Annotated in this window: 88 protein-coding genes and 3 tRNA genes (1 of these 91 only partly in view); 40 read left to right on the forward strand and 51 right to left on the reverse strand. The window is 36.9% G+C overall.

What is annotated here, in order from left to right:
• From BUC16_RS12225 to BUC16_RS12255, 7 genes are all read right to left on the reverse strand, one after another.
• Positions 1 to 1,201 carry the 5' portion of a TonB-dependent receptor plug domain-containing protein gene (locus BUC16_RS12225; RefSeq protein WP_073370952.1) on the reverse strand. 767 nt of this gene lie to the left of the window's left edge, so the window shows 1,201 of its 1,968 coding nt (coding positions 1-1,201); its start codon is at positions 1,199 to 1,201; its stop codon lies off the left edge, out of view.
• An 81-nt stretch (positions 1,202 to 1,282) separates the two neighbouring features.
• Positions 1,283 to 1,606 carry a DUF6660 family protein gene (locus BUC16_RS17635; protein WP_073370954.1) on the reverse strand — a complete coding sequence of 108 codons (324 nt, stop codon included), beginning with the start codon at positions 1,604 to 1,606 and terminating at the stop codon, positions 1,283 to 1,285.
• A gap of 6 nt (positions 1,607 to 1,612) precedes the next feature.
• A complete protein-coding gene (locus BUC16_RS12235) occupies positions 1,613 to 2,095 on the reverse strand; it encodes an ABC transporter ATPase (RefSeq protein ID WP_073370955.1) in 483 nt (160 codons plus the stop codon).
• Between the two features lie 45 nt (positions 2,096 to 2,140).
• Complete coding sequence (locus BUC16_RS12240) at positions 2,141 to 2,932, reverse strand: (Fe-S)-binding protein (RefSeq protein WP_073370957.1); 792 nt, start codon at positions 2,930 to 2,932, stop codon at positions 2,141 to 2,143.
• 71 nt (positions 2,933 to 3,003) lie between these two features.
• Positions 3,004 to 4,338, reverse strand: a complete 1,335-nt coding sequence (locus BUC16_RS12245) for a 4Fe-4S dicluster domain-containing protein (protein WP_073370959.1) — start codon at positions 4,336 to 4,338, stop codon at positions 3,004 to 3,006.
• Positions 4,339 to 4,343: 5 nt separating this feature from the next.
• Positions 4,344 to 5,309, reverse strand: coding sequence for an MlaD family protein (locus BUC16_RS12250; protein ID WP_073371243.1), 966 nt, complete (start codon positions 5,307 to 5,309; stop codon positions 4,344 to 4,346).
• A gap of 49 nt (positions 5,310 to 5,358) precedes the next feature.
• Complete coding sequence (locus BUC16_RS12255) at positions 5,359 to 6,525, reverse strand: N-acetylmuramoyl-L-alanine amidase (RefSeq protein ID WP_073370960.1); 1,167 nt, start codon at positions 6,523 to 6,525, stop codon at positions 5,359 to 5,361.
• Between the two features lie 85 nt (positions 6,526 to 6,610).
• Here BUC16_RS12255 and BUC16_RS12260 point away from each other — a divergent pair, with 85 nt between their 5' ends.
• Both BUC16_RS12260 and BUC16_RS12265 read left to right on the forward strand, forming a co-directional pair.
• Entirely contained in the window at positions 6,611 to 9,352 is a 2,742-nt protein-coding gene (locus BUC16_RS12260) for a putative LPS assembly protein LptD (RefSeq protein WP_073371244.1), read from the forward strand.
• 48 nt (positions 9,353 to 9,400) lie between these two features.
• The gene (locus BUC16_RS12265) at positions 9,401 to 9,781 is read left to right on the forward strand and encodes a RidA family protein (RefSeq protein ID WP_073370962.1); all 381 of its coding nucleotides are present in this window, start codon (positions 9,401 to 9,403) and stop codon (positions 9,779 to 9,781) included.
• Here BUC16_RS12265 and BUC16_RS12270 read toward each other — a convergent pair.
• From BUC16_RS12270 to BUC16_RS12290, 5 genes are all read right to left on the reverse strand, one after another.
• Positions 9,762 to 10,136, reverse strand: coding sequence for a methylglyoxal synthase (locus BUC16_RS12270; protein WP_073371245.1), 375 nt, complete (start codon positions 10,134 to 10,136; stop codon positions 9,762 to 9,764). The two genes, BUC16_RS12265 and BUC16_RS12270, sit on opposite strands and share 20 nt — an antisense overlap.
• A gap of 5 nt (positions 10,137 to 10,141) precedes the next feature.
• Positions 10,142 to 10,993 (reverse strand): N-acetylglucosamine kinase, encoded by an 852-nt coding sequence (locus BUC16_RS12275; RefSeq protein ID WP_073371246.1) that lies wholly within the window; start codon positions 10,991 to 10,993, stop codon positions 10,142 to 10,144.
• A gap of 127 nt (positions 10,994 to 11,120) precedes the next feature.
• On the reverse strand, positions 11,121 to 12,125 hold the full coding sequence (gene gap, locus BUC16_RS12280) for a type I glyceraldehyde-3-phosphate dehydrogenase (RefSeq protein WP_073370964.1): 1,005 nt from the start codon (positions 12,123 to 12,125) through the stop codon (positions 11,121 to 11,123).
• 86 nt (positions 12,126 to 12,211) lie between these two features.
• Entirely contained in the window at positions 12,212 to 13,198 is a 987-nt protein-coding gene (gene pfkA / locus BUC16_RS12285) for a 6-phosphofructokinase (RefSeq protein WP_073370965.1), read from the reverse strand.
• A 196-nt stretch (positions 13,199 to 13,394) separates the two neighbouring features.
• Positions 13,395 to 17,840: a translocation/assembly module TamB domain-containing protein gene (locus tag BUC16_RS12290; RefSeq protein ID WP_317614996.1), complete on the reverse strand. Its 4,446-nt coding sequence runs from the start codon at positions 17,838 to 17,840 to the stop codon at positions 13,395 to 13,397.
• Between the two features lie 109 nt (positions 17,841 to 17,949).
• Between BUC16_RS12290 and tsaD the strand changes: the two genes are divergently transcribed.
• The 7 genes from tsaD to BUC16_RS12325 all read left to right on the forward strand — a co-directional run bounded on the left by tsaD (position 17,950) and on the right by BUC16_RS12325 (position 24,467).
• Positions 17,950 to 18,972, forward strand: a complete 1,023-nt coding sequence (gene tsaD / locus BUC16_RS12295) for a tRNA (adenosine(37)-N6)-threonylcarbamoyltransferase complex transferase subunit TsaD (RefSeq protein WP_073370967.1) — start codon at positions 17,950 to 17,952, stop codon at positions 18,970 to 18,972.
• A gap of 4 nt (positions 18,973 to 18,976) precedes the next feature.
• Positions 18,977 to 19,681, forward strand: a complete 705-nt coding sequence (locus BUC16_RS12300) for a 16S rRNA (uracil(1498)-N(3))-methyltransferase (protein ID WP_073370968.1) — start codon at positions 18,977 to 18,979, stop codon at positions 19,679 to 19,681.
• A 126-nt stretch (positions 19,682 to 19,807) separates the two neighbouring features.
• Positions 19,808 to 20,446 carry a DUF4159 domain-containing protein gene (locus tag BUC16_RS12305; protein WP_073371248.1) on the forward strand — a complete coding sequence of 213 codons (639 nt, stop codon included), beginning with the start codon at positions 19,808 to 19,810 and terminating at the stop codon, positions 20,444 to 20,446.
• A gap of 118 nt (positions 20,447 to 20,564) precedes the next feature.
• On the forward strand, positions 20,565 to 21,542 hold the full coding sequence (locus BUC16_RS12310; protein ID WP_073370970.1) for a zinc metalloprotease: 978 nt from the start codon (positions 20,565 to 20,567) through the stop codon (positions 21,540 to 21,542).
• Positions 21,543 to 21,619: 77 nt separating this feature from the next.
• Positions 21,620 to 22,711, forward strand: a complete 1,092-nt coding sequence (locus BUC16_RS12315) for an AI-2E family transporter (protein ID WP_073370972.1) — start codon at positions 21,620 to 21,622, stop codon at positions 22,709 to 22,711.
• Between the two features lie 2 nt (positions 22,712 to 22,713).
• Positions 22,714 to 23,895 (forward strand): class I SAM-dependent methyltransferase, encoded by a 1,182-nt coding sequence (locus BUC16_RS12320; RefSeq protein ID WP_073370973.1) that lies wholly within the window; start codon positions 22,714 to 22,716, stop codon positions 23,893 to 23,895.
• Positions 23,896 to 23,897: 2 nt separating this feature from the next.
• A complete protein-coding gene (locus BUC16_RS12325) occupies positions 23,898 to 24,467 on the forward strand; it encodes a hypothetical protein (protein ID WP_073370974.1) in 570 nt (189 codons plus the stop codon).
• 199 nt (positions 24,468 to 24,666) lie between these two features.
• Here BUC16_RS12325 and ddpX read toward each other — a convergent pair whose 3' ends face one another.
• A complete protein-coding gene (gene ddpX, locus BUC16_RS12330; RefSeq protein WP_073370976.1) occupies positions 24,667 to 25,326 on the reverse strand; it encodes a D-alanyl-D-alanine dipeptidase in 660 nt (219 codons plus the stop codon).
• A gap of 494 nt (positions 25,327 to 25,820) precedes the next feature.
• Here ddpX and cobA point away from each other — a divergent pair, with 494 nt between their 5' ends.
• The 6 genes from cobA to BUC16_RS12360 all read left to right on the forward strand — a co-directional run bounded on the left by cobA (position 25,821) and on the right by BUC16_RS12360 (position 31,353).
• Positions 25,821 to 26,633 (forward strand): uroporphyrinogen-III C-methyltransferase, encoded by an 813-nt coding sequence (gene cobA / locus BUC16_RS12335; protein ID WP_073370977.1) that lies wholly within the window; start codon positions 25,821 to 25,823, stop codon positions 26,631 to 26,633.
• 136 nt (positions 26,634 to 26,769) lie between these two features.
• Complete coding sequence (locus tag BUC16_RS12340; protein ID WP_073370979.1) at positions 26,770 to 27,135, forward strand: hypothetical protein; 366 nt, start codon at positions 26,770 to 26,772, stop codon at positions 27,133 to 27,135.
• The gene (locus tag BUC16_RS12345; RefSeq protein WP_073370980.1) at positions 27,135 to 27,536 is read left to right on the forward strand and encodes a DUF5958 family protein; all 402 of its coding nucleotides are present in this window, start codon (positions 27,135 to 27,137) and stop codon (positions 27,534 to 27,536) included. Before BUC16_RS12340 ends, BUC16_RS12345 begins: the two co-directional genes overlap by 1 nt.
• A gap of 185 nt (positions 27,537 to 27,721) precedes the next feature.
• Positions 27,722 to 28,603 (forward strand): pirin family protein, encoded by an 882-nt coding sequence (locus tag BUC16_RS12350; RefSeq protein WP_073370982.1) that lies wholly within the window; start codon positions 27,722 to 27,724, stop codon positions 28,601 to 28,603.
• Between the two features lie 287 nt (positions 28,604 to 28,890).
• Positions 28,891 to 30,582: a dihydroxy-acid dehydratase gene (gene ilvD / locus BUC16_RS12355; protein WP_073370984.1), complete on the forward strand. Its 1,692-nt coding sequence runs from the start codon at positions 28,891 to 28,893 to the stop codon at positions 30,580 to 30,582.
• 216 nt (positions 30,583 to 30,798) lie between these two features.
• Positions 30,799 to 31,353 (forward strand): XAC2610-related protein, encoded by a 555-nt coding sequence (locus BUC16_RS12360; protein WP_073370986.1) that lies wholly within the window; start codon positions 30,799 to 30,801, stop codon positions 31,351 to 31,353.
• A 114-nt stretch (positions 31,354 to 31,467) separates the two neighbouring features.
• Here BUC16_RS12360 and BUC16_RS12365 read toward each other — a convergent pair whose 3' ends face one another.
• The 4 genes from BUC16_RS12365 to BUC16_RS12380 form a co-directional block, all read right to left on the reverse strand.
• On the reverse strand, positions 31,468 to 31,938 hold the full coding sequence (locus tag BUC16_RS12365; protein WP_073370987.1) for a hypothetical protein: 471 nt from the start codon (positions 31,936 to 31,938) through the stop codon (positions 31,468 to 31,470).
• Positions 31,939 to 32,112: 174 nt separating this feature from the next.
• Positions 32,113 to 32,661 (reverse strand): acyl-CoA thioesterase, encoded by a 549-nt coding sequence (locus tag BUC16_RS12370; RefSeq protein ID WP_073371249.1) that lies wholly within the window; start codon positions 32,659 to 32,661, stop codon positions 32,113 to 32,115.
• A 48-nt stretch (positions 32,662 to 32,709) separates the two neighbouring features.
• Positions 32,710 to 34,137, reverse strand: coding sequence for a rubredoxin (locus BUC16_RS12375; RefSeq protein WP_073370989.1), 1,428 nt, complete (start codon positions 34,135 to 34,137; stop codon positions 32,710 to 32,712).
• A 77-nt stretch (positions 34,138 to 34,214) separates the two neighbouring features.
• Positions 34,215 to 37,727 (reverse strand): nitrate reductase, encoded by a 3,513-nt coding sequence (locus BUC16_RS12380; RefSeq protein ID WP_073370991.1) that lies wholly within the window; start codon positions 37,725 to 37,727, stop codon positions 34,215 to 34,217.
• A 176-nt stretch (positions 37,728 to 37,903) separates the two neighbouring features.
• On the opposite strand from BUC16_RS12380, the gene BUC16_RS12385 reads away from it, so the two are divergent.
• The 6 genes from BUC16_RS12385 (at position 37,904) to BUC16_RS12410 (ending at position 44,366) form a co-directional block, all read left to right on the forward strand.
• Complete coding sequence (locus BUC16_RS12385; RefSeq protein WP_073371250.1) at positions 37,904 to 38,602, forward strand: Crp/Fnr family transcriptional regulator; 699 nt, start codon at positions 37,904 to 37,906, stop codon at positions 38,600 to 38,602.
• Positions 38,603 to 38,984: 382 nt separating this feature from the next.
• On the forward strand, positions 38,985 to 40,433 hold the full coding sequence (locus BUC16_RS12390) for an alginate export family protein (protein ID WP_084546194.1): 1,449 nt from the start codon (positions 38,985 to 38,987) through the stop codon (positions 40,431 to 40,433).
• Between the two features lie 19 nt (positions 40,434 to 40,452).
• Complete coding sequence (locus tag BUC16_RS12395) at positions 40,453 to 41,679, forward strand: CmpA/NrtA family ABC transporter substrate-binding protein (protein ID WP_073370993.1); 1,227 nt, start codon at positions 40,453 to 40,455, stop codon at positions 41,677 to 41,679.
• A 97-nt stretch (positions 41,680 to 41,776) separates the two neighbouring features.
• The gene (gene ntrB / locus BUC16_RS12400) at positions 41,777 to 42,658 is read left to right on the forward strand and encodes a nitrate ABC transporter permease (RefSeq protein WP_084546196.1); all 882 of its coding nucleotides are present in this window, start codon (positions 41,777 to 41,779) and stop codon (positions 42,656 to 42,658) included.
• Positions 42,659 to 42,686: 28 nt separating this feature from the next.
• On the forward strand, positions 42,687 to 43,493 hold the full coding sequence (locus BUC16_RS12405) for an ABC transporter ATP-binding protein (protein ID WP_073370994.1): 807 nt from the start codon (positions 42,687 to 42,689) through the stop codon (positions 43,491 to 43,493).
• Between the two features lie 324 nt (positions 43,494 to 43,817).
• A complete protein-coding gene (locus BUC16_RS12410) occupies positions 43,818 to 44,366 on the forward strand; it encodes a chlorite dismutase family protein (protein ID WP_073370996.1) in 549 nt (182 codons plus the stop codon).
• Positions 44,367 to 44,458: 92 nt separating this feature from the next.
• On the opposite strand, the gene BUC16_RS12415 is transcribed toward BUC16_RS12410, so the two are convergent.
• Positions 44,459 to 45,538 carry a T9SS type A sorting domain-containing protein gene (locus BUC16_RS12415; RefSeq protein ID WP_073370997.1) on the reverse strand — a complete coding sequence of 360 codons (1,080 nt, stop codon included), beginning with the start codon at positions 45,536 to 45,538 and terminating at the stop codon, positions 44,459 to 44,461.
• Positions 45,539 to 45,980: 442 nt separating this feature from the next.
• On the opposite strand from BUC16_RS12415, the gene BUC16_RS12420 reads away from it, so the two are divergent.
• Positions 45,981 to 47,015 (forward strand): hypothetical protein, encoded by a 1,035-nt coding sequence (locus BUC16_RS12420; RefSeq protein ID WP_073370999.1) that lies wholly within the window; start codon positions 45,981 to 45,983, stop codon positions 47,013 to 47,015.
• A 92-nt stretch (positions 47,016 to 47,107) separates the two neighbouring features.
• Here the strand turns inward: BUC16_RS12420 and BUC16_RS12425 are convergent, their stop codons facing one another.
• Positions 47,108 to 47,464: a helix-turn-helix domain-containing protein gene (locus tag BUC16_RS12425; RefSeq protein WP_073371001.1), complete on the reverse strand. Its 357-nt coding sequence runs from the start codon at positions 47,462 to 47,464 to the stop codon at positions 47,108 to 47,110.
• Between the two features lie 5 nt (positions 47,465 to 47,469).
• Complete coding sequence (locus BUC16_RS12430) at positions 47,470 to 47,823, reverse strand: type II toxin-antitoxin system HigB family toxin (protein ID WP_244534364.1); 354 nt, start codon at positions 47,821 to 47,823, stop codon at positions 47,470 to 47,472.
• A gap of 117 nt (positions 47,824 to 47,940) precedes the next feature.
• On the opposite strand from BUC16_RS12430, the gene BUC16_RS12435 reads away from it, so the two are divergent.
• On the forward strand, positions 47,941 to 48,780 hold the full coding sequence (locus BUC16_RS12435; protein ID WP_084546199.1) for an SGNH/GDSL hydrolase family protein: 840 nt from the start codon (positions 47,941 to 47,943) through the stop codon (positions 48,778 to 48,780).
• Positions 48,781 to 48,838: 58 nt separating this feature from the next.
• Here BUC16_RS12435 and BUC16_RS12440 read toward each other — a convergent pair whose 3' ends face one another.
• The 9 genes from BUC16_RS12440 to BUC16_RS12480 all read right to left on the reverse strand — a co-directional run bounded on the left by BUC16_RS12440 (position 48,839) and on the right by BUC16_RS12480 (position 66,768).
• Complete coding sequence (locus BUC16_RS12440; RefSeq protein WP_073371002.1) at positions 48,839 to 50,329, reverse strand: MFS transporter; 1,491 nt, start codon at positions 50,327 to 50,329, stop codon at positions 48,839 to 48,841.
• A gap of 145 nt (positions 50,330 to 50,474) precedes the next feature.
• Positions 50,475 to 51,134, reverse strand: a complete 660-nt coding sequence (locus BUC16_RS12445) for a response regulator (RefSeq protein WP_073371004.1) — start codon at positions 51,132 to 51,134, stop codon at positions 50,475 to 50,477.
• Between the two features lie 180 nt (positions 51,135 to 51,314).
• Positions 51,315 to 53,120: a sensor histidine kinase gene (locus BUC16_RS12450; protein ID WP_073371005.1), complete on the reverse strand. Its 1,806-nt coding sequence runs from the start codon at positions 53,118 to 53,120 to the stop codon at positions 51,315 to 51,317.
• Positions 53,121 to 53,132: 12 nt separating this feature from the next.
• Entirely contained in the window at positions 53,133 to 53,714 is a 582-nt protein-coding gene (locus BUC16_RS12455; RefSeq protein WP_073371007.1) for a DUF4202 domain-containing protein, read from the reverse strand.
• 35 nt (positions 53,715 to 53,749) lie between these two features.
• Positions 53,750 to 54,127, reverse strand: a complete 378-nt coding sequence (nirD, locus tag BUC16_RS12460) for a nitrite reductase small subunit NirD (protein WP_073371255.1) — start codon at positions 54,125 to 54,127, stop codon at positions 53,750 to 53,752.
• Positions 54,128 to 54,234: 107 nt separating this feature from the next.
• Positions 54,235 to 56,742 (reverse strand): nitrite reductase large subunit NirB, encoded by a 2,508-nt coding sequence (gene nirB, locus BUC16_RS12465; RefSeq protein ID WP_073371009.1) that lies wholly within the window; start codon positions 56,740 to 56,742, stop codon positions 54,235 to 54,237.
• A 310-nt stretch (positions 56,743 to 57,052) separates the two neighbouring features.
• Positions 57,053 to 61,075: a pectinesterase family protein gene (locus BUC16_RS12470; protein WP_073371010.1), complete on the reverse strand. Its 4,023-nt coding sequence runs from the start codon at positions 61,073 to 61,075 to the stop codon at positions 57,053 to 57,055.
• 93 nt (positions 61,076 to 61,168) lie between these two features.
• Entirely contained in the window at positions 61,169 to 63,115 is a 1,947-nt protein-coding gene (locus BUC16_RS12475) for an SGNH/GDSL hydrolase family protein (protein ID WP_073371012.1), read from the reverse strand.
• 206 nt (positions 63,116 to 63,321) lie between these two features.
• On the reverse strand, positions 63,322 to 66,768 hold the full coding sequence (locus tag BUC16_RS12480; protein ID WP_073371013.1) for a pectinesterase family protein: 3,447 nt from the start codon (positions 66,766 to 66,768) through the stop codon (positions 63,322 to 63,324).
• 539 nt (positions 66,769 to 67,307) lie between these two features.
• Here BUC16_RS12480 and BUC16_RS12485 point away from each other — a divergent pair.
• On the forward strand, positions 67,308 to 71,660 hold the full coding sequence (locus BUC16_RS12485; RefSeq protein ID WP_073371015.1) for a hybrid sensor histidine kinase/response regulator transcription factor: 4,353 nt from the start codon (positions 67,308 to 67,310) through the stop codon (positions 71,658 to 71,660).
• 264 nt (positions 71,661 to 71,924) lie between these two features.
• The gene (locus BUC16_RS12490; protein ID WP_073371016.1) at positions 71,925 to 73,373 is read left to right on the forward strand and encodes an FAD-dependent oxidoreductase; all 1,449 of its coding nucleotides are present in this window, start codon (positions 71,925 to 71,927) and stop codon (positions 73,371 to 73,373) included.
• A 111-nt stretch (positions 73,374 to 73,484) separates the two neighbouring features.
• On the opposite strand, the gene BUC16_RS12495 is transcribed toward BUC16_RS12490, so the two are convergent.
• From BUC16_RS12495 to BUC16_RS12505, 3 genes are all read right to left on the reverse strand, one after another.
• Positions 73,485 to 73,558 (reverse strand) — tRNA-Arg (locus BUC16_RS12495).
• A 44-nt stretch (positions 73,559 to 73,602) separates the two neighbouring features.
• Positions 73,603 to 73,677 (reverse strand) — tRNA-Pro (locus BUC16_RS12500).
• 13 nt (positions 73,678 to 73,690) lie between these two features.
• Positions 73,691 to 73,777, reverse strand: a tRNA-Ser gene (locus BUC16_RS12505).
• Between the two features lie 301 nt (positions 73,778 to 74,078).
• Between BUC16_RS12505 and BUC16_RS12510 the strand changes: the two genes are divergently transcribed.
• Complete coding sequence (locus BUC16_RS12510) at positions 74,079 to 75,260, forward strand: acetyl-CoA C-acyltransferase (RefSeq protein WP_073371018.1); 1,182 nt, start codon at positions 74,079 to 74,081, stop codon at positions 75,258 to 75,260.
• A 53-nt stretch (positions 75,261 to 75,313) separates the two neighbouring features.
• Positions 75,314 to 76,075, forward strand: a complete 762-nt coding sequence (locus tag BUC16_RS12515) for a C40 family peptidase (RefSeq protein WP_073371019.1) — start codon at positions 75,314 to 75,316, stop codon at positions 76,073 to 76,075.
• 59 nt (positions 76,076 to 76,134) lie between these two features.
• Here the strand turns inward: BUC16_RS12515 and BUC16_RS12520 are convergent, their stop codons facing one another.
• Both BUC16_RS12520 and gyrA read right to left on the reverse strand, forming a co-directional pair.
• Complete coding sequence (locus BUC16_RS12520) at positions 76,135 to 77,424, reverse strand: tetratricopeptide repeat protein (RefSeq protein ID WP_073371021.1); 1,290 nt, start codon at positions 77,422 to 77,424, stop codon at positions 76,135 to 76,137.
• 98 nt (positions 77,425 to 77,522) lie between these two features.
• Entirely contained in the window at positions 77,523 to 80,180 is a 2,658-nt protein-coding gene (gyrA, locus tag BUC16_RS12525) for a DNA gyrase subunit A (protein WP_073371022.1), read from the reverse strand.
• Between the two features lie 264 nt (positions 80,181 to 80,444).
• Between gyrA and BUC16_RS12530 the strand changes: the two genes are divergently transcribed.
• From BUC16_RS12530 to BUC16_RS12540, 3 genes are all read left to right on the forward strand, one after another.
• Positions 80,445 to 82,988 (forward strand): ATP-dependent Clp protease ATP-binding subunit, encoded by a 2,544-nt coding sequence (locus BUC16_RS12530; RefSeq protein WP_073371024.1) that lies wholly within the window; start codon positions 80,445 to 80,447, stop codon positions 82,986 to 82,988.
• A gap of 488 nt (positions 82,989 to 83,476) precedes the next feature.
• Positions 83,477 to 84,844, forward strand: a complete 1,368-nt coding sequence (gene rimK, locus BUC16_RS12535; RefSeq protein WP_073371025.1) for a 30S ribosomal protein S6--L-glutamate ligase — start codon at positions 83,477 to 83,479, stop codon at positions 84,842 to 84,844.
• A gap of 11 nt (positions 84,845 to 84,855) precedes the next feature.
• Complete coding sequence (locus BUC16_RS12540; RefSeq protein WP_073371027.1) at positions 84,856 to 85,365, forward strand: DUF421 domain-containing protein; 510 nt, start codon at positions 84,856 to 84,858, stop codon at positions 85,363 to 85,365.
• A 60-nt stretch (positions 85,366 to 85,425) separates the two neighbouring features.
• Here BUC16_RS12540 and BUC16_RS12545 read toward each other — a convergent pair whose 3' ends face one another.
• The 3 genes from BUC16_RS12545 to BUC16_RS12555 form a co-directional block, all read right to left on the reverse strand.
• Entirely contained in the window at positions 85,426 to 86,562 is a 1,137-nt protein-coding gene (locus BUC16_RS12545; protein ID WP_073371028.1) for a T9SS type A sorting domain-containing protein, read from the reverse strand.
• 298 nt (positions 86,563 to 86,860) lie between these two features.
• A complete protein-coding gene (locus tag BUC16_RS12550) occupies positions 86,861 to 89,365 on the reverse strand; it encodes a heavy metal translocating P-type ATPase (RefSeq protein ID WP_073371030.1) in 2,505 nt (834 codons plus the stop codon).
• 284 nt (positions 89,366 to 89,649) lie between these two features.
• Complete coding sequence (locus BUC16_RS12555) at positions 89,650 to 90,210, reverse strand: helix-turn-helix domain-containing protein (protein ID WP_073371032.1); 561 nt, start codon at positions 90,208 to 90,210, stop codon at positions 89,650 to 89,652.
• A 292-nt stretch (positions 90,211 to 90,502) separates the two neighbouring features.
• Between BUC16_RS12555 and BUC16_RS12560 the strand changes: the two genes are divergently transcribed.
• From BUC16_RS12560 to hemN, 8 genes are all read left to right on the forward strand, one after another.
• Complete coding sequence (locus BUC16_RS12560; protein ID WP_073371033.1) at positions 90,503 to 91,597, forward strand: DUF3644 domain-containing protein; 1,095 nt, start codon at positions 90,503 to 90,505, stop codon at positions 91,595 to 91,597.
• 228 nt (positions 91,598 to 91,825) lie between these two features.
• Entirely contained in the window at positions 91,826 to 93,145 is a 1,320-nt protein-coding gene (locus BUC16_RS12565) for a serine hydrolase domain-containing protein (protein ID WP_073371035.1), read from the forward strand.
• Positions 93,146 to 93,202: 57 nt separating this feature from the next.
• A complete protein-coding gene (locus BUC16_RS12570) occupies positions 93,203 to 94,228 on the forward strand; it encodes a glycoside hydrolase family 43 protein (RefSeq protein ID WP_073371036.1) in 1,026 nt (341 codons plus the stop codon).
• A 30-nt stretch (positions 94,229 to 94,258) separates the two neighbouring features.
• Positions 94,259 to 95,392 carry a chromate efflux transporter gene (gene chrA, locus BUC16_RS12575; protein ID WP_073371038.1) on the forward strand — a complete coding sequence of 378 codons (1,134 nt, stop codon included), beginning with the start codon at positions 94,259 to 94,261 and terminating at the stop codon, positions 95,390 to 95,392.
• A 300-nt stretch (positions 95,393 to 95,692) separates the two neighbouring features.
• Entirely contained in the window at positions 95,693 to 97,693 is a 2,001-nt protein-coding gene (locus BUC16_RS12580; RefSeq protein WP_073371039.1) for a DUF349 domain-containing protein, read from the forward strand.
• A gap of 147 nt (positions 97,694 to 97,840) precedes the next feature.
• A complete protein-coding gene (locus BUC16_RS12585) occupies positions 97,841 to 98,188 on the forward strand; it encodes a hypothetical protein (RefSeq protein ID WP_073371041.1) in 348 nt (115 codons plus the stop codon).
• A 114-nt stretch (positions 98,189 to 98,302) separates the two neighbouring features.
• The gene (locus BUC16_RS12590; RefSeq protein ID WP_073371256.1) at positions 98,303 to 98,782 is read left to right on the forward strand and encodes a hypothetical protein; all 480 of its coding nucleotides are present in this window, start codon (positions 98,303 to 98,305) and stop codon (positions 98,780 to 98,782) included.
• A 155-nt stretch (positions 98,783 to 98,937) separates the two neighbouring features.
• Positions 98,938 to 100,302: an oxygen-independent coproporphyrinogen III oxidase gene (gene hemN / locus BUC16_RS12595; protein WP_073371043.1), complete on the forward strand. Its 1,365-nt coding sequence runs from the start codon at positions 98,938 to 98,940 to the stop codon at positions 100,300 to 100,302.
• A gap of 11 nt (positions 100,303 to 100,313) precedes the next feature.
• Here hemN and BUC16_RS12600 read toward each other — a convergent pair whose 3' ends face one another.
• The 8 genes from BUC16_RS12600 to BUC16_RS12635 form a co-directional block, all read right to left on the reverse strand.
• Positions 100,314 to 101,015: a sulfite exporter TauE/SafE family protein gene (locus BUC16_RS12600; protein WP_073371044.1), complete on the reverse strand. Its 702-nt coding sequence runs from the start codon at positions 101,013 to 101,015 to the stop codon at positions 100,314 to 100,316.
• Between the two features lie 71 nt (positions 101,016 to 101,086).
• Complete coding sequence (locus BUC16_RS12605; RefSeq protein WP_073371046.1) at positions 101,087 to 101,536, reverse strand: FixH family protein; 450 nt, start codon at positions 101,534 to 101,536, stop codon at positions 101,087 to 101,089.
• 21 nt (positions 101,537 to 101,557) lie between these two features.
• Positions 101,558 to 102,976, reverse strand: coding sequence for a cytochrome c oxidase accessory protein CcoG (gene ccoG / locus BUC16_RS12610; RefSeq protein WP_073371047.1), 1,419 nt, complete (start codon positions 102,974 to 102,976; stop codon positions 101,558 to 101,560).
• Between the two features lie 105 nt (positions 102,977 to 103,081).
• Positions 103,082 to 104,017, reverse strand: a complete 936-nt coding sequence (locus BUC16_RS12615) for a cbb3-type cytochrome c oxidase N-terminal domain-containing protein (protein WP_073371049.1) — start codon at positions 104,015 to 104,017, stop codon at positions 103,082 to 103,084.
• A 36-nt stretch (positions 104,018 to 104,053) separates the two neighbouring features.
• Complete coding sequence (locus BUC16_RS12620) at positions 104,054 to 104,221, reverse strand: CcoQ/FixQ family Cbb3-type cytochrome c oxidase assembly chaperone (protein WP_073371050.1); 168 nt, start codon at positions 104,219 to 104,221, stop codon at positions 104,054 to 104,056.
• A 7-nt stretch (positions 104,222 to 104,228) separates the two neighbouring features.
• Positions 104,229 to 106,403, reverse strand: coding sequence for a cytochrome-c oxidase, cbb3-type subunit I (gene ccoN, locus BUC16_RS12625; RefSeq protein ID WP_073371052.1), 2,175 nt, complete (start codon positions 106,401 to 106,403; stop codon positions 104,229 to 104,231).
• Between the two features lie 58 nt (positions 106,404 to 106,461).
• Positions 106,462 to 106,653, reverse strand: a complete 192-nt coding sequence (gene ccoS, locus BUC16_RS12630) for a cbb3-type cytochrome oxidase assembly protein CcoS (RefSeq protein WP_073371054.1) — start codon at positions 106,651 to 106,653, stop codon at positions 106,462 to 106,464.
• 114 nt (positions 106,654 to 106,767) lie between these two features.
• Complete coding sequence (locus tag BUC16_RS12635) at positions 106,768 to 109,146, reverse strand: heavy metal translocating P-type ATPase (RefSeq protein ID WP_141226159.1); 2,379 nt, start codon at positions 109,144 to 109,146, stop codon at positions 106,768 to 106,770.
• 104 nt (positions 109,147 to 109,250) lie between these two features.
• On the opposite strand from BUC16_RS12635, the gene BUC16_RS12640 reads away from it, so the two are divergent.
• Positions 109,251 to 109,931 carry a Crp/Fnr family transcriptional regulator gene (locus BUC16_RS12640; protein ID WP_073371057.1) on the forward strand — a complete coding sequence of 227 codons (681 nt, stop codon included), beginning with the start codon at positions 109,251 to 109,253 and terminating at the stop codon, positions 109,929 to 109,931.
• A 3-nt stretch (positions 109,932 to 109,934) separates the two neighbouring features.
• Here the strand turns inward: BUC16_RS12640 and mazG are convergent, their stop codons facing one another.
• The 3 genes from mazG to def all read right to left on the reverse strand — a co-directional run bounded on the left by mazG (position 109,935) and on the right by def (position 111,929).
• A complete protein-coding gene (mazG, locus tag BUC16_RS12645; protein ID WP_073371059.1) occupies positions 109,935 to 110,708 on the reverse strand; it encodes a nucleoside triphosphate pyrophosphohydrolase in 774 nt (257 codons plus the stop codon).
• A gap of 83 nt (positions 110,709 to 110,791) precedes the next feature.
• The gene (locus BUC16_RS12650; RefSeq protein ID WP_073371060.1) at positions 110,792 to 111,283 is read right to left on the reverse strand and encodes a DUF5606 family protein; all 492 of its coding nucleotides are present in this window, start codon (positions 111,281 to 111,283) and stop codon (positions 110,792 to 110,794) included.
• Between the two features lie 58 nt (positions 111,284 to 111,341).
• Positions 111,342 to 111,929: a peptide deformylase gene (def, locus tag BUC16_RS12655; protein ID WP_073371062.1), complete on the reverse strand. Its 588-nt coding sequence runs from the start codon at positions 111,927 to 111,929 to the stop codon at positions 111,342 to 111,344.
• Between the two features lie 190 nt (positions 111,930 to 112,119).
• Between def and BUC16_RS12660 the strand changes: the two genes are divergently transcribed.
• On the forward strand, positions 112,120 to 114,396 hold the full coding sequence (locus tag BUC16_RS12660) for an FUSC family protein (protein ID WP_073371064.1): 2,277 nt from the start codon (positions 112,120 to 112,122) through the stop codon (positions 114,394 to 114,396).
• Here the strand turns inward: BUC16_RS12660 and ruvX are convergent.
• The 3 genes from ruvX to BUC16_RS12675 are packed head-to-tail and all read right to left on the reverse strand — an operon-like array spanning position 114,359 to position 115,280.
• Complete coding sequence (ruvX, locus tag BUC16_RS12665) at positions 114,359 to 114,775, reverse strand: Holliday junction resolvase RuvX (RefSeq protein ID WP_073371066.1); 417 nt, start codon at positions 114,773 to 114,775, stop codon at positions 114,359 to 114,361. The genes BUC16_RS12660 and ruvX overlap by 38 nt on opposite strands.
• Positions 114,776 to 115,054 (reverse strand): type II toxin-antitoxin system RelE/ParE family toxin, encoded by a 279-nt coding sequence (locus tag BUC16_RS12670; protein ID WP_073371068.1) that lies wholly within the window; start codon positions 115,052 to 115,054, stop codon positions 114,776 to 114,778.
• Between the two features lies 1 nt (position 115,055).
• Entirely contained in the window at positions 115,056 to 115,280 is a 225-nt protein-coding gene (locus BUC16_RS12675; RefSeq protein WP_073371069.1) for a hypothetical protein, read from the reverse strand.
• Positions 115,281 to 115,343 lie beyond the last annotated feature (63 nt).

Raw genomic sequence — 115,343 nt, forward strand, 5'->3', positions numbered from 1 at the left:
ACTGGCTTTTAGAAAAGATGCTGTTCGAATAATTCACATTGTCGAAACGCAATCCGTTTTCCAATTTTATTTTTTCGGTGACGTCCCAAGTGTGCTGAATATACGCTCCTGAAGTAAACGATTTTGCATCCAATGTTTCAATATCCCTTTGATTAAAATCATCATACATAATATTGATTCCACTAATAAACGTTTGATTTTCTTTGTTCCAAACATAAGAAACATCGGTAAAGGCGTTCGTATTGAAACCTGAAAATTGATAATCTGGAATGTTTATTTTCCTGTCAAAAAGGCTCAAACTTTGTTTTAATTTAAGGCTGCTTGCATCCGCCATTTTTTTATCCAACTCAAACGTAGTGGTATTTCGCATCGTTTGGTTTTGCTCAAAATAAGTATGATCTGTATCACTATTTCCATCAATCACGTGCATATCTCCACCTTTCATATTTCCTTTCGTAAAACTATTTCCAATCATCAAACTGGTAGTTTCATTTGGATAATAAAATAAACGGGGATTTATCGTGAAATTATCCGATTTTGGAACTTCTGAAAAATCGTCATTATCCACATCATAAGAATCCTGAAAATTAACCAACCCTAAAATGGCATATCCCCATTTTCCTTTTCGTTGGGACGAATAAATACCTAAATTGGTTTGTCCAATGTTGGATTGGTTCAGGATAAAATTATGTTCTCCCTTTTCTGTAGGCGTTTTTGAAATAAAATTGATGACTCCGGCAATCGATCCACCACCAAAAAGTGTGGAAGACGGCCCTTTTATAACTTCTACCTGTTTTAAATCTAAAGGAGGAATTTCTAAAATACTCAATCCGCTGGCAAAATTTCCAAAATTAGTATAACCGTCTTTGAGCAATTGAGTGTATTTTCCATCCAAACCCTGAACTCTAATACTTGCCGTTCCACTGGTTGCCGATGTTTGTTGCACTTGCAATCCTGTACTTTCGTGCAAAACCATACTCACATTGCTGGGTTTCATATTGGCTTTTTCATCCAATTCTTCGGCGTCAATGGATTCTATTCTTGTTGGCGTATTTTTTATGGTTCTACTTGTTCTGGTGGATTGAACAACAACCTCGTCCAATTCTTCTTCATTTTGTGGTATAGAATCTTTTGGAATTTCCTGGCTGTACAACAAGCCAAAATTCGTTACTAAAACCAGCAACATTAGTGTTTTTCGCATTGGTAAATTATTTAAATAAATGAAATAAACTGAAACCAAATCAAAAACTTGAAATGGTTTAAAGAAAAAAATCCTGATTATTTAACTATTTACTTGTGGTGGTTGCCAAATACTTCCGAAATAAGACGAAGTAAGTAATGATTGGCATTCAGGAACTTTTGTGTAAATTATATTCCTGAATGATGAAAAACTATAATTAGTTTGATAAACTAAAATCTGGCTTCCGCAACAGTTGCAAACACAGAAAGGCGAACAAGCATCATTACTTTTTTCGTGTGAGTGTTTGTCGGTATTTGAGGTTATTTCTTGTGAAGGATGCGACAAACTGCCTACTTCCAAATCAGCGCAAGGCAAACAGGAAAGCACTATTAAATAAATGGAGAATATGCAGTTTATTATTTTCATTTCAGATTAAAAGAAACGACTGTGCCAGCTGTCCATTGCTGGAACTTCCCAAGATTCGTTGTATTCCTGAATGGTATTGACCAAGTTGTTGAAAACGATTGTATTCTCTGTAACTGCTTTTTCTTTAGCCATTTTCTTGAAATCAATCAAGGTTTTGTGGGCAATGTGTTCGCCATTTTTGAAAGTGACGTTCATTTTATCCAATAAATCGACATTGTATTTTTGTTCCAATTTTTGGATAAACATAACCGATTTATCTATGGAACAACCCGTTGCAGCTTGCACTTCCTGATTTACGGCAATGACGATGAATCGGTTGTATTTCAACTCATACGACGATTCCAGGCTTACACTATGTGCTTCCCAACTGTCAAGAAAAGATTTTATATCTGTTTCTATTTCTGAAAATTCTGCATCAGAGAATTTTCTATTGGATTGATATATCCAAATTTTGGAGTCTTCTGGTAAATTTTCGAAAGGAATATACATTTGATTTTAGATTTAAGATTGTAAATTTAGATTGCAGATTTCATTCTACAAATCTTGTGCGTTGGCAATTAGTTCGGCGATATCCAACACTTTTACTTCGCCTTCTTTTTCTTTGTTTTTGATACCGTCCGTCATCATCGTGTTGCAAAAAGGACAACCTGCGGCAATAATATCTGGTTTGGTTTCCAATGCGTCTTCGGTTCTTTCGATATTGATTTCCTTGTTTCCAGGCTCGGCATCTTTAAACATTTGGGCACCTCCTGCTCCACAGCACAATCCATTGGCACGGGAACGTTTCATTTCGACTAATTCGGCATCCAATTTTTGAATTAAATCACGAGGCGCTTCATAGACTTTATTGGCTCTTCCTAAATAACAAGGGTCGTGAAAGGTGATTCGTTTTCCTTTGAATTGCCCACCTTCTATGGTCAATCTTCCATTATCCAGCAAGGATTTCAGAAATTCGGTGTGATGCAACACTTCATATTTCCCTCCCAATTCAGGGTATTCATTTTTCAAGGTATTGAAACAATGCGGACAAGCAGTAACGATTTTTTTTATTTCGTAAGCATTCAGGACTTCGATATTCATCATTGCCTGCATTTGAAACAAAAACTCGTTTCCTGCTCTTTTTGCAGGATCACCAGTACAACTTTCTTCGGTACCCAAAACGGCAAAAGAAACATTGGCACGATTCAAAATTTGCACGAACGCTTTTGTTATTTTTTTTGATCGGTCATCAAAACTTCCAGCACAACCCACCCAAAACAGCACTTCTGGTTGTTTGCCTTGGGCCAGCATTTCGGCCATTGTTGGTACTATTAAAACTTCTGACATTATTTTTTGTTTAATTGGTTAATCGGTTAAACGTTTAACCGATTAACCGATTAAACATTTAAACTTTTAAACTATATTTCGTTTTTCCAATTCAATCGGTCTTGCTGGCTGTATTGCCAAGGCGCTCCATTGTTTTCTATATTGCTCATCATGGCATTTATGGGAGTTGGCGCAGCGCTTTGTTCCATTACAAGATAACGTCGCATATCCATAATGATGGAAAGCGGACTGATATTTACCGGACATTCCTCGACGCAAGCGTTGCATGAGGTACAAGCCCACAACTCTTCGGGCGTGATGTAATCGTTCAACAATGATTTGTTGTCTGGAACAAAAATGCCTTTGTTGACATCGATATTTTTTCCTACTTCCTCCATCCTGTCTCTCGTATCCATCATGATTTTACGAGGAGAAAGTTTTTTTCCGGTTTGATTGGCAGGACAAGACGAAGTACAACGACCGCATTCTGTACAGGTATAAGCGTTCAATAATTGCACCCAATTCAAATCTTGTATGTCGCTGGCTCCAAATTTGGCTGGAACAGCATTTTCGTCAGGAGCTGGTGTTGCATAAGGATCGGCGTTGGGATCCATCATCAATTTTACCTCATTGGTAACCGATTCTAGATTGTCAAACTGTCCTTGTGGATTCAAATTGGCAAAATAGGTATTCGGAAAAGCCAATAAAATATGCAGGTGTTTTGAAAAATACAAATAATTCATAAACACAAAAATTCCAATGATGTGCAACCACCAAAACAATTCTGATAGCAACATAACCAAGCCATTCGAATAGCCATTGAACAACGGCTCAATGAACTGGCTAATCGGAAATGAACCTGCTTTTATAAAATGGGAATACCCTCCCGGGATATTTTGCAAATGCAAATCCGTGGCGTTCATTAATAGAAACAAGGTCATTAAAGTAATCTCAAAATACAAGATGTAATTGGCATCACTTTTTGGCCAGCCTTTTAAATCAGAATGAATAAATCTATTCAGCTTAATGATATTTCTTCTTATCAGGAATGCCGTAACAGCAAATAAAACTAAAAATGCCAATATTTCGAAAGAGCCAATCAAGACATTGTATGCTGTTCCCAAAAAGGCAAAAATCCTGTGGGTGCCAAATAAACCATCAATAATAATTTCCAGTAATTCGATATTGATGATGACAAAGCCAACATAAACAATGATGTGAAGGACTCCGGCAATTGGTCTTCGCACCATTTTGGATTGTCCGAGCGCAATCATTGCCATATTTTTCCAGCGTGCTTTGGGATTGTCTTTACGATTTACGGCTGCACCAAGATTGATGTTCCTGATTATTTTTTTTACATTCAAATAAAAATAACCAAAACCAATAACCAACAGTATTGTAAATAATATATTGTCCAAATAGCCCATAATTGCTAGTTTTTAACTTTAGCAACTGTATCCTTTACAGGAGCAACATAAGGTTTGTTTTTCTTTCCAAAAACAGAAACATTTACATATCGTGTAGGATTAAGTCGAACATCTTCCAACAACAACTCCAATTCTTTGGTCGTTTTTTCCAAATTTTTGTAAACTTCCTCATCTGTCAACAATTTACCCATTGTCCCATTTCCTGCTTGAAGATTTGCCATGATTTTATCGACACTGGCCAATGTTTTTTCAAGATTTTTGGCTGTTTGACCTAAATTGGCTTTGTTCAAAGAATCAGAGATTTTAGAAAAGTCGCTTGACACTTTGTTAAAGTTGGAAACCATTCCTTTTATTTGACCTTTATTATCGTCTAAAATTGAATTTGCATTTACGGAAACTTTATGAAATTGTTCCATCGTTTGACTCAATTCAGCCAAAGTTTTTTTCAAATCGGCTTGTCCTTTCTCGTCAAGAATATTGTTTACTCCCACTAATAATTTATCTACGTTGAGGAGTACTTTTTCGAATTTTTCTTGAAGAGGAACTAATTTTTCTTGCAAGGATTCTGTAAGCCCTGCAGTTTCTGATCCTTTTAATGTATCTCCATCAACCACAACCGTTTTGTCGGCATAATTGGGATAAATGGCAATTTGTTTTCCTGTTATAAATCCAGGTGCATATATGGCAGCCGTGCTGGATTTAGAAATAGGAAAATCGGTTTTTAATTGCAATTCAACCAAAATCTTTCCTGTTTTCTGATTTAATGTAATATTGCTGACACTTCCTACAATCATTCCATTAAGGGTTACAACCGCTGATTTAACAATTCCCTCAACATTATCGTATTCAACATACAACGTTTTATAATTGGTAAAAAGATCTTTCCCTTTTACGTAGCTATATCCCCAAATAAAGAGCAAAATAGACGAAATGACTAATATGGCGGTTTTAATTTCTCTAGTTATTTTCAAAGTGTAAAATTTTGGCAAATTTAATATAAATTAATTAAACTTATTGTTATTAATTATTTAGGGCGTCTTGAACGCTAATCTTTTCTCCGTTTTTAAAGGCTATCAAATAAGCGGAACTGTATCCTTTGGATTTTGCTTCCTGCAATAGTTGTTTGGCTTCCTCATAATCAGTGGTTTCACCATACATATATTTGTAAAGGTTAGTACCTGATTCTATTGAAACATCTCTCAATCCTTTAAAATTACTTGGTATCAATTCCAGTTTCTTGGCACTTGCCGCCAATTGCACTTTAAAAATAACGGCTTTTGCATCTTTATTGTTTGTCGTTTTTTTAGTTGCAGGAACTTCCGCATCGGCTTTTGGTTTTATTGGCGTTGAGCTGTCATTTGTTGGCTTTGTAATTATTTTTTGGGATGGTCTATCGTTATCATCCATGCCTCCGTTTCCAAAATATTCGTTTTTATAACTGATAATGGCATCGGCTATGGCCCTGGCTATATCATTTTGCCCTTCTTCAGAATCTAAAGTACTGCCTTCAACAGGATTGGATATAAAACCTGTTTCTATCAAGACTCTCGGCATATAGGCTTTGTGCAGTACCATAAAAGGAGCTTGTTTTACTCCTTCTCCTCTAATTCTCTTGCCTAAAGCAGCAAAACCGTCTTCCACTTTACTGGCTAGAGTTATGCTGTTGTCTAAATATTCTTCTGCCATCAAGGTCATTCCAATCATTGTTTCTGGAGAATTGGGATCAAAACCTTCGTATTTTTGTTTGTAATCTTTCTCCAACTTGATTACCGAGTTCTCTTTTTTGGCCGCTTCAAGATTCGAAGCCGCCTTGCTCATACCCATTACGTAGGTTTCCGTTCCATCGGCTGCAGTGTTTTTATTGGCATTGCAATGAATGGAAACAAAAATATGGGCATCGGCACGATTGGCAATATTGGCTCTTTCAATCAAATCTATAAAAACATCTGTTTTTCGGGTGTAAATAACATCAATTTTAGGATTTTGTTCCAGCAACTTTCCTACTTTAAGCACAATGGCCAAGTTGATATTCTTTTCGACACGCCCGCTGTAAACAGCACCAAAATCATGCGCACCATGCCCTGCGTCCAATGCTACCTTAAAAAGATTGGACTGTCCATAAGAAACAAATGAAACAATCGTTAGAAAAAAAGCTAATTGTAATTTGAATTTATTTATTATATACATAAATCTAAAAAGTTAATTTTAATTAGAATACTAGAGCTATAAAATTTATTAATTGATTATTTTTGACAAAAATTTATATGTAAGTTTGACACGTCAAAAAACAAGCCATATTTTTACAAAAATAGCATTAAAACCTTTGAATACAAACTTATTTAATATCGTTTTATTATCAATTTTCCTAACAATAGGATCTTGTAATTTATATTCACAAGATATAAAGAATAAAACTAAGGCGATACCAGCACAAAAACAAAAAGACAGTTCCATTTTAACTCCTGATATTAAAGACGATACCGTTCCTATTGCAAAAACGGAAACGGATACTTTAAAAAAAGACAGCATTCAACCCAAAGCAATTCTTGAAGGTAAAGTAAAATATAATGCGGAAAATTATGTCAAAATCGAGCAAAAGAAAAAGCTGATTACTCTATATGACAAAGCCGAACTTTACTATCAGGATATCGAGTTAAAAGCTGGAATCATAGTAATGAACTATGAAAAAAACGAGGTTTATGCTGGGCGAATAAAAGATTCCACCGGCAAATACACCCAATTCCCCAATTTCAAGCAAGGTGAAAACGTCATAGAACCTGATTCTATCCGTTTTAATTTCAAGAGCAAAAAAGCCTTGATTTGGAATTCAAGAACCGACCAAGGAGAATTCAAGGTCAAAGCCGCAATTACAAAAAAAGAAAATGATTCCGTTTATTTCTTGAAAGGAGCTCGATTTACCACATCTACAGACGTTGATAACCCAGAATATTATTTCCAGACCAGCAAAGTAAAATTTATTCCCGGCAAGAAAGTGGTTACCGGATTGACCCACATGGTTATAGCCAACGTTCCCACGCCAATAGCACTACCCTTCGCTTTTTTCCCAATGAGCAAGGAAACCAGTGTTTCGGGAATTCTGTTGCCAAGTTATAACGATTCCTCTCGAGGATTTTCGTTGCAAAATGGAGGGTATTATTTTGCACTTAGCGACAATTATGATTTAACCGTTTTAGGAGATTATTATACCAACGGAAGTTATGCATTTCGATTTGAATCTTCTTACGCCAAAAGATACAGGTATCGAGGTAATTTTAACTTTAGATTCGAAAATTTAATTAACAGCGAAAGAGGCTACCCGGATTATTCGAAGCAAAACATTTACAATCTTCAATGGTCTCATTCAAAAGATTCCAAAGGAAGTCCCAATTCCAACTTTTCTGCATCGGTAAATATGGGAAGCAGTAAATATTTCAAAGAATCCATTAATCAAACCAATACCGGTTCTAATTTAAACAATACCCTAAGTTCTTCTGTTTCTTACAGCAAAACCTTCTACGGATTAGTCGGATCTAGATTGTCTTTATCTGCAACACATTCGCAAAATACCCAAACTTCAGAAATCAACATGACATTGCCTGATTTGCAATACAGTGTAGATCGTATTTATCCTTTCGTGGGCAAAGATGGTGTTAAAAAAGGTTTTTTCAAGAACATCAATTTACAATATAATGTAAGCGGGAAAAACAGTTTCGTGACTACAGACTCCTTGTTCTTTAAATCCGAGATGTTTGATGAAGCGCAAATTGGGGCTAAGCATTCCATTCCATTAAGCACCAATTTCAAAATATTCAAATACTTTAGTGGTTCCGCTTCGACAAATTATGAAGAAGTTTGGGTTTTGAAAACCATACAAAGAAATTATAATGCCGACCAAAGCCAGGTAGTCGATAAAACAATGAATGGTTTTGATGCTTATCGTACCTACAATTTCACAAGTAGTTTGGGAACCACGATTTACGGAACATTTAATTTTGGCGAGGATAAAAAAATAAAATCCATTCGACACGTAATGCGCCCATCCGTATCCTATGGCTATACTCCTAGTTTCGAAAAATACTACGACACCTACGCCACAGATGCAAGCGGAACAATGACCAAGGATTATACCCGATTTGAAGGTGGAATTTTTGGAGCTCCGTCCAATACTAATTCCAACCGACTAGGATTTGATTTGAGCAATACTTTTGAAGCTAAAGTTACAGACAAAGACAGCACAAAAACGGAAGCCAAAAAAATTATGCTGCTGAACAATTTGAATCTTTCCACCGGTTATGACCTCAATGCAGATGGTGTCAACACACTGGCTTGGGATCCCGTTAGAGTAAGTGGAGGAACACAATTTTTTGACAACAAGCTGAACATGAATTTCGGGGCAACATTAGACCCGTATGCCATCGACAATTCCGGTAAACGAATTAATGAATACAACATCAATAATGGCGGTAGCTTGTTTAGAATGACCAGCGCCAACATGACCATGAATTATTCCGTTTCAAGCTCAAAAGAATCGGACAAAGACAAAGATAAAAACAAGCAAAGCCAAAGAAATGGTGGTCGCGATGACGATTTATTTGGTAGAAACACCATTGACCATACCAGAGGTGGCAGCCAATTGGAAGAAAAGGAAGAAGAAGGAAAAGATGCAGTTACAGAATTTTTTACTTCAGTAATACCTTGGGACATGACATTTGCCTATTCATTGACCTATGGAAACAACAACAGGGAAAGTAAAATTATCGGTAATTCGATAATGGTCTCCGCCAATACCGACTTGACACCAAAATGGAAAGTAGGAGTCTCTACTGGATATGATTTTGTACAGAATGGAGTTACCTACACCCAACTTCGTTTTGAAAGAGATTTATTGAGTTGGAGAATGGATTTCACTTGGCAACCCTTTGGAGACAATGCAAATTGGAGCTTTTTCATCGGGATAAAATCAGGTATATTGAGCGATATTAAATTCGACAAGCGAAGCATAAACAACAACTAATAATTGTTACTTTTGTTTTAAAAATTAGTACTTCTAAAATTAAAAACCATGAAAAAAATAATTTTTACCGAAAATGCTCCAGCACCAATTGGACCTTACAACCAAGCAGTGCTATCAGGCAACACCCTTTATACTTCAGGACAAATTGCAATAGATCCTAAGACTGGAGAATTGGTTACAGCAAACATTGAGGCAGAAACCCAACAGGTTATGCAAAATATGAAAGCGGTCTTGGAAGCTGCCGGAATGACCTTTGAAAACGTGGTAAAAACCAGCATTTTTATAATGAATATGGGGGATTTTGGCTCCATAAATACTGTTTACGGTTCTTATTTCAACGAAAAAACCGCTCCAGCACGTGAAACGGTTCAAGTGGCTTGTTTGCCAAAAAATGTAAATGTGGAAATTTCTATGATTGCTGTGCTATAGCATTCAATAATAATTGTGCTGTTGCTTCATTTGTAGCCAACGGCACATTATGAACATCGCAAACACGGATTAACATATTGACATCGGATTCGTGTGGATGACTGGATAAAGGGTCTTTGAAAAACAAGACCATTTTAGTTTTTCCTTCGGCAACCCTTGCGGCAATTTGCGCATCACCTCCTTGTGGTCCCGAAAGCATTTTTTTTACCTTAATACCAACACTTTCTGCCTTGCCTCCAGTAGTTCCCGTGGCTATTATATTGATGGTGTCACGATCCAGAATATGTTTGTTTTTGTTCAAAAACTGGACCATGTCAGCCTTTTTTCCATCGTGGGCAATAATTGCTATTTCCATTTTCATTATTTATTGGCAATATGATAAGCAATAAGTCCGTCGATAGGTCTTCTTAGCACATTACCCAATCGCAATTCATATTTATCAAAGGTCAATTGTAATTCCTCTTTCAGGTAAAAAGCAATCGAACCCACAAAATGAATCTGCACTTCTTTGCAATTATCATATTGTTTGATATAATTTTTCACGAAAGACTTCATTCCTTTCAAAATGATTTTTTGACAAAATTCAGTTTCCTTGTGTTTAATCAAGAACTTCGCGAATGTCGCCAAATAAGCATTTGGATTTGGCTCTTTATATAGTTTGTTTTTAATAAAATCAGGATCTAAATTGTATTCCTTTTCGAATTCCTGTGCCAAATCCTTTGGCATTTTATTAAAATAATATTTTCTGATTAGTTCTTTTCCAAAAACGTTACCGCTGCAATCATCCATAACGATATAACCAAGTGATTGCACTTTTTGATGCAAAATTTTGCCGTCAAAATAGCTGCAGTTGGAACCTGTTCCCAAAATACTCACAATGGCTTCTTCCCCTTTTGGAGTGGTTGCATAAACTGCTGCATAAGTATCTTCGTGAACTGCTATAATGGCATTTGGAAAATAGTCTTGAAAAATTTCTGCAAGAGCCATTTTCATTCTTTCCGTTCCGCAACCTGCACCATAGAAAAAAAGATGAGTTGCAGTATTTTTATTTTGCAAAATATCAAAACGATCGTTCAAACGATCAATTATTTCATCACCCTTCAATATTTCAGGATTTAATCCTAAAGTTTGGGTGGTAAACAATATTTTCCCATCCTCGTCTATTGCTATCCAATCGGCTTTTGTTGAGCCACTATCTACTAATAATCTCATCTTCTGCATAATTTAGTTTTTTAGTTTATAGCTGTACTAAAACTAAAAAAGGGTTATTGGGTTTAGGTAAAAAAAACTCCCGTTAAAAATTAGTCTAACGGGAGATTTAGTAAAAGTATAAAATTAATTATTTTAAACCTGCAATATGCACAGATAAATCAATCAATTTACTTGAATAACCATATTCATTATCGTACCAAGATACCAATTTGAAGAAAGTTGAATTTAAACCAATTCCTGCGGTAGCATCAATGATAGAAGTTCTTTTGTCAGAGATGAAATCTTGAGAAACAACTGCATCTTCAGTATATCCCAAGATACCTTTCATTGTAGTTTCAGAAGCTAATTTTAAAGCAGCCATTATTTCTGCATAAGAAGTTTCTTTGGCCACTTTCACGGTTAAATCTACTGTAGAAACGTCAGCAGTAGGAACACGGAAAGCCATACCTGTTAATTTTCCATTCAATTCCGGAATAACTTTTCCAACAGCTTTTGCTGCACCTGTAGAAGATGGAATGATGTTTATTGCAGCTGCACGTCCACCTCTCCAGTCTTTTCTGGAAGGACCGTCAGCAGTCATTTGAGTTGAAGTTGTTGCGTGAACAGTTGTCATCAAAGCTTCAACAATTCCAAAATTATCATTGATTACTTTAGCCAATGGAGCTAAACAGTTTGTAGTACAAGAAGCGTTAGAAACAACTAAATCAGAAGCTTTTGCCGTTAAGTGGTTTACTCCCATTACAAACATTGGAGCATCTGCAGATGGAGCAGAGATAATTACTTTTTTGGCACCACCTTTAATGTGCTCATTTGCAGTTTCTATAGTTGTGAAGATACCAGTACATTCAGCCACTACATCAACATCAACTTCATTCCATTTTAAGTCAGCAGGATTTCTTTCAGCCGTGATACGGATGTTTCTTCCGTTTACATACAATTTCCCTTCTTTTACTTCTACAGTTCCGTCAAAACGACCGTGAACTGAATCGTATTTTAACAAGTAAGCCAAGTGATCAACATCTAGCAAATCATTGATAGCTACTACCTCTACATTGTCTCTGTTGAAAGATTCTCTAAAAACAATTCTTCCAATTCTTCCGAAACCATTAATTCCTAATTTTACTTTTGACATTCTTTTTTTATTTAATCGTTAATTTAAATTTATTTAGTTTATTCAATTGAGTATTCAAGGCTGTTTAAACAATCCTTGATATTTATTTATATGGACATAATATCTGATACACGAAGCAATTCACGGTCAATTTCCGTATGTCCTTTTATGGCTTGTTCCAATGGTGTAAGCGCCACTTTATCGTTGATCATTCCAACCATTAAATTTGATTTTCCTTCCAATAATGATTCAACAGCTTTTACCCCTAACCTACTGGCCAAAACTCTGTCATAACAAGATGGTGCTCCGCCACGTTGCATATGTCCTAAAACGGAAACACGGATTTCGTATTCTGGTAAATTGGCTTCTACATAATCTTTCAATTCGAATACGTTTTTACCAATTTTATCTCCTTCGGCAATCACGACAATACTGGATGATTTTCCGGATGCCTTGCTTTTCTTTAGTGACTCCAATAATCTTTCTAGACCTAAATCTTCTTCTGGAATCAAAATTTCTTCTGCTCCGCCTCCAATTCCTGCATTTAATGCAATATGACCGGCATCACGCCCCATTACTTCAACAAAAAACAACCTGTTGTGGGAGCTTGCCGTGTCACGGATTTTATCAATACATTCCACAACCGTATTTAGAGCCGTATCGTATCCTAAAGTATGACTGGTTCCAAAAATATCATTGTCGATTGTACCTGGAATTCCCATTACTGGAAAACCATATTCTTTATTAAAAACTTCGGCACCGGTAAAACTTCCGTCTCCACCGATAACCACCAAAGCATCTACTTCAGCTTTCACAAGATGATCATAAGCTTTTTTGCGACCTTCCGGAGTCATGAATTCTTTGGAACGGGCTGATTTTAGTATTGTACCACCTTTATTAATAATGTTGTGAACGCTTCTGGCTCCCATCTCTATAAAGTCGCCCTCAATCATTCCTTGATAACCTCTATAGATTCCTACACATAATACATTATGGTAAGCACATGTTCTAACTACCGATCTAATAGCTGCGTTCATTCCAGGAGAGTCTCCACCCGAGGTTAAAACACCAACTTTTTTTATTGTTTTTAGCATTATTTAAGTATTAAAGTGTAAATTTAATAAACATTCTGCACTTTTGGAGCGGTCTTTTTAATAAATTAGTAAAAGCCTCTAAATTCAAACGTTATCGTTAATAAGTTGCTTAAATATTGTAATAAAAATAATATTTAGCTCAAGAAACAACAATTCTATAACAAATTAAAATTGTTTTTATAAAACATTCAAATTTTTAGTCTTCCTCTGGAATGATGCCTTCCTGATTTGATTTCTGTTCAGTGGCATTTGTTTTCTTGGGTTTCGAGCCATTATACCTCTCCATGTCTATGGTAGAATCTTCATCGACGGCATTTGATTTTGGTGCTTTTTCTATTTTTTGATTTTTAAATATTTTATTGACAAGTTCCTTGAAAGTATCAAAATCCACTTCATAAGAAACCCCGACTCCTTGTGTGTATCCAATACCTTCCCCAATATAACTGATGTCGTTTTCTTTATTGAAAAAACGCAAATTTACCGTCCCATCTTCATTGACCCTGTATAAAATTTCAACATCACCAACGACTGCCGCTTGGCTAACTCCACCAAAAGGAACCCCAACTTTTCCGTTTATGGTAATTCTTTCATTTATTTTTGAGGAAATGGAAGCCACGAATCTTCCATCGGCTTCTGCTCCAATGGTTTTGTCCGCTGATATGATGTCAATGTTCACTTTGAATTTTTCGTCATCAGAATGAATAATACCACTCAACAATCCCTTGGCCGTTTCAAATGCATTCTGGGACAAAGCAGAATTGCTCACTCCGTCGGCGCTCAAAAAACTACCCGTGGACAAAAGATACAAAGCTTGGGTTTGCCTTACGTCTTTGTCGTTCAACTTGTATTCTATTTCCGATTTCAACACATTGCTCACTGTTGGAAATTCGAAATTAAAGTCTGGATCAGGACTTGTCAAATCACCTCTTAACCCAATAACAACGCTAACATCCACCTTTTTATTGAAAGAGGAATTCTCCAGCAATACGGCAGGATTGGCCGAAGTCCTGTATATTGCTTCCAAATTCAAACGCGCCTTCATTGGATTGCCTTCCCAAGAAATATAGCCTCCTTTTTTGACTGAAAATTTCTTGTCGATAATGCCGCCGTATTTAAAATTATAAGTTCCTTCATAAGCTTGAAAATCGCCCCACATTTGAAATTTACCCAGCGTGTTTATCTTGAACAAAAGCGTTCCATTTCCCCTGCCTTTCATTCCGTGTCCAGAATTTCGATCCAATATAACTTCCACTTCCGCATTGGGCGTAATATCAAGGTCAAACTCCAATTCAAGTCCTTTGTAATTTCTCGAATTATCAACGATACCCTTCTTGATGTTAAACTTTTCTTTGGCATTCAAGAAATGGATAAAATCGTTATCACTTATGCTTTCGGCATTGTTGATAGGGATTTTCAACGACGATCCGCTCTCGGATTTGGCATCGACCTTGATAAACAATCCGTCTGTAGGTCCTTTGATGGTGGCCAATCCATTGATAAAAGCAACTCCGTAATAGGCTGCATCTTCACTGTCTTTGGTATCCAGTACCAGTAATCTTTTGGAACTAACTGCCAAATCCAATTTCCAATCCGAAAAATCTTTATGTTCTATGCTTCCGTTTAAAACTCCTTTTGTTCCGTATTTTGTATCGGTAAGTATGTCGTTTCGAAACAGGAATTTTTCATCTGTTAAATCAACAACGGTCTTGTTGTTCAATGCATAATCGACATTCAGGTACGGAATAGTCAAGCCGGCATTGTCCACATAGAGTCGTCCGTTGATATCCGGCTTTTTGACACTCCCTCCAATACTTGCATTTCCGGAAGCAAATCCCCTGATATTGGAGATTACCTCTCCTCCCAGATTACTCAGGATTCCTAGATTGAATTTATCCAATTTTAAGTTCAAGTCCAAAATGGTTTCTTTGTCAACAATTTCAAAATTCCCGTTGACATTGAAGGACTCCATGTTTTCATTCTGAAGATTGGCATTTAGATTGAATTTTTTCAGGTTTTCGTCTCCCGCAATGTCAAAATTCAGATTTCCCATATCTATTTTATTGATATTCAAACTATCAATTTGTATGGATGCCGTGGGTTGATAGACCGCATTGTTTTGTTTGTAGTTCACGACTGCGTTCAAGTTCCCGTTAAAGACGAACTTGGGATCCGCCGGAGTAATCTGGTTCAAATCGACATTTTTTATATTTACTTTCAAATCCTTGTAGGTTGAACCTTTTATGTCGCCCATAAAAGAAATTTCCTGATTCTCATGAGTAAGTATAATGTTGTCAAAATTGAAATTCTTGAATGATTTATCAAAAACTATTTGATTGTTTGGCGTTTCTTTTTCATTCAAAAACCACAAATAATCTTTGATTTTCACTTCGGATTTATTCAATCCAACAACATTGTTGTTGTCCTTGTTAATGGTATGATACAAATTCAAATTAAAATAATCTTGCCCTTTAGTGCCTCCTTTAAACTCGGATCTAAAGAACAAGGTGTCTTTCATGGTCACGTTTATCAAACTAAAATCCCTGATCTTGTAATGCTTTGTTTTTATGCTGTCCAATTCAACATAAGCATTGTAAAGCGGATTCTTGTTGTCGATTTTGATTCTTATATTGTCAAAAGTATTGGCCGAAGCCGTAATTTTTGGGGAATTAAAATTAAGTTTGAATTCCTGGTTGTCGGAATTGATGTTCCCTTTAACAATGGTATTGGCACCAATGGAAATTTCCGGATAAAAGATTTCAATTATTTTATTGTAAATGGTGAAATTGAATTTCAAAAATTGTCCTTTTTTTACTTTAACCGGTTTGAAATTCGTATAAAGACTTCCCAGCGAATTCAATACCAAATTTTGCAATTGGTTGAACTGGTATTTCCCCACAATTTCGCCCTCGACAATATCAGGTGAATTTACGGTAATGGTTCTCACCTGATCTGCGTCAAAAGTGGATTTGATATAAAAATCATCAAAAACATAAGTGGCTTTTACATTTTGATAGGTCGTCTTGTTAATGAATACATCGCCTTTGAGATTGTCGATTGAATTGCCCGAAACTTGAACCACAACATCGCCTTTGAATATGGAAATGGAGTCTTTCATGAAATTTAATTTCTTCAAATCGGCATTCTCGACATTGATGTGAAAATCATATCGACTTTCTTTCTTGCTCAAATCGACCAAGCCGTCAAAATCCATGTTCAAATTAGGATCTTTAACAGAAACCAGGCCTTTGTACAAGCCTTTGTTGAAATTCCCGTTGAGAACCACATTGCTGTACGTATATTTATTATAATTAATTTGGGTAACATCGCCCTGTAAAGAGGTATTCAAATATTTTTCGGAAAAACCCTTCCCCACTACATCAAGATTCAAACTTGCTCTCCCAACGTCTTTTCTATCCAAGAAAGTGCCAAGGTCAAAATCATCCAAGACAATATTCCCTACATAAGAAGCCTTGTCTGTTAAATTCATGTCCTCGATCCTCAAATCAGAATTTACTTTTCCCAACTGGGTCGTCATGGCAAAACGAGCATCGAGAGAAGTTGTGGTAACCTGCGCCTTGCCCACCAAATTAATTGTACCCAATTTTTTCAAAATTACGGGTAATCTTTTACCCAAAACATTGGGCAAAATAGTGACAAGGTCATCATAATTGGTAGAAAGTCTGGCAAATTTTCCATTCATGTAAAACTCCTTTCCTTTACTTGGAAAAAGATTCTTGAAGTTTATCGCGCCTATTATCTGGGACTTTTTGGAATCGACCAATTTAAAATTCGTCAGTACCAAATTATTTAAAGGCCCTTTAATTCTTCCCTTGATTTTAAAATGTTGGTTTTTTCCCAATTCACTGTAAAAAGCGCGAATATCATTGGATGCCAATGAGGTAGTCTTTTCCAGTTTAATGTCAAATTCGACTTTATCCGTAAAATGGGCAAAATCTTCAATTTCATAGTTCATCGTTACCGAACCTTTCAACTTGGACTCCTTGGTCAACAAATCCAAATTCTCCAGTTTGATGTGCTTACTGTTGTAACTGAATTTAGTAGTTAAATCTTCCACAAATATCCCGCGATGATCCTGAAATGACAACTTGTTGACAGTTGTACTCACTTCTGCCCCATATATTCTCAAAGCCGTGGCCGCTAAATTAATCTTCGTGAAATCAACATCTTTTGGGTTTTCCCTGTTCTCGTCAATCAGGCTATAATGACCATTGGTAATTTTTACCTTGGTGGCAGTCAACAAAAAATGTTCTTCTGAAGCTTTGGAAGGCGGTTTACCCGAATCAAATGCAGCAACGAATACATCCAGGTTGGAGTGTTTTTCATTTTTGTACGTTTTCATGTTGAAATACGCTCCATCCAAATCAATATCTCCAAAAATCAAATTGACGTTCATCAATTTTTCCCAATCCAAAATACTGGTTTTAATCCTGTTGGCATAAATCAGGGTATCTTTGTGATGGTCTAGAATAATGACTCTTTTTAGTTTCACGCCACCGAAAACGGTCAAGGAAACCTGCTCTACATTGATGTGTATTTTATATTTTTCGTTGAGCGCATTGGTCGCATAATTACCAATTCGAGTTTGAACAAACGGCAATGTAAATGCAATGCCAAGTACCAACAACAACAGGATTAGTCCAAGTAGAGAACGAAATACTATTTTTTTAAGTTTTTTGATACCTATTAATGTTTTAAATTTGTCAAATATAATTCAAAAATCACGCCTTTTTATGCAAAATTCCGAGGTTTTTATCCTTGCAATCGAAAGTTCTTGCGACGACACGGCTGCTGCGGTATTACACAACGACAAAGTATTGTCGAATGTTGTGGCCAATCAATTGATTCACAACCAATATGGTGGCGTAGTTCCCGAACTTGCCTCACGTGCCCACCAGCAAAACATAGTTCCCGTAATCGATGCTGCGCTTCGCAAAGCAAATATAAAAAAAGAACAGCTTTCTGCAATCGCTTTTACACAAGGTCCCGGTTTGATGGGGTCGCTTCTCGTGGGAAGTTCCTTTGCCAAATCGTTGTCGCTTGCCTTGCAAATTCCATTGATTTCCGTAAACCACATGCAAGCCCATATTCTGGCTCATTTCATAGCCGAGGAAGGATTTGACAAACCAACATTTCCATTTCTGGCCTTGACCATTTCGGGCGGACATACCCAAATTGTGAAAGTAAACGACTTTTTCGACATGGAAATCATTGGTGAAACCACCGATGATGCCGTGGGAGAAGCTTTCGACAAAAGTGCCAAAATACTGGGACTGCCTTATCCCGGAGGCCCTTTGATCGACAAATATGCCCAACTCGGAAACCCGAAAGCCTTTGCTTTCACGAAACCCAAAGTTCCCGGATTGGACTTCAGTTTTTCTGGTTTGAAAACAGCCATTTTGTATTTCATCCAAAAGAAAAAACTGGAAAACCCCAATTTTATAGAGGAAAATCGAGATAACATTTGCGCTTCAATCCAAGGTACCATCATCGAAATCTTGATGGACAAATTGAAATTAGCCGTAAAAGAAACAGGCATCAAGCAAATCGCCATTGGAGGAGGCGTTTCCGCCAATTCCGGAATTCGAAACACCTTGAAGGAAGCCGAAAGCAAATACGGTTGGAAGACCTATATTCCAAAATTTGAATACACCACCGATAATGCTGCCATGATTGGAATCGTGGGTTATCAAAAGTTTTTATCTAAAAATTTCGAAACTTCGTCGGTCGTTTCAAAAGCTCGAATTCAATTCTAAAACTATGCAATTATTTTATAATCCAAACATTGACGAAACCACCGAAAGCTTTTCTTTTGACAAAGAAGAAAGCAAACACATCATTAAAGTATTGCGCAAAAAAGATACCGATATTTTATTCGTTACCAATGGTTTGGGTCTACTATTTAAAACTGAAGTCACTTTGGCTTCAGACAATAAATGCACGGTTCAAATTCTCGCTGTCGAAAAAGTGGCTCCTTCAAAATTACAGTTGCATTTGGCCGTGGCTCCCACCAAAATGAATGACCGCTACGAATGGTTTTTGGAGAAAGCCACCGAAATTGGCATCCAGGAAATCACGCCCATTATCTGTGATCGTTCCGAACGAAAAGTGGTCAATAAAGAACGGTTTGAAAAAATCCTGTTGACCGCAATGAAACAATCCAATGTGTTGTTTCTTCCAAAACTGAACGAAGCCAAGACTTTTAAAGAATTCATCAAACAGAAGAATGACGGTTTGCAATTGATTGCCCATTGTGAAGAAACCGACAAAAAATCATTGAAATCGGTTTTGAAACCAGGCGAGAACGTCACCTTGCTCATAGGTCCCGAAGGCGATTTCTCTGAAAAAGAAATTGCATTGGCACTGGAAAATAATTTCATTCCTGTATCTTTGGGAAACACCAGATTGCGCACGGAAACCGCAGCGATTGTGGCGTGTCATAGCGTGGTTTTTGTGAACGAATAATAAATTTAGTCATTGCGAGGAACGAAGCAATCCCATTACGAGAGCAACAAACAGGAATATTTCACTTCTCGCAAAGACAAAATAAAACCTTGTCAAAAAAGAAATCGCTGGATAATTTATCTTTTTATGAAACGAATAGTATACATTTTAACACTGATTTCTTTTGCCTCATTTTCCCAAGAAATTGCCTTGGTAAAATATAGCGGAGGCGGCGATTGGTATGCCAATCCTACTTCATTGCCTAATTTGATAAAATATTGCAACGCCAATATCAACACCAAAATCAAACCCAAACCTGCGACAGTAGAACCCAGCAGCCCTGATTTATTGTCTTATCCTTTTCTTCACATGACGGGACATGGAAACGTGGTTTTCAACGATTCAGACGTGACTAATTTAAGAAATTACTTGACCTCGGGAGGTTTCCTTCATATTGACGACAATTACGGAATGGATCAATACATTCGAAAAGAAATCAAGAAAATATTCCCCAATACGGATTTGGTCGAAATTCCTGCCAATCATCAAATCTTTCAAAAACCATATTTGTTTTCTAGCGGTTTACCCAAAATTCACGAACACGATGGCAAACGCCCCCAAGCTTTTGGCATTTTCGTGGAAAATAGGTTGGTTTTGCTCTACACTTACGAATGTGATTTAGGCGATGGCTGGGAAGATGCCGAAGTGCACAACGACCCTGTTGATGTCCGCGAAAAAGCCCTAAAAATGGGAGCCAACATCATCAATTATATTTTCAATAATTAAAACCTTACCTAATACACTCAATTCATTGACTTACAGTTAAATATTTGCTTTTTTAATGAATTTATCGTACTATTGTTATACAATTAACCAAAAACTTCTATTCTAAAAAAGTACAATTATGAAAAAAATTCTATTCTCCGCAGTAGCAGCCATGATGCTTTTTTCTTGTCAAAATGAAGCTACCGATTCAACTGCACCAGAAAGCGGTGCCGTAACACGTCGTAGTTGTGCCTCACAAGATGTTTTGGCAGAACAATTGGCGGCCGATCCAACATTGGCCATACGTATGAACGAAATTGAAGCGTTTACCCAAAAAAGAATTGCTTCCGCATCTAACTATAGATTGGTTGATGGTAAAATAGAAATACCTGTTGTGGTAAATGTTTTGTATAGAACTGAAGCCGAAAACATTTCCTTGGCCCAAATACAATCCCAAATTGATGTTTTAAACAAGGATTTTACTGCCAACAACACTGATTTCAACAAAGTTCCACAAATGTTTTCTGGAGTAGCTGCAAATATTGACATTACTTTTAAACTTGAGACATCTATTGGTGAAAGTGGAGTAATCAGGAGATCAACCAATAAAACCTCTTGGGGAACAAGAGACGCCATGAAAAATGCCAAACAAGGCGGAATTGCCCCTACTTCACCATCCACAACCCTCAATATATGGGCTTGCAAGATTGGAGGCGGTATTTTGGGGTATGCCCAATTTCCTGGAGGCAAAGCAGCAACCGACGGGGTCGTAATCGATTCCAAATATTTTGGATTATCGGGCTCTGCAAGTGCACCCTACAATTTAGGTAGAACTGCCACGCATGAAGTGGGACATTGGATGAATTTACGCCACATTTGGGGCGATTCTTCTTGTGGAAATGATTTTGTCACCGACACCCCGGTTCACAAAACAGCAAATTATTCGGCTACTGCCCCATTTGTGAGTCTATGTTTGCCAACTCATTATGAAATGCCAATGAACTATATGGATTACACCGATGACGACTTGATGTACATGTTCACTGACGGACAAAAAGCAAGAATGACTGCCATATTTGCTGTTGGTGGACCAAGAGCCACCATTGGACAACCCTAATCCTAAATTTATTTTTAGTCCATAAACTCGCTACTTGTTGGCGAGTTTTTTTTATCTTTATCCTCTAAAAACAACAGATGGTAACTTCAAAAATTATAGCAAACGGAATTTTAAGAGCAATAGTTTTTTTAGTTTTGGCCACGGCATCACTGTATTTCTTGTACCTGATTCAGTCCATCCTAATGTATCTGGTGGTCGCTTTGATACTTACGCTAATTGGAAATCCAATTCTTGATTTCTTCAACAAAAGACTAAAATTCAAGCATACTCTGGCAACAATTGCGACTCTTTCTGTTTTCATCCTCTTTATTGCCGGCTTCATATTGATGTTTATCCCTTTGATTTCGTCTCAAGGCCAAAATTTGTCCCTACTAAAAACAACTGAAATTGAAAAAAACATAACCGAATTAGTAAAAGCATCTTCTATTTTTCTGGAGAGTCATCATATAGATTCTGAGCAAATAATCAAGGAAGCCAAACTCACTTCCAAGATAAATTTCAATTTTATTCCTAATTTTTTAAATACAATCTTGGAAACCATCAGCAGTTTCGGTATTGGGTTGGGTTCGGTATTGTTTATTACTTTTTTCTTCCTGAAAGACCGATTATTGTTTATCGCTGGAGCCAAAAAGTTGATTCCGGACAGTCAAGAGGACAAAATTTTGAACTCGGTTCATAAAATAAACCATTTGCTTTCCCGCTACTTTATAGGTTTGTTGCTCCAGTTGTTTATCGTGTTCATCTTATACGTCATTGTGTTGTTTATTTTTGGCATACCCAATCTTTTCATCATTGCCTTTTTATGTGCCGTCTTAAATATTGTGCCCTACATTGGTCCTCTGATTGCTTCGGTCTTGGCTGCGTTATTGACTATGTTGAGCAACTTGGGAAGTGATTTCCAAACCGAGATATTACCCACCACCATATACGTTTTAATCGGATTTTGGATAGTGCAAGTCATCGACAACAACCTTTCGCAACCCATCATTTTCTCCAAAAGCGTCAGTTCGCATCCATTGGAAATATTTCTTGTCATCTTGATAGCGGGATTTCTTTCGGGAATTTTGGGAATGGTCATTGCCGTTCCGTTATACACCATCCTGAAAGTAATTGGGAAAGAATTTTTCCCGGAAAACAAACTGATACAACTACTAACAAAAAACATATAATTTTGGATTTAAAAATAGTAAATCCGGAGATTCAACGGTTTATCAATGCCAATATTGATAAAAACATCACGAAATTGGCATTGCAAAAGAATCCGTTCCCTGAAGTGGAATGGATTGTCGTCTTGAACCAAATCGAAGCCAAAACCAAGGCAAAACTCAAGTTGCCGACTTGGTTTGCTGCCGAAAATATTGTTTATCCAAGCAAAATTTCCGTCGAACAAACCTCTTCCGAAAAAACGGCTTCTTTCAAGGCTTCCTTGATTTCTGGCGAAAGCCTGATTGATTTGACCGGCGGTTTTGGCGTGGATGATTTCTATTTTGCCAAAAAAATGAAGGCGGTGGCGCATTGTGAAATAAATCAGGAACTTTCCCAAATCGTGCAACACAATTTCGAGCAATTAAAAGTAAAAAACATCACTTGCCATTCTGGAGACAGTTTGACTATTTTGACGGAATTAAACACCAAATGGGACTGGATTTACATCGATCCTTCCAGAAGAAACGATGCCAAAGGCAAGGTTTTCATGCTCAAGGATTGTTTGCCCAATGTGCCGGAACATCTTGATTTTTTGTTTGAACATTCCAATTCCATTCTGATAAAAACAGCTCCGTTACTCGATATTTCGGCAGGATTGTCGGAACTGAAAAACGTGAAAGCCATCCATATTGTTGCTTTGGAAAACGAAGTAAAAGAATTGTTGTGGGAATTACACAAAGACTATTCAGGAAAAACAAGCATCAAGACCGTTAATCTTGTAAAAGACAAAACAGACACTTTCGAATTCATTTTGGACGATGCTTCCGAAAATCCAAAATATGGGTTGCCCGACAACTATTTATACGAACCCAACAGCGCCATAATGAAATCGGGCGGATTTGATGAAGTGGGGAATTTTTTCAACCTAAACAAACTGCACAAACATTCCCATTTGTATACCAATACAAGCCCAATTTCATTTCCTGGAAGAGTATTTGAAATTGAAAACGCCTTTCCTTACCATAAAAACGAAATGAAAACCCATCTCGAAAAGCAACAACTCAATATTACCACTCGAAATTTTCCAGACTCCGTGGAAAGCATTCGCAAAAAATGGAAAATAAAAGACGGTGGAAATCGCTATTGTTTTTTCACCACTGATGAAAATGACAATAAAATAGTTTTAATTTGCAGAAAATTACAATAAAAATGAACAAAGCAGCCCTACTTATCCTACTCTTGATAAGCACTACATTATTTGCCCAAAAAACTTGCGAATATAGCACGAACGTAAAAGATTCACTTGGGACTTACAAAGTGACCAAGGAATCCATAATGTATGAAAAAAAATTCGCCGGGAATTCCAGTTACATTTTCTATTCATTGGCATTGACCGACGGCACGCCAACACTGAATTTACAACTCATCAGAAAAAGCAAGGATTTTATGAAAGCCAATTGTTTTGACAAAAATTCAAAACTTTTTCTGCAATTGAATAATGGGAAAATCGTGACGCTGCTTCACATTGACCAAGAAAATTGTGGTTCTTTGCTTCGTGACAACGAAGGTTTCGACAACAGGGTACTCTCAGGTATTTTCATGTTCTTGAAAGGCTCCATCGAAGACCTGAAAAGTTCGCCCGTGAATTTAATGCGAATCAAATACTTGACGGACATTGAAGATTACGTCGTTCCAAAGGAAATTAAATCGGAGATGAACAATGAAGTTTACCATCCCGAAACCTATTTTATCGATAGTTTACACTGTGTCGAAAAATAACTAATTACCTTAATTCTATAACTATTTATGACTATTTGCAGTAAATAGCACAATGGCATTCTGTATCGCTATCGCTCGGGTAGCAAATCAACACAGATTAAAAATGGATTAGTCTGCAATTTTTAGATTCTAGATTATTCAATAAAAAAAAATCAGCGATAATCCGCCAAATCCGTGTCATCCGTGTCCCAATTCAGTATCAATCGCATTTCCATTTCGTGTTGGAAACCTTGTCGGTCAAGGCGGATTTCAAATTGTAGTGCCACCATTCCGAATCAAAGGAATTGAAACCGTTTTGGGTCATTACTTTTTTCAATAATTTTCTGTTCTTTTTCACTTCTTTCGAAAGTTGGTCATAATTATGGCTGGCTTCAATGCCGAAATGATCGAATGGTGTTCCCATATCGAGTTCTTTGCCTGTAGAATCGACCAAGGTAATATCTACCGCTCCTCCTCTATTGTGGATGGAACCTTTGGCGGGATCGGCAACATAAGAAGGATTCGACACAATTTGCCACATTTTTTTCTGGATGTCCAAAGGTCGGTAACAATCGAAAAACTTGATTTTATATCCTTTTTTCATAAAAACGGCATTGGCCTTGATTATGGCTTTGACAGTTTTCAATCTCAAAAAACATTCGGCGCAATCATAGACTTTGGCTTTCAAAAAATTATCAGACGTGGCATATTTCATGTCATAGACAAAATCGGGACTATAGTCTTTGATGTTCACGAAAGTGGTGTCGTTGACAATAGATTGATTTTCTGCGGAAGCAGCAGGGATTCCTGTCTGGGATTTACAGGAAACCACGGAAAAGAAAGTGCAAAGCAATAACAAGGATTTGAAATAAAAAGTCATAAATACTATTTTTTATAAAAATAGGCAAATCAGGGGAATTCAGTCTGAAAAGGCAATTATTTTTTTAGCCACCACCCTAGCAATATTACAATGTCATTAACAATCGTCTTCGTCAGTTCGAGTGTTTTAGTTAAAAATGCGATAGCTTTTTTTACTAAAATGTATCGAGAACTCTACTATTAATAGGCTTCTCGATACAATTTTTAATAGTAAAGCTGTCGCATTACTATTAAAAACCACTCGAAGTGACGGTTAAAAGTTTTAACTTAATGATATTGAGCGATAGTGAACTGGAAAATGAATATTTAATCATTTTGATAGAATTCCTGCTAAAAATCGTCTTTTGAAAAATTTAACTAATTTTACAGTCGCAACTACTTATATTTTTATATATTTACACTACGTATTTATACTTACTTTTGATAATGTAAAAATATTAACCAATAGTAAAAACGAAATATAAGTAACTGAACAGCAACTAATACAAGGAAAAAATGACACACAACAATCCAAAACTAACTATTGTGGGAGCTGGCCCGGGCGATGTGGAACTCATCACTTTGAAAGCCATAAAAGCACTGGAAAATGCAGATGTCATCCTGTATGATGCACTCATTAACGAAGAATTGTTGCAATATGCCAACAAAAATGCGGAGATTCATTTCGTGGGCAAGCGCATTGGCTGTCATGCTTATACCCAAGACCAAATCAACGACCTCATTGTTTCGATGGCACAACGCCACGGTCACGTGGTTCGTTTGAAAGGTGGAGATCCCTTCATCTTTGGTCGTGGTGGCGAAGAAATAGAATATGCACAACAATTTGGTATCGAAACCGCCATTGTTCCCGGAATATCATCTTCTTTGGGAGTACCGGCAGCCAACGGAATCAGCCTGACACAAAGAGGAATTTCCGAGAGTTTTTGGGTAATAACCGGAACCACTTCCGACCATAAATTGTCCAAAGACGTCGCTTTGGCATCCCAATCCTCGGCAACGGTGGTCATCTTGATGGGAATGAATAAATTGGAGGAAATCGTTTCGATTTACCAAACCAATAGAACCGACGATTTGCCTGTGGCCATCATCCAAAACGGAACAAAACACACACAGAAAAAAGTATTTGGAAACATTAGTTCTATTACTGAACTAGTGGCAGAACACCAACTTTCCTCGCCTGCCATCATCGTCATTGGCGAAGTGGTGAAACATACTTTAGATTTCACCCCTTATCTACAGGACGAGAATATAGCCGAAGATGAATTTGTTTTTCAAAATCTGGATATGTTCGAAGTTTATAATAATTAAATGTTTCATGTTGGTTGAAACCTAAAAAAATGCTGATTTAACGATCAGTATTTTTTTTGCGACAACCTCTAAATAATGAGATATTTCGTTCATTGCAAATAAATTATTATAAATTAGCAGAACAAAAAACAGGATTATGACACAAAGCCAACCCTATTGGGGTGGATTGGAGTCATTTTATAACACAAATTCACAAGTTAGTGGCTATATTACCGCAAAACCTAAAAAAATGGAAATTAACGAATTCATAAATAAGCACAAAATTCAAAAAAAAATATTGAATTCTTTTAGCCATTTAGTTAACTCAAATAAAATTGAAGACTTAAATATTGAAGACAAAGAAATATCAATTGATATAAAAAAATTTGACTATAAACAAACTGAACTTAATCAACATTCTTTTCAAACTTCAATCTTAAAAAACAAAAAAGAAATTGGTTATTATACTGTAATTTTTACAAATGAAGGAAATGAAATTGATGATTTTTTTGTAATAAACTAATGGATAAGATAGAACTTATAATTAATGAAATAGCTCAGAATAAAATTGAGTTTAATGAAGGTTGCCAAACTGTATTGAATGATAAGGGTTTTAATTTTGAAACAATATTCAGTTGTTTACGAAATTATATTTTTAACTCAATTCCAGAAAAAACAAATTATAATACTCAAACCTATCAGAACGCAATTAAAACAATTCCATTGAAATCAACATTTACACCAATTGTCATTTTAAAATCGTTCGATACCAAAATTGCGTTTAATAAACTTGAGAAAATTATTGAAAACGAAAGAGAAAAAACTATAATTGCTTTATTATGGATATTAAAGCAAACAGACACCGAAAGAAGAAATACAGAATGTAAAAATGGTTGTGGACACGATTGGCATAACATTGAATAAAAATACAGCCACTAACAGCCACTGCAACGGATTTGGACATTTGGCTTAACGGAAAGTTGGTTTTGTATTTGGGATGATTTAGCAAGCTTGGGTTATAATCAAACTTCAACTTTTATTCGTATTTTCGTTATTATGCCTAAGAGCTTAAAAAGCATCGTAAACCAAACAACTAAAAACACCAATTCATGTCAAATATCAATCTCATCATTGAAGAACGCGCTGCCGATATAGGAAATTTTATGGTAGGCAGATTGCTGCCTTTCCGCCAAAAACGTATGGTAGGACCATTTATTTATATAGATCATATGGGTCCCGTGAAAATGAATGAGCGCCAGAATTTTGATGTGTTACCGCACCCGCACATTGGTCTTTCTACCCTTACTTTTCTGTTTGAAGGCAGTATTATGCACCGAGACACCCTTGGCAATGAGGTAGAAATAAAACCCGGCGAAGTCAATTGGATGACTGCAGGAAAAGGCATTGTCCATTCCGAACGCACTCCCGAATACCTGCGCCATTCCGAAAAGAACATGCACGGTTTACAGATTTGGGTAGCCTTGCCAAAGCATTTGGAGCAAATGAATCCAGAGTTTTTCCATATTGGCAGCAATGAAATCCCTTCGTGGAAAGAAGGCGATGTCGAATTCAAATTAGTGGCCGGAGAAGCTTTTGGCCGGAAATCAATTGTGCCAGTGTACAGTCCGATGTTTATGATAGAGATAAAATCGTCTTCAAAACAAACATTGAATATTGGTCAACATCTTTTTGGCGAAGCAGGTCTTTATATTATGGAAGGCGGTATCGAAAGTGACTGCAACGCTTATGAATCCAAACAAATATTGGTCGCCAAAAATAGTTCTCTTTGTGAATTTACAATATTGGAAAATTCCACCATCTATATTTTTGGCGGCGAACCTTATCCCGAAGAACGTTTTATCGACTGGAATTTCGTTTCATCCGATCGGGAATTAATTGAACAGGCCAAACAAAACTGGAGAGAGCAAAAGTTTGACAAAATAGAAGGTGAATCAGAGTTTGTTCCGCTTCCCATATATCCTAAAAAATAAAGAACTGTCCCAAAAAAATCTCAGGATACAGGTTACAACCTGAGTTTGATTAATAAATCACAAAACTCAACAAACCCACCCGTTTAAAATAGTTTAAACGGGTTTTGTTTTTAAACCCCAACTTCCTACTGTCTCAAAAAAACACTTTTTTGCAATTAAAATCTACCAATCCGGGGTCGATTATTATTTTATCCCGCTTGGATTTTATGTATTTTTGCACCGAAATTTAAGACAGCCGTCTTTTAAAAAATAAACAAAGCCAACTTAAAAAATATAAAAATTTTAGCATGAGAAGTGATGAAGTAAAAAAAGGGTACCAAAGAGCACCTCACAGATCATTATTTAGAGCAACAGGATTAGTGGATGAAGATTTTGACAAACCCTTTATTGGTGTTGCCAATTCATTTATCGAGATTATTCCGGGACACTTTTTCTTGGACAGGGTAGCCCGAATCATAAAAGAGGAAATCAAGGCAAACGGCTGTGTTCCCTTTGAATTCAACACCATTGGCGTGGATGACGGTATCGCCATGGGACACGACGGAATGCTTTTCTCGTTGCCGTCCAGAGAAATTATCGCCAACTCCATAGAAACAGTTATGAATGCACACAAACTGGACGCCATGATAGCCATTCCCAACTGCGACAAAATCGTTCCGGGAATGATTATGGGCGCATTGCGAGTGGATGTTCCAACGATATTCGTGAGTGGTGGTCCAATGAAAAAAGGACACACCAAAGACGGTGTTCCCATTGACCTTGCCACAGCTTTTGAAGCTGTTGGTAAATTTGAAGCCGGTCAAATGAACGAGGAAGAGCTAAAAGATATTGAGTGCAACGCCTGTCCTAGTGGCGGAAGTTGTTCGGGAATGTTTACAGCAAACTCCATGAACACCCTTATGGAAGCCATGGGAATCGCTCTTCCTGGAAACGGAACTATTTTGGCACTGACCAAAGAGCGCGAACAACTGTACAGAAGCGCAGCCAAAAGAATTTGCGAAATTGCCAAAGACAAAGCACAAACCGAAAAATTCAAGCTTAGAAACATCCTGAATGAAAATGCGGTAAGAAATGCCTTTGCAGTGGATATGGCCATGGGCGGAAGTTCCAACACGGTTTTGCACATGTTGGCGATTGCCAAAGAAGCCGATGTCGATTTCAATTTGGAAGACATTAATGCCATCTCGAAAAGAGTTTCCCATATCGCCAAAATTTCTCCAAGCTTGTCCACCGTTCACATGGAAGACATCAACACGGCGGGTGGCGTGAATGCGGTAATGAAAGAAATGACCAAAAGAGGCGATTCCATATTATTGGACAACCTAACCATAACAGGTGAAACGGTTTTGGAAAAAATCAAGGATGCCTACATCAAGGACACCAATATTATCCACACAATAGACAACCCGTATTCACAAGTGGGCGGATTGGCCATTTTGTACGGCAATCTAGCCGAACAAGGTGCGGTGATTAAAACCGCAGGAATTACTGGCGACAGGGTTTTTACCGGAACAGCCATCTGTTTTGATGGTCAACAAGAAGCCGTTGACGGCATTACAAGTGGCAAAGTAAAAGCCGGTAATGTTGTAGTTATTCGATACGAAGGCCCAAAAGGTGGTCCGGGAATGCAGGAAATGTTGGCCCCTACTTCCTTGATTATGGGAATGGGCTTGGGAGCCAAAGTGGCGCTCATCACCGATGGTAGATTCAGTGGAGCAACTCGTGGAGCCAGTATCGGTCACGTGAGCCCGGAAGCTGCCGAAGGCGGAATGATTGGATTACTTAAAGACGGTGACGAAATTCACATTGACGTGGATCAATATATTTTGTCCGTGAATTTGAGCGACGAAGAAATTGCCAAAAGAAAAGCCGAGTTTGTTCCTTTGAAAAAAGTGTTGACCTCAAAATGGCTGGGGCAATATAGAAGTTTGGTGACCAATGCCAGCAGCGGTGCCGTTTTAAAAACTGATTTGGATTAAAAACGGAACACTTCAAAAAAGTATCCAAGTTTAAAATAAGGGTTCGACTTTTTAATTAAAGTGGAACCCTTTTTTAATTTGAAATCGCCATTCTTTTTACGACTACTTTTGAGCTAAAAACCTCATAATTATAGTTTAATTCCACTAAATTTACAATAAAAAATTTAGCTTTTTTGAGGATATTAAACGAATTGAAGTTATAATAAAAATACCACTATGAATATATTAGCCCTCCTATTTTCCTTCTTTATCTTCGCTAGTTGTAATTCACAAAACAAAAATGTTAATGAAGCAACTTTAAAGGCTAAAAGCAAAAAGTTATTAAAAGCATTTAATCACGAAAGCAAAATTACTTCGGCTGATTTTGATACTTTAATTGACTTGAATTATGATGCTATCAAAGATTTTGTAATTGGGTATTATGGACAATCTGGAACAGGATTAAAAAACAAAATCCGAGTTTACCTATATGATATTAAAAAACACGACTACATTTTAAACGAACAATTATCTAACCTATCAAATCCAACATTTTACATTGACCAAAAAAAGATTACGGAATTTTACATTGGAAATGGTGGTGGAAGCGGAAGTAAACTTGAATGGATTAATGGAAAATGGATTGTGACAAAATTTTTTGAGGTTGATGAAAATGAAATAAAAACAGTATGGAAAGTAACGTATCCTTTAAAAAAGAAAACAGAAAATTGGGCAAAACCATTTCAATTCATTCCTCCTAAAGATATTTTGGAAACTATCGTTAAAGAATAAACATTTTATAAAATCCATAACTCTTACAAACCTTTCAAAATTTAAAATCAATAAAAACCCCGTTTAAAAAATTTTAAACGGGGTTTTTATTTTTAATAATTACTTAATAATCAATTATTTACCAACACAATCAACAGCGGTAAATTTATATTTCACGTTGTCAAAATCTATGGGTTGGCCTTTGACAAAAGAAGAAGTTCCCAAATAGGTTTCTATTTTTCCGTTGCCCAAGATGAGTTCGTTTCCGCGTTTTAGCAATGCCATTGGATTTTTGTATGTAGCTTTATCTGTACCCGAAATAAACGAATAATCAACAAACAAGGTATCTCCACGGAATTCTCCGGCGATTTTCCCAACTTTTTCAGCTCTGTCAAGAACTTTCATCACCAATTCTCCGGTTATTTTTCCGCTTTTCAAGGTGTTGATTTTTAAATCAAGGGTGTCTTTTTCATACAACGCTTTATAACATTGCACGCTTGTCGGTGTTTCATCCAAGGCTTGAACTTCAACGTCTTTTGGTTTTGTATTGCAGCTTTCGAGTCCAATGCAAGCCAAGAGTAAACAAAATAGGCCTAAATTTTTCATGGTAAATAGTATACGTTAATTAATAATTGTGGCAATAGTTATGCTAATTTACGCATTAATAACGTGCAATAATACCATTTTAGTATTAAATAAAAACAAGTCGTCCCTTCGATTGATTTTCGCCAAGAGCGGTATCATTCAAAGGGACGAGTATATTTATTAATCGTGAAAAAACTACTCCAATTCCACCTTGACATTATATTCGTTGGAACTCAAAATAGATTCAATGGAGCCAAAAGTGGCAATTCCTTTTTGATATTCTCTTTCTTTTTTTAGGGCAAGCTGTCTTACGCTATGTTCATAACGACTTACTTCTTTCAAGGTTGTCAAAATCAACCCGGGAACCATGACATTTTTCCCTTCGTTGTCTTTGGCAACCATCGTAAAATAAGAAGAATTACAATGCTTGATTTCTCCGGTTCGAATGTTTTCGGCTTCCACGCGAATCCCGACAACCATCGAACTGTTCCCAACATAATTGACACTGGCCTTCATGGTAACCAACTCTCCCACTTCTATGGGCTTCAAGAAGTTTACCGTATCGACAGAAGCCGTTACGCAATAATTTTCAGAAAATTTTGATGCACAAGCAAAGGCTATTTGGTCCAGTAAAGACAAGACATACCCTCCGTGTATTTTACCGCTAAAATTGGTGTGGGAAGGGAGCATTAGTTCCGAAATACTGATATGGGAGGAACTTACTTTTTTGAATCGTGTCTTCATGGTTTCTTTTTTAGTATTCAATATCATTAAACTGCCGAGCTTGTAAAATTAAACTTTTTCCAGAAAGTTTGTAAAATTACTTTTAGGCGATTCACACAGTGAACAATGGTAGTCTTCCGGCAAATTGGCAAACAATACTCCTTTTTCGATGCCTTGCGTTGAATCGCCGTATTCGGCATTATAAAGGGTCAAGCATTCTTGACATTGATGAATATCCTGCTCTTTTTGTTCCTTTTTGGCTGATGTTGCACTTACTTCAAGGGTCGAATTACCCAATTCATCAAAATATTTTCGACTCAATTCAATCAGAATGTTGGGCAGTTCCAACTTGTCCACATCTTGGGTATGAACGATGTATTCTTTGGTGTTCGGGTCAAAATTTTTGGCATACAAAACATTGTAGGTTGCCCTGATTTTTATGGATTCCAAATCTTTTGGAACATCATTTTTTTCAACAACTATCGACGTGAAATAATGCCCGTCACGATTGTATTCAGACAATCCAAAAGTTAGTCCGTAAGTACTGATGTCGAACTGGTCCAGCGTTCGTACCAAGAAAGTCTTCAAATTCAACGCCCATTCTTCGGCCACCGGCAAATGCCAGTTGAGTTCCAACAACGAATGCCTTACATTGATTCCCTTTTTCCCAAGGAATTTTTCCCAATCCAGTTTTCTTTCTTTTGGAATACCTTTTACAATAAACGATTTCCAAGGCGTGATACAAATCTTGCCAATTTTGCAATCAAAACACAAATCGCACATTTCTTTCAAAAAGTCCAAATCATAAAGGTTGTTTCTCCAATACAAGCCCAACCAATATTGGTCGATGCCCAGTTTATTCATCCCTTCGTAATAAGGGAAAGGGTAAAACGGGATATGCAACGGTTTGTCGATGGTTCTGTTGTTGGTGTCCAAGGCATCGTTGACCAATTGAAAAATCATGTCGGCAGAATCGGGTTCTTCTTCCAATATTTTCTCGATGGCATAATACACCTCCGCTATGTTCCAACTGTAAATCAATACGGGATACATTTCCATTTTTTCCCATTTGGGCAAACGGATATAAGCAAACCAATAATCTTCGTGGTGTGACGCAATAAAGTTGACATGACCTGTAAACAAAGGAACTAATTGTTGTTTAGGATCGGTAATATTCACCTTTAACTTGGGTTTGCTCTTGAATTGTTCCAAGATATACAGAAATTTATTTCCGGTAAGCCAAGGCGTGTTGCTGAAAATATCCGTCGAAACATAAGAAGTAACGATGTTGTTGCCGCTCTTTTCATTCGGGTAAACAAAATGATGTTTCCCGGCTTTCTCTTTTCCGATGGCCGTAAATCCTTTTGGAAAAATAATGTCTTGGCGAGAACCAAAAGAGATGGCTTCCAATCCTTGTTCCAAAGCCATGTTTACAATTTCTCGCAATTCACCTGGCGAAATAACGCCTCCTTTTACTATTAATCTTGTCAATTCCATAATTTTCAGATTTCAGATTTCAGATTTCAGATTTCAGATTTATTGCTAACTGCAACCTGAAATCTGCCAACTATATCTTATTTACATTTTGATAAAATCTCTTTCACTTCGGTTTTACAACTTCCGCAACCCAATCCTGCTCCGGTTGTTTTGCACAATTCCGTAAAATTGGTCACGCCGCTTTTGATGCATTCCTCGATGTTTCCACTTCCCACTTGGCTGCAAGAACATACGAGTTTGCCCAAAACAGGCTTCGCATTGGAACTTCCCCTCAATAAAGTATTCCTTTTGTCGGACAACTCTATTTTGCTTTCAATCATCGTTTTGAACTCGGCAAATTCGTTTTTGTCCCCCATCAAAATGGCGCCAACCAACAAGTCGTTTTTGACGATGCATTTCTTGTAATATCTTTTTCCTAAATCCGAAAACACGATTTCCTCGTAAGTATCATCATTCTCCGGCACTTCAATTTCGCCAATACTGCACAAATTGATGTCTTCCAGTTTCAGTATGTTCATCAAGATGGAACCTTTGTAAAAACTGCTGATGTCACCCGACATAAAGTTGGCCAAAATATCGGCCTGCTCTTCTGCGGCTGACGTGATTCCAAATAATTTATTTTCGAATTCGGCTATTTCGCCAATGGCAAAAATATTGGGATTCGAAGTTTGCAAATACTGGTTTACTTTTACCCCACGTCCGCAAGAAAGTCCTGATTCTTTGGCAATTTCTATGTTTGGAATGGTTCCAATGGTATAAACAATGGCATTGGCGGTAATAATTCGACCACTTTTCAGGGCAATTTCCAATTCGTTTGAATTATCCGTTTCGAATACCGTGCTGACTTCGTTGTCAAAATAAATTTGGATGTCGCGAAGTTGTACTTCCTCGGCCAACAACTTGCTCGAAATCCTGTCCAACTGACGCTCCATTAACCTGGAAGCTCGTTGAATAATGGTAATTTTTACTTTTTTGTGTTTCAAGGCTGCCGCCAATTCCAGACCCAATAAACCACCGCCCACGATAACCACGTGTTGGTCTTCGGCCGGTAAATTGGTAGTATCCAAATAATCTTTCAATCGGTCGGCATCGCTCTTTTTTCGCATCGTGAATCGTCCCGGCAAATGCAATTGTGCATTTTCAGGCACGAATGGACGACTTCCGGTGGCCAAAATCAAGGAATCAAATGTGTGTAAAACACCTTGGCTGTCCAAAATAGTTTTCTCCTTGGCATTCACGTTGTCGATAGCAACGTTCGAACGCATCGTGATGTCCAACTTCTCCAGTGCTTCTTTTTTAATTTTCAAAAGCTGCTCCCAAGTAAATTCTCCCGTCATGTATTCCGGCAGTAAAACACGGTTGTAGAAAGGATTTTCTTCGTTCGAGAAAACAATTATTTCGTCGGTTTTATTAATTTCCCTGTAGTTTTGGATGAATCGGAAAGCGGCTGCCCCTGCTCCAACCACGGCAATTTTTTCGAAAGGCTTCACGTATTTGATCACGGAAACCGTCGTGTATTTAAAATCGGGTTCTTTCGAAACTGGATCAACTATAGTATTGGTCAAGTTGTTGGTTCGGTTCAAATCATTTTCCAATTGTTTTCCCCAATGCATTGGCAAGAAAACCACCCCTTCACGAATCGTGTCCGAAACTTTTGCTTTAACTTGAACCGTCCCATTTTTGCTCGTTACCACAACAATATCTCCTTCTTCAATTTTTGATTTGAAGGCGTCAATTGGATTTATTTCGAGTACCGGACTTGGAATATGCGTCATCAATCGAGAAACTTTTCCCGTTTTGGTCATCGTGTGCCATTGGTCACGAATACGTCCCGTAGTCAATACAAATGGAAACTCGTCATTTGGTGCTGGAGAAGTATTTTCGATAGCCGTCGGGATATTGAAAATCGCTTTTTGCGAAGGCGTGAAGAACTTTTTGTCGGCAAACAAACGCGGTGTTCCCGGATGTCCATAATCGGGAACCGGCCATTGAAAGGTGCCTTCGTTTTTAAGACGGCTGTAATTCAAATAGGAAATATCGATATTGGTTCCTTTGGTCATCAAGCAATGCTCCTTGTATATATCTTCGGTAGTATTGAAATTGAAGCCCGTGAAATTCATTTTCTTGGCGAAACGCATCAAGATATCCACGTCTGGAAGTGCTTCTCCCGGTGCATTGATTCCTTTTGGCAAATAAGAAATTCGTCTTTCAGAATTGGTCATCGTTCCCTCTTTTTCCAACCAACCAGCGGCCGGCAACAATAAATCGGCAAACTTCGAGGTATCCGAATTGTGTGAAATATCCTGAACCACCACAAATTTGGCGTTTGCCAAGGCTTTCTCCACTCTTCGAGAATCGGGTAAACTCACCATTGGATTGGTACAAATAATCCAGATTGCCTTCATTTTTCCAGATTCCAAGGCTTCGAACATTTCGGTGGCGGTCAATCCCGGTTTTTCGGAAATACCGTCAACACCCCAAAAATCGGCCACTTCCTGACGATGCACTGGATTAGCCAATTCTTTGTGAACAGCCAGTAAATTGGCCATTCCTCCTACTTCACGTCCCCCCATGGCATTCGGTTGACCCGTTAAAGAAAATGGGCCTGAACCCGGTTTTCCAACATGCCCCGTAAGCAAGGAAAGATTCAATAATGCGGTGTTTTTATCCACTCCAATGGCGCTTTGATTCAATCCCATGGCCCAAAGCGAAATAAATCCTTTGGCTTTTCCAATAATATCGGCAGCTTGTTTGATTTGGTCCACTGATATTCCGCAAAGCTTGGAGGCTTTTTCCAGCGAACTGGACATCACCAAGTCTTTATATAATTTAAAATTCTCGGTGTGGTTATTTATAAAATCTTTATCGGCATAGCCTTTTTCGATTAAGCGTTTGGCCAAAGCGTGGTACAAAACAATGTCCGTTCCGGGAATAATCTGCAAATGCAAATCGGCAGCCAGGGCGGAATCTGTTTTTCGAGGATCGACCACGATTATTTTTATTTTTGGATTTTTTTCTTTGTGTTGTTCCAATCTTCTAAAAAGAATCGGGTGACACCAAGCAGGGTTGGCTCCCGTAATCAAGAACGTGTCTGCCAGTTCGATGTCATCATAAGCAATCGGCACGGAATCTTCCCCAAAAGTTTTCTTGTAACCCGCCACCGCCGAACTCATGCACAAACGAGAGTTGGTATCTATATTATTAGTCTTCAAGAATCCTTTTACCAGTTTGTTTACCAAATAATATTCTTCGGTAAGACATTGTCCTGAAATGTAAAAACCAACACTGTCAGGTCCGTGTTTTTTTATAATGGAAGAAAATACGGCTGCAGCACGATCCAATCCGGCATCCCAACTTACTCGTTCCATGGGATGTGATTTACTCCATCGCATTTCTGGATACAGGATTCTGTCTGAAGTATCGTTTACAACATAATGAAGATTCATCCCTTTAGAACAAAGCATGCCTCTATTTACAGGATTGTCTTTATCTCCGGTTACCGTAACTCCATTTTTAGCATCATTAGTTACTACAATTCCGCATCCTACACCACAATAGGAACACGTCGTTTTGATTTCTGAATTTTGCATTACAATTTCTTTATTAATGATGGAAGTCTAACTTGTCGACTTGTTCTCTCTTTTCGAAAGTGTAAAAATAAGTATTTTTACGTATAAATACGTATAAATTGAATATTTTTTTATAAATTTGTTCAAAATAAGTTTTTAGGATAAATTGAAGTTGCAAAATAATTAAATTTATGTCAATGAGAGAAGATCAAGCCAACTGCATTAGCTGTACCAATGAAAATTGTTTTATCAAAAAACACATTCATTTGGAGCAAATGAAAATCTACATTGAAAAAAAACGTAGTTTCGTTTGCAAAAAATCGCAACAATTTATCATTGAAGGCGCACCAATACAGGGATTGTACTTTATATACAAAGGAAAGGTAAAAACCGTAAAGACAGGTATTCACGGTAGGGAACAAATCGTTCGATTGACCAAAAATGGCGACACTGTTGGTTTCAGGGGTTTTGGTACCAGCAAGCGTTACCTTATCGGAGCTTATGCCTTGGAAGACACCATTTTATGCAACTTCAGCAATGAAGACATGCTCGAAATCCTGCATACCATCCCCGAATTCACCTTTGATTTGATGCTGTTTTACGCCGAGGAATTGAACAAAAGCGAGAACAACATTCGAAAAATTGCCCAAATGAACGTAAGAGAAAGGGTAATTGACACCTTATTATACATACATCGAAAATTCGGTCAGGCAAACGGCGTCATAGAACTTGATTTGTCCCGAAAAGAAATAGCTGATTTCGCCGGAACCACTGATGAACAAGTGATACGAGTAATATCAAGTTTAAAAAAAGAAGCCCTCATTAAAACGGTGGGCAAAAAAATAGGCTTGGTCAATGTCGATAAATTAAAGGCCGAAATCAGGGAACACAAGTAATTCCTGCTACACACTTTCCTACTCCATTCCATTTCCATTTCTTGGTTTTTCTATAAAAACACCTAGTCTTCAATCCTAAAGACTGTATTTCTCCTTCTTTTATTTTAATAATTTCCCTTCTTTTCAAGCTTTATATGAGGCAGAAAATCATTTTCTTCTGAACTCAAAACTCTTTTATACGTATTTCACACTAGGTACTTACCTTTTAAATTCCCTTACTATACTTGACTTAACGCTCATTATCTGTCAAAAAGCAGGAACAAAACCATCTTAATTACGATATTTTTAGCATTAAAAAGTTATTTTGGTCTGTTTTATACATAGCATCTAAGTATTAATACTTACGTAAATTTGCTTCATACTAATTAAAACAAATATTATTATGCAAAACGTTAAAACTAAATTACTAAACATTCAAGGTTTCAAAAAGGAAACAAACTTAAAAGCAAATCTTTCAAAATCTATTTTCTTGGGGCTTGTATTAGCATTGGCCGGTCAAAACGAAGCAAAAGCCCAATTAACCGTAACAGGACAAATAAGACCTAGAACAGAACTTAGAGACGGACAAGGAACTTTGCAAAAAGAAGGAGACGACTCTGCTTTGTTTACTTCTCAAAGAACCAGACTTAATGTAGGATATACAGGATATCGTTTTAAAGCATTTTTGGCATTGCAAGACGTAAGGGTTTGGGGTCAAGACCAATCTTCCATCAACAGAACAACTACGGAAGCCAACAACGGAGTTTTACTACACGAAGCTTGGACAGAACTTATACTAAATGACACTGTAAGCAAATTTCAAAATATCTCCTTAAAAATTGGACGTCAGGAAATTGCTTATGATGATCAAAAAGTTTTAGGAAACCTAGACTGGTTGCAACAAGGAAGAAGACATGATGCCGTTGTCTTCAAATTTGCCAACAAAGGATGGATTGCTGACCTTGGAGCAGCATTCAATCAAAATAAAGAATTGAATGTTGGTACTCTTTACAATGGAATTCCTCCCACTACAGCTGGTTATCCTGCTGGAACCAATGGAATAGGTACCATGTACAAATCATTTCAATATGCTTATATAGGTAAAAAATTCTTCTTCGGAGATTTATCTTTACTGTTCTTTAAAGATGATTTTAACAAATTTACCACAATAGCCAGTGTTTACACACCTTTACAAGGAGTATGGAGTCGTACTACATCTGGATTTTATTACAAAGTTAACCTTACCAGAAAAATTAATTTTACTGGAAGCTACTACTACCAAGGAGGTCGAGATAAAACAGGCCGTGTTTTAAGTGCCAATTTAGCTTCTATCACATCAACAGTGCAATTAGGACGTAAATTATTTGTAGGTCCTGGAGTTGATTTTTTATCTGGAACTGACGGAACAAAACCAGTAACTGCTGATTCAAGAAGCAATAAATTTGATCCTCTTTACGGAACACCACACAAATTTTGGGGAACAATGGATTATTTCTACGTAGCGAGTCCTTTTGGAAATCAAGGTTTGCTCAACTACTTCTTCAAAGCCAAATACAATTATACGGACAAGATGACTTTCTTCGCAGATGTTCATGGTTTTCAATCAGCCAATGCGATATCTAATGGTGCTGGCGGAACAAGAACACGTTATTTAGGTACAGAATTAGATTTGAAAATGACTTACAACTTTACCAAATTAATCAACATCGAAGCGGGTTATTCTTATATGCAAGCAACGAATACGATGGCATCTGCCCAGGTTAAAAATGTTACCAATGCAGATCTTTCTCCACAATGGGCTTATGTTGCCTTAAAATTTTCACCAAACTTCCTTGCAACCAAAAAAATGTAATTAATAAAAACAAATCAAGATGAAAACTATAAAAAATAAAATAGCAACACTAACAAAATCGATATTGGTTTTGTTAGTAACAGTAAGCACGGCTTTCACTACAATAAATGCTCAAAGTGACCCAGTAAGATTAGGATTTATTCCATTGACGGATTGCTCTCCAATCGTTATGGCAAAAGAATTGGGATTATTCAAAAAATATGGTGTTGAAGTAGTGGTAACCAAAGAATCTTCTTGGGCCAATGTTCGCGACAAAATCCTGACAGGCGAATTGGACGGAGCACACTGTTTGTACTCCATGCCGTTTTCAGTGTACACCGGAGTAGGTGGAAAAGCGGGATCAGAAATGAAAATTGCCATGATGTTGAACGTAAACGGACAAGCCATTACTCTTTCGAATGATTTTTGTGGAAAAGTTGGTTTCAAACAAATGAACAAAGTTACTCCAGTGGTTGCCGCCAAATTGAAAGCCGAAAAAGAAGTAACATTTGCCATGACTTTCCCTGGTGGAACCCACGATTTATGGTTGCGCAACTGGATGTCAATTGCCGGTTTGAATCAAAAAGCGGTAAAAATCATCACTATTCCTCCTCCACAAATGGTGGCGAACATGAAAGTGGGCAATATGGACGGATACTGTGTTGGAGAGCCTTGGGGTGGAGTTGCCGTAAAACAAGGAATTGGATTTACTCAAGTAGCCTCTCAAGATATCTGGAAAGACCACCCAGAAAAAGCCTTGGTAGTCAACAAAGAATTTAGCGCAAAACACAAAGCGGATCTTGTAAAAGTAATGAAAGCGATTATGGAAGCTTGTATCTGGTTGGACAATCCCGGAAATCGTAAAAAAGCTGCCGCAATTATTGGAAAAGCTCCTTATGTAAATGCTCCAGCCGATGTAATCGAAAACAGGTTGATGGGGAATTACGATTTGGGTTGCAACCAAGGTACAGAAGTATATGACAAAGATTACATGTTGTTTTACAAAGGCGGAACAGTAAATTACCCTCGTAAATCGTATGCAATCTGGGCTATGGCACAATATGTAAGATTCGGATATTTGAAAGAAGCTCCAGATTACCAAGCCATTGCCGATAAATTAATCTTGCAAGATTTATACGAAGAAGTAGCCAAGAGCATGAAAATAAAAATACCTGCCGACGACATGAAACCGTTTTCACTTACCATGGACAAAACAGTTTTTGACCCTAAAAACCCTGCAGCGTATTTGAAAGTCGTAAAAAGATAATAAAGTAAAATCAGTCCTATTCCTCTTCCTGAGAGGAGGAATGGCGATTGATCTTCAACTCAAATTAAAGATTAAAAACTAATTAAATTGTATTACCATGTCAGATAAAAACACACTAACATTTGATGCATTAGACTCATCCATCAATGTTTCTACAGAATCACCAAAGAGTGCTGTAGCAGAAAATTTAAAATTAACTTTAAACACAATTTTTGAAAAATCAAAATCAATACTTTTTGCAAGTATCGGTTTACTGGTATTTGGAGGATTTTGGAGTTTGTTAACCCTTTATACTGAAGGCGCATTACCTGGCCCAGTATCTACTTTGACCGTGTTGAAAGAAATGTTGAGCGACCCGTTCTACGATTATGGGCCAAATGACAAAGGAATTGGATTGCAATTATTCCAATCCATCAAAACGGTACTTTCGGGATTCTTAATGGGTTCATTAGTGGCCATTCCAATCGGGATTTTAATTGGAGCCAATACCATTTGCAAACAAATATTTTATCCAATCGTGCAATTGCTTAAACCAGTTTCACCTTTGGCATGGTTCCCAATTGGGTTGGTTGTTTTCAAAGATACCGGAATGGCAACCATCTTCATCGTTTTCATCACTTCGTTGTGGTCCACGCTCATCAACACTTCTTTTGGTGTGGCATCGATTCCGCAAGACCATAAAAATGTGTCCAAAGCATTTGGTTTTTCTAAAACGAGATACTTGACCAAAATATTGATTCCTTATAGTTTACCCCATATTATTACGGGTTTACGTCTAAGCATCAGTGTCGCTTGGTTGGTTATCGTGGCTGGCGAAATGTTGTCCGGCGGAGCAGGGATTGGATTCTTTGTATGGGACAGCTGGAATGCCTTGAGTCTTGAAAAAGTAATATCGGCCATTCTAATCATTGGAATCGTGGGATTGCTTTTTGACAGAATATTCACTTTCATCGAAAACAAAGTAGCTTATAAAGCTTAATAAAAAACAACTCTAAAAACATACGATTATGAGCTATCTAGAAATCAAGAACTTGGAAATCTCTTTTCCAACTCCAAAAGGAAAATATATTGCAGTAAAAGATATTAATCTATCCATCAAAAAAGGAGAAATAATCTCCATTATTGGTCACTCGGGTTGCGGAAAATCGACCATCATGAACGCCATTGCCGGAATGTTGAATCCAACGGGAGGAACAGTTGAACTGGACGGAAAAACAATAAAAGGCCCAGGCCCAGACAGGGGAATCGTGTTTCAAAACTACTCTTTGCTGCCATGGATGTCCGTTCATGAAAATATTTTCCAAGCAGTCGATTCAGTTATGGATTGTTCCAAAAAATTAAAACACGAAATCGTGGACCATAACCTAAAAATGGTTAATTTACTTTCGCACAGGGATAAATTACCCGGACAATTGTCAGGTGGAATGAAACAAAGAGTTGCCATTGCAAGAGCCTTTGCCATCAATCCTGGGGTCTTGTTATTGGATGAACCATTTGGTGCCTTGGATGCCTTTACCAAAAGTTCCATGCAACTGGAAGTATTGAAATTATGGAATTTGAACAATCGTGACAAAACCATCATCATGATTACCCACGACATCGAAGAAGCCTTGTTTTTGTCGGATCGAATCGTGGTTCTAAACGATGGTCCAGCTTCAACCATCAGGGAAATTGTGGAAGTGCATTTACCAAGACCCAGAAACAAAATCGAAATCGTGAAAATGCCCGAATATATTGAGTTAAGAGATAAATTACTGCACTTGTTAACCGATAAATTCTCTATCGAAGATATGGGCGTAGTGTATAAAAGTTAGTTTTTAATTACTTTTTTAGTTGGAGATCCCCGTAATGGCATGGCATTATGGGGATTCTTTGATTATAGGATAAATCAAGAAAAGAAAACACCAATTAGTCTTAAAATTTACTTATGATAAATGAATTCAACAATACGCGTCAGTTCGAGTGTTTTATTAAAAAATGCGATAGCTTTTTTTAATAAAATGTATCGAGAACACTACCATTATAAGCTTCTCGATACAATCCCGTCCAAAAGCGGGATCACTCGAAGAGACGGTGAGTTTTTTATTCCAGTAAAATCAAAAGTAAAAAGATAATAAACATTTAAATCAAGAAATACTATGGCAAATACAATTTTTGATTTCATCGGAGATACTGCCGGTGAATGGAAAGTAACTTCAATGACAACACTCAAAGGCAATCCTGTAACCCCTGTTTCCCATTTAAAAAAAGTGCCCGGAAATTTGGTGCAATCCGAAACAGGAATCTGGACTCTCAAAGGAATTGTCAGCAATTTGCGTTACACCGAAAAAGAAGACAAAGACAAATTGGTTGCCGTTCAAGAAGATTTGGGAAGACCACAAGCCACACTTGCCGCCTTTATTCCCATTCGGAAATCGGAAGCTTGGTGGAACTTGGCGCAAGACGAACGTCGGAAAATAATGGAAAACAAATCCCAACACACCCACACCGGAATGAAATACCTGCCCGCCATTGCCCGAAAGTTGTTCCATTCTCGCGATATTGGCGAACCCTTTGATTTTTTGACTTGGTTCGAATACGCCCCTGCCGATGCCGATGCTTTCGAAGAACTTTTAGTTTCATTACGAAAAACCGAAGAATGGACTTATGTGGATAGGGAAATTGATATTAGATTAAAGAAAATATGATTAGAATATTTTCTATTAATTAAAAAAGCCGAATCCTTTACAATTCAAATAGTTGAATTGTAAAGGATTCGGCTTTTACAGAAAAATTTAGATTACTTTTTCAAGAACTTAAATGATGTTCCCAATTCATTTAGTTTCAAAACATAAACACCAGAATTTAAATTAGTAATATTAAGTGTATTATTTGAAGCATCTAAATCGGTTTCAATAATAGATTGACCTAATAAATTATAAACACTTGCTTTTTGTTTTGAGTCTAATCCGTTTAAAGTTAAAACAGCATCATTATTCAATAATGAAAATGTATTTGAAGCAAACTCTTTAGATGACAATGTAGTATCTTCTATTGTAACTATTTTCCCGTTTTCTTGAAGGGATAGATACATTTTGTTTCCTATTAAAACTACATCTCTAAAATTAACAGAAGTCGAGTTTTGCCCAACTACTTGTGTAGAAATAGGTGCTGAACCTAAAAGAGAACCCTTTTTAACTTGGTTACCGTCAGTGATGTATAGTTCATCATTATTAATAAATGTACCTTTATTAAACAAAGCATTCACGAACGTAACCAAAGATGGACTTGCTAAATTTACACTATACACTTTTTGGTTATTTCTGTCAGAAACATAAACAATATTATTCTTAACTTCTAAATCTTCTACAACCTTAAATCCAGAAATAATAGGAGTTGGTACTGGATTTGAAGCAGTAAGATCAAAACTGTTTAAAGTGGAATTGACATTATTGGATATTTCTACTTCTGATGCAAAATACAAGGTATTTCCAGAAACTGTTAAAGCATTAATATAATTAGTACCTGAATGCACAGGAACAGCTCCAGCACCTGTATTTGTTACATCAATTTTAGAAATAGAACAAGCCAATTGTTGAGTTTCTTCCGCATTAAACGTTTCAAAAGAGAAATACAAAGATGTTCCACTTAGGGTGAAATTTGAAATATATTGATGTGCAGGTGCCGTATAAATAGGTGAAGCAACTGGTGTTGGTGCAGTTACATCTACAACATAAATAGTAGATGATCCTTGTACATACAATTTAGTACCGCTAACTAAAAGTCTATTGGGAGAATTTAAGCCAGAAACAAAATCGGTAACTTGTGCATTAACATTTAATGCAAAAAATAAAATAAATAATAAAGTAATTTTCTTCATAGTAGATTTTTTAGGGGTTATATTTAAATGGCAAATTAAACAAAAAGTTACGGAAAAATAAAGGAATTCTGTCTTTTTTTTTAATTTAAATAATCTTATAGTTGCTAATAACCAACAAAAGTTATACAAAACTCAATAATTATTCAATATTTCATCATAAAAACCACAAATATTTAGCATTTTTAAAAACTATTTTTTTCCACTTTATTATGATTTATTTATGTCTGGTTCAGGAATAAGGATACACAAAAAAACCTCCAAAATCTTTGGGAAAAGATAATATCTTAAAATGTTCTTTTCCTAATTTGTAAATAATTATTTATATATTTGATTTTAAATAAAGTATGTTATTTATCATACATATCTATCCAAAACAGGGTGGCTTTGTATGATTTTGTTATACATATAAACAAATTAAGTGACATTTTTTTGAGACGAACCAATGAACAATCAAGATTTATTAAACATCAAATTAAATATTGGCCAATCGATCTCTGCTCAAACAAAAATTTATCTTGACACGAATTACTGGCTTAGAATTAGGGACTGTAGAACAGACAAGGATACATTATTACGTAGCTGCCTTATTGAACTTGTAGAAGCTAAGAAAGTAATTTTGCCAATTAGTGAAATTACTTTTTGGGAAATTTTAAAGCAAACTGATTCTAATTCATTAAAACGTTCAGCGTTAATTATCGATAAATTATCAAGAGGAATTTCAATTGCTTGTGAAAAGGACCGACAAAAATTAGAATTTTTGCAGTTTGTAAAAGGCAATTTAGGAAAGCCTCTATACAATTTAAACGAAATAGTTTGGAGTAAAATTTCTTTAATAATACTGTTGCCTATTTTTGTAAAACATGATCCAGAAATGCTTAAAGGTGGATTTATTAATTTCCTAAGCGATATCTCTTTTGAAAATATTTTAACTCAACTTGAAGCAAGTTCTAATTTAAAACCGTTTTACCATAAAGATGACATTGACTCATTAAATTATGGAAAAGAAAAATACAAAGACGAAAACAAAAATTTTCATGAAATGTACTTATCTGAATTAGGTGGCTATTTACAAGAGTTTGAAAACGATTTAAATAGTTACTTTGAGGAATTCTATTTTGATGAAACAGGAAACAAAGTTTCAGACCAAGAACATCAAAATACAAATTTTAAAAGTTGGAAAAATATGATTTATAATTTATCTAAACTAAAAAAACTTAATGATAAACTTCCGTCTTACCGAATATTTCCAGAAATGAACGCTGTAGCTAGATGGAATACGAATCGGAAATATAAAGATGGAAATGATACTTTTGATTTTTTACACGTTTCAGCAGCTTTACCTTACTTCGACTATTTTTTCACAGAACGAGAATTGAGAACTATGATTAACCAACGAAAATTAAATGAAGTTTATAATTGTAAAGTTTTAAGTAATATCGATGAAATTCTTGAAGCTCTAAATCAAAATATCACATAAACCCGACCACGCAAACATATCCTCTCGACGTTAGTGCAGAATCGCATTAGGCAATTCTGCTACCAAAAATCGCAAAAAACACTGTTTTTTGACTAAGCACTGTGTAAAAATACCTCGGCAGGAATGCTAAAATAATTTTTCAATTTTTGAGCCATTTTCAAAGTGATTTCCCTCTTTCCTGAGAGGATTGCTGAAACGTGGCCTTTACTTCCGATTATAGGCTCCAAATCTTTTGCTTTCAACCCCATTTCTTGCATTTTGTATTTTATAACCTCTAGAGCGTCGAGTTCAGGTAATTGGTAATGTTTTTCGTCATAGTCTTTTATCAAGACGATCAACAAATCCAACTCGTCATTTTCAGGCGTATTGGGTTCTGCGTGAAAAATTTCCATCATACGGATGGAAGCGTTGTTGTAATCTTCTTCTGTTTTTAATACTTTCCAGTCCATAATTATTATTTTTTATCAATTAAAATTGTGGTGTAAAATGCTATAGTTTCAACATTGATTTTATCATATGCTGCATGTGTTCCAAACCAAATTACATAACAAGCGCCTTGTAAAAAATTTATTGAAACCACTAATCGAAAATCATTCCCTTTAATATTAAAAACAACTCTATTGCTATTTACAATACTCGCACTTCCATAGACGTTTTTTAATTCATTAAAATTATTGAATTCGTACTTAGAAAATTCGTTATACCAAATTAATAACTGCGTTTCAGCAATCGGATACTTTTTGATATAAAATAAAATCGTTTTCTTTACCAAGATTTTCATAGGACAAATATAACCAAAAGTTTTCATTTTGCAAACATCGATATTTAAACATAAAAGTTATTTAGCACTATCGCGAACAACGAAACTCGTGTTGAACAAAACCAGAATACTATAACTATTTTTGCACAACCATAAATTTAAAAAATGAAACACATAATTGCAAGTATCCTTTTATTGACCGTTGGTTTCAATGGATCTGCACAACAAGCGGTTCCAAAAGTAAAAGTAACAGACAAAGAAAAAACACCAACCTCACAATGGCAGGGCAAGCGAGTTGCTTTTCTAGGGGATTCGATGACGGACAAACGCCGTGTTGGAACTACTTATGTTTACTGGGAATATCTCAATGAATTGCTGGGAATAGACCCTTTTGTATATGGCGTCAGCGGAAATCAGTGGAACGACATTTACAAACAGTCGGTAAAGTTGCACGACGAAAAAGGAACAAACATTGACGCCATATTGATTTTTGCAGGCACGAATGACTATATGCACGATACGCCTTTGGGCGAGTTTTTCAGTGAAACAACAAAGCAAACCAACTTTAACGGAAAGGAAGTGACGCATAAATACCGGACTCCAATCCTGAATGATTCAACCTTTTGCGGACGAATCAATAAAGCGATGTCGTACCTAAAGAACAATTTTCCACAACAACAAATTATCATTATGACTCCCATTCACAGGGGATATGCCAAGTTTAACGAGAAGAACGTGCAACCTGACGAAAACTATGCCAACGGGCAAGGATTGTATATCGATTCCTATGTAGCAATTTTGAAACAAGCGGCTTCCTATTGGGCGGTTCCGTTGATCGACCTCTATTCGACGAGTGGTCTTTTTCCAATGGCCGATGCACAAGCGCAATACTTCCATAACAAAGAAACGGACAGACTGCATCCCAATGCCCTGGGTGATTACCGCCTGGCAAAAACTATTCAATTCCAGTTATTGGCATTGCCTTCGGGTTTTGTTGCCGAATAAGTTTAATCAAAAAAGCCTTTGAACTCAATCAAAGGCTTTTTTTTACCAACTTGTTATATTATTTTCTGGAAGATTGACGCTCCATAACTTTAGCCAAGGCTGGCTGTTTTTCGTTCATAATTTTGGTCACTGTTCTGTGCATCCAAATCAAACAAATGGACGAGAATATCAGGATAAATATCCATGAACTGGACCAAAATCCGGTACTGGTCAGCAAATATCCAAAGATGATTGGTCCAAAAAATCCTCCCAATCCACCTATCATTCCAACCATTCCTCCCACTACACCCACTTCTGTCGGGAAATATTCCGGGATATGTTTGTAAACCGCCGCTTTACCAATTCCCCAAGAAATACCAATCAGGATTACCAACACAAGATACACCCACATATTGGCACTAAAATGAATGGCGGTAACTCCTTTGGCCAACAATTCTTTTTTCTTCACCTCTTGGTTTTCTTTGACAACCACTTCTTGCCAAGAGTTTTTGGTTGGAAAAACAGTACTTTCAACCGGTTTTTCCACTTTTTTATTGATGGCAAAATCTTTGTCTCCCACTTTTACATTGGTTTCGGAAACCTCGGTTATCATTCCTTTTTTTCCGGCCATGACACCAGGACCAGCCGTGGTGATGTCCATTTTGGGCACCATCAACAAGGCACTTAATATTACAGAAGAAGACAAAACCCAATACATTACTTTTCTCGCTCCAAATTTATCGGACAAATAACCTCCAAAAGCACGAATAACACCCGATGGTAAACTGAACATCGTAGCAAACATTCCCCCCATTACCAAACTCGTTTGGTACACGTTCATAAAGTTGGGCAACAACCATTGTGCATAGGCCACGAAACATCCAAATACCAAGAAATAATAAGCTCCAAATCTCCAAACTCTCACGCTTTTAAGAGAACCCAACATTTGAGAAACAGTTTTGGTATGGTTTTCAATCTTTTTGTTTTTGGTAAAAATCAAAAATAAAACTCCTATAACAAGTAAAGCCACACCGTATATAACCGGCAATAATTTCCAACCATTCTGTGGATCTTCAATCGAAAATTGGTTTAACAAAGACGGCGCCATAAAGGTGGTAATGGCTGCACCCGCATTTCCCATTCCAAAAATCCCCAAAGCCCTACCCTGCCATTCTTTTGGATACCAAATAGAAGTAAATCCAATACCAACGGCAAAACTGGTTCCCACCATACCGAACATGAAACTTAAAACGGCAAACATAAAGAAGCTGTCAGCCAATGGAAGTAGAAACAAAGGAATGGAACACAGCAACAACAATAGAGAGAAAACATATTTTCCACCATATTTATCGGTCAGCATTCCGATTGGCAAACGCATAATTGACCCTGTTAGAATTGGAATTCCCAAAAGCCAGCCTACTTGAACGACATCCCATTTGAAAATACCGTTATCTACCAAAAAAGTAACCAGTACACCATTAAGAGTCCAACAAGCAAAACAGATTGTAAAAGCAAGGGTGTTCAGAAATAAGATTCTGTGAGATTGCGATAAAGAATTTGTTGATTTCATAATACTTATATTTTTTAACAAAAATAAGTACTACTACTCAATAAAAACCTGCGTTTTCGCAGTTTATGAAAAATAATTACGTATTTATACGTAATTTTAGTTTAAATACGTAGTTTTAAACACCAATACACTAGAAAACAAGCAATTAAAGCAATGAAAATTCATTGGCTTTATTGGAAAGTTCCATCAAATTTTTGACTTTCAGTTTTTTCATCAAATTAAAACGGTGCACTTCGGCTGTTCTTTTACTGATGTCCAAAGCTTCCGCAATTTCTTTGTTGCCTTTTCCGGACAACAGTAATTTCAGGATTTCTTTTTCTCTTTTAGTGATAACCATGTCTTCTTCCAAAGACTGTTTGGTTTCCGCTGTTGCAACAGGATTGCTCAATTGTCCAATTAATATGGACGAAATATCGCCACTAAAGTATTTTCCGCCATTGGCAACGGTTTGAACAGCTTTCAGGAATTCCTCTTTGCTGGAACCTTTCAACAAATAACCGTCGGCTCCCGCTTTGATGGATTTCAAGACATACTCTTCGGATTCGTGCATGGAAAGCATCACGATTTTGACGAAATTGTTTTGGCTTCTCAATTTTTCGACCACTTCAATACCCGTCAAGTTAGGCATACGAATGTCTAAAATCAGTAAGTCGGGTTGTTCGGTTTCTACTATTTTTAAGGCTTCCAAACCATCGGTTGCTTCTCCGACAACTTTTATGTTGGCTTCGTTTTCCAATAATGATTTGATACCGTCTCTCACAAATACATGATCATCTGCCAAGACAACTCGAATAGTAGCACTCATAACTTACTTAATTTTAAATTTTTTATTATTACGTATTTAAACATAAAAAACTAGGCTAATATACGTATTTTTTAATAACAATAGCAATGGCAATGGCAAAAATCAATTTGGGGTAAATTATCCTTTGCCAACTATTCTATATTGATATTGCCCTTGATTTTGAAATTGTCATTGAACGTTTTAAATAGGAATATTAAAGGTAACCCGGGTTCCTTCGTCTATTATCGAATTGATAAAAACACGCCCATTGATGTATTGAATTCTTTCTTTCATGAAAAGCATCCCCATTCCCGACTCACTGTTTCTCTTTTTCTCGGCTTCGGCAATGTCAAAACCTTTTCCATTGTCGTCAATGGTAATGCTCAAAATATTGTTGCTGTGCGAAAGCTGCACGATAATATGGGTAGATTCGGCATATTTTATGGCATTATTGATGGCTTCTTGCGTCAGTCTGTAAATGTTTATTTCAATCAACGAATCCAGTCGCAGTTCAAAATTGGACTTGTTGTAAAAAAGGATGTTTTTGCCCGTCAATTTTGATAATTCCTGGGTCAATTTCGCCAAGGAAGAAACAATGCCGTGATCGCTCAATTCGGGCGGCATCAGGTTGAAAGTGGCGGTTCTCACCCCTTTTATGATGTCCAAAGACAATTTTTTGAGGTATTCTATTTTTTGTGCCGATTTTTCCTTGTCGTCCAAATTGATGCTTTCGAGACTGAATTTCAATCCGGTAAGCATTTGTCCGATGCCGTCGTGAATTTCTTTGGCAATCCTGTTTTGCTCGTTTTCCTGATTTTCGACAATCTTGCTCGAAATCACTTTTTGTTGGTTGATTTTGTCGGTCACATTTTCGATGTTCAATCGCTCGACTTCTTCTTCCGCTTTCTTGCGTTCGGTAATGTCAAAACAGATAATCAACAACTCCGATTCCTCTTTTTTGATGGTTACGGGAACCATCGACAAATCGAGCCAAATCAAATCTCCGTTTCTATTGGTAATATTGAGTTCTCCTTGCCAACCGCTTTTTTGCCTTTGGGAAATAATCCGGTCAATGGCAACTTGCTCTTTTTCTATTGGAGTCAACACCTGCGAAAAAGTCTTGTCTGAAAGAAAAGGATTGTAAAACAGTAGTTTGGCAAATTTTTCACCAATATGGATCAAGGAACCGTCAGGAGCAACGCGGCAATAAAGCAGCGTGTTCTCCATGGCGTAATTGAGCGATTTCAATTCTTTAACGGAGTTTTCTTTTGCCTCGCTTATCACTTCCGTGTCGTGTGCCAGTTTCAATGCTTTTTTCTCCGAGAGTAAATGTTTCAGAATAAGCGTTTCTACTTTTTTATTGGTTGGCTTGAAAATAAAAATGAATTCCAACAACAAAACCAACATGGTAAACATCAGGATTCCATACTCGGTTTTGCTTTGCAGCGTAACCTTTTCGAGAGCTTCCTTGTCGTATTGCCCCACGATATCATTCATTTTCTCCAGGAAAACAGCACCATTTTTTAGAATGGTTTGAACCAATTCCTGGTTTTCTTCCTCCTTGATTCCCAATTTTTTATTCTCCAGGAATGCTGTCGCGGCATTGGCAATATTGTCGAAATTGGGTTTGATGGCCAGAAATAAATCAGAAAGAGCCTTGCTTTTTCTTTTTGGAAAACCGAGACTGTCGTTTCCGTTTTCCAAGGCATATTGGTTGAATTTCCAAAGCTTTATGATTTCGTTTGCCTTGTCAATTTCTTTTTTGTTGTTTTTTGCATCGACAATAAAATTCAAAATCAAAATTTCTTTGGTCAACTTCTGGCTGAGCATTCTTTGTTTTCCCGAAATATTGATGATTTTGGAATCGCTCAACTGGCTGTTCAGATTGTGTTGAATCAACAACTGGCTTAACAAAACCGTTACGGCAATAGTCAACAAGGCAAATATATACAATCGCCTTAGATTCTTGAATGATATATCGACAGTTGCCGCGGCGCTGTTTCTCATGACAAAAGTGTATTACAACCCAAGAGCGTCTTTTATCAACTGAAGATTGGCATCAGTATAGTTTATTTTTAAAGCTTCTTGATGCCCTTTATCAGACATTTTGTTCCAAGTTTTCAGGATGATGTTCTTGAGTTTTTCCGTATCGTGTTTGTGTACAAATGGGTCTAAATAGTACTCCAGAAACACGAGACAAATTACGTCTTCCAACAATTGGGTTTCCTCGTCTTTTTTGAGTAATTTTTTTTCGATAAGGAAAGAAACTCGGTCTATGAACGCTTGCGGATAACCCGCTTTTTCCAAAATTTCGGCAGTGAGTTTGGCATGGAATTTCTTCAAATCTTCACGCCATTTCAAGTAACCCACACGATCCATTGGATAGGATTCCCTGGCTACTTTCCATCGGCAAATGTGTTGAGCCTTGGAAGCTATCTGAACTGCTTCTGAGGCATCTGGATGAAAATCCAACAACCTTTCATACATTCGATTCGAATATAATAGCTCTTTTGGGTATGTTTTGGATTCGTATATTTCACTGTTTGGATCTTGTGCATTTTCTGCATCAATCCATAGGCTGGCGTTCTGAAATGGTGTCATTGTGATTTGAATTGTTTAGATTCAAAGATACACAATTATTCCAAAAAGCCAACGAATACTTCTCCATCCACAACTTTTACTGGGTAAGTGGCAATAGAGTAATCTTCTCCATTCAGGTTGGAACCATCGGTAAGCGAAAAGGTTTTTTTGTGCATTGGACAGGCTATTTTTGGAATTTCATCAGCAGAACCAATCATTCCTCTTGAAAGCACCATTTCCATTTTATGAGGACAAACGTTTTGACAAGCATACCATTCGTTTCTGCGAGAGAAATTGATAACTGCAATCTGTTTGCTTTTATATTTGATACAACCACCACCTTCAGTTGGAAAATCAGTAGTTTTCCCTGCTTTGAACCAAACTTTTACATCGTTTAATTGAACTGTTTCGTATTGACTTAAAATATCTTGCATAATATGTGTTTTTAAAATTTCCATCACTCCAACATTAGTAAATAATGATTGCGAAAGACCACCATTTGTATGTTGAAGTTGATGGAAGGATTTTTAAATATTTTAGATTACCAGGTTGTTGGCATTTTTTGACCTCTAAGAGGAATGTATTCTAGATTATCATCACGATCATCTGAATTGACAAAATGATTAAAACGTTTCATCATTTCAGGATCCTCGATGGCTTGTTTCCACTCACATTCGAAAGTGTCAACCAATTTTTGCATTTCTGCTTCCAAAGTTTCGTTGATACCAAGACTATCGTTAATTACAATATTTTTCAAATATTCGATTCCACCTTCTAGTTTTTCTAACCAAGTTGAAGTTCTTACCAATGGGCCTGCGGTTTGGATGTAATACATCAAGAAACGATCCATATACTTAATTACCGTTTCTTTATCAATAGCTTCCGCCAATAAAACGGCATGTTTCGGATTTGCCCCACCGTTTCCGCAGATATATAAATTCCATCCACCTTCAACAGCAATCACTCCAAAATCTTTTCCTCTAGCCTCGGCACATTCTCTGATACAAGCCGAAACTCCTCCTTTTAATTTATGCGGAGAACGAATTCCTCGGTAACGATTTTCTAATTCAATGGCCAATGAAGTACTGTCATCCATACCATAACGACACCAAGCATTACCTACACAACTCTTGACCGCTCTTAATGATTTTCCGTAAGCATGACCACTTTCGAAACCATTGTCTATTAATTTTTTCCAAATGGCAGGTAAGTCATTTAGTTCAGCACCGAACAAATCGACACGTTGTGCACCTGTAATTTTAGTGTACAAACCGTATTCTTTGGCAACTTCGCCAATGGCAATTAATTTTTCGGCTGTCACTTCTCCTCCAGCCATTCTAGGCACAACAGAATAGGTTCCGTTACGTTGAATATTCGCCAAGAATCTGTCATTTGAATCTTGGGCAGTTACGTGTTTATTGGCCGTATCGTTGTAGATACTTGAGAAGATTGAAGAAAGAACGGGTTTGCAAATTTCACAACCATCACCTTTACCTACGGTTCCCAACACCTCATTATGATTGGTGAATTTGTTGATTTTCACAATATCATACAATTCCTGACGGGAGTAAGCAAAATGCTCACATACCACATCTTTCACTTCTTTACCTAGTGATTTTTGAGCTTCTTTAACCAAATCCACCACCATTGGTTTACATCCACCACAACCTGAAGTGGCTTTGGTTGATTTTACCACATCACCAAATGTTTCACAACTTCCGTCTATAATAGAACAACAAATAGCGCCTTTGGTTACATTTTCGCAAGAACAAATTACGGCAGTGTCTGGCAAGTCCATAGCACTTCCCATAGTAGAACTTTCGCCACCTCTTGAACCCAAAATCAAATCCTCTGGGTTAGCAGGCAATTTCATTGCATTGCTATAAATTTGAAACAATCCGTTATAATCGCTTGAATCTCCTACCAGAATTCCACCTAAAAGTGTTTTCCCGTCTTTGGTAACATTGATTCTTTTGTAAATTCCACTGAATTTGTTTTCGTAAACAATGGCGGTTACTTCGTCGTTTTCTATAAAAGGATCACCAAAACTTGCTACCTCAACCCCAATCAATTTTAACTGGGTTGACATATCTATGGTTTCTCTCATCAATTTTTCATTGCCAAGAATCTGCTCAGCCACAACATCTGCCATTTCATATCCTGGAGCAACCAAACCATAAATCATGTGGTTGTAAAGTGCCACTTCACCAATAGCATAAATATTTGGGTCCGAAGTCTGCATTTTATTATCTACAACAATTCCTCCACGAACACCTACCTCAAGTCCTGAAACCCTTCCTAGTTCGTCACGAGGTTTTATCCCTGCGGAAATCACCAACATATCCACTTTAAGAAGCTCATTCCCATCAAACATCATCCCCGTGATGGTATCCTCTCCTGCAATATATTGTGTTGATTTATTAAGGTGAATGCCAATATTCAATTCTTCAATTTTGGATTGCAACATATCACTCGCGCCTTTATCCAATTGTCTTGGCATCAGTCGAGGAGCAAATTCCACCACGTGAGGATTTAATCCTAAATCACGTACCGCCTTGGCAGCCTCAAGTCCCAACAATCCACCACCAAGAACGGCAGCTTCGGTAGCACCTTTTTGTTTTATTTTCTTGGCATAGGCCATGATGGCATCCAAATCCTCGATAGTTCTGTATACAAAAACTCCTTCTTTGTCCACTCCTTCAATAGGCGGCACAAAAGCAGCAGAACCTGTAGCCAAAACTAAGTAGTCATACGCATGTATTTTTTCTAAATGAGTATGCACGGTTTTTTGCTCTCTATTAATATCTGTAATTAACTCGGAAGTATTTAAAATAATGTTGTTTTCTTCATACCAATTTGATGTAGACAGAGACAAGTCGTCAGCGCTTTTCCCTGCAAAATACTCACTCAAGTGCACCCTGTCATAAGCACGTCTCGGCTCTTCACCAAAGACCGTGATTTGATAATTTTCACTTCCCTTTTTTGTGATGAATTTTTCACAAAACTTGTAACCTACCATGCCGTTTCCGACTACTATTACTTTAATCATAACTCATTAATTAAGTATTACGAGGCAAATATAAGTATTAATACTTATATTTATACGTATTTTTTAATTATTTTTTTAAAAAAAGTTATTATTAAGCAATGTAAATGGTATTTAATACCTACGTATAAGTATACTAATACTAAAAAAGAGTCCCATTTTACTAAAAAAAGACAAAAAAAAACCCACTGAAATTCAGTGGGTTTGTCCCTAAACCATATTTGTATTGCAAAGGAAATATTATCGGGAGAACTCGTAACAAAAAAAGCCAGTTAATTTTTTTTAACTGGCTTTTGAATTTCTATTAATTGGTTTAATTTTTAACTATTTTGGATACCTGAGAGCCTTCTTCCGACTCTACTTTTAGTAAATAAACTCCCGAAGGGATTTTAGATATATTTATTGTTGTTGTATTGCTATTTAGGTTTTCTTTCATAATTAGTCTTCCTTCCAGTCCAAAAAGGGACATAGTTGTATTAGGTGATACAGTAGGAATCGATATGGAAACTTGACCATTAACCACTGGATTTGGATAAATTTTGACAGCTAATACATTATTTTCATTTAATCCTAATGTCGTTGCATCAATTGCATTTGATTTGGCGCTTAAGCCACCCATTGCATTTGCAGCCCTAACAGTATAAAGTCCCGTATTGCCTATAATGTCATAACTATTGGTTGTCGTAAATTTTACAAACACGTCATTTTTAAAAATGGCCCATCCCAATACATAATTATCAGCGTTCCAGTTCAGTTTAGCTCCTGTATTTGCTAGTGTAGGAGTTACCGCTTGCTCTGTATATAATGTTGGTTGCCAAGTATCACTTCCGCTTAATACATTTTCAATGGTGTATTGGTCAGCCTCGGTTTTACTTAAAGTAGGGTCTAATGTAACAGAAATAGCATCTTTGGTATATTGTGTGCGTCTTTGGCTTAAATCTACTTCAATGCCTGAAGAAGTCAAACTATTGTATTCTGCAAATCTAAATGGAACCACATTCATTGGGTCTCCCCAAGCACCAGCCGATGGCAAAATGTTCATCGTGGTATTAATGTAAGCCACTTTAGGCGCAATATTCCAAGGTCTGCCTAGTCCATAAATTCCACTTTGTTGTGTATCACCAGCAATGGTACAATTGTTAAATACATAGCCCCAATTAGAACTAGTAGCTGCTGCAGTAACAATACCACCACCTCCAGAAGATCTATTTTCCATATAAAGAAGACATTGATTAAAGAAAATATCGCCATCTCCAAAAATGTAGTCAACCGTTCCGTGGATTTCACCATTTTCCCAATAGGTTCTTCCTGCTCCAGTAAAATAAGTATCTTGATTACTCAATAGTCTTACGTTTTTAAAGATGTTTTTATCCCCTTGATGACGCAATGCCACGGCACGTTTTTCGGCAATTCCCAAACGATAATCCATTTTGTTGAGCAAGGTAAGGTCTTGCATGTAAATGTTGTTGGCGCTTGCCGTAAAGTTGATTGTCGGTGTTTTGTCGATTCCTTCCTGGGCTTGGGTAGGATTGTTGAAAAGGGTTACTCCTTCGGTACTTTGTCCAATAAAAGAAATATTAGGCAAACTGATGATGGTTTGCTGCGTTGCATCTCCTGTCGTAGTTCCTAAATCATAGTTTCCGTTTGGAAAGAAAATATAGAATCTATTGCCACTGTTTTTTGCTGCATCGGCGGCGGCCAAAGCCGCGGCAAAATTTCCGTCAACACCTACTACGAAGTCATACGCTTTTTTCGTAACGGTTGGTTTGTTAAGCGTTGTAAACGTGATGGAAATAGGATTGGTTATTTTATTATCTGCCAAATCGGATATTGCATTTCCAGCCAAATTAAAAGTATAGGTAGTGTTATAATCTAAACCCGAATAATTGAACGAGATGGATTTACCAAATACCACAGGGGTTAGGTTTTTACCGTTTAAAGTCGCAGTTGTAGTATTTATTTTTACACGTTCATCAAAATTAAGCACTACTTTTCCTGTTGCTGAAGCTCCAGTTGTAGCATTACCGGGTACAGAACTAACTAGAACTGGTGCCGTGCCATCGTTAAATATGCTCGGGGTTCCATAAATATAAATGTTAGAAATAGATGTTCCGTCATTACCAGATCCTAGAACCGCTGAAGTGTAATCTGGAATCCATCTGATGTAAACTTCTGCTTTGTTGTTAGCATCGGCAGGCAGGTTGAATGAGCCATCAACCCAAGTATTCAGTGTGCCTGTGTTATATGAACCTACTGTAGTAAAATTTGTTCCATCCAATGAATACTCGCATTTTTGTGTTGCATAGCCAGAATAACTAGCAAGCAAAGCAGCTTGAACTTTGATATTGGTATAATCAGCAGCATTAATTTTAATTTGATAGTAGAATTTACTAGTCAAAGCTTGCCAATTGATACGACAATTTTTGCCATACCATCCAGGAGGGTTTGCTACAGTTGAAAAATTTAATCCACCAGCAGTTGCTCCAGCGGCATCGCGAAGCACCAACCCAACAGCATTATTTACAACATTTGAAGAAAAATCTACATTAACTACTTCATCATAAAAATCCCATCCCACAATATAGTCTGCAGGGTTGTATGCAGCAGTAATGGATTTATTGCTGTCCATTGTAATATTCAACATATTATTCGTTTCGCCTGAGCCCCAATTGGAGAAATTAAGGATTGGGTTTCCACTGGCTGTTAGGGTAACGGCAGTACCTGCAACATACATCCTAACACCATTCACCATTGTTCCAGCAGGAGATATGTTTACCATATAATTTTTACCTCCTCCGTTAACAGTGAGATCTAATGCGTAAGTAGTTAGAGTGTTGAAGTTGGCTTTTATAGTAGTGTTGGCAGTAACAGTTTGGGTGTATGGATTATTGGTTGAAACAATATTGCCTGATCCATCCGTCCAGTTTAAAAATGTATATCCAAAGTTGGCATTGGCTGTTAATTTTACAACGGTATTTTCATCCACAGTTGCCGGATTGTCAGAAACCACAACTCCGGCTAGAGCAGGTAACACAGCTGTTGTCAAAGTATATTGGTTTACATCGGCAGGAGTTCCGTTCAAATTTCCCGTGATTGAAATGCCTGACAATCCAACATCTTTAGCGCTACCAAGACTATGAATGTATATTTCTAAAGTGGTTTTACCTCCTAAAGCAGGAATGGTGAGTCCTGAAACATCCATAGTAAAGGTACTGGTATCGGCAGCTTCGCTTGTGGCATCAGCTTCTCTTGCCGGCTTTACATTTGCTGCAACCAGTTTTGAAGTACCATCCGAGGATTTCCAATAAACATCAATTAATCCTGATCCTGTTCCGAATCTTTGGCATTTAAAAGTAATAGCTGTTGGTTTAAAATTTAAGCCTGTTACGGGTGTAAAATTAAAACCAATTAAATTGTTGACATCTGCTCCAGTTGGTGTGGTTGTAGCCAAATTATTTCTTAATGCTGTATAAGTAGCCACAGGATTCGTTCCTGAAGCTATGCCTTTGTAAATATAATTGCTTCCTACGGTAACATTGTCTGGTTTGTAGTAAGTGGCATCCGTATAAGTTGCGGTTTGTCCAGCTGTACCCAAATCAAATGCCCAGTTAATTGTAGACGGAGTATTTGTTGGCAAGGTAGTAGAGATTCCAGAAACTTTAAAACTGTTTAAATAAAAATAATTACCCGATGTAGCACCACCTTTCACGCCAATTAATCGTACTAATACATTGCTTTTGTTTTTGGCAACAATGGTCGCACTTCGTGCTACAGTTACCCACCATTGCGCATTTCCTAGAGCTTGGTCTCCAACAGTCCAAGTGGTACCGCCATCTACTGAATATACAATTTGAAGATAGTCATCAGCATCGTTTTGGGTTGTCATGTCAAGATCAAGCTTGATTTGTTGGTACCCAGTAGTAGGAAAAGAAAATTGATAGTAATTGCTGTGGTTTGCTGAATTTGTAAAATCAGCACTGGCTATACTAGCTCCCAATGTAGCGGAATTATGATAGGTCGTAGTATTTTGATATACGTTTCTCAACTTCGCTCCAGCAGCATTTATTTTCATTGCATAGCTTGTTTGAGTTCCATCATAACTGTCAGGATAAATGATGTCATTGGCATTAACTGTTACGTCAAGACCATCAGCGGCAACTCTAGCGGTTGCATTGGGCGTGTAATTATACGGATTGGTACCTGCTTTAGTGTACCCATTGTCGAATTTCCAATTACAGAGAGTAATTTGGGCAAATAATGGTAAACTTGTTCCAAAAAGAACAATAAAAAAAGCAAAAAAAGACCAATGCTTTTTAAGAGATAAAGTTGAATTCATAATGTAATAATTTGGTTAGTTAATAGTTGTTAATTTAATTGTATTGTAAAATAAATTGGCATCCCTTTTTTAGCGAGAAAATAAAAATCGGCTTTAAGGGACTAAAAACTTTATTGTTTGTGTACCTTCTTGAGATTCCACTTTACCAATATAAATTCCTTTAGTTTTTGGCGTTGCCATGATGACTGAAGTATCAGTACTATTGGATGATTTGGATACTTGTCTTCCACTTAAATCATAAATGGTGATTTTACTGTTTAAAGGAGCATTCGTTATCTTGATAAAACCATCTTGCACTGCCCATTTTAATTCATTTTTCAAGGATTCGTCTATGGAAAGAGCTACAGCAGGAAGAGCTACTCCGTGAATTTTAACATCCGAGAGACAGATTGTTTTTCCTGTAGCTGTTCCGTTATACCAAGGATATACACGCAGTTTTAAAGTTTCTCCATTGACAAGTTTAATGACTGGTATCTTTGAAACAGCATTCATAGTACCAGATACCATGCTCTGAAACTCTCCTGCCGCAAATGTAGTGGTGAAATCATCTTTTGAATAAGAAATACGACAGCGCATACCGTTTCCACCTGAACCTCCAACATATAAGCTTATCAAATCAATATTCAATTCTGTTCCAGCATTGGCTTTAATTCCAAATTGAATATAACGTGTTGAGACTTCATCAATCTCACCTGCAGGCCAAACACTACCATCAATTACGTTTCTTTGCGTTTTTCTTGTGCTGTCATAACCGCTTCCAGCAGGCCATATTGCTGTACTACTAGGAACAGCATAACTTGAAGTATTCATAGCGCTGAATGATTGATCAACAACAGTGGCAGGGCCTAATAACACTGGGGTAGTATTTGCAGTTAACGACCATATGACACTTACTTCAGTTCCTCCTGTTAATTGAATAAAATTAGCGGTTAGAGGCACTGTTTTTGTCACGGTTCCGTTAGCCACGGTAAGAGTTCCAGTTTTGGTACCTCCAACTGCTTGAGTTGTTGAGATATAAAATTTAGTAAATGCAAGATTGCCACCGGTATAATTCATATTGATGGAAGAACCAAAAGTATCTGTCTTATTTGCAGCTATCAAGAAACCATTATTAACAGAAAACGTAAATGTTCCCGCAACTGGAACAAGATCCAAACCAGTGATTGTTAATTCTTTTGTAAGTGTCTGACCTGTATAGCCATCTCCAAAATCACAGCTAACAGGATTAATCAAGACATCTGTTGACGTGTTAATATAAGACGCCAAAATATTTTGTTTAATCATTTCTTGGGCACATAATCTAGCAGTTAATGTTCCCAATAATGCCGTAGGGTGTGTAGAATCCGCAGCAACATAAAGTTGGGCAGTACTGGCAGCATCGCCATAAGATTCAACCAAGTTTTTTGTCAAGGTAGTCAAGTCGATAAGTTGCACTCCTTTTTCTACCGCGACTTCTTTCATGGCATAAACATAATCATAAGTATGATCTGTTGCCGGAAGACTAAAATTAGTACCTAAATCATGGAGACCTGTACGCGTAATTGTACCTCCACTAAAATATTTTCGACATATGGAAGTTGCCAAAATTGGTGTGGCATTCAAAGCGCGGGTCTCATCAATATACTTTCTAAGATAATCTTTATAGGTTGTTTGCGGATTTGTACCTCTATAGTCCGTTCCGTTGATTGGATTTAGGGCATCGGTTCCGCCATCAAGACCTCCGTTTTTCTCATCGTTATGGGCAAATTGAATGATGACATAGTCGCCGGCTTTTATCTGTTGTTTTACAGTTGTCCAATAAGGTGCTTCCATATAAAAACTTTTACTGCTGGATCCACTTTTCCCACGATTATTGACAACAACTCCCGAATTGAAAAATTGCTGAAACATCATGCCCCATCCCCTTATATCCGAGGTACTTGGGTCATAATTTGCCATAGTGGAATCACCAATGGTATGAAGGGTAATTTGTGCATTCGCAGAAATTATGCTGCAAAAAACAAAAGCACTTATAAATAGTCTTGATAATAATGTTTTCATTTTTTTAATTTCAAGGAATTAGGGTATATGACAATATTGGGGTTGAAATTTTGTGCAAAAGGTGCTTTTGACAACAAAAATCCAATAAAGTGAAGGCCTGATTTTTTAAAAAATTCATGATATTTGGTTTGGTTAGTTAATAGTTTTTTTGAATAAAAAATCTCCAAGATTTTAAATCTCTTGGAGATCCAAAAAAGAATGACAGTTTATTTAACTATCTTCACTACTTGAGTTCCATTATCTGAATTAATTTTCAATAAATAAACACCTGGAGTCATTCCAGACACATTTACCTCTTCAACAGCATTTCTAACCTCTCTTTTCATCAACTGTTTGCCATCCAATCCAAATAATTCCATTGTGGCATTTTCAACTGTTGCAGGAACTGACACAAAGAATTGGTTGTTTACCACTGGGTTTGGATATACTTTAACGTCCAGCGACTGATGTTCGGCAACACCTAAAGTCGTCACGACAACTTGATTGGAATCTAGCCCCAAACCTCCCATGGAATTGGCAGCTCTGACTTTATAGGATCCCGTTGCAGTAAAATTATAACTATTGGTAGTCACAAAATTAACAAAAACATCATCCTTAAAAACTGCCCAACCTAAAACATAATTATTGTCAGCCCACGTTAATGCTGTTCCATTACTTGTCACGGTAGGAGCCGTGATTTGATCTGTATAAAGTTTTGGCTGCCATCCGTCACCACCTAAAACATTTTCAACGGTATAATTAGCTGCTTCTGTCGCTGTAAGTACAGGATTAAGAGTTACTGAACCACCTGTTCCATTAGTATAATTAGTCTTTCTATTCGATAAATCGACAATGCCGCCTGTAGCATTCACGCTATTGTATTCTGCATAAACTGCTGGCAAAGTATTCCATGCCGACCATCCTTCAGCTTTTGGCAAAATATTCATTTTAGTATTGATATAAACCACCTTTGGAGCATTGTTCCATGGACGACCTAGACTATATCCTCCTTTGTTAATATCAAATCCATCAATGGTACAATCGCTAAAGACAAAGCCCCAACCGGTAGTAGGAGATGATCCTGCAGTAATTACATTGTTGGTTCTGTCTTCTAAATAAAGTAAACATTCCTTGAAAAACGCATCACTACTTCCGTATATAAAATCTACAGTTCCATGAATTTCGCTGTTTTCAAGATAAATCTTTTGACCAGCCGTATAAAAGGTATCTTGATTCCCCAACAAGGCCACATTTTTCAAAATATTTTTATTTCCAACATTTTCAAGAGCAAGACCACGACCAATATAAGAACCTGTGCGATAACTTAATTTATTCATTAGAGACAAATCTTGCATATAAACATTATTGGCAGTTTCTGATAAATTAATCGTTGAAACTTCAAACCCTTCATCTGCTAATATAGGCTCATTAAAAAGGATTGTTTTATCCATGCTTTGCCCAATAAGAGATAAATTAGGAATTGTAAACCTCGTTTCTTTTTTTGCATCACCAGTCAAAAGACCCAAGTTATAATTTCCATTAGGCAAAAAGATAATAAATCTATTTCCGCTTGCTGATGCTGCTATAGCTGCTGCTTTTGCTGCTGCAAAATCGCCGTCGACACCCACAATAAAATCGTATCTTTTTTTAGTTACTGTTGGCTTATTCAATGTTGTAAAACTAAAAGTAATAGGCGCTGTTGCTGTATTTCCCGATAAATCAGACACTTTACCTCCTGCAAGCGTAAAAGCATAATTGGTATTATAATCTAGTGCTGTGTAAGGAAAACTGATTGTTTTTCCGGAAACTTCAGGAATTAAGGTTTTGCTTCCCAATGTAGCCGTGGTACCTGCGGCTATTTGAACTTTCTCATCAAAATTAAGCACAATTTTACCGCTAGAAGAAGCTCCAATTGCTGCATTTGCTGGAACTGAACTGGTCAATACGGGAGCAATTCCGTCATTGACAATCGCTTCTGAACCAAACACATAAATTTCCGAAAGAGAAGTACCATCATTAGATGTCAAATCCGTTCCTACTCCTACTTTTGCCGATGTATAGTCTGGAATCCAACGAACATATACTATTGGTTTATTATTGGCATCAGCCGGCAACGGGAACGTTTGGTCAAACCATGCTTGAGCACTGCTTAAAGTATAGGTTCCAAGAGTTGTAAAATTGATTCCATCCAAAGAGTACTCCATCTTTTGCACAGAGTGGGCTATATAAGAATACAACATTCCTGCTTTCACGCTCATATTGACAAAATCGGAGGCATTAAAACTGATTTGATAATAGTAAAGATCCCCAATCGGTTTCCAATTTATAGCGGCTCCTCTCCCAGAGCTCCCCCCATTGGCGACCATTGATTTATCTAACCATCCAGCAGCTGTTCCATCTGCTTTTCGTAGTACCAATGCAGCAGCGGCATTGTCTGTTTTTGAAGCAAAGTCGGCTACACGCCCTGAACCTCCTGCTTTGTAAAAATCCCAACCTACCACATAATCAATAGTGCTGTAAACCGCATTTACAGTTCTCGCCTGATCCATTTTCACGGTTAGTTCAGAACTGGTTTCGCCAGTTCCCCAGTTAGAGAAATTAAAGATTGAATTGTTATTTGCTTTAATTAAAACATTTGTACCATCTTCATACATTCTTTGTCCGCCAACCATAGTTCCAGAAGGGGTTGGAACAACCATATAACTATTTCCGGCTGACTGTGTCAAGTTTAGTGCATAGGTATTGATAGGAGTATAGACAGCTTTAATATCTACATTACTATTTAATGTAAAGGTATAGGGATTGGCTGTCGACAACTGTTGTCCCGCTCCATCTTCCCAACGCGAGAATGCATATCCAAAGTTTCTGGTAGCGGTAAGTGTTACGGAAGTTCCCGCATCATGTGTAGTTCCCACAGGAAAATTACTAACGCTACCACCTGCCGTAGGCTGATTGGAAGTAGTAAGGGCATAAGTGGTAACCCCTCCAATAGTACCTGTAACCTCTCCATTAACAATCACATTAGAGATTCCTACTGCTTTTGTGGCACCAAGAGTATAAATATACAGTTGTAAAGTACATTCCTTTGTAGAAGCTGGTATGTTTAATGATGTCAAATCAATATTTACAGAAGAGACGCCTGTTGACACTTTACTGTCTCTTGTTGGTACTATAGCGGCTCTTAGCAGCGTTGCTTTAATAGTGGTTCCATCATTGGATTTCCAATGCACATCAATTTTACCCCCGTCTGTACCATATCGAAGGCATTTAAAAGATACAGAAGTCGGTTTAAAACTTAATCCCGTTACAGGAGTAACATTAAAAGTTAACAAATTTTCTGGAGCTGTGGTCGAAGTAGATGTAGTTCCACACAGTATACTCGTAAAAACAAGACCTGTCAGGGATGGATCCTCAGCCACAGTGATTGAGTTGGCAGGGTTTTTAGTCCCAGGAAAAGAGTAATTGGAACCCAAAGTCACATAATCTGGCTTAAAATAAGTACTTGTACCTGTAGAGTAAGTTGCGGTCTGACCCGCAGTGCCCAGATTAAAGGGCCAAGTGATTGTTGTGGTTGTGTTTACAACTTGCGCAATCGATTGACCGCTTAAGCCTAAAAAAAGGAGATTCAAGACCATAAAAGCCCACCTCCTAATAAAAGTAGTTTTTCTTTTCATAAAAATTTAATTTGGTTTGTTGGTTAATCTTAAAATTATTCTTGTTCTAATATTGTTGAAATATTATGGTTTAGAACATATATCCCTTAATGAAACTTAGCCCCATTATAGAATCGATGAATCCATCAGGCATAAACTCAATTAATATTTACAACTGATTAAAATAAATTATCAATACAATATTTTTAATGCCTTTTTTTTTATTCATTTAATAATTATTCCTTACGCCAAAGGTATTTTAACAATACAATAATAACTTTCAAATTTTGGTCATTTACTTCTAATTTTTGATCGTTATCCGCATTTACCAGGCTTACGACTAACAAAACCATTTTTTAAGGTTTATTTTTACGAGCAATTAATAATAAACCTCTGTTTATAATACAGAAAACACAATTATTAAATATAGAATATTCTATTAGCCACATTGTAGCTAAACCCCAGATCCTAAATTAAATCTGGAGAGCATAATTAAACTTTTGGAATAAATATGATCAGTTTATTATATATTTATAAAAAAATAAAAAACAGAATTGTTAATGAAAAAACTTCTATTGATTAAATTTTTAATTGCACTTTTATTTTTTGCTTCCACAAATGAATTAACAGCACAGATAAAATGCAAAATAGAAAATTACTCTACCGAGGATGGACTTTCGCATGACGCCATTGCATATATAATAAAAGACAAAGAAGGTTTTATGTGGTTCGCCACATGGGATGGCATTAATAGGTTTGACGGAAAAAATTTCATTACTTATAAAGCAAACGCTGGTGACAATAGTAGTTTGAGCAATAATCGCATCGCCTTGATCAAGGAAGATGCTTCTGGATATATATGGCTTAGAGCCTATGATGGACAGATTTATAGATTTGATAAAAGTACCGAATCATTTCTTTCTGTTGCAAACATTTTAGCAACCAATAAAATTGAATTTGATGATATTATTCCTGCCAGCAACGGTAATGTATGGTTAACAACTACTAGTAAAGGTGTTTTTCTAACACAAAAAAAGACTAATGGTCAAATTAAAATCAGTCATTTCAAACAAAATTCGAAAAATAGTTTTTCGATAACTTCAAATAATATAAATTTTGTATTTGAAGACCGTGACAATTCTGTTTGGGTGGGTTCTGACAAGGGATTAGACAATATTACCAAATCTAAAAATCAGGAATATCAAAGCAAAAATATATTAAAAAACAGCAATGTAAAATGCTTCTTTATACAAGACGATAATGCCTGGTTTGGGACCGAAGAAGGTGTGTTAATTTGTTACAATAAAATTCAAAAAAAATATTGGAAAACAGCTATTACCAAAAAAAACATAAACTCAATAATAAAATCGAAAAATGAAAATTTATTGTTCATTACCACTTCTCCAGGCGAGTTGATTATTTTTAATACAACCACTTTAAAAATAGAATCAAGCCTTAAAATTTCTGATTCACCGCTCTACAAAATTTATCAGGACAAACAAGGCTTGTTGTGGATTGAACCAGATAAGCACGGGGTTTTTATGGTAAATCCAAAAGAAAAAAGTGTTAGATTTTTTACCCAACAAACTGACGCCACTTTTTTACAGCTAAGGCATAGTTTTGGTATTTTTGAAGACAATTTTGATAGGGTTTGGGTAAAATTAAAAGGTGGAGGTTTTGGATATTACAATTCAAAAACCAATACATTTGATTACTTTTTCAACAAACCGGGAGACGAAAATCAGAAATTTTCAAATATCGTTTCCAGTTCGTATTTCGACCCTTTGGGAATTCTTTGGATTAGCACGAACGACAGAGGCATTAATAAAATAATCTTTCAAAAAGATAATTTTCAACAGTACATTTTAACCCCTGGTACCAAGAATAAATCTGAAAATGAAATTCGGGCTGTTTTTAATGATAAAGACAATAGATTGTGGCTTGGAACAAAAGCAGGAAAATTAAAAGTGTACCAAAATAATCAAGAATTAAAAAACCTGTTTGTAAATTACAAAACGGGTGAAATTGGTGATGTATACTCCATCATTGGAGATGCAAAAGGAAATGTCTGGTTAGGTACAAAAGGAAATGGTTTGTATAAAGCAACTCCAGTCAATGCCCAACATTCACAATACGTTTTAAAGCAATTTAAAGCTGATAAAAACAATCCTAAAAGTATAAGCAGTAACCAAATCTACTCTATTCTAGAAGACAGAAAAGGACGTATTTGGATAGGCACCTATGACAATGGAATCAATTTATTGGAAGAAAGTTATGGTGAATTTAATTTTATACATCAATTCAAAAATTACCCAGTTATAGAGTCCAACAAGGTAAGGTATTTGGCAGAAGGCTATAAAGGTCAAATCTGGGTTGCAACAACAAATGGATTGGTAATATTTAATCCCGACAATTACAATCCTGATAAATTAAAATTTTCAAGATATGAAAAGATTTCCAGTGACAAATTCAGCTTGGGCAGTAATGACGTGTTGTTCCTCTATAAGGATTCAGAGGATAAAATGTGGATTTCAACAGCTGGAGGAGGACTCAATCTGGCTATCGAAACAAAAGACAATCATTTAAAATTTAAAAACTTCACAAAAGAAAATGGCTTGCCTAGTGATTTTATCCTGAGCATGATAGAAGATGATGACAAAAAATTATGGTTGGCCACTGAAAACGGAATTTCAAAATTTAATTTGCTTAATCATGCCTTTAAAAATTATGATTCATACGATGGTTTGCTTAAAACTGGATTTTCTGAATCAGCAGTTATAAAACTATTAAATGGCAATTTGATTTTTGGCTGTAGAAATGGTTACTTAACTTTCAATCCAAAGAAAATAGTAAACCAAAAAAATGCTGCGAAAATGGTTTTTACCGGTTTTGAAATTAACAATAAAAATTCAAATGTAAGGTCTGCAGAATTTCCGTTGAAGTTGGATATAAATTACAACAAAGACATCGAGTTGGATTATACGAATAATACCATTAGCATTTATTACACGGTCTTGGATTACAGATCAAACAACAAACAATTGTATGCCTATCGATTAAAAGGCTTGGATGACACATGGCATCAGGTAAAAAACCAGAAAAAAGCAACATTTACAAATCTACCACCCGGAGATTACTTGTTCGAAGTGAAATGTATAAATACGGAGTTGTATACCAATATTCCTCAAAAGAATTTATCTTTTACAATTACTCCTCCGTTTTGGAAAACCAATCTAGCCTATTTTGTATATGCAATTCTCATTTTTATTTTACTGGAGACAGCAAGGAGAATTGCGTATTCCATGATTCAACTGCGAAACAAAGTTGTTGTAGAACAAAAAATGACCGAGTTAAAATTGAGCTTTTTCACCAATATTTCCCATGAATTAAGGACTCCCCTCACCTTGATTGTAAACCCTATAAATGAAATTGCCAAATACGAAAAATTAAGTCCTTTAGGCAGCGAATACATAGAAACAGTTCGAAAAAACACCAACCGGTTAGTACGATTTGTCAATCAGTTGCTTGATTTTAGAAAAGTCCAAAGCGGAAATGAAGAACTCCATATTGAACCCATAGAATTGGTGTCTTTTATTAACGAAATAAATGCGTTGTTTTCTCAGGCTGCCCATGAAAAAAACATAAAAATTAAAACACAATCCAATTCTGAAACCCTTGCCTTAAACTTGGACAAAGGGAAAATGGATATCACAATCTATAATTTGTTGTCAAATGCCATTAAATTCTCTCCAAACGACAGTATAATTACAGTTGAACTGAAAATAGAAAATGATAACTTTCTAAAGATTAATATTATAGACCAAGGACCTGGCGTAGATGAAAACAAACTCCAGGATATATTTAAACTTTATTATGAAACGGATACAGGTAAAAATAAAAATGTAGGAACCGGAATTGGCCTGGCACTTTGTAAAGAATATGTCCAGTTGCACCAGGGTAAAATCTATGCCATAAATAATGACTATAAAGGCCTTACCGTTTCTATAGAAATAGATTTAAACAACGAAATTTTTCAAAACAACAATTATAAGTTAAACTTAGAGGGAGATAAATTAAAAAAGCATCCTATTGTTAACAAACTAAATGAAGAAAATCAAGTAGCACAAAATAATCACAATCCCAACTTTCCCCTGATTCTTATCGTTGAAGACAATCATGAATTAAGGGCGTTTCTAAAAAGTCAACTGCAACGCTTTTACCGCATATTAGAAGCCGAAAACGGAAAAGAAGGATTGGAAATAGCCTTGAATAAACTTCCAGATTTAATTTTAAGTGATATTATGATGCCACAAATGGATGGTATTGAGTTACTGGATGTACTTAAAAACACAACAGAAACCAGCCATATTCCGGTAATTTTATTAACTGCAAAATCATCAGTGGAAAGTAAAATTGAAGGGTTGAATTATGGGGCTGATTATTATATTACAAAACCTTTCGATACCGATTTTCTAATGGCTTCGATCGAAAATTTAATTAAGCATAGAAAGAAAATTTTTGAGCAATTACAAACGAATGCAAAAACAATTGCTTTAGAACCCAGCGAAATAGTCATTACAACTAAAGACCAACAGTTCTTAAAGGATATTATAACTATAGTAGAAAATGATTTAACCAATCCAAAATTCAACATCGATGTTATTGCAAACGCATTGAATATGTCAAGGGTAACATTTAACAGGAAATTCAAAAGCCTTGCCAACATAACTCCCGTAGAATTTGTCAGCGATATGCGCCTAAAAAGAGCCAAACAATTTCTGGATGCAGGTGAAACCGATATTGCAAATATTGCTTATAAAGTTGGATTTAATGGTGCTGGATATTTTAGTACCTGCTTTAAAGAATGCTACAAAATATCTCCTTCAGAGTATTTAAAACAAAAACAAGAATGACAATACAAAAACTGATAAAATAAAACAATCAGACTTTTAATTAAATTATAAAAACGGAACTAATCAATTAACCATCGACAATTGGATTCTTATCAATCCTATTGTCAGAAATTCTTAACTTTGCCCAGCCGCTACCAGTGGAAAACGCAGAAAAACATCAATTTATCCTGTTTAATTAAAAAACAACAAAGTCACACCAATTACAGTATTATATTCATCATCAATCCCATATACTAGTTTTCTTTTAGAGAAAATCAAAATCAAGTGAAAAAAGTAGAAGTCAAAAAAGTGGAAAACGAAGCATCAAGCTGGACTATTTGTCTTGAATGTAAGGGACGTGGTAAAAAAAGCCGAGGACTAACCAAAAAATCGCGACTCCTGTACCAGCTAGCCTTCGATCAATTTGAAAAAACAAACAGCGAAGGAACACCTCCTGTTTTGCCTAAAGGTCATTTACATTTATGTTCAAAATGTAGTGGATCTGGATTGATTCCTTCAACTAATCCTCCTACAGCAGATAACGAAAACTACCCACATATTGCTATTATTGGTGGCGGTATAGGAGGCATTGCATTAGCTGTAGCCTGCTTACACCGCGGAATTCCTTTCACTCTTTATGAACGCGACAATAACTTCGATGCTCGATCTCAAGGTTACGGACTCACTTTGCAACAAGCCAGTAAAGCAATCGAAGGATTTGGTATTGTTTCATTGGATGAAGGAGTGATTTCAACAAGACATCTAGTTCATGCCACAGATGGAAAAGTGATAGGTGAATGGGGAGTCAGAAAGTGGATTCAGCCAGATGTGAAAACTTCTTCGAAACGTTCAAATATACATATTGCACGACAATCTTTACGGTTAGCAATATTGGAACAACTCGGTGGAAATGATGCCGTACAGTGGGGACACCAGTTAATTGATTTTAAGCAAGGTAAAGATGTTGAACTCCACTTTCAAGTCAACGGCAAAATTAAGACCGCCAAGGCAGATCTTGTGGTTGGAGCCGATGGTATTCGTAGTTCAGTACGAAAACTATTAATTGGAGAAGATATTACCCCTTTACGATACTTGGGTTGTATTGTAATATTAGGTATTTGTCCTTTAAGCGCTCTCGAAGATTCTAACAATTCTTTGCTAGATTCGGCCACTGTATTTCAAACTGCCAATGGCAATGAACGAATCTACATTATGCCATACACATCCGATTCGGTAATGTGGCAACTTAGTTTTCCAATGTTAGAAGAAGATGCAAAAACACTAAGTATCAAAGGACCTCAAGCACTCAAAGAAGAAGCTTGTCGCAGAACTCAATGGCACGACCCCATTCCTCAAATCTTATCGGCAACCCTGGAAGCCCAGGTTTCTGGCTATCCAGTGTATGATCGCGAATTACTCAAACCAGAATTGTTGGAGAAATCAGGACAAGCAACTCTTATTGGAGATGCCGCTCACCCAATGAGCCCATTCAAAGGACAGGGAGCAAATCAAGCCCTGCTAGATGCACTCGCACTAGCTCGCGGAATCTCAAGAGGATGCAGGCCTTTATCCCAATGGAGAAAAGAAGGAATCAGAAAAAGTGTGCTATCTGAGTTTGAATCAGAAATGCTAGAGCGTAGTGCCGTCAAAGTGAAAGATTCAGCAGAGGCCGCAGACTTCCTACACTCCGAAATTGTGCTTCATAAAAGTAATGCGCCTAGAAGAAGGTTATAAAGAAAAAGGTATCACTCCACAGGTTTTGGGATTGATCCCGATTGATCCGCTATTACAAAACAAGATAAGTTGTAAAACAAAAAAACCCACTGAAATCAGTGGGTTTGTCCGTGAAGGCAGAAGGATTCGAACCTTCGACCGCCTGCTTAGAAGGCAGGTGCTCTATCCAGCTGAGCTATGCCTCCATTAATCATTAAATTTACTAATTACAAGAAAACTTACTAATTAGTCGGGGTGGCAGGATTCGAACCTGCGGCCTCCTGCTCCCAAAGCAGGCGCGATAACCGAGCTACGCTACACCCCGAGTGCAAAAAAAGCGGAGAGTAAGGGATTCGAACCCTTGGTACAGTTACCCATACGCTTGTTTAGCAAACAAGTCCTTTCGGCCACTCAGGCAACTCTCCAATAAATAATAACTTATATTCCTTTTAAGCGGTTGCAAATGTAGGGTTCTATTCTATATTTCACAAATTATTAGCTCCTTTTTTTTAATGTTTTTTTTACTCCCTTTCAAAAACATTAACAATCAAATGTATAGCCTGTTTCAAATAAACGGTTTGTGTTTTCTTCAAATGAATATTGATAAAAGAATATTAAATAATAACTCGAAAATTCCGCAATGGCGAGATAATAATATCGAAAATGTAATTTAGTATTTACCCAAAATGATTAAATTCGCATCTCAAACAAAGATACTAACCCATCATGTCCAAAAAAGTAGTCATCGTTTCCGCTGTCAGAACTCCTATCGGAAGTTTTATGGGAGGATTGTCCACCGTTTCCGCTCCAAGATTGGGGGCAGTTGCCATAAAAGGAGCGTTGGACAAAATACAACTTGACGCCAATTTAGTTGATGAAGTTTTTATGGGCAATGTAGTTCAAGCCGGCACAGGACAAGCTCCTGCCAGACAAGCCGCCATTTATGCGGGTTTACCAAATTCCGTGGCTTGTACCACGGTCAACAAAGTTTGCGCTTCGGGAATGAAATCGGTGATGTTGGGCGCGCAAGCAATCCAATGTGGCGATGCAGAAATTGTCGTTGCCGGAGGAATGGAAAACATGAGTTTGATTCCACATTACATACATTTGAGAAATGGTCATAAATTTGGTCCTGCCGCCATGGTTGACGGAATGCAGAAAGATGGACTGACAGACGCTTACGACAACAATGCCATGGGCGTTTGTGCCGACTTATGTGCCGCCGAACATAAATTTACCCGCAAAGAGCAAGATGATTTCGCAATTCAATCGTATGAGCGTTCTGCAAAAGCTTGGAAAGAAGGAAAATTTGACAATGAAATAGTTCCCGTTGCCGTTCCCCAAAGAAAAGGAGAACCAATAATAGTATCGAAAGATGAAGAATACACAAATGTAATATTGGACAAAATCCCTTCATTGAATACGGTTTTTACAAAAGACGGAACCGTGACGGCTGCCAATGCCTCCACAATAAATGATGGCGCAGCAGCCCTTGTATTAATGAGCGAAGAAAAAGCATTATCCCTGGGATTAAAACCGCTGGCTTACATAAAAAGCCATGCCGATGCTGCCCAAGAACCCAAATGGTTTACCACAACTCCTTCAAAAGCAATTCCTAAAGCATTGAAAAAAGCGGGACTGACCCTAAATGACGTGGATTATTTCGAACTCAACGAAGCTTTTTCCGTGGTTGGGTTGGTCAATACCAAAATCCTTGGATTAGACAATTCCAAAGTAAACGTAAATGGTGGAGCAGTTTCTTTGGGTCACCCACTGGGATGTTCCGGTGCAAGAATCATTGTCACTTTATTGAATGTTTTGGAACAAAACAACGGAAAGATAGGTGCGGCCGCAATTTGCAATGGCGGTGGTGGAGCTTCGGCAATTGTAATTGAAAAAATTAAATAATTATAAATCATGAGTTATGGAACGTATAACTCTTAACTCATAAATTGACTTAAATGTTCGGAATTTGTAATCTAGCCATAATACCTCTTCGGTTTGAACCCAGCGACAAAAGTGAAATCGTTTCTCAAGTTTTGTTTGGCGAACATTTTGAAATTCTGGAACAATTGAAACAATGGTCAAAAATAAAATTGCAATACGACGATTACGAAGGTTGGGTCGATTCAAAGCAATACCAAATTATATCGGAATCCGAATACAATCAGTTGTCAAAAGATGCCATTGTTTTAAATGCAGATTTACTGGAATATATCACGGGGTCTAATAATATGTTGCTGCCCATTCCAATAGGTTCGTCTTTGTCGTTTTTGAATCATGCCGACATCAATACTTCAAATCTCAACTTTGAAGGCACCAAAATAAGCGGTGTCAAACCCAAGAATTGCTTATTAAACACGGCTTTCATGTACCTCAATGCTCCTTATCTTTGGGGAGGCAAAACTCCTTTCGGGATCGATTGCTCCGGTTTTACACAAATGGTTTATAAACTGAATGGATACAAATTGCTGAGAGACGCTTCGCAACAAGCCACCCAAGGAGAAGCTTTGAGCTTTATTGAAGAATGCGAACCGGGTGATTTGGCTTTTTTCGACAATGAGGAAGGCAACATCATTCACGTGGGCATCATTATGGACGATAATTACATCATTCACGCAAGCGGAAAAGTTAGAATTGACCGCTTGGATCATTTAGGAATTTACAATTCCGAAACCAACAGACACACGCACAAACTTCGAGTTATCAAAAAAATTATATAAAAAAATCCCGATCGTGAAATCGGGATTTTTTAACTTTCAATCTTTTTGACTTTCAAATTTTATTTTTTGGCTGCTGCTTCCATTTCTTTTACTTTTGCTTTCAAAGCCTTGTATTCCGGCATTTCCAAAGCACTGTAAACATTTAAAAGTGTTTTTGCCACATCGATATTTTTTGGGTCAATCTCATGTGCTTTTTGAAGATAAGGAATCGTGCTCTTGAACAAATTTTCTCTTTTTGTTTTCAAGACTGCATAACGTTTCATGTCTTTCTCGGAATTCCCCAATTTATTCATTTCGTCAATAATCGCCTTTTCGTCTTCCAATTTCAAAGCCGCCAAATTGATATAAGCATTAACATAATCAGGTTTAATTTCCATAACCCTTTTATAATATTTCTCTGCATCAACAGCATTTTTTGCATTGGCACTAATTACACCCAAGTTAAAAACCAAATCAGCATCGTTTGGATTTTTCTCTAAAATTTCGGCAATTATTTTTTTATACGTTTCAAAATCTTTTGTTTGCAAATATAGATTAGCTTCGGCCAAAGCTAATGACATATCTTCAGGGTTTGCTTTTCTGGCATCTGAAATTGCTTTTTTGGCTTCATCAATTTTCCCTTGATCAACCAAAATCAGGGCAATATTTTTATAAATTTCACCTCTTTTTGAAGGAATCGCTTCATTTTTTGGCTTTTCATGAGTTATTTTCAAAGCAGCATCTCTCTCTTTGGCAGTATTAAATAAATCTTCTTGACCTGATATTTTATTAATCGCCAAATAGCTTGTTCCTTTACCCGAATAATTCAATACTTTCAACTCTTCATACAATTTAAGAGCTGTATTATAATCTTTCCCGTTTACATAAGTGGACGCTGCATAATACAAGTTTATAGTGTCTTTTTTATCCAATAAATAAGCGTCATACAACTTGTTGGCTCCGTCAATTGTTTTATTTGCTTTAGTATCTTCAATAGCACTGTTTATCAATTTTCCTTTAATTGTAATAATGGAGTTGAGAGCCAAAATGGAATATTTATTTTTTCCTGAAGCTTTTTCAACAGCCAATAATTCTTGGTAAGCTTTGGCAGCCAATGATAAATTTTTACCTTCTTCCACTTTTTTGTTGGCCAATTCCAAATAAGCATTCCCTTTTACAAATAAATATTGGGTTTTTTCTGCTTCGGCAGCATTAGCAATTGAAGATTCGGCTGTCGATAAAATGGTTACCGCTTCTTGAGGATTTCCTCCTTTTAGTGCTTTTTCAGCAGCTTTAATTTGATCTTTTTGAGCAAAAGTAGCTACTGATATCAATAATGCCGACACTAGCGTTACATATTTACTTTTCATAATTTTTGTTTTAGATTTATGTGCCAAAAATAGCAAGAAAAACAATTGTTATTTATGATTTTTATCATAAATAATAATTGTTTTAGATTATACATTTTTTATTTTTCATCATCCGAATCGTCGTCGTCGCTTTCTTCTGCGTCATCTTCCTCTTCTTCCGCATCATCATCTTCATCCTCCTCTTCGTCTTCAACGCCATCGTCTTCAAGAACTTCAAGAACCGGTTTCACTCTCTCGATAACTTCCGTTTCGATAACATTACCATCTTCGTCAACTACAACTTCTACCACATCGTCTTTCATTACTTTGGTAACCGCTGCAATAGAATCGTTTCCTTTTAGATTAATTAATTTAACACCTTGAGTAGCACGACCCATGACGCGTAAATCTTCAATTGCCATTCTGATAGTTAATCCTGATTTATTGATAATCATCAAATCATCGGCATCGGTTACAGCATTGATAGAAATTAATTTCCCTGTTTTTTCGGTAATATTCAGGGTTTTTACTCCTTTTCCACCGCGGTTTGTAATTCTATAAACATCTTCGCCATCTTCGTCAACTAATTTGGTACGCTTACCGTATCCATTTTCAGTTACCACTAAAATTTGCGAATCATTAATATCGTTTTTATCTACAGTAACCATACCAATTACTTCATCCGCTTCATCTTTTAAGGTAATTCCACGAACTCCAGAAGCCGTTCTTCCCATTGGACGGGTTTTAGTTTCCTCAAAACGAACTAATTTTCCTGATTTCACGGCCAAAATAATCTGGCTTTCTCCATTCGTTAATTTGGCTTCCAATAATTCATCGCCTTCCTTAATAGTAATGGCAGCAACACCATTTACCCTAGGTTTAGAATATTTCTCTAATGACGTCTTCTTGACCTGGCCTTGTTTAGTTACCATTACAAGATTATGGCTGTTGATATAATCCTTGTCTTTTAGATCCTGCGTACAAATAAAAGCTTTTACTTTATCATCGCTTTCGATGTTGACCAAGTTTTGGATCGCTCTACCTTTGGCAGTTTTGCTTCCTTCCGGAATTTCGTAAACACGCATCCAGAAACATTTTCCTTTTTGGGTAAAGAACATCATGTATTGATGATTCGTGGCAACGAACATATGTTCCAAGAAATCTTGATCTCTTGTTCCAGCACTTTTTTGTCCAACTCCACCTCTATTTTGCGTTTTGTATTCCGTAAGATTAGTACGCTTGATGTAACCTGCGTGCGAAATGGTGATAACCACGTTTTCGTCGGCAATTAAATCCTCTATACTTACGTCTCCACCTGAATATTCAATTGTAGAACGACGCTCGTCTCCGTATTTCTCGCGAATTTCTTCCAATTCTTCTTTGATCAAAGCAGTTCTCAAATCTACGTCTGCCAATAAAGCTTTCAAATGGTCGATTAATTTCATCAATTCTTCGTACTCAGCTCTTAACTTGTCTTGTTCCAGACCTGTCAATTGACGCAAACGCATTTCAACAATTGCTCTTGCTTGAATATCCGAAAGATTAAATCTCTCAATTAATTTTTCTCTCGCTTCTTCGGTATTTTTCGAACCTCTTATCAAGGCAATCACTTCGTCAATATTGTCGGAAGCTATAATTAAACCCTCCAAGATATGCGCTCTTTCTTCAGCTTTGCGCAATTCAAACTGCGTTCTACGAACCACTACATCGTGACGGTGCTCAATAAAATAGTGAATCATGTCTTTTAGATTCAACATTTGAGGACGCCCTTTTACCAATGCAATGTTGTTTACACTGAAAGAAGATTGTAATTGAGTGAATTTGTAAAGCGTGTTCAAAACCACGTTTGGCGTGGCATCACGTTTCAAGATATAAACGATACGCATACCGTTTCTATCCGATTCGTCACGAATATTGGCAATTCCATCAATTTTCTTGTCATTGACCAAATCGGCAGTGCGCTTAATCATGTCCGCTTTATTGACTTGGTATGGAATTTCGGTAACAATGATGCATTCTCTACCGTCCACTTCTTCAAAACCTACTTTGGCACGCATTACAATACGTCCACGACCTGTTTTGAATGCTTCACGAACACCTTCATAACCATATATCACGCCTCCTGTTGGAAAATCAGGTGCCTTGATATAAGTCATTAATTCATCTATTTCAATATCATTGTTGTCAAGATACGCCAATGTACCGTTGATAACTTCCGTTAAATTATGTGGAGGCATATTGGTAGCCATACCTACGGCAATTCCCGTTGCGCCATTTACCAACAAAGTAGGAACTCTGGTCGGCATCACTTTTGGCTCATATAAAGTATCGTCAAAGTTCAATTGAAAATCAACGGTTTCTTTTTCGATGTCTGCCATAATTTCTTCCGAAATCTTTTTCATTCTGGCTTCGGTATAACGCATTGCAGCTGGACTATCCCCATCGACAGAACCAAAGTTACCTTGTCCGTCAACCAACAAATAGCGCATGCTCCATTCTTGGGCCATACGAACCATCGCATCGTAAACCGAAGTATCTCCGTGAGGGTGATACTTTCCTAAAACTTCTCCGACGATTCTCGCCGATTTTTTGTGGGCAGATCGTGAATTAACTCCCAAATCATACATCCCGTAAAGTACTCTTCGATGTACTGGTTTCAAGCCATCTCTAACATCAGGAAGTGCTCTGGATACAATTACCGACATCGAATAATCGATGTAAGCTGATTTCATTTCATCTTCAATGTTAATAGGAATTAACTTTTCTCCTTCAGACATAAGTTGTTGTATTTAATAAATTTATTTTAGTTTCAAAACGTGCTAATATACACCTTTTTGATTTTTTGAAAGCCTTTTTACAATACTAATTTCAATGATTTATTAACAAAATTTGGTTGTTTTTTAGTTAATAAATTAAGGAACTTTTAACGTTTTTTCCATTCTTTTTTTGTCAATTAGCTGACAGAAGTTCTAGAAAGGAATGATTTTTGTTTTTCAGTTACTAAATCACTAAATTTACGTTTACAATTACAACACTATATTATGGATGATAATTTTTCACCAAGGGTAAAAGATGTTATAACCTACAGCAAAGAAGAGGCTTTGCGACTGGGACACGACTTCATTGGAACCGAGCATTTAATACTGGGTATCCTGAGGGATGGCAATGGGAAAGCAATAAACATATTGAATAATTTAGCCATAGACCTGGACCACCTTCGAAGAAAAGTAGAAATCCTGAGTCCTGCCAGTCCTATTGTAGAAATCAATAACGAGAAAAAAAATCTACACCTGACACGGCAAGCGGAACGTGCATTAAAAACCACTTTTCTGGAAGCAAAAGTATTCCACAGCACTTCCATTAGCACAGCGCATTTGCTATTGTGCATTTTAAGAAACGAAAACGATCCTACAACCAAGCTATTGAATAAAATGAAAATTGATTATGACATAGCTAAAGAACAATATCTAAACATGACACCAAACGAAGAAGATTTTATAGAAAACTTGCCAAGAAACGACGCCTATAACGAAGATTCAGGACAAGATGACAGTCTAAAAGAAGGAACTTTCAATAATCCAGCCAATAAATCCAACAAAAAATCCAAAACTCCTGTTTTGGACAATTTTGGGAGAGATTTAACGGAAATGGCCGAAGAAGGAAAATTAGATCCTGTCGTGGGACGCGAAAAAGAAATCGAACGTGTTTCCCAAATTTTAAGCCGACGCAAAAAGAACAATCCGCTTCTTATAGGAGAACCCGGAGTGGGTAAATCGGCCATTGCCGAAGGATTGGCCTTGCGCATCATTCAAAAGAAAGTATCCCGCATATTATTCAACAAACGTGTGGTAACCCTTGATTTGGCGAGCCTTGTTGCGGGAACAAAATACCGTGGACAGTTTGAAGAAAGAATGAAAGCCGTGATGAACGAATTGGAAAAAAATGACGACATCATTCTTTTCATTGACGAAATTCACACCATCGTTGGTGCTGGCGGAGCCACTGGCTCGTTGGACGCATCCAATATGTTCAAACCCGCTTTGGCAAGAGGGGAAATCCAATGCATTGGAGCAACTACTCTTGACGAGTACAGACAATACATCGAGAAAGACGGAGCGTTGGAAAGACGTTTTCAAAAAGTGATTGTGGAACCAACTTCTATTGAAGAAACAATTACAATCTTGAACAACATTAAAGACAAATACGAAGACCACCACAACGTTACTTACACGCCGGAAGCCATTGAAGCTTGCGTGAAATTGACCGACAGATACATGTCAGAGCGTTTCTTGCCGGACAAAGCCATCGATGCACTGGACGAAGCTGGTTCTCGTGTCCACATTGTAAATATTGATGTTCCCAAACAAATTTTGGAACTCGAAAAACAATTGGAAGATGTTCGCGAATTGAAAAATTCTGTTGTCAAAAAACAGAAATATGAAGAAGCGGCCAAACTTCGTGATGACGAAAAACGAATTGAAAAAGATTTGGCAATCGCCCAGGAACAATGGGACGAAGATTCTAAAAACAACAGAATCCAGGTTACCGAAGACAATGTTGCCGACGTAGTTTCGATGATGACTGGAATTCCAGTAAATCGTATTGCACAAACTGAAAGCAACAAATTAGCCAAATTACCAGAACTTATTGAAAGCAAAGTTATCGGACAAAAAGAAGCCGTAATGAAAATTGCGCGCTCCATCCAAAGAAATCGTGCCGGATTGAAAGATCCAAACCGACCAATTGGTTCCTTTATTTTCTTGGGTCAAACCGGTGTTGGTAAAACCCAATTGGCCAAAGTGCTGGCCAAGGAATTATTCGATTCTGAAGATGCCTTGATACGAATTGACATGAGCGAATACATGGAAAAATTTGCCATTTCAAGATTGGTTGGTGCGCCTCCGGGATATGTTGGTTACGAAGAAGGCGGACAATTAACCGAAAAAGTACGTCGCAAACCGTATTGCGTGGTGCTTTTGGACGAGATTGAAAAAGCACATCCAGATGTTTTCAACATGATGCTTCAAGTTCTTGACGATGGATATTTAACCGATAGTTTGGGACGAAAAATCGATTTCAAGAATACCATCATCATCATGACTTCGAATGTGGGCGCACGTCAATTGAAGGATTTTGGTCAAGGTGTTGGTTTTGGAACTGCTGCCAAAATAGCCCAAGCCGACGACAATTCGAAAAGCATTATCGAAAATGCCTTGAAGAAAACCTTTGCTCCCGAATTCTTGAACAGAATTGACGACGTGATTGTTTTCAATGCATTGGAAAAAGAAGACATCAATTTAATTATTAATATCGAATTGAATAAATTATATGCTCGCATCAAAGAATTGGGCTATCATTTGAATCTTTCCGATACGGCAAAAGCCTTTATTGCCGACAAAGGTTTTGATAGACAATTTGGAGCTAGACCGCTAAAAAGAGCGATCCAGAAATATGTTGAAGACGCACTTGCCGAAGAAATCATTACTTCCAAAGTAGCTGTGGGAGACGAGATTTTCATGGACTTGAACGAAGCTTCGCAAGAACTGACCGTTACGGTTCATAAAGAAGAAAAACCGACAAATTAGAATATAGTTTTAGGCCCCAATTTTCAGCCACTCATTGCATTAATTTCACGAAATAATTGGTGAAATTAGTGTAATTTGTGGCTGATTTTTTTAATGATGCCGATTTATTAAGCTAAGGACTCCCGTTCGTCTGTTCGAGTGTTTTATTTAAAAATGCGACAGCTTTTTTAAATAAAATGTATCGAGAACTTTACCATTACAGGCTTCTCGATACATTTTTTAATAGTAAAGCTATCGCATTACTATTAAAAAACACTCGAAGTGACGGATAAAATCCTTGGCTTATTGACATTGCGTTCGACTTGACAAACCTTTAAAAAAAGGACATCTATTTATGTTTCACAACATTTTCAGTAGAACCATTCTTTTTTTAATAATTACAATTTACAAATCGTTGATTTTCCTGATTTAACCGTAATTTAACATCCAAAGTTCTTTTATCGATATATATTTACACTGGATTAAGTCCAAAATATTAAAACTCATTTATGTTACAAAGCAAAATTATATTGGGCAGCGAAGAGTGGTGTTCCTTCCCTGAATTAGGAATTCCAATCATCAAGGCACGTGTTGATTCCGGCGCAAAAACTTCGGCTTTGCACGCCATCAATATTGCTCCTTTCAAAAAAGAAGGACAAAACTGGGTCAAATTTGACATTAATCCGATACAAAACAACGTCAAAACTGTCATTCATTGCGAAGCGCCTTTGGTCGACAAAAGAATCGTTAAAAGTTCCAGTGGATTTCGGGAAGAACGCTACGTGATTCAAACCAATTTGGAAATTGGAAACTCGAATTGGCTGATCGAAATGACATTGACCAATCGCGATTCAATGGGATTCCGAATGCTGCTGGGACGTGAAGCCATGAGCGGAAGAGTGATGGTCGATCCCGAGCAACAATATGTTTTGGGACAACCCACAAGCGACAGTTTGAAGGAAGTTTATAAAAACTCCGAGAAAGCCAGTTCCGGTATTCGCATTGGGCTTTTGGCCAGCAATCCAGAATTGTACAGCAACAAGCGGATTATGGAAGCCGGTGAAATGCGGGGCCACGAAATGCACTTTTTGAACATCAAGGAATGCTACATGAAACTGGATGCCAAAACACCCGAAATTCATTATCGTGGCGGATTGATTTTAAATCAATTTGACGCCATCATTCCAAGAATTCGACCAAGCATCACCTTTTACGGCTGTGCCCTGACGCGACAATTCGAAGCCATGAATGTATTTTGTTTGAATTCGTCAACGGCAATCACGCAATCACGGGACAAATTATTTTCCCTGCAATTGTTGCTGCAAAGCGGCATTGAAATTCCAACTACGGGTTTTGCCCATTCGCCATTGGACACCGATGATTTGATAAAAATGGTGGGTGGCACGCCCCTAATCGTTAAACTATTGGAAGGAACCCAAGGAAAAGGAGTGGTTTTGGCAGAAACCAAGAAAGCGGCAGAAAGTGTCATCAACGCTTTCAAAAGTTTAAATGCCAATATTTTGGTACAAGAATTTATCAAGGAAGCCAACGGAAAAGACCTGCGCTTGTTCGTCATTGACGGCAAAGTCGTGGCGGCAATCCAGCGAGAAGCCTTGGCGGGAGAATTCCGCGCCAACATTCATCTCGGAGGAACCGCTTCGGTCATAAAACCAACAACCGAAGAGAAAAAAATTGCCATTCGCGCTGCCAAAGCCATGGATTTGAAAGTCGCCGGAGTTGATATTATTCGTTCTTCCAAAGGGCCGTTGTTGCTTGAAGTAAATTCATCACCTGGACTCGAAGGAATCGAAGGTGCCACCAATAAAGACATCGCCGGCGAAATGATTCGCGCCATCGAGAAAAATTTTAAACTCTAAATAAAAAAGGCATGAATCCTTATCTTGACATCATCATCCGAAGTGCTTCCGTATATCTTTTTATGCTTATCGCTTTACGGATTTTTGGCAAGAAAGAATTATCACAGCTCAACACCGCCGATGTTATCCTGATTTTGTTGATAAGCAACTCGGTACAAAACGCAATGGTGGGAAGCAATATCAGTCTTTTGGGAGGTTTGGCTGCTGCAAGCGTCCTTTTTTGCATCAACTTTACGCTAAAAAAACTAATGTTCAAGTTTCCAAAATTCAATAATTTTATGCAGGAAAAGCCAGAAATCCTAATCCACGAAGGGAAATTGGATTTCAAGGCATTGAGCAAATTAAACATCACTTCCCAAGAACTACAGGAAGCCATGCGCGAACACGGAGTCGAAAATTTTGCCGATGTAAAGTTGGCTATGTTGGAAATTGACGGCAATATCAGCATTATCTCTGGTGAAAAAAATCTTCGCCAAACACATTACAAAAGACTGAAACGAAGTAAAAAAACAATAATCTAGTCGTTATTCTTCTCCATTAAATAACTATTGAATCCAAAAAGCTTCAATTTTGGTGAATATTTATTTCTTAATTATTTTAATCACCTGGTTCTTGTTTTGTCCCATTTTTATAAAGTAAATACCGGTTGACAATTGGCTGACATCAATTTCTGTTGTCTTATCAGTGATAGTTCCATTCAAGAATTGTCGACCCAATTGATCGGTGACCCAATATTTCACTCCTATATTATTGCCGTCTGTTTTGATCGTAATTTTGTCTTGTGCAGGATTTGGATAAACGGCTAAACTTTTTTCAAAAGCGTGTTCATCAACTCCCAATGTAAAATAAGTATAAGTTGCCCTGTAGTCCGTTTTCCATAATAGACCAATGTCATCCCAGACTTCGGTAACAATTTGAAATGGAGTGCCATTTCCATAATTGGTATAAAATGATCGGAATTTATTTTTCCAGCTGCCTGCTATCCAATCTTGATTCAGAACATTTATTAAATAGCCATTGCTGTCATACTCCATAGTTTGTTTCCAAAAGTTTTCCCAAGTTGTACCATTCCATTTTTCGGCAAGCTGCATTATTAATTTGGAATTAGTATAGGTATAAGTATAACGGGCTGAATTCGTCAATAAATTGGCTTTCCCCGTCTCAACGATAGCTTGACTTACAGTTCCATCAGGATTGTTGGAGTAAGTGGTTTGATATTCATCCCATGACGAAATAAAATCATATTCTTGCGATAGAATTTTAGTTAAATAATTGTTTCCGTCATACGTATAGGTATCCTTGCGATAAAAAATCCAATTTGGATTGATCCAATCCTCGTATTCAGAAGTGAGCACTTTTTTAGCCAAATTATAAGTATAGGTTGTTCTTCCAGATACCTCCCATTTATTAGATGGCGCATTCCATATTTGAGTAATACGCTGCTGCGCAGTTCCATCCGGATTATTGATGTAATCGTTTTGAAATTGATCTTTCCAAGTAACATTAAAACTTTGGTACTTGTCATGAATTAAATACCCATTTTCATCATAAACATTTAATATTTGGCTTGAATTCTCCCAAGTTTCATTTCTCCAACTTTCTGAAAGCCAAGTTAAAACTTTCTGGCCATGGGAATTTAAACTGAATAAAAAACAAATAAAAAATAGTAATACCGTGCCAAAATTACTTTGGCCAGTACCGAAAGTAATTGTTTTCATTTTTGATTAATTTAAAGGTTTCACGCTTTTTGTTAATCGAAGTATTTTATTTTAGAAGTTGTGACATCCACATCCTTTTGTGGTTTCGGTTTGGAAGCAGGAAACCGAATACTCATTTAACCGTCTGTTGCTTGTCGTGTTTTAACTTATTGCCAACACAATTGGGCAACAACAGTTGTCCCTTTACTTATTTTTATCATAAAAATAGTCCTTTCAAAGGTAATGAACTCTTTTACCAAAAACAAACATAATAATCTGATTTTTAAGTGTTTATATCTTAAGATTGATTACAAATTGATTAGATTCTAAAACTCCTCAATCGCAACGAATTCACGATGACGGAAACGGAGCTAAAACTCATCGCGGCGGCGGCAATCATTGGCGAAAGCAACCATCCAAAAACAGGATACAACATTCCTGCTGCCACCGAAATTCCCAAAACATTGTAGATAAAAGCAAAAAACAAATTCTGCTTGATGTTTTGCATCACGGCCTGGCTCAGTTTTTTGGCTTTGACGATTCCCTGCAAATCGCCTTTGACCAAAGTGATTTTGGCACTTTCAATCGCCACGTCGGTTCCGGTTCCCATCGCGATTCCGATGTCAGCTTGCGCCAATGCCGGTGCATCGTTGATTCCGTCGCCGGCCATGGCCACGATTTTCCCTTCGGCTTGCAGGCGTTTGATTTCCTTGAGTTTGTCTTCGGGCAAACAATTCGCAATAAAATGGGTCAAATGCAATTCGTCGGCGACTGCTTTTGCGGTATTTTCGTTGTCGCCTGTCAGCATAATTACTGCAACACCTTGACGCATCAATTCCTTGACGGCATCGGCACTAGTTGCTTTTATTTTATCGGAAATAGACACAAAACCAACGGCTATTCCATCAATTGAAATATAGGAAACTGTTTTTCCCAGTTTTTGTTCCGCAATAATTTTGGTTTCCAAATCCTCTGAAACAGCAGCGTTTACTTGCTCCATCAGTTTTTTGTTTCCCAAAGCCACTTTTTTGTTGGCAACCGTTCCAATAACTCCTTTTCCTGAAATTGCCTCGAAATCCTTTACTTCGACCAAGGAAATAGTTGCGGATTTGGCATAATTTACCACGGCTTGCGCCAAAGGATGCTCGCTGTATTGGTTCAAGGAAGCGATGTTTTGCAATAAAACTACTTCTTCATTATTCGAAGAAAACACTTTTTCGACCGATGGTTTTCCTTCCGTAATCGTTCCTGTTTTGTCTGTAATCAGTACGTTTACCTTGTTCATGTTTTCCAGGGCTTCGGCATTTTTAATCAAAACTCCCGATTGTGCGCCCTTGCCTACTCCCACCATCACCGACATTGGCGTGGCCAATCCCAAAGCACATGGACAGGCAATAATCAATACGGCAACGGCATTGATGAAACCGTACACCATAGCGGGTTCTGGACCAAAATTCGCCCAAACGATAAAGGTTACCACCGAAATTCCCACCACGGCCGGCACAAAATATTTGGCAATGCTGTCGGCCAATTTCTGGATGGGTGCCCTGGAACGACTGGCATCGTTGACCATTTGCACTATTTGCGAAAGCAGGGTTTCCGAACCCACTTTTTCAGCCAGCATCACGAAGGATTTGTTGCCGTTGATCGTTCCGGCAATTACGGCATCTCCAATTGTTTTGTCAACAGGAATGGGTTCTCCCGAAATCATCGATTCATCCATAGTGCTTTCGCCGTCGGTTATTTTTCCGTCCACAGGGATTTTTTCTCCCGGTTTGACGCGCAATAAATCACCTTTCTTGATGTCGTGGATGGAAATTACTTTGTCCACGCCGTCAATGACCAAAGTCGCTTCCGTTGGAGCCAGTTTCAATAGTTCTTTTATGGCTTTATTGGTTTGTCCGTGGGCTTTGGCTTCCATTAATTGTCCCAACAAAACCAAGGTCAATATGACCACCGTGGCTTCAAAATAAAGTGAAACCGTGCCGTGGTGCTTGAATTCTTCAGGGAAAAATTCGGGAAAAATGAGTCCTGCCACGCTAAACAAAAAGGCAACGCCAGTTCCAATTCCTATCAAGGTAAACATGTTGAGATTCCAAGTCAGGATGGATTTCCAGGCGCGTTCAAAAAAGATCCAACCCGCATAAAAAACCACGGGAAGCGTCAGGATAAACTGCACCCAATTCCATTTTTGGGTTTCCATCACTTGCAACAACGGATTGTTGTGCCCCATTTCCATCATCGAAATGATGAAAACGGGAATGGTGAACAACAATGCTATTTTCATTTTTTCCGACAAGTCTTTGTAGGCTTTGTTTTCTTCCTCGTCCGCGGGTTGCATTGGAACCAAATCCATTCCACAAATAGGACAATCTCCGGGTTTGTCCTGCACCACTTCGGGATGCATCGGGCAAGTGTACATCGTTTTGGCGGCAATTAATTCGGGAGCCTTGACCAAGTCCATTCCGCAAACGGGACAATCGCCCATCTTGTCATACACTTTTTCGCCTTCGCAAAACATGGGGCAATAATATTTTCCCGAAGCACTGGCGGGTAAAGCCACAGAATTGATTTCGCTTGATGGCGGCGTGCCGTAAAGTGAATTTGCATTGGAAGCATCGCTTTCGCTAATGATATAATTCCCTGCGGAGTATAATGCTTTTTGAAGTTTAAAAATGGGAACGTGTTTTTCCATCGTGATGGTCGCCATTGGCGGATTCAATGTAACTGTTGCTTCCACTCCATCCATTTCGTTCAAGGCGTTTTCCACTTTGGTGCGACAGCCGTTACAGGACATTCCAGTAATAGTATATGTATGTGTCATTTGATTTCTATCTTAAATTACACTGCAAATATCCGAATGCCATCCGTTTTGGTTGTTGTACAATTTTGGAAAACTTTTGCATTATTTATAAAGTACAGGGCAAACGCCTTAAAAAAATAAAAAAAAGCAGCCACGAATTTCACGAATGTAAACGAATTTTTGCACTCTTAAATTGCACGAATTCACCATAAAAACAAGAAAATCCGCGTGATTTTTTTAACTGTTTATGAATTTGTGCTAATTCGTAAAATTCGTGGCTAAAAAATTTTTAAGGCGTTTGCCCTCTATAAAGTATCGATTTGCTTCCTCTTGACCTCTTTCAATTTCTTGAAATGGCTGGGAGTGAAACCCGTTACTTTCTTGAACTGGTTGCTCAAATGTGCCACATTGCTGTAGTTGAGTTGAATGGCAATTTCGCTCAAGGTCAATTCGTTGTACATCAACAATTCTTTTGTTTTTTCAATTTTTTGGGCAATAAAATAATGTTCAATCGTGATGCCTTCGGTTTCCGAGAAAAGATTGCTCAAAGCGCTGTAATCCTGCTTTAAATCCTCGGCCAAATAAGTGGATAAATTGATTTTCAGCTTCTCGTTTTGATAATGAACCAAATCAATTATCAAGTTCTTGATACGCTCGATGGTCTTGCTGATTTTATCGTCCAACAATTCGAATCCAAGGGCATTCAGGTTTTTTGCCAAGGTTTGCTTTTGGCTTTCCTCCAAATTTACGGCAAGTTCCACTTCGCCCAATTGTACAGAAAGAACGGGAATTTGCAGCTGTACCAATGCTGCTGTCACTGCCATTTCGCAGCGGCCACAAACCATGTTTTTGATGTAAAGCTTCATTATGGTGTTTGAATTTAAGGATATAAATTTAGGGAATTTTGTTGAGGAATAAGAATAAGAAACAGGCAACAATTATATATACCCATATAAGCAGCACCTCTATAAAAAACTCACCAATCCTTTTGATATGTAAGAAATATTTTTAAATTTGTACAAGGCCAATAAAAAATAAAACGCATCAATACAATCAAAAATATGCGCATAACATACCCATTTAGAATAAAAAGTGGTGATTTTATTCGTATATAAAATAGTTATGCGATACCTTGAAGAAACCTACTAACCAAATTATATGCAATTAAGAAAAGGTAAAACAAAAACACTTTTGGAAAGTTCAATTGATTGTGCATTATTATCAGTAGAAATTTATAATAAACCAAGAGCACCATTCAGAGTAGAAAGTTTTATCACTCATATGATTATGTCGTGGACAAGACTTTTACAAGCACATTTTAATCATACAATTGGGGAGACTTTTTTTTATAAAGAGACAAACGGAAGGTTTAAAATAATTGATGGAGAAAAAAAAGCTTGGGAATTAAAAACGTGTATTCAGAAATATGGTGCGCTTTCAGAAGGAGTAAAATCTAATCTTGAATTCTTCATAAAACTTCGAAATAAAATTGAACACAGAACAATATCCAAAGACGAAATTGGATTGATGATTTTTGGAGAATGTCAATCTCTATTGTACAATTACGAGAATGAATTAATAAAACTATTCGGCTCTGAATATGCAATAAATGAAAGTTTAGCTTACTCACTACAGTTTTCAAGATTGAGAACAGCAAAACAAGTGGAAGCAAATAAACAATTATTATCAACCGAAGTTAGAGAAATTAAGGATTTTATTGAGAAATATAGATTAAACATTAAAGAAAGCGTATTTAATACTCAAGAATTTAGTGTCAAATTAATCCAATTACCAAAAATAGCTAACACAAATAGAAATGATTTAGCAATTGAATTTGTAAATTGGAATTCAATTTCAGAAGATGATAGAATTAGTTATGAAAAAATAACTGCATTGATAAAAGATAAAGTGCAGAAAACAGAAGTTATAAATCCTGCAAAATTAAAACCAGGTGCAATAGTAACTTTTGTAAATGAAAACTACCAAAATAATTTTAATCATTACGACCATAAATGTTTGCTCTATATATTTTCAATTAAACCAACAAAAGAAGATGGTAATAACATTGACCCTTTTGAAACAAATACTAAATATTGTCATTATGATGAAGCTCATAATGATTATTTATTTCAAGAAGAATGGAGTAATTTCATATTAAGCAATATAACTAGTGGTATGTTAACTAGAGAAATTTGGAAAACAAATTTTGACAACAGAACCAAGCTTGAAATAAGTAATTATGAAATCGAATAGAAAAGGCATCGCATAACAGCCACTACAACGGATTTTCTTCGTCCGTTCGGCTTGCAGCCTCGGGTGGGTAATAGGCTTAATGGAAAGTTGGTTTTGTATTTGGGATGATTTGCTTTGCCTGTTCGCTATCGCTCGGGTGGCAAATTCGAAAATAGAGATTAATTTAGCACCAAGCCAAATGTAGAAAGGAAACCTCACACTTTATAGTTCAACCAAAATCATACAACAATGACAAAAAAAATCACCATTACCCTATTTTTGGGATTAGTATTTGGAACGACATTTGCCCAAAATTTAAACACTGCCAAACTGGATAGTTTGTTTCAAATTTTGGAGGCAAAAGATAAATTTATGGGAAGCATTGCCGTTTCAGAAAACGGGAAAGTTTTTTACACCAAATCCATTGGCAAAGACGATATCGAAACCAATAAACGATCAACAATTGCAACTAAATATAGAATTGGTTCAATTTCTAAAATGTTCACTTCCTGTTTGATTTTCAAGGCAGTCGAAGAGAAAAAACTAAGTCTGGACCAAACCATCGAGAGTTATTTCCCCACAATCGAGAATGCCAATAAAATAACCATTGGAAATTTATTGAATCACAGAAGCGGAATTCATAATTTCACCAATGACAAAAGCTATCTTGGCTACAATACACAACCAAAATCCGAAAAAGAAATGGTGGAAATAATAGCCAACGGAAAAAGTGATTTCGAACCCAACAGCAAAGCGGAATACAGCAATTCCAATTATGTTTTATTGAGTTATGTTCTTGAGAAAACTTATAAAAAAACCTACAAAGAAATAGTTGCATCAAAAATCATCAAGCCTTTAGGTTTGAAAAACACTTATTTTGGAAATAAAATAAACATTCAAAATAACGAATGCTATTCCTATAGTTTCAATGAAAAGTGGAAAAGAGAAACTGAAACCGATATGTCAATACCAATGGGAGCCGGTGCATTGGTTTCCAATCCAACCGATTTAGTGTTGTTTATAGAAAGGTTGTTTGCCAACAAAATCATTAGCCAAAACAGTTTGGATCAAATGAAAACCATAAAGGACAATTACGGAATGGGAATTTTTCAAGTTCCTTTTTATGACAAAAAAGGGTATGGACATAATGGAGGAATTGATGGTTTTAGCTCTGTCCTTTCTTATTTTCCAGACAGTAAATTAGCCATTGCTTTAACTTGCAACGGACAAAATTATGATAACAACAATATAATAATTGCCGTTTTAAGCAATTACTATGGCAAAAAATTTGAAATACCCACTTTCAAAACTATTGAATTAAAGACCGAAGATTTAGACAGATATTTAGGTGAATATACGAGTCCCGATTTACCTTTGAACATAACCATCACAAAAGACAACTTGAAACTGTTTGCCCAAGCCACGGGTCAATCTGCATTTCCGCTGGATGCAACCGAAAAAGATAAATTCGAATTTATAAGGGCTGGAATAAAAATGGAATTCAACCCAAAAGAAAATCAAATGACCCTATATCAAGGCGGAAAAAAATTTCATTATCAAAAAAAATAAAACAACAAATCACCAACAGCAGCAATAAAACTTTATTTTACAAATTATAATACCCCAATGAAAAAACAACTTTTCACAATCATCTTGTCCAGCCTTGTTTGTTCTGCCCTATTGGCACAGGAAACTCCCCGATATTTAATTGACAATATGTATTCGGCAGATGCTTCGGCACATGTTTTCAACAATAAAATATACATTTATCCTTCGCACGACATAGAAACAGAGGTCAAAGAAGCAAAAGACGGAGGCCATTACGACATGAAAGATTACCATGTTTTTTCGATGGACAGCATCAAGGGAAAAGTAACAGACCACGGTGTCGTTTTGGATTTAGCTGCTATTCCTTGGGCAAAAAAACAACTTTGGGCACCGGATTGCGCTTATAAAAATGGTCGTTATTATTTGTATTTTTCTGCCAAGGACAAGAATGATATTTTCAAAATTGGCGTGGCAGTCAGTAATGTCCCCCAAGGCCCTTTCAAAGCGGAGAAAAATCCAATCAAAGGCAGTTACAGCATCGACCCGACCGTTTTTAAAGATACGGACGGCAGTTTCTATATGTATTTTGGCGGAATCAGTGGCGGACAATTGCAAAATTACAGAAACAACAAACCCATTGCATCTGGGACAGAACCGGGCAAAGAAGAAAATGCACTTGGTCCTAAAATTGCCAAACTATCCAACAATATGCTGGAATATGCCGAAGAACCAAAAGAAGTCCTTATTCTCGACAAACAAGGGAATCCTTTGAAAGCTGGAGATGGGGAGCGTCGTTTTTTTGAAGGAGTTTGGATGCATCAATACAAAGGGAAATATTACCTTTCTTATTCTACGGGAACCTCCCACAAATTATGCTATGCCATTGGCGACAAGCCTTATGGACCATTTGTATTTGAAGGAGAATTTTTAAGTCCAGTTTCGGGGTGGACAACCCATCATTCCATAGTAGAAATTGACCATAAATGGTATTTGTTTTACCACGACACCAAACAATCCAAAGTGAACTCCTTGAGAAATGTAAAAGTAAGAGCACTGGAGTACAATCCAGACGGGACAATCAAGAAAATGAGCGGCCAGGATTAGACAATGATTCAATTAACCAATTAGGAAAGAATGGACAGTATGTCGGATCTTAAAGAGCTCGCAAAACTTTTTCTAAAACTGGGAGTAATTGGTTTTGGTGGTCCTGCGGCTCATATCGCCATGATGCAGGACGAAGTGGTTACCAAAAGAAAATGGCTGACGGAACAACATTTCCTGGACCTGATTGGAGCAACAAATCTAATTCCTGGTCCAAACAGCACCGAAATGGCCATCCATATCGGACACGAAAAATCCGGTTGGAAAGGATTGATTGTGGCAGGACTTTGTTTCATCTTGCCGGCAGTTTTCATCACTGGATTTTTTGCTTGGTTGTACAAAGAATACGGACAATTGCCAGAAGTACTGCCCTTTGTATATGGCATCAAACCTGCCATCATTGCCATCATTCTGGGAGCTGTTTTTCCCTTGGCAAAAAAATCATTAAAATCCGTTGAACTTTCCTTGATTGGAATCTTGGTCTTGATTTGTTCCCTGCTCCAATTCAATGAAATTTATTTGTTGTTTGGAGCTGGACTCCTGGCTTTATTCCTGGCTTCCATCCGAAATAATAAATTACAAAATAACAATGGTATTTTTCCGCTTGCTTTTTTGCCAATAAACGGCACGACAACAGTTTCGGTAACCAACCTAAATTTGTTTTGGATTTTCCTGAAAATTGGCGCCATACTTTATGGCAGCGGTTATGTTTTATTCGCCTTTCTCGACACCGAATTGGTTTCCACAGGAATTTTAACTAGACAACAACTCATTGATGCCATTGCCGTGGGGCAATTTACGCCCGGACCCGTTTTTTCTTCGGTAACCTTCATAGGCTATCAAATCAACGGTTGGTCAGGAGCAATCATTTCAACAATCGGGATTTTCCTGCCTTCATTTGTGTTCGTGGCTTTGCTGAATCCCTTGGTCAAGAAAATGCGAAATTCAAAATTGGCTTCGACCTTTTTGGATGCCGTTAACGTGGCATCGGTAGCCATCATCATCTCAGTGTGTTTTTCGATGGGCAAAGAAACCATCACGGATTGGCGGACAGTTGCAATAGCCGTATTCAGTATTTTGCTTTTATTTGGTAACCGAAAAATAAATAATGCTTTCATCGTTTTGGGTGGTTCAGTGATGGGATACTTGCTGACATTGATACAATAACAAAATTCAGCTTACTAAATCTTCTTGTAATCCAGAACAGCCATAAATATTTCTAAATACCTAAAAATCTGCATCTTGACTTTTTAAAATAATTAAAATTTATCTTCAAATCCTAGTTATTAGTGTGATAAAAACACTTTTTTTAGCTCTTGCATCAACCCCCAGAATAGCAAGAAATTAGCTTCTAAAAAAACACTTTCGCAGATAAAATCACTATAAATAAAGGATTTACTTTGAATTTTGTACAACCTTCACTATCTTTCGGATTCTAAAAAAAATAACCCTTACACATTGAAAAAGATGTTAGAAGAAAAGAATGATAACCTGCTTGAGGCAGATGGAAGTGCAGCAACCAATTTGCCGGAAATAATTCAAGCCGAAACAGAAGTTTTGGAAAAATTGGACGTCGTTGAAACAAGCAATGAAACCATTGCAGAACAAGTGGAAGAAGTTGCCGCCACAGTTACTGACGGAGAGTCATCGAGCAACAACACCATTATTGACGCCATTGTCGATACCAATGCCGAGGAAAGCGAAGACGAAACTCTCAAAGAGCGTCACGATATTCCAATGTTGGATTATGAAGCCATGTCTCTGGAATCACTTGTTGACGAATTGAAAAAATTGGTTACCAATGAAAAAGTGATGTCGGTAAAAGATCACATTGAAGAAATCAAGAAATCATTTTTGGCAAAATACTACCATCTTTTAGAAGAGAAAAAAGAAGAATTTCTTGTCGAAAACACGGATACAAATGAAGAATTTCAATACCATTCTCCATTAAAAACACAATTTGACCAATATTACACCCTATATAGGGACAATAAAAATACGCATTTCAAAAGCTTGCAAACCAACTTGAAGACCAATTTGGAAAACAGGTTGGCGATTGTCGAAGAATTGAAAGAGCTAATCAATCCGCAGGAAAACATCAAGGACACCTTGAAACATTTCAATGATTTAAGAGAAAGATGGAAAACTGCCGGACCAATTCCAAAAGACAAATACAACCACGTTTGGAACAACTACCATTTTCACGTAGAAAATTTTTATGATTATCTACATCTTGACAGGGAAGCGCGAGACCTTGATTTCAAACACAATTTAGAGCAAAAACAAAAAATTGTTGCCCGTGTGGAAGAATTAATCAACGAAGCCGACGTCAACAAAGCCTTCAGGGAATTACAGGATTTGCACAAAATCTGGAAAGAAGACATTGGTCCCGTTTCCAGAGAACACCGTGATGAAATCTGGAACAAATTCAGTGATTTGACCAAGCAAATGCACGACAAACGCGAGGTGTTGTTTGAAAATATGCGTGGAACCGAATTGGAAAATCTTGAAAAGAAAAAAGAAATCATTGCCAAAATTGAAGTCTTGGCCACCGAAAAAGTGAACGCCCATTCTCAATGGTTACAGCAAATAGAAAAAGTGGAAGCTTTAAGAACTGCTTTTTTCTCTGCCGGAAAAGTACCTTCTGAGGTAAACGAGGAAACTTGGGCAGCGTTTAAAACTGCTGTCAGAAACTTCAATTCTTTCAAGAATTCGTTTTACAAAGACATCAAGAAAGACCAAAACAACAACTTGAACAGAAAAACTGCTCTTGTTGCCAAAGCCAAAGAATTACAAGAAAGCACTGATTTTGCTGCCACAACTCCTATCATGAAGCAAATTCAAGAGGAGTGGAAACAAATAGGTCACGTGCCTAGAAAATATTCAGACAAAATATGGGCAGAGTTCAAAGAAGCCTGCAACCACTATTTCGACAAATTAAAAGAGCAGAAAAACGAAGAAAACAGCGAAGAAATTGAAGCTTTCGACAAAAAGAAAGCCTATCTGGAAACGCTTAGGGAATTTCAATTGACTGGGGAACACAAAACTGACCTGGATGCCATAAAAGCACATATTGAAACCTGGAAAAGCTTTGGAAAAGTTCCTTTTCCGAGAAGACACATTGAAGGAAAATTCAATAAAGTCTTGGATGCCTTGTTCGAAAAATTGAGTTTGAGCAAAAAAGACGGTGAAATGATGCGTTTCGCCAACAGAATAGATAGTTTGTCTGAAAACAACGATTCCAGAAAACTGGAAAATGAAAAGATTTTCTTAATGCGAAAAATTGACGAAATCAAGAACGAAATTTTCCAATTGGAAAACAACATCCAGTTTTTTACCAATACCAGAAATGCCAAAAAGGAAAATTCAATAGTATTGGAAGTGCGCAAAAACATAGAGAAACACAGAGAAGAAATGGAAATTTTAAAAGACAAGTTGAAACAAATCAGAAATTTGGGTCAAGCTTAAAAATTAAAACCTTTACAATACATCAAACCTCAATCCAGAATAGGAATTGAGGTTTTTTTATGAAAAAACATTCCAGAAACTTAAACTTTAACTTTCATTTATTAAAAAAAACAGGGTAAAGTTGCCTGTAAACTTTAAATTTGTAAAATGAATTGGATTCGGAAAACCATTATTTTCATTGGACTTTCAATAGTTTTTTTATTTGCCTTCAATGCGAATAAATCTGCTGTAAATAAAATCCAGCCAGCAAAAACCGATTCTTCCATTTCTGTTGACGGCATCCATTCTTCGGTTTTTATCCAGCCTCAAGCGAACAGTTCCTTTGCTTCGACTCAAAAAACACTGGATTTATCAGTTGCAAAATATTTTGAAAATTATCTGGTTGTCATTCCGGATTTAAAAGTCGTTACCTTTTTTGCCCCTTTCGCGAACCAAGACATCAACCGATGTGAAATGGTTTCACTCCTACTCTTTCCTTTCCATTATTTTTGGTGATTTAAAGCATTTATTTTCCACAATTAGAAGAAAAGAATCTTCTTTTCCGAACTAATATCAATCCGATATTCAGTTCCCTTTATGCTATATTCCAAATTCAAAAACAAAAAACAAATGGACACATCCGTAACCATAATAGGTCTTTTCATAACCATATTGATCGGAATTCCCATATTCTACGCTATGAGATCAAATTCAATCAACAAGACAAAGGTTCAAGAAATAAAGAAACAATTCAGCCAAAACAATCACTTCAATTTTGAATTGACCGCAACCCAAAACAAAAAAGTTCTGGCTTTGGACGAAAAAAACAAAGGATTCCTTTTGATGGATTTTAATTCGAAAGAAAATGAAATCGTGAATTTTATAGACTTAAATACCGTTGATTCCTGTAAACTATCGATTACCGCCGAAGGTAATTCCAATACCATCGTGAAAATTGAGTTTGAGTTCCAATACAAAAAAGACAAAAAAACAGAATCCATTTCGTTTTACAAAATCGAGAATGACCAAATGAATCAAGTCTGTTTGTATGAAGACCATCAATTGGCCAAAAAATGGAGGGAAATTATTCAAGTTTGCATTTCAAACTAACGCATAATTTCATGTTTTGATTATTAATTCGATAAAAGAGGCCATAAAAAAGCCTCTTTTTTTTTTGCTCAAAAGGCTTTACTTTTATATGATAATTATCATTTTAATTTTAACATTGCCAGTTTACTTTTGAATAATGAAAAAACGTATCTCTTATGAATAATTCTATCCTTCAAAAATATAATGTTCCGGGTCCGAGATATACGAGTTATCCTACTGTTCCTTATTGGGACGAAGATAATTTTACCCATGAAATCTGGATTGAGACCCTAAAAAGGTCTTTTGTTGAAAGTAATTCAAAAGAAGGATTGAGTCTATACATACATCTTCCTTTTTGCGAAAGTTTGTGCACTTTTTGTGGTTGCAACAAGCGAATCACGAAAAACCACGCCGTAGAAAACCCTTATATTGAAGCCGTTTTGAAAGAATGGGCTTTATACTGTGATATTCTTGACGAAAAACCCATCATAAAAGAAATTCATTTGGGCGGAGGAACTCCTACTTTTTTCTCGACACAAAACTTGGAAGACTTGATAAACGGTATTTTTTGTTATGCGGTAAAAGCCAAAGAGCACGAATTCAGTTTTGAAGGTCATCCCAACAATACGACTCACGCTCATTTGCAAAAACTGTATGATTTAGGCTTTAGAAGAGTCAGTTTTGGCGTTCAAGATTATTCCGAAAAAGTACAAAAAGCCATTCATCGCAACCAACCTTTTCATAATGTGGCCAAAGTCACTTTTTGGGCAAAGGAAATCGGCTATACTTCCATAGGTCATGACCTTATTTTTGGATTGCCATTTCAAGGAGTAGACGATATAATTGACACCATCGAGAAAACACATTCCCTGCAACCCGACAGATTGGCGTTTTATAGTTATGCCCATGTGCCGTGGATAAAAGGAAATGGACAACGTGGTTTCAATGATGAAGATATTCCAAAAGACGAAGAGAAAAGACATCTGTATGAAGTCGGAAAAGATTTGTTGGATGAAAATGATTATTATGAAATAGGAATGGATCATTTTGCCTTAAAAAGCGACAGCCTGTACGATTCCTTCAAAAACGGAAAATTGCATCGTAATTTTATGGGGTACAGCTCGTCCAAAACACAACTAATGATTGGTTTGGGAGTGTCTTCCATAAGCGACAGTTGGTATAGTTTTGCGCAAAACGTAAAAAGTCTGGAAGAATATTATGCCCTGTTGGAAACTGATCAATTGCCCGTTTTCAGGGGACATCTTTTAACCGAAGAAGACCTCATCATTAGAAAACACATTTTGAATATTATGTGCCAATTTGAAACTTCTTGGGAAGACAAAGCCAATTATATAGCTGAAATTCCAGAAATATTGGCCCAGTTGGAAGAAATGAAAAAGGACAGATTGGTCATTATCAAAAAGAATGGCATCCAGGTTACTGATGCCGGCAAACCATTTATCCGCAACATTTGCATGGCATTTGATTTGCGCTTGAAAAGAAAAACACCTGAAACACAATTGTTTTCGATGACGATTTAAAGAATTGTTTTTTAATGACAATTAGGAGTTGCCTGCACGAACAAGCTCATATCGGAAGGGGAAACATAAGGAATTCCCAAGCCCAAGCCTCTTAAAATAAAAGCTATTCCCACTGCCACGGCAACATAAGGAATAGCTTTTTGTATTTTATTTCGAACAGGAACCGTCAAAAATGACTGGAAATAGACCACGCTGCTCATCATTGGAACGGTACCCAAGCCAAACAACAGCATATACAAAACGCCTAAACTTTCGTTTTGCATCGCGATGGCTCCAAACAAGGCCACATAAACCATTCCGCAAGGCAGGAATCCATTAAGCAAACCTATAGTAAATAGGGATTGGTAACTTTTGTTTTTAAATTGTTTCCCCAAAGTGGACTTCACTTTAGAAATCAAGACAAAAACAGGTTTCGAAAAATTGTATCTAGCAAACACTTTCTCTGGAATCAAGATAACCAGAATCATTGCCACGCCAATAAATATGGATAATTTTTGTTGCATTCCGGCAAGATACAACCCTCTTCCCACCAAACCGAAAACCAAACCAATTGAGGCATAAGCCGTCAACCTCCCAATATGATAAGTCAAGATTTGGCTCACTTTTTTGGCTTGATTATCCCTGTCCACAGGCAACATCATGGCAATTGGGCCGCACATTCCGATGCAGTGAAAACTACTGATTAAACCGAAGAGAAAAGCGGTGTACAACATTGTTTTAAGTATTCTATGCCCAGTGTTTAGTTTTCAGTTTGATCCAACTGAAAACGACAACTAAAAGCCCTTTATTTAATATAAATAGTTTCTTTTGTCAAGTATTGTTTTCCTTCATATTGCCACTCCATATTGATTTTCCAGCGACCGCCCAGCAATCTTTTTTTAGGAATGTTCAAAGTGGAACCAGAAAGTGTAATTGGAACATTAAAATCAAATTTCATATTGGATGATCTGTAAAAAGCCACTGTACCTTTGATGTCTTTTGGAACAAAACTAGCTGGAAAAACAATTGTAACTCCTTCGGAATCATTCTTTATCTCTGGTTTTTGTGCTAAATCTTGGGCATTTTGAATTCTTTTCATTTCATCGCCAAATTTAGCGTCATGTTTGTAATACTCTTCCACCACCAATTCGTTATCGTATTTAGAATCAGATTGCACGCTGAAAACAAAATACAATATAAAACTTATAAATAGCGTAAAAGCAATTACAATTCCAGTACCCCAATTAAATTTCATCTTCATGTTTTTTGTTTAAAATTAATCAAAACTCCTCGGACTTAAAAAACTAGTCTCGCTAGTTTCAATTTTTTTATTTCCGTCATAAACGTCAATCTCCAATTTTGTTTTGTCGCTTTCCAATAGATATTGGTTGATCTCGATAAACAAGGTTCCGCTTTTCATTCCTTGTTTTGGAACTTTTAAATCTTGTTCGCCCACCACTTTTAAATTTCCTTTTATCCCGACCAATTTGAAGTGGATATCATTGAAATCATTGTTGGTTTTATTGATAATCTTGAACGTATAAATGTTGCTTATATTATCGCCTTTGTGCTGGAACAATTGCCCTGGAAGTCTCAAAATAACGGCTTCAACTTCGGTGCGCAAAAACAATAATCCAATTAAAATTCCAACCAAGATAAACAATATGGCTGAATACCCTTTCATTCTTGCCGTGAACTTGAACTTGGTTTTTTTCTCGATTTCATCTTCAGAAGCATAGCGAATAAGCCCTTTAGGCAAACCAACACCCTCCATAATGGTATCGCATTCGTCAATACAGGCGGTACAATTCACGCATTCGAGTTGCGTACCGTTACGAATGTCGATTCCTGTTGGACAAACGTGCACACATTGTTTGCAATCAATGCAATCTCCTTTTCCAGATGCCGCCCTATCCTCTTGTTTGTTGAATTTGGCTCTACCCACTTCTTTTTCGCCACGCACAAAATCATAGGCAACATTGATGGATTTGTCATCCAACAAAACTCCTTGCAATCTTCCGTAAGGACAGGCAATAATACAAACCTGCTCTCTAAACCAAGCAAAAATAAAATAGAAAATACCGGTAAAAATAAACAATGAAATTAAGGTGCTGACATGGTTTTCCGGGCCTTCTTCAATCATTTTGAATAATTCGTCGCTGCCTATAAGGTAAGCCAGGAAAATATTGGCGATAAAGAAGGAAATTATCAAGAAGACAGTCCATTTTAGTGCTTTCTTCCTTATTTTCTCGGCATTCCATTCTTGTTTTTCCAATCGAATTTGAGAGCCGCGATCGCCTTCGATCCAGAATTCTATTCGACGGAAAACCATTTCCAGAAATATGGTTTGCGGGCAAATCCATCCACAAAATATGCGTCCGAAGATGACCGTAAAAAGGATGACAAAAACAACACCGACGATCATGAAAATTACAAACAAGTAAAAATCTTGGGGCCAAAATGGAAATCCAAAAATATTGAATCTTCTTTCCATAACGTTGAACATCATGAACTGGTTGCCGTCAATCTTGATAAAAGGGTTCGCAATCAGGACAATCAGCAAAAAGTAACTGACCCACTTTCGATACTCATAAAATTTCCCGGAAGGCTTTTTGGGAAAAATAAATTTTCTATTTCCTTCCGCATCTATTGTTCCGATGGTATCTCTAAAAGCTTCGTCGGGTATCTTTGACATTGGTGTTGATTTTTTGTTTAATCATAAAATCTTTGTCAAAGACATTTACCCTGACAAAGATTTTAAAGATGAAACTATTGTTTTGCAAATAATTATATGGAATGTTTATTTTTTTACTGCCGTACTATCAGTTACCGCGGCAGAGGCAGCGGTAGTTTTTGGAGCTGCTGGATCTACCCAAACCTCTCCTTCTGTAGCTTTCGGATCTTTTGGATTAGTGCCTTGCAACGACAAAACATAACTGGAAACCAGTTGAATTTCTTTTGGTTTCATACCGCTTTTAGACCAAGCAATCATCCCTTTTCCGTCACGTCCACCATTTGTAACGGTATGAAAAACATTTTTGATTCCGCCACCCAAAATCCAATGATCATCGGTTAAGTTTGGCCCAATTTGTCCTCCACCATCGGCTCTGTGGCAAGCCACGCAATTAGTGGTATAAATTTCTTTACCGGCAGCCAAATCTGCTGCACCTGTCAGTAAAGTAACTGTTTTTTCGTCCATTAAATCCGGAGCATTTTTTTTGTATTCGGCAATATCAATTTGAGCCTGGGCCATCTCTTTTTTCAATTCCATTTCTTGGTTATCTGCTCCCATTATTTCAAAACGAACAAGATAAACCACGGAAAAAATAATACAAGCATAGAATAAATAAACCCACCAAGGCGGTAAATTGTTGTCCAACTCCTTGATACCGTCATAATCATGTTCCAACAAGAATTCACTTTCTTTCTCCAATGGCACCGATTGAGTCATTTTTTCCATCAAACCGCTAAACCAACTTTTTTCTTTGGATTCAACATTTTTGGCCAATTTCGCTTTTTGCTCCTCGGTCAGCAATTGATGAGTGATGGTGTCAACTGCTTTCATGGTTATTTCAATAGCTATCAACAGAAATAAAAACACGAATAAAAATAGCGAAACCATTGGAAACTTGATGAAAGCGGGTTGGTCTCCAGAGTCGATGAAATATTCCATGGCAGCAAAAACCGCAAAGAAAATAACAAGAACTCTTAAATATGGCGGGATTAATTTTTTCATTTTTTATAAATTTTTGAAAATTATATATTTAATTTTTTAATCGTTCAAAGGGATTTCACTTAGCTCGTCTATTTTCTCTTTTTTATAGGAGAAAACCCAAATGGCAAGTCCTACAAAAAAGGCAAAGAAAATGATTAAGGCCATAACCGGATAACTTGCGATACCTTCGATAGTTTCCATATTGTGTTTAATTTGTTCGAACATAACCTTGTTATTTTACTTTAATATCAGTACCCAATCTTTGAATATAGGCGATTAGCGCCACAATTTCTCTTTCGTTCATAGGAACAAATTTTTCCCCACGGGCTTCCGCTTTTTTCTTGCTGTCGTCATAACTTTTCACAAAGTCAGGATCACTTTTCAGGCTTTCTTCTATTTTGATGGCTTGAGCTCTCAAATCTTTATCAGCATTGGCAATTTGTGCATTGGTGTAAGGAACACCAAGAGAAACCATCACTTCCATTTTCTGTTGGGTTAGAGAAACATCCATTGCTTCATTGTCGAACAACCATTTATATCCTGGCATAATGGAACTCGCCGAAGTACTTTGCGGATTCCACATATGATTGAAATGCCAGTTATCGTTATACTTCCCGCCAACTCTCAACAAATCTGGACCTGTACGTTTTGACCCCCAAAGAAATGGGTGATCGTAAACAAATTCTCCTGCTTTGGATTGTGGTCCATAACGTTCCACTTCACTACGGAAAGGACGCACCATTTGAGAGTGACAACCCACGCATCCTTCACGAATGTATAAATCACGACCTTGCAATTCTAGCGGCGTGTATGGTTTTACGCTTGTAATGGTAGGAATATTGGATTTCACCATAATCGTTGGAACAATTTGAATAATTCCACCAATTAGAATGGCAATGACAGCAAAAATGGTTAATTGGATAGGTTTTCTTTCCAACCAAGCGTGATATCTCTCGCCTTTGATTCTGCCTGAGCTAATTTTTTGCAATTCTGGAGCTTCCGCCAATTCATCTTCGATGGTTTCTCCTGCTCTTACCGTTTGGATAATATTGTAAACCAACACAAACATTCCAACAAGATATAATGAACCTCCAATGGCTCTCATCCAATACATTGGCATAATCTGGGTTACCGTTTCAAGGAAGTTACCATAAGTCAAGGTTCCGTCTGGATTAAATTGTTTCCACATAGTGGCTTGGGTAAACCCTGCAACATACATTGGAAGTGTATAAAGTATAATTCCCAAAGTACCAATCCAGAAGTGGAAATTGGCCAATTTATTGGAATATAAAGTAGTTTTTGTCATTCTTGGTATCAACCAATAAATCATACCGAAAGCCATAAAACCGTTCCAAGCCAATGCTCCTACGTGAACGTGGGCTACTATCCAGTCCGTAAAGTGCGCAATGGCATTTACATTTTTCAGGGACAACATCGGACCTTCAAAAGTGGCCATTCCATAACCCGTGATGGCAACAACAAAGAACTTAAGAACAGGCTCTTGACGTACTTTGTCCCAAACCCCTCTCAAAGTCAACAGTCCGTTTATCATACCACCCCAAGATGGAGCAATCAACATTATGGAGAAAACAACCCCCAAATTTTGAGCCCAGTTTGGCAATGCAGAATATAATAAATGGTGTGGTCCAGCCCAGATATACAAGAATATCAATGACCAAAAGTGGATAATGGACAATCTATAGGAATACACGGGACGGTTGGCTACTTTAGGCACAAAATAATACATCAATCCTAAAAAGGGTGTAGTCAGGAAAAACGCTACTGCATTATGGCCATACCACCATTGAACCAAGGCATCCTGAACACCGGCATAAACAGAGTAACTTTTCATTCCGCTTACCGGCAGTGCCAAACTGTTGAAAATATGCAAAACCGCCACGGTGACAAAAGTGGCTATGTAAAACCAAATGGCAACATACAAATGGCGCTCTCTTCTTTTTAATATTGTACCGATCATGTTGATACCAAAAGCTACCCAAATTAAAGCAATGGCAATATCAATTGGCCATTCCAATTCGGCATATTCTTTGGAAGTGCTGTAGCCTAAAGGCAAGGAAATTGCCGCCGCAACAATGATTAATTGCCATCCCCAAAAGTTCAAGTTGCTTAAAAAATCACTGAACATCCTGGCTTTCAACAATCGCTGTAGGGAGTAATAAATTCCAGCAAACATGGCATTTCCCACAAAGGCAAAAATTACCGCATTGGTATGCAAAGGTCTCAATCTACCAAAACTCAACCACGAAATTCTGTCCGTCATATTTGGGAAAAGAAACATAGTGGCCAAAAGAAGCCCTACCAACATTCCCACAACACCAAAAACGATGGTTGCGTAAATGAATTTCTTTACAATTTTGTTGTCATAATAAAACTGTTGCATTTCCATAAATAATTATTTATTAATTGGTTTAAAAAATTTAAGGTCTAATTGGGTTTTCCTACTACTATAAAGTCGTTGGAGTTTCGATTTTAGGCTTTTCAACTTTGGGATGAATTAGCTCATCGTCAAAAAGCATACGGACTGAAGGGGTGTAATCGTCGTCGTATTGTCCTTTTTTTACTGCCAATATGAAAGCAATAAAAAAGATAATAGCGACTACTATGCTGATAGAAATAAGTAAATATATGACACTCATATTGTAAAATTACGTGAACAAAAATACTTTATTGTCTTTTTTCAAAATATGACATTTATCATATTTTGATTATTTGTTAAAAATAACAAAAAAAAATAATTTATAGTCCGTTTTTTACTTTAATCTTTTTGCATAAAAATTACTCATGATTGTCACAAAACTGACAATTGTAACTGTGCTTAAGGGCATTATGATGGCTGCGACCAACGGCTGCAGGTTTCCAGTTATGGCAAATGACAATCCCACGACATTATACAAGAGTGATAATGCAAAGCTCATTTTTATGGTCGAGATGGATTTTTGGGACAATTTCAAAAAATAATTCAGCTTTCTAAACTCCCCTGCATCCAAAATGGCATCGCAAGCCGGGGAAAAAACATTGACATTTTCAGAAATGGAGATTCCAATGTTGCTTTGCGCCAAAGCTCCGGCATCATTGAGTCCATCGCCAACCATCATCACGTTTTTGCCCTCTTCCTGCAACTTCTTGATGAATTCCAATTTTTGTTCCGGCTTTTGATTGAAGACCAATTCGGTTTGTTTTGGCAAAATACTTTCCAATGTATCGCGCTCGCCTTCATTGTCGCCAGACAAAACCTTGATTTGATAGTTGTGGCTCAATTGTTCGAAAAGATTCGCCAAACCTTCTCGGTATTGATTGTTGAAAATGTATTTTCCGCAATAGACTTCATTAATCTTGATGTGGACAGTCGTTTGTTGAATGTTGCCATCTTCCGACTTTCCCACAAAAGAAGCGGAACCAATTTGAACTTGATTTCCTTCAATGTCGGCTTGAATTCCTTTTCCAGTTATCTCCTCAAAATCATTGATTTTGTATCGTTTGCTTTCCGGTAAAAAGTCATACAACATCCTGCTTAACGGATGATTTGAAGCTCGAAGCACGTTTTTGACCAGTATCAAATTCTCCTCAGAAAGTTTCTTGCCTTCATAGGAAATATTCGATTTTTTGTTGGTGGTAATCGTTCCTGTTTTGTCAAAAACAATGGTATCTACTTTGGCCAACTGTTCGATGACCAAAGCATTTTTGAGATAGAATTTCTTTTTACCCAAAATTCGCAACACATTTCCCATTGTAAACGGGGCCGTCAATGCCAAGGCACAAGGACAAGCCACAATCAGGACGGCCGTGAAAACATTGAAAGCAATGTTGGCATCAATAAAAATCCAATAACCAAATCCCGCGAAAGCAATCAACAAAAGTATTGGCGTAAAATAACGACTGATGGTGTCCGTAATAGATTTGTGTTTTTGCTCGACCTCTTTCTGGAAAACGTCGTTGCTCCACAATTGCGTCAAATAGCTTTGGGAAACTGAATGCAAGACTTCCATTTCGATCACTTTGCCCATTTGTTTTCCACCGGCAAATACTTTATCACCTGATTTTTTGGTAATTGGAATCGCTTCCCCGGTAACAAAACTATAATCAATTTCGGCTTTTTCGGACATTAAAATCCCGTCAACAGGAATCAATTCTTGGTTCCTGATGAGTAGTCTATCTCCTTTTTGGATATCATAAACAGGAACACTTTCTTCGGAAGAATCAGCGTTGATTTTGGTAATTGCTATTGGAAAATAAGACTTGAAATCCCTTTCGAAACTCAAAAAACTATAGGTTTTGATTTGGAACATTTTCCCCAAAAGCATAAAGAAAATCAATCCCGTCAAGCTGTCGAAAAAACCGGAACCGTAGTCCATCACGATATCAAAAGTGCTTCGAATAAAAAATATGATAATTCCCAAAGCAATCGGAATATCAATGTTCAACATTCCAGACTTGATGCTTTTGTATGCCGAAACATAGTAACCACTGGCAGAATACAAGAAAGATGGCAACGACAAGGCGAATATCAACCATCGAAAAAACGGTCGGTAATTATCCAACCAATACTCTTTGACCTCAAAATATTCGGGAAATGAAAGCAACATAATATTGCCAAAACAAAAGAAAGCCAAGCCCAGTTTGTAAGTCAAACTTCTATCGACATTGTTCTTTCCCGTTTCGTAATTTTCTAAACTGATGTAGGGTTCATAACCAATGGAACTCAATAAATGAACGATGGTTTTGAGGGAAACTATTTCGGTATTATAGGTGATTCGGACCTTTTTCTCTGGAAAATTGACCTGAGAAGTGCTGATTCCTTTTTGAAGACGCTGCAGATTTTCGAGAATCCAAATACAGGAACTGCAATGAATATGAGGAATATTAAGGGAAACGATAGCCGTATTGTCTTCCTGAAATTCCAACAATTTACCAACAATGCCTTCGTTGTCCAAGAAATCGTATTTGCCTTTGATGTCAAGTGGCGTTGCCCCAGGAGATTTTTCGAAATCATAATAACAAGTCATGTCATTGAGACTGAAAATTTCATAAACAGTCTTGCAACCATTGCAACAAAAATCCTTTTCGTCAAAAATAATTCGCTCTTCTTTTATAATATCCAGTCCACAATGGAAACAATTTTGCATAAATATCAATTACTCATTTTACGGAAACAAATTTACTAACAGAACGAAATAAAAGTAATGATAATTGTCATATAAATTGTAAATTTGCCAATGTGATTAATCTTTTTTTTATGAGTAAATGTGAACAATGTATCGTTAGAGAACTTAGCTCCCTAAAAGCACTCAACAAAGACGAACTGTTAAGAATTGCTGAATGTAAAACTTCTAGAACCATAAAAAAAGGCGAACCCATTTTTGAAGAAGGTGATGTTGTTAACGGTGTTTATTGCATAACCTCGGGCATTTGCAAAATGTCAAAATTAAGTGCCAACGGAAAAGACCAAATTGTCAAGCTAATAAAAGCCGGAGAATTACTCGGACAACGATCGATGATTAGTGACGAACCCGCCAATTTAAGTGCAATAGCACTTGAAGACATGGAAGTTTGTTTTATTCCAAAAGCTGAAATCTTGAACTTTTTTGACACCAACAACCAGTTTTCGATGAATTTAATGAAGACAATTTGTGGCGATTTGAAGGAAACCAGCGATCATTTGGTTTCTATTTCCCAAAAAACGGTTAAAGAACGATTGGCAGAAACACTTATTTATCTTCAAGACAATTTTGGTAAAAATCCAGATGGTTCCTTGCACATCCAGCTTTCCCGTGAAGAATTGGCAGGAATGATTGGAACTGCCACCGAGAGTTGTATTCGTTTGCTATCCGATTTCAACAAACTGGGATTAATAGAACTAAGCGGCAAAAAAATCATTCTTAAAGACATGGCCAAACTCAAGAGAATTGCTGATTAAAAATCATAATTTCTTGGCTTCGTTCCAAAAAACATCCATTTCAGCCAAGGTCATTTCCATTAATGGCTTGCCTAATTCGCCTGCTTTGCTTTCCAGGTATTGAAACCTTTTGATGAATTTTTTATTGGTTCGTTCCAAGGCATCTTCGGGATTGATGTTCAAAAATCGGGCGTAATTGATCATCGAAAACAACACATCGCCAAATTCGGATTCCATTTTGTCTTGATTTCCCGCTTCGACCTCAACCTGAAGTTCTTCTAATTCTTCTTGCACTTTGTCCCAAACCTGATGTGGCTCTTCCCAATCGAAGCCTACTCCTTTTACTTTATCTTGAATTCTGCTGGCTTTGACCAATGCCGGCAAACTTCTTGGAACACCTTCCAAAACGGATTTTTTACCTTCCTTGAGCTTTAATTTCTCCCAATTTTGTTTCACTTCTTCCTCGTCTTTTACCACGACATCACTGTAAATATGCGGATGGCGATGGATGAGTTTGTCGCAAATTTCATTGCAGACATCGGCCATGTCAAAATCGTTGGTTTCACTTCCTATTTTGGCGTAAAAAACGATGTGCAATAACAAATCACCCAACTCTTTTTTGACTTCGTTCAAATCATTGTCCAAGATGGCATCACCTAATTCATAAGTTTCTTCTATTGTTAAATGGCGTAGCGTTTGCAATGTTTGCTTCTTGTCCCAAGGACATTTTTCGCGCAAATCGTCCATGATGTTCAATAATCGTTCGAATGCCTGAAGTTGGTTTTGTTTGGAGTTCATCGTATTTGGTTTTGTGTAAAAATAAGAAATCCTGTCAGGAAAACATCTTGACAGGATTAAAATATGTTTTAGAAAGCTTAAAATTACTCTTTCTTTGCTTTTGCTTTTTTGGCTGGAGCTTTTGCTTTTTCGGCAACCACTTCTTCAACAACACTTTCTTTAATTTCTTCGGCGTTTTCAATTTTTGGCTCTTCTTTAGAAACCAATCCTTTTGATTGAAGCAAGTTGTACCAATTCAAGACTTTCTTGATATCTGAAGGATACACTCTTTCTGAATCGTATTCTGGAAGAATTTCAGAAAAATATTCCACTAATTTAGCATTGTCTTCTTTGTGTGACAGAGCCGGCCCTTCATTTTCTTTGATGGCGATGTTTCGCATCACTTCGGTCAACGGTTTTTCTGCATCAACAGTGTAAATAGAGATTTCAGACAATAAACTCACGTTTACTTTCAATCCAACAGTACTTTTTTTACCGTCAAGCAATGATTCGGCTACAAATCCTGTACGAGTTTGAACTTTTAATGCAAACAACCCTGGTTTTCCTGAAATCGATAATATTTTTTCTAAATTCATTTTTAAGTCTTTATATTTTTAAATTTATTTTTTCTTGATTGACAATGTCATTGAACGTTTATCTTCCTTTTTTATTGTAAAATTTCATTCTGTAATCAGGTCTGGACTTGCCGTCCATAATGTTTTGCAATTTACTCTTGATTATTTTTTTCTTCAATGAAGAAATCAAATCAGTAAACAAAATGCCTTCGATGTGATCGTATTCGTGTTGTATCACCCTGGCAACCAAACCATCAAAAACTTCGGTTTTCATAATGAAATCTTCATCACAATATTCAACCGTGATTTTTTCGTGTCGGTAAACGTCTTCACGCACATCGGGAATACTGAGACAACCTTCGTTGAACCCCCATAACTCTCCTTCTTCTTTCACTATTTTGGCATTGATAAAAGTGCGTTTAAAGCCTTTTAACTGTTGTTGTTCTTCAATTGGAAGGTCCTCATCTTCGCCAAAAGGCGTGGTATCAATTACAAACAAACGAATGCTTAATCCTACTTGTGGTGCTGCAAGCCCCACTCCATAAGCATTATACATCGTTTCATACATGTTGGCAATAATCTCCTTCAAGTTAGGATGTTCTGGAGTTATCTCCTCGCCTACCTTTCTTAAAACTGGATCGCCATATCCTACAATTGGTAAAATCATTAGTGTTGTATTAAGTATTATCTACTGCCAATTCAAAATCTCTTTCTCCTTAATTTCAGTCCGCAAAAATAGTAAAAAAATATGCATACCATTATCCCAAAATTAATATTTAAATTTAGTTTAAGAAATCAAAGCCGTTTATTGTAGATAGATTAACACAATTCTTACCTTTGTAATTAACCAAACTAACATGATTGCAAAAATAAAAGACTTTACTCTAGGCACTAATTTCACCAACGCAATAAAAGCAGCGCTTTCTGCTGTTATTCCTGTATTTATATTTACTTATTTAGGAGATTTACAAACTGGTCTAATTATAGCACTTGGAGCTCTTTTTACCTTTCCAAGTGACACTCCCAGTAATTTAAAACATAAAATCAACGGAATACTTGTAACGGTCTTAATTCTTGCCAGTTGTAATTTATTGATCAATCTTACTTATCCTTACCCCTTTATTTTTTACCCCGTATTTGCTTCATTGGTTTTTATCCTTTCAATGCTTGCCGTTTACGGACAACGCGCCACCATGGTTGCTTTTTCGGCATTAATGACCATTTCCATTTCGTTTTCACATACGCATACAGGCTGGGAAATTCTGCGTCACACCGGGCTTTTCCTTGGAGGCGGTTTGTTTTATTTATTGGTATCCTTGATTTTCTACTACATCAATCCGCATCGTTATACCGAACTACAAATCGTGGAATGCATCAAACTGACCGCAAAATATTTGAAATTAAGAGGCGATTTATGGGAATTAAATTCAGATCGAAAAGAAATTACCCGAAAACAATTGCATCTTCAGGTGGAACTGAATGAGATTCACGAAAAAATCAGGGAGATTTTGGTTAGAAACCGAACTAATTATGGTTCATCGCATCAAAATCGAAAAATGCTGCTGTCCTTTATCACTTTGGTAGAAATAATGGAATTGGCTATTTCAACCTCTTTCGACCACAATAAATTGCATCAAAAGTTTGATGAACATCCAAAGGTTTTAATGACCTATCAAAGTTTGGCCTACAATTTGTCCAAAAATCTAAAGTCTTTATCCAAAAAAATAAGAAAAAGAAAAAGTTACACTCCAAAAAATAATTTAGTCGAAAATTTATATGCTTTTGAAAATGCCATAACCGAATACGAAAAAACTCTAGGAAAAACAGAAGCCTCGGAAGGCGTGCTTATGCTGACCAACATGTTGCATTATGCCGAAAAACAAGTCGAAAAAATCAAAACGCTTGAAAGAGCTTATACTTCCAACGTAAAATTAAAAGATCTTAAAGGAAGGGATAAAGATTTGGAGAATTTAATCACTCCTGACTATTATCCCCTAAACACTTTAGTTGAAAATTTTAGTTTCTCTTCGCTTGAATTTAGGCATTCGCTACGAATTACCACAACCTTGTTGATAGGATTCATCATTGGAAAAGTGTTGCCTTTTGAAAACGTGTATTGGATATTATTGACAATAGTTGTTATTATGCGCCCGGGTTATGGACTCACGAAGGAAAGAACGGCCAATAGATTTATAGGAACGCTCATTGGAGGTATTTTGGGCTTTGCCGTTTTGGCAACTGGTCCCAACACAACTATTCTTGGATGTTTAACCATTCTTTTTCTGATTTTGGGACTTACCTTTAATCCTTCCAACTATAAAATAGGGACCACATTCATAACCCTGCATGTTATTTTCATCTTTGCCATACTGAACCCAACCGATAATAATATTGTTTTGTATCGAGTTTTGGACACTTTAGTCGGTGCAACGTTGGCGATATTGGCAAATCATTTTTTGTGGCCTTTTTGGGAGTCGTTAAACACCAATGAAAACATCAAAAATTCGATCGAAGCCAACAGAAATTATTTAAAACAAATTTCTATTTTATACAATAGCAAAGAAGGTGTTAACGCCAAATATCGTCTAGCCAGAAATCAAGCTTTCATAGAAATTGGCAACTTGATGGCTTCTTTTCAAAGAATGTTGCAAGAACCCAAGTCCAAACAAGACAAATTGCAACAGGTTTATAAGTTCACGGTCGTCAATAATGCCTTACTTTCGGCTGCTGCTTCATTGGGTACTTATACACAATCACACAAAACGACGGAAGCCTCCGCATCATTCAATATCGTGTTTGACCGAATCATAAAAAATCTGGATTGTGCCATTTTACTATTAAAAAATGAAAACAAACCAGCTGAAACAGATGTACTAGTTGATGACATCTTCAACAACAGCTTTATCGAATTAAAAAAAATTAGGGAAAAAGAATTAATGCAAGGAACCGACATCGAAAGTGAAGAGTTCAAACTCAAAATGCAGGAAGCGCAATTGGTAATCGAACAATTGGTTTGGCTAACCAATTTATCCGAAAACATCATAAAAACAACAAAAGTTCTACTAAAACCCCAGCCACAAATCGAAACCAATCCTCTTAAAACATTTTTCGGGTCAAATAATCCTGAAGCATAATTGTTGCCGAAATTTCGTCAATAAGCGCTTTGTTTTGGCGTTGTTTCTTTTTCATTCCACTATCAATCATAGACTGGAAAGCCATTTTTGAAGTAAAACGCTCATCAACTCGAATGACTTTCATATCCGGAAAATGATTGGTGAAATGCGTCACGAATCCCTTGATGATGGAAGCACTTTCAGATGGTTGTCCATTCATTTGTTTGGGTTCGCCAATGAGAACCGCTTCTACCTTTTCTTTGGAAAAATAATCTTTCAAAAAATCAATGGCTGTGGCTGATGGAATGGTGGTCAAACCCGATGCAATAATTTGCAGTTCATCGGTAACGGCTATTCCGGTGCGTTTTTGTCCGTAATCTATGGCGAGTATTCTTGGCATTTATAAGGAGTCTTTATATTTTATAAAACCAAAGACGGAAACTATTTTCTTTTCAATATCAACCTCGTAAACAACCACATATCCTTTAAAAACATAATCTCTTATATTTTCATTTTCAAAATATCTTGATTTTTTGAAATGAAATGGTTGTTTCAAATCCTTTTTGATGTTTTTAAGTAAATCTTTCCTGAATTTTAATGCTGCTCGGGGCTTGTCTTTATAAATGTAACGAACTTGGTCTGTCAATGATTTTAGAAATTCATTCGAAATACTAACTATCCTATTCCGAAAATGTTTTGTCTAAAATTGCATCAACTTCATCAATCGAATACATCCTTTCAGTACCGCTTTTCAATTTAGTATAAGCGATTTCCAATTTTCTCTTATTTTCATCAAAATCGGAATCTTCCTGAACAATTTTCAATTCATCCGAAGAAAATGAACTCAATAATTCCAAGATTTTGGCTTTGATGTTGGGCTGAAATTCTAATCTAATGATTTCCATAATGAATCGATTTAAAGTACAAAGATATAACATTTTCCAATCGATTTTACTTTTGGCTTTTGC

Origin of the sequence: Flavobacterium fluvii (assembly GCF_900129545.1) — a bacterium.
Lineage (GTDB): Bacteria > Bacteroidota > Bacteroidia > Flavobacteriales > Flavobacteriaceae > Flavobacterium > Flavobacterium fluvii.

Coding starts and splice junctions, on each gene's coding strand:
- BUC16_RS17635 (WP_073370954.1), bottom strand. CDS start 1,606: ATGAAAATAATAAACTGCATATTCTCCATTTATTTAATAGTGCTTTCC.
- BUC16_RS12235 (WP_073370955.1), bottom strand. CDS start 2,095: ATGTATATTCCTTTCGAAAATTTACCAGAAGACTCCAAAATTTGGATA.
- BUC16_RS12240 (WP_073370957.1), bottom strand. CDS start 2,932: ATGTCAGAAGTTTTAATAGTACCAACAATGGCCGAAATGCTGGCCCAA.
- BUC16_RS12245 (WP_073370959.1), bottom strand. CDS start 4,338: ATGGGCTATTTGGACAATATATTATTTACAATACTGTTGGTTATTGGT.
- BUC16_RS12255 (WP_073370960.1), bottom strand. CDS start 6,525: ATGTATATAATAAATAAATTCAAATTACAATTAGCTTTTTTTCTAACG.
- BUC16_RS12265 (WP_073370962.1), top strand. CDS start 9,401: ATGAAAAAAATAATTTTTACCGAAAATGCTCCAGCACCAATTGGACCT.
- BUC16_RS12270 (WP_073371245.1), bottom strand. CDS start 10,136: ATGGAAATAGCAATTATTGCCCACGATGGAAAAAAGGCTGACATGGTC.
- BUC16_RS12275 (WP_073371246.1), bottom strand. CDS start 10,993: ATGAGATTATTAGTAGATAGTGGCTCAACAAAAGCCGATTGGATAGCA.
- gap (WP_073370964.1), bottom strand. CDS start 12,125: ATGTCAAAAGTAAAATTAGGAATTAATGGTTTCGGAAGAATTGGAAGA.
- pfkA (WP_073370965.1), bottom strand. CDS start 13,198: ATGCTAAAAACAATAAAAAAAGTTGGTGTTTTAACCTCGGGTGGAGAC.
- tsaD (WP_073370967.1), top strand. CDS start 17,950: ATGCAAAATTCCGAGGTTTTTATCCTTGCAATCGAAAGTTCTTGCGAC.
- BUC16_RS12300 (WP_073370968.1), top strand. CDS start 18,977: ATGCAATTATTTTATAATCCAAACATTGACGAAACCACCGAAAGCTTT.
- BUC16_RS12305 (WP_073371248.1), top strand. CDS start 19,808: ATGAAACGAATAGTATACATTTTAACACTGATTTCTTTTGCCTCATTT.
- BUC16_RS12310 (WP_073370970.1), top strand. CDS start 20,565: ATGAAAAAAATTCTATTCTCCGCAGTAGCAGCCATGATGCTTTTTTCT.
- BUC16_RS12315 (WP_073370972.1), top strand. CDS start 21,620: ATGGTAACTTCAAAAATTATAGCAAACGGAATTTTAAGAGCAATAGTT.
- BUC16_RS12325 (WP_073370974.1), top strand. CDS start 23,898: ATGAACAAAGCAGCCCTACTTATCCTACTCTTGATAAGCACTACATTA.
- ddpX (WP_073370976.1), bottom strand. CDS start 25,326: ATGACTTTTTATTTCAAATCCTTGTTATTGCTTTGCACTTTCTTTTCC.
- cobA (WP_073370977.1), top strand. CDS start 25,821: ATGACACACAACAATCCAAAACTAACTATTGTGGGAGCTGGCCCGGGC.
- BUC16_RS12340 (WP_073370979.1), top strand. CDS start 26,770: ATGACACAAAGCCAACCCTATTGGGGTGGATTGGAGTCATTTTATAAC.
- BUC16_RS12345 (WP_073370980.1), top strand. CDS start 27,135: ATGGATAAGATAGAACTTATAATTAATGAAATAGCTCAGAATAAAATT.
- BUC16_RS12350 (WP_073370982.1), top strand. CDS start 27,722: ATGTCAAATATCAATCTCATCATTGAAGAACGCGCTGCCGATATAGGA.
- ilvD (WP_073370984.1), top strand. CDS start 28,891: ATGAGAAGTGATGAAGTAAAAAAAGGGTACCAAAGAGCACCTCACAGA.
- BUC16_RS12360 (WP_073370986.1), top strand. CDS start 30,799: ATGAATATATTAGCCCTCCTATTTTCCTTCTTTATCTTCGCTAGTTGT.
- BUC16_RS12365 (WP_073370987.1), bottom strand. CDS start 31,938: ATGAAAAATTTAGGCCTATTTTGTTTACTCTTGGCTTGCATTGGACTC.
- BUC16_RS12370 (WP_073371249.1), bottom strand. CDS start 32,661: ATGAAGACACGATTCAAAAAAGTAAGTTCCTCCCATATCAGTATTTCG.
- BUC16_RS12375 (WP_073370989.1), bottom strand. CDS start 34,137: ATGGAATTGACAAGATTAATAGTAAAAGGAGGCGTTATTTCGCCAGGT.
- BUC16_RS12380 (WP_073370991.1), bottom strand. CDS start 37,727: ATGCAAAATTCAGAAATCAAAACGACGTGTTCCTATTGTGGTGTAGGA.
- BUC16_RS12385 (WP_073371250.1), top strand. CDS start 37,904: ATGAGAGAAGATCAAGCCAACTGCATTAGCTGTACCAATGAAAATTGT.
- BUC16_RS12390 (WP_084546194.1), top strand. CDS start 38,985: ATGCAAAACGTTAAAACTAAATTACTAAACATTCAAGGTTTCAAAAAG.
- BUC16_RS12395 (WP_073370993.1), top strand. CDS start 40,453: ATGAAAACTATAAAAAATAAAATAGCAACACTAACAAAATCGATATTG.
- ntrB (WP_084546196.1), top strand. CDS start 41,777: ATGTCAGATAAAAACACACTAACATTTGATGCATTAGACTCATCCATC.
- BUC16_RS12405 (WP_073370994.1), top strand. CDS start 42,687: ATGAGCTATCTAGAAATCAAGAACTTGGAAATCTCTTTTCCAACTCCA.
- BUC16_RS12410 (WP_073370996.1), top strand. CDS start 43,818: ATGGCAAATACAATTTTTGATTTCATCGGAGATACTGCCGGTGAATGG.
- BUC16_RS12415 (WP_073370997.1), bottom strand. CDS start 45,538: ATGAAGAAAATTACTTTATTATTTATTTTATTTTTTGCATTAAATGTT.
- BUC16_RS12420 (WP_073370999.1), top strand. CDS start 45,981: ATGAACAATCAAGATTTATTAAACATCAAATTAAATATTGGCCAATCG.
- BUC16_RS12425 (WP_073371001.1), bottom strand. CDS start 47,464: ATGGACTGGAAAGTATTAAAAACAGAAGAAGATTACAACAACGCTTCC.
- BUC16_RS12430 (WP_244534364.1), bottom strand. CDS start 47,823: ATGAAAACTTTTGGTTATATTTGTCCTATGAAAATCTTGGTAAAGAAA.
- BUC16_RS12435 (WP_084546199.1), top strand. CDS start 47,941: ATGAAACACATAATTGCAAGTATCCTTTTATTGACCGTTGGTTTCAAT.
- BUC16_RS12440 (WP_073371002.1), bottom strand. CDS start 50,329: ATGAAATCAACAAATTCTTTATCGCAATCTCACAGAATCTTATTTCTG.
- BUC16_RS12445 (WP_073371004.1), bottom strand. CDS start 51,134: ATGAGTGCTACTATTCGAGTTGTCTTGGCAGATGATCATGTATTTGTG.
- BUC16_RS12450 (WP_073371005.1), bottom strand. CDS start 53,120: ATGAGAAACAGCGCCGCGGCAACTGTCGATATATCATTCAAGAATCTA.
- BUC16_RS12455 (WP_073371007.1), bottom strand. CDS start 53,714: ATGACACCATTTCAGAACGCCAGCCTATGGATTGATGCAGAAAATGCA.
- nirD (WP_073371255.1), bottom strand. CDS start 54,127: ATGCAAGATATTTTAAGTCAATACGAAACAGTTCAATTAAACGATGTA.
- nirB (WP_073371009.1), bottom strand. CDS start 56,742: ATGATTAAAGTAATAGTAGTCGGAAACGGCATGGTAGGTTACAAGTTT.
- BUC16_RS12470 (WP_073371010.1), bottom strand. CDS start 61,075: ATGAATTCAACTTTATCTCTTAAAAAGCATTGGTCTTTTTTTGCTTTT.
- BUC16_RS12475 (WP_073371012.1), bottom strand. CDS start 63,115: ATGAAAACATTATTATCAAGACTATTTATAAGTGCTTTTGTTTTTTGC.
- BUC16_RS12480 (WP_073371013.1), bottom strand. CDS start 66,768: ATGAAAAGAAAAACTACTTTTATTAGGAGGTGGGCTTTTATGGTCTTG.
- BUC16_RS12485 (WP_073371015.1), top strand. CDS start 67,308: ATGAAAAAACTTCTATTGATTAAATTTTTAATTGCACTTTTATTTTTT.
- BUC16_RS12510 (WP_073371018.1), top strand. CDS start 74,079: ATGTCCAAAAAAGTAGTCATCGTTTCCGCTGTCAGAACTCCTATCGGA.
- BUC16_RS12515 (WP_073371019.1), top strand. CDS start 75,314: ATGTTCGGAATTTGTAATCTAGCCATAATACCTCTTCGGTTTGAACCC.
- BUC16_RS12520 (WP_073371021.1), bottom strand. CDS start 77,424: ATGAAAAGTAAATATGTAACGCTAGTGTCGGCATTATTGATATCAGTA.
- gyrA (WP_073371022.1), bottom strand. CDS start 80,180: ATGTCTGAAGGAGAAAAGTTAATTCCTATTAACATTGAAGATGAAATG.
- BUC16_RS12530 (WP_073371024.1), top strand. CDS start 80,445: ATGGATGATAATTTTTCACCAAGGGTAAAAGATGTTATAACCTACAGC.
- rimK (WP_073371025.1), top strand. CDS start 83,477: ATGTTACAAAGCAAAATTATATTGGGCAGCGAAGAGTGGTGTTCCTTC.
- BUC16_RS12540 (WP_073371027.1), top strand. CDS start 84,856: ATGAATCCTTATCTTGACATCATCATCCGAAGTGCTTCCGTATATCTT.
- BUC16_RS12545 (WP_073371028.1), bottom strand. CDS start 86,562: ATGAAAACAATTACTTTCGGTACTGGCCAAAGTAATTTTGGCACGGTA.
- BUC16_RS12550 (WP_073371030.1), bottom strand. CDS start 89,365: ATGACACATACATATACTATTACTGGAATGTCCTGTAACGGCTGTCGC.
- BUC16_RS12555 (WP_073371032.1), bottom strand. CDS start 90,210: ATGAAGCTTTACATCAAAAACATGGTTTGTGGCCGCTGCGAAATGGCA.
- BUC16_RS12560 (WP_073371033.1), top strand. CDS start 90,503: ATGCAATTAAGAAAAGGTAAAACAAAAACACTTTTGGAAAGTTCAATT.
- BUC16_RS12565 (WP_073371035.1), top strand. CDS start 91,826: ATGACAAAAAAAATCACCATTACCCTATTTTTGGGATTAGTATTTGGA.
- BUC16_RS12570 (WP_073371036.1), top strand. CDS start 93,203: ATGAAAAAACAACTTTTCACAATCATCTTGTCCAGCCTTGTTTGTTCT.
- chrA (WP_073371038.1), top strand. CDS start 94,259: ATGGACAGTATGTCGGATCTTAAAGAGCTCGCAAAACTTTTTCTAAAA.
- BUC16_RS12580 (WP_073371039.1), top strand. CDS start 95,693: ATGTTAGAAGAAAAGAATGATAACCTGCTTGAGGCAGATGGAAGTGCA.
- BUC16_RS12585 (WP_073371041.1), top strand. CDS start 97,841: ATGAATTGGATTCGGAAAACCATTATTTTCATTGGACTTTCAATAGTT.
- BUC16_RS12590 (WP_073371256.1), top strand. CDS start 98,303: ATGGACACATCCGTAACCATAATAGGTCTTTTCATAACCATATTGATC.
- hemN (WP_073371043.1), top strand. CDS start 98,938: ATGAATAATTCTATCCTTCAAAAATATAATGTTCCGGGTCCGAGATAT.
- BUC16_RS12600 (WP_073371044.1), bottom strand. CDS start 101,015: ATGTTGTACACCGCTTTTCTCTTCGGTTTAATCAGTAGTTTTCACTGC.
- BUC16_RS12605 (WP_073371046.1), bottom strand. CDS start 101,536: ATGAAATTTAATTGGGGTACTGGAATTGTAATTGCTTTTACGCTATTT.
- ccoG (WP_073371047.1), bottom strand. CDS start 102,976: ATGTCAAAGATACCCGACGAAGCTTTTAGAGATACCATCGGAACAATA.
- BUC16_RS12615 (WP_073371049.1), bottom strand. CDS start 104,017: ATGAAAAAATTAATCCCGCCATATTTAAGAGTTCTTGTTATTTTCTTT.
- BUC16_RS12620 (WP_073371050.1), bottom strand. CDS start 104,221: ATGTTCGAACAAATTAAACACAATATGGAAACTATCGAAGGTATCGCA.
- ccoN (WP_073371052.1), bottom strand. CDS start 106,403: ATGGAAATGCAACAGTTTTATTATGACAACAAAATTGTAAAGAAATTC.
- ccoS (WP_073371054.1), bottom strand. CDS start 106,653: ATGAGTGTCATATATTTACTTATTTCTATCAGCATAGTAGTCGCTATT.
- BUC16_RS12640 (WP_073371057.1), top strand. CDS start 109,251: ATGAGTAAATGTGAACAATGTATCGTTAGAGAACTTAGCTCCCTAAAA.
- mazG (WP_073371059.1), bottom strand. CDS start 110,708: ATGAACTCCAAACAAAACCAACTTCAGGCATTCGAACGATTATTGAAC.
- BUC16_RS12650 (WP_073371060.1), bottom strand. CDS start 111,283: ATGAATTTAGAAAAAATATTATCGATTTCAGGAAAACCAGGGTTGTTT.
- def (WP_073371062.1), bottom strand. CDS start 111,929: ATGATTTTACCAATTGTAGGATATGGCGATCCAGTTTTAAGAAAGGTA.
- BUC16_RS12660 (WP_073371064.1), top strand. CDS start 112,120: ATGATTGCAAAAATAAAAGACTTTACTCTAGGCACTAATTTCACCAAC.
- ruvX (WP_073371066.1), bottom strand. CDS start 114,775: ATGCCAAGAATACTCGCCATAGATTACGGACAAAAACGCACCGGAATA.
- BUC16_RS12675 (WP_073371069.1), bottom strand. CDS start 115,280: ATGGAAATCATTAGATTAGAATTTCAGCCCAACATCAAAGCCAAAATC.